The organism is Ferruginibacter lapsinanis, from assembly GCF_020783315.1.
GTDB classification, from domain to species: domain Bacteria; phylum Bacteroidota; class Bacteroidia; order Chitinophagales; family Chitinophagaceae; genus Ferruginibacter; species Ferruginibacter lapsinanis.
Genome location: NZ_CP086063.1, coordinates 1,326,442 through 1,441,784, shown reverse-complemented (window position 1 = coordinate 1,441,784; position 115,343 = coordinate 1,326,442). Strand labels below are relative to the sequence as shown.

Annotated in this window: 96 protein-coding genes, 1 tRNA gene and 1 riboswitch (2 of these 98 only partly in view); of the genes, 37 read left to right on the top strand and 60 right to left on the bottom strand. The window is 37.1% G+C overall.

Features of this window, described 5'->3' with window-relative positions:
* Positions 1–581, bottom strand: the 5' portion of a protein-coding gene (locus LK994_RS06310; RefSeq protein ID WP_229762050.1) for a hypothetical protein. Its footprint begins 61 nt before the window's first position; the window shows 581 of its 642 coding nt (coding positions 1–581); the start codon lies at positions 579–581; the stop codon falls past the left edge of the window.
* A gap of 112 nt (positions 582–693) precedes the next feature.
* Here LK994_RS06310 and LK994_RS06305 point away from each other — a divergent pair, with 112 nt between their 5' ends.
* Both LK994_RS06305 and LK994_RS06300 read left to right on the top strand, forming a co-directional pair.
* A complete protein-coding gene (locus LK994_RS06305) occupies positions 694–2,199 on the top strand; it encodes a lipopolysaccharide biosynthesis protein (RefSeq protein WP_229762049.1) in 1,506 nt (501 codons plus the stop codon).
* 150 nt (positions 2,200–2,349) lie between these two features.
* The gene (locus LK994_RS06300; RefSeq protein ID WP_229762048.1) at positions 2,350–2,994 is read left to right on the top strand and encodes a hypothetical protein; all 645 of its coding nucleotides are present in this window, start codon (positions 2,350–2,352) and stop codon (positions 2,992–2,994) included.
* On the opposite strand, the gene rsmA is transcribed toward LK994_RS06300, so the two are convergent.
* Positions 2,991–3,743, bottom strand: a complete 753-nt coding sequence (gene rsmA / locus LK994_RS06295; RefSeq protein ID WP_229762047.1) for a 16S rRNA (adenine(1518)-N(6)/adenine(1519)-N(6))-dimethyltransferase RsmA — start codon at positions 3,741–3,743, stop codon at positions 2,991–2,993. The two genes, LK994_RS06300 and rsmA, sit on opposite strands and share 4 nt — an antisense overlap.
* A gap of 89 nt (positions 3,744–3,832) precedes the next feature.
* Between rsmA and pdxA the strand changes: the two genes are divergently transcribed.
* The gene (pdxA, locus tag LK994_RS06290; protein ID WP_229762046.1) at positions 3,833–4,927 is read left to right on the top strand and encodes a 4-hydroxythreonine-4-phosphate dehydrogenase PdxA; all 1,095 of its coding nucleotides are present in this window, start codon (positions 3,833–3,835) and stop codon (positions 4,925–4,927) included.
* A 121-nt stretch (positions 4,928–5,048) separates the two neighbouring features.
* On the opposite strand, the gene LK994_RS06285 is transcribed toward pdxA, so the two are convergent.
* The 5 genes from LK994_RS06285 to LK994_RS06265 form a co-directional block, all read right to left on the bottom strand.
* The gene (locus LK994_RS06285; RefSeq protein WP_229762045.1) at positions 5,049–8,165 is read right to left on the bottom strand and encodes a purple acid phosphatase family protein; all 3,117 of its coding nucleotides are present in this window, start codon (positions 8,163–8,165) and stop codon (positions 5,049–5,051) included.
* A 58-nt stretch (positions 8,166–8,223) separates the two neighbouring features.
* The gene (locus LK994_RS06280; RefSeq protein WP_229762044.1) at positions 8,224–8,928 is read right to left on the bottom strand and encodes a LolA family protein; all 705 of its coding nucleotides are present in this window, start codon (positions 8,926–8,928) and stop codon (positions 8,224–8,226) included.
* A 9-nt stretch (positions 8,929–8,937) separates the two neighbouring features.
* On the bottom strand, positions 8,938–9,831 hold the full coding sequence (locus tag LK994_RS06275; protein ID WP_229762043.1) for an ABC transporter permease: 894 nt from the start codon (positions 9,829–9,831) through the stop codon (positions 8,938–8,940).
* Entirely contained in the window at positions 9,809–10,738 is a 930-nt protein-coding gene (locus LK994_RS06270; RefSeq protein WP_229762042.1) for an ABC transporter ATP-binding protein, read from the bottom strand. The genes LK994_RS06275 and LK994_RS06270 overlap by 23 nt, the downstream gene beginning before the upstream one ends.
* An 81-nt stretch (positions 10,739–10,819) precedes the next feature.
* A complete protein-coding gene (locus LK994_RS06265; protein ID WP_229762041.1) occupies positions 10,820–11,125 on the bottom strand; it encodes a winged helix-turn-helix domain-containing protein in 306 nt (101 codons plus the stop codon).
* A 467-nt stretch (positions 11,126–11,592) separates the two neighbouring features.
* On the opposite strand from LK994_RS06265, the gene radA reads away from it, so the two are divergent.
* From radA to LK994_RS06205, 12 genes are all read left to right on the top strand, one after another.
* A complete protein-coding gene (gene radA, locus LK994_RS06260; RefSeq protein ID WP_229762040.1) occupies positions 11,593–12,966 on the top strand; it encodes a DNA repair protein RadA in 1,374 nt (457 codons plus the stop codon).
* Between the two features lie 62 nt (positions 12,967–13,028).
* On the top strand, positions 13,029–13,724 hold the full coding sequence (locus tag LK994_RS06255) for a ComF family protein (protein WP_229762039.1): 696 nt from the start codon (positions 13,029–13,031) through the stop codon (positions 13,722–13,724).
* 35 nt (positions 13,725–13,759) lie between these two features.
* Complete coding sequence (locus LK994_RS06250) at positions 13,760–15,154, top strand: hypothetical protein (RefSeq protein WP_229762038.1); 1,395 nt, start codon at positions 13,760–13,762, stop codon at positions 15,152–15,154.
* 41 nt (positions 15,155–15,195) lie between these two features.
* Positions 15,196–15,765 carry a glutathione peroxidase gene (locus LK994_RS06245; protein WP_229762037.1) on the top strand — a complete coding sequence of 190 codons (570 nt, stop codon included), beginning with the start codon at positions 15,196–15,198 and terminating at the stop codon, positions 15,763–15,765.
* A gap of 72 nt (positions 15,766–15,837) precedes the next feature.
* Complete coding sequence (locus LK994_RS06240) at positions 15,838–17,034, top strand: DNA polymerase III subunit (RefSeq protein WP_229762036.1); 1,197 nt, start codon at positions 15,838–15,840, stop codon at positions 17,032–17,034.
* Positions 17,035–17,286: 252 nt separating this feature from the next.
* Positions 17,287–18,765, top strand: a complete 1,479-nt coding sequence (gene ricT / locus LK994_RS06235) for a PSP1 domain-containing protein (protein WP_229762035.1) — start codon at positions 17,287–17,289, stop codon at positions 18,763–18,765.
* A gap of 63 nt (positions 18,766–18,828) precedes the next feature.
* Positions 18,829–19,734 carry a gliding motility-associated ABC transporter ATP-binding subunit GldA gene (gene gldA, locus LK994_RS06230; RefSeq protein WP_229762034.1) on the top strand — a complete coding sequence of 302 codons (906 nt, stop codon included), beginning with the start codon at positions 18,829–18,831 and terminating at the stop codon, positions 19,732–19,734.
* A gap of 33 nt (positions 19,735–19,767) precedes the next feature.
* Complete coding sequence (eno, locus tag LK994_RS06225) at positions 19,768–21,057, top strand: phosphopyruvate hydratase (protein WP_229762033.1); 1,290 nt, start codon at positions 19,768–19,770, stop codon at positions 21,055–21,057.
* 47 nt (positions 21,058–21,104) lie between these two features.
* The gene (locus LK994_RS06220) at positions 21,105–21,416 is read left to right on the top strand and encodes an FtsB family cell division protein (RefSeq protein WP_229762032.1); all 312 of its coding nucleotides are present in this window, start codon (positions 21,105–21,107) and stop codon (positions 21,414–21,416) included.
* Positions 21,417–21,491: 75 nt separating this feature from the next.
* A complete protein-coding gene (locus tag LK994_RS06215; protein ID WP_229762031.1) occupies positions 21,492–21,731 on the top strand; it encodes a hypothetical protein in 240 nt (79 codons plus the stop codon).
* Between the two features lie 58 nt (positions 21,732–21,789).
* The gene (gene nth / locus LK994_RS06210; protein ID WP_229762030.1) at positions 21,790–22,434 is read left to right on the top strand and encodes an endonuclease III; all 645 of its coding nucleotides are present in this window, start codon (positions 21,790–21,792) and stop codon (positions 22,432–22,434) included.
* Positions 22,435–22,538: 104 nt separating this feature from the next.
* Positions 22,539–23,486 (top strand): DUF6089 family protein, encoded by a 948-nt coding sequence (locus LK994_RS06205; RefSeq protein ID WP_229762029.1) that lies wholly within the window; start codon positions 22,539–22,541, stop codon positions 23,484–23,486.
* A 156-nt stretch (positions 23,487–23,642) separates the two neighbouring features.
* Here the strand turns inward: LK994_RS06205 and LK994_RS06200 are convergent, their stop codons facing one another.
* The 11 genes from LK994_RS06200 to LK994_RS06150 all read right to left on the bottom strand — a co-directional run bounded on the left by LK994_RS06200 (position 23,643) and on the right by LK994_RS06150 (position 37,043).
* On the bottom strand, positions 23,643–25,490 hold the full coding sequence (locus tag LK994_RS06200) for a 2-oxoacid:acceptor oxidoreductase subunit alpha (protein WP_229762028.1): 1,848 nt from the start codon (positions 25,488–25,490) through the stop codon (positions 23,643–23,645).
* A 201-nt stretch (positions 25,491–25,691) separates the two neighbouring features.
* Entirely contained in the window at positions 25,692–26,090 is a 399-nt protein-coding gene (locus LK994_RS06195) for an arsenate reductase ArsC (RefSeq protein ID WP_229762027.1), read from the bottom strand.
* A gap of 16 nt (positions 26,091–26,106) precedes the next feature.
* The gene (gene arsB, locus LK994_RS06190) at positions 26,107–27,177 is read right to left on the bottom strand and encodes an ACR3 family arsenite efflux transporter (protein ID WP_229762026.1); all 1,071 of its coding nucleotides are present in this window, start codon (positions 27,175–27,177) and stop codon (positions 26,107–26,109) included.
* 21 nt (positions 27,178–27,198) lie between these two features.
* The gene (locus LK994_RS06185; RefSeq protein WP_229762025.1) at positions 27,199–28,056 is read right to left on the bottom strand and encodes an arsenite methyltransferase; all 858 of its coding nucleotides are present in this window, start codon (positions 28,054–28,056) and stop codon (positions 27,199–27,201) included.
* 130 nt (positions 28,057–28,186) lie between these two features.
* Entirely contained in the window at positions 28,187–28,522 is a 336-nt protein-coding gene (locus LK994_RS06180) for an ArsR/SmtB family transcription factor (RefSeq protein ID WP_229762024.1), read from the bottom strand.
* 1 nt (position 28,523) lies between these two features.
* A complete protein-coding gene (locus tag LK994_RS06175) occupies positions 28,524–29,141 on the bottom strand; it encodes a class I SAM-dependent methyltransferase (protein WP_229762023.1) in 618 nt (205 codons plus the stop codon).
* 111 nt (positions 29,142–29,252) lie between these two features.
* Positions 29,253–30,047, bottom strand: a complete 795-nt coding sequence (locus tag LK994_RS06170; RefSeq protein WP_229762022.1) for a TIGR00266 family protein — start codon at positions 30,045–30,047, stop codon at positions 29,253–29,255.
* 109 nt (positions 30,048–30,156) lie between these two features.
* A complete protein-coding gene (locus LK994_RS06165; RefSeq protein ID WP_229762021.1) occupies positions 30,157–33,708 on the bottom strand; it encodes an efflux RND transporter permease subunit in 3,552 nt (1,183 codons plus the stop codon).
* A 55-nt stretch (positions 33,709–33,763) separates the two neighbouring features.
* Positions 33,764–34,972, bottom strand: a complete 1,209-nt coding sequence (locus tag LK994_RS06160; RefSeq protein WP_229762020.1) for an efflux RND transporter periplasmic adaptor subunit — start codon at positions 34,970–34,972, stop codon at positions 33,764–33,766.
* Positions 34,973–35,017: 45 nt separating this feature from the next.
* Positions 35,018–36,388, bottom strand: coding sequence for a TolC family protein (locus LK994_RS06155; protein WP_229762019.1), 1,371 nt, complete (start codon positions 36,386–36,388; stop codon positions 35,018–35,020).
* Positions 36,389–36,407: 19 nt separating this feature from the next.
* Positions 36,408–37,043, bottom strand: a complete 636-nt coding sequence (locus LK994_RS06150) for a TetR/AcrR family transcriptional regulator (protein WP_229762018.1) — start codon at positions 37,041–37,043, stop codon at positions 36,408–36,410.
* Positions 37,044–37,185: 142 nt separating this feature from the next.
* Between LK994_RS06150 and LK994_RS06145 the strand changes: the two genes are divergently transcribed.
* Complete coding sequence (locus tag LK994_RS06145) at positions 37,186–37,809, top strand: DUF502 domain-containing protein (protein ID WP_229762017.1); 624 nt, start codon at positions 37,186–37,188, stop codon at positions 37,807–37,809.
* Between the two features lie 200 nt (positions 37,810–38,009).
* Complete coding sequence (locus LK994_RS06140; RefSeq protein ID WP_229762016.1) at positions 38,010–38,864, top strand: zinc dependent phospholipase C family protein; 855 nt, start codon at positions 38,010–38,012, stop codon at positions 38,862–38,864.
* A gap of 3 nt (positions 38,865–38,867) precedes the next feature.
* On the opposite strand, the gene LK994_RS06135 is transcribed toward LK994_RS06140, so the two are convergent.
* On the bottom strand, positions 38,868–41,315 hold the full coding sequence (locus tag LK994_RS06135; protein ID WP_229762015.1) for an outer membrane beta-barrel family protein: 2,448 nt from the start codon (positions 41,313–41,315) through the stop codon (positions 38,868–38,870).
* Between the two features lie 183 nt (positions 41,316–41,498).
* On the opposite strand from LK994_RS06135, the gene serC reads away from it, so the two are divergent.
* From serC to LK994_RS06110, 5 genes are all read left to right on the top strand, one after another.
* Positions 41,499–42,566 (top strand): 3-phosphoserine/phosphohydroxythreonine transaminase, encoded by a 1,068-nt coding sequence (serC, locus tag LK994_RS06130; RefSeq protein ID WP_229762014.1) that lies wholly within the window; start codon positions 41,499–41,501, stop codon positions 42,564–42,566.
* A gap of 44 nt (positions 42,567–42,610) precedes the next feature.
* A complete protein-coding gene (locus LK994_RS06125; protein ID WP_229762013.1) occupies positions 42,611–43,843 on the top strand; it encodes a DUF1015 domain-containing protein in 1,233 nt (410 codons plus the stop codon).
* Between the two features lie 73 nt (positions 43,844–43,916).
* Positions 43,917–44,924, top strand: coding sequence for a tetratricopeptide repeat protein (locus LK994_RS06120; protein ID WP_229762012.1), 1,008 nt, complete (start codon positions 43,917–43,919; stop codon positions 44,922–44,924).
* Between the two features lie 109 nt (positions 44,925–45,033).
* On the top strand, positions 45,034–45,702 hold the full coding sequence (locus LK994_RS06115; RefSeq protein WP_229762011.1) for a YceI family protein: 669 nt from the start codon (positions 45,034–45,036) through the stop codon (positions 45,700–45,702).
* 105 nt (positions 45,703–45,807) lie between these two features.
* Positions 45,808–47,580, top strand: coding sequence for an AMP-dependent synthetase/ligase (locus LK994_RS06110; RefSeq protein WP_229762010.1), 1,773 nt, complete (start codon positions 45,808–45,810; stop codon positions 47,578–47,580).
* Positions 47,581–47,587: 7 nt separating this feature from the next.
* Here the strand turns inward: LK994_RS06110 and LK994_RS06105 are convergent, their stop codons facing one another.
* The 4 genes from LK994_RS06105 to LK994_RS06090 form a co-directional block, all read right to left on the bottom strand.
* Positions 47,588–47,947, bottom strand: a complete 360-nt coding sequence (locus LK994_RS06105) for a hypothetical protein (RefSeq protein WP_229762009.1) — start codon at positions 47,945–47,947, stop codon at positions 47,588–47,590.
* Between the two features lie 4 nt (positions 47,948–47,951).
* A complete protein-coding gene (locus tag LK994_RS06100) occupies positions 47,952–48,293 on the bottom strand; it encodes a phage holin family protein (protein ID WP_229762008.1) in 342 nt (113 codons plus the stop codon).
* Between the two features lie 34 nt (positions 48,294–48,327).
* The gene (locus tag LK994_RS06095; RefSeq protein WP_229762007.1) at positions 48,328–48,606 is read right to left on the bottom strand and encodes a YtxH domain-containing protein; all 279 of its coding nucleotides are present in this window, start codon (positions 48,604–48,606) and stop codon (positions 48,328–48,330) included.
* A 207-nt stretch (positions 48,607–48,813) separates the two neighbouring features.
* A complete protein-coding gene (locus LK994_RS06090; RefSeq protein ID WP_229762006.1) occupies positions 48,814–49,287 on the bottom strand; it encodes a Dps family protein in 474 nt (157 codons plus the stop codon).
* Positions 49,288–49,455: 168 nt separating this feature from the next.
* On the opposite strand from LK994_RS06090, the gene LK994_RS06085 reads away from it, so the two are divergent.
* A complete protein-coding gene (locus LK994_RS06085; protein WP_229762005.1) occupies positions 49,456–50,877 on the top strand; it encodes a CHASE3 domain-containing protein in 1,422 nt (473 codons plus the stop codon).
* 21 nt (positions 50,878–50,898) lie between these two features.
* Here the strand turns inward: LK994_RS06085 and LK994_RS06080 are convergent, their stop codons facing one another.
* The 13 genes from LK994_RS06080 to LK994_RS06020 all read right to left on the bottom strand — a co-directional run bounded on the left by LK994_RS06080 (position 50,899) and on the right by LK994_RS06020 (position 78,633).
* Entirely contained in the window at positions 50,899–52,005 is a 1,107-nt protein-coding gene (locus LK994_RS06080; RefSeq protein ID WP_229762004.1) for an AI-2E family transporter, read from the bottom strand.
* A 66-nt stretch (positions 52,006–52,071) separates the two neighbouring features.
* Complete coding sequence (locus tag LK994_RS06075) at positions 52,072–52,218, bottom strand: lmo0937 family membrane protein (protein WP_229762003.1); 147 nt, start codon at positions 52,216–52,218, stop codon at positions 52,072–52,074.
* A 163-nt stretch (positions 52,219–52,381) separates the two neighbouring features.
* Positions 52,382–52,741: a response regulator gene (locus LK994_RS06070; protein ID WP_229762002.1), complete on the bottom strand. Its 360-nt coding sequence runs from the start codon at positions 52,739–52,741 to the stop codon at positions 52,382–52,384.
* A 104-nt stretch (positions 52,742–52,845) separates the two neighbouring features.
* Positions 52,846–54,297 carry a sigma-54-dependent transcriptional regulator gene (locus LK994_RS06065; protein WP_229762001.1) on the bottom strand — a complete coding sequence of 484 codons (1,452 nt, stop codon included), beginning with the start codon at positions 54,295–54,297 and terminating at the stop codon, positions 52,846–52,848.
* A gap of 167 nt (positions 54,298–54,464) precedes the next feature.
* Positions 54,465–55,106 carry a porin family protein gene (locus tag LK994_RS06060; RefSeq protein WP_229762000.1) on the bottom strand — a complete coding sequence of 214 codons (642 nt, stop codon included), beginning with the start codon at positions 55,104–55,106 and terminating at the stop codon, positions 54,465–54,467.
* Positions 55,107–55,422: 316 nt separating this feature from the next.
* Positions 55,423–70,440 carry a sugar-binding protein gene (locus LK994_RS06055; protein ID WP_229761999.1) on the bottom strand — a complete coding sequence of 5,006 codons (15,018 nt, stop codon included), beginning with the start codon at positions 70,438–70,440 and terminating at the stop codon, positions 55,423–55,425.
* A 399-nt stretch (positions 70,441–70,839) separates the two neighbouring features.
* Positions 70,840–70,911: transfer RNA gene (locus LK994_RS06050), tRNA-Arg, on the bottom strand.
* A 67-nt stretch (positions 70,912–70,978) separates the two neighbouring features.
* Positions 70,979–71,569: a MarC family protein gene (locus LK994_RS06045; RefSeq protein WP_229761998.1), complete on the bottom strand. Its 591-nt coding sequence runs from the start codon at positions 71,567–71,569 to the stop codon at positions 70,979–70,981.
* A 76-nt stretch (positions 71,570–71,645) separates the two neighbouring features.
* Positions 71,646–71,876 carry a cysteine-rich CWC family protein gene (locus LK994_RS06040; protein WP_229761997.1) on the bottom strand — a complete coding sequence of 77 codons (231 nt, stop codon included), beginning with the start codon at positions 71,874–71,876 and terminating at the stop codon, positions 71,646–71,648.
* 71 nt (positions 71,877–71,947) lie between these two features.
* Positions 71,948–73,816, bottom strand: coding sequence for a TonB-dependent receptor plug domain-containing protein (locus tag LK994_RS06035; protein ID WP_229761996.1), 1,869 nt, complete (start codon positions 73,814–73,816; stop codon positions 71,948–71,950).
* Positions 73,817–73,923: 107 nt separating this feature from the next.
* A riboswitch (cobalamin riboswitch) is annotated at positions 73,924–74,120 on the bottom strand.
* 50 nt (positions 74,121–74,170) lie between these two features.
* Complete coding sequence (locus LK994_RS06030; RefSeq protein WP_229761995.1) at positions 74,171–75,763, bottom strand: PepSY domain-containing protein; 1,593 nt, start codon at positions 75,761–75,763, stop codon at positions 74,171–74,173.
* A 71-nt stretch (positions 75,764–75,834) separates the two neighbouring features.
* Positions 75,835–78,168: a TonB-dependent receptor gene (locus LK994_RS06025; RefSeq protein WP_229761994.1), complete on the bottom strand. Its 2,334-nt coding sequence runs from the start codon at positions 78,166–78,168 to the stop codon at positions 75,835–75,837.
* A gap of 204 nt (positions 78,169–78,372) precedes the next feature.
* Positions 78,373–78,633, bottom strand: a complete 261-nt coding sequence (locus LK994_RS06020; protein WP_229761993.1) for a hypothetical protein — start codon at positions 78,631–78,633, stop codon at positions 78,373–78,375.
* 383 nt (positions 78,634–79,016) lie between these two features.
* Between LK994_RS06020 and LK994_RS06015 the strand changes: the two genes are divergently transcribed.
* From LK994_RS06015 to LK994_RS06005, 3 genes are all read left to right on the top strand, one after another.
* Complete coding sequence (locus LK994_RS06015; protein WP_229761992.1) at positions 79,017–80,375, top strand: tail fiber domain-containing protein; 1,359 nt, start codon at positions 79,017–79,019, stop codon at positions 80,373–80,375.
* A gap of 92 nt (positions 80,376–80,467) precedes the next feature.
* Positions 80,468–81,454, top strand: coding sequence for an NAD-dependent epimerase/dehydratase family protein (locus tag LK994_RS06010; RefSeq protein WP_229761991.1), 987 nt, complete (start codon positions 80,468–80,470; stop codon positions 81,452–81,454).
* Between the two features lie 75 nt (positions 81,455–81,529).
* A complete protein-coding gene (locus LK994_RS06005; protein WP_229761990.1) occupies positions 81,530–82,624 on the top strand; it encodes a carboxypeptidase-like regulatory domain-containing protein in 1,095 nt (364 codons plus the stop codon).
* A gap of 65 nt (positions 82,625–82,689) precedes the next feature.
* Here the strand turns inward: LK994_RS06005 and LK994_RS06000 are convergent, their stop codons facing one another.
* Positions 82,690–83,634, bottom strand: coding sequence for a UDP-3-O-(3-hydroxymyristoyl)glucosamine N-acyltransferase (locus tag LK994_RS06000; protein ID WP_229761989.1), 945 nt, complete (start codon positions 83,632–83,634; stop codon positions 82,690–82,692).
* Positions 83,635–84,179: 545 nt separating this feature from the next.
* On the opposite strand from LK994_RS06000, the gene LK994_RS05995 reads away from it, so the two are divergent.
* From LK994_RS05995 to LK994_RS05975, 5 genes are read left to right on the top strand one after another with little or no spacing between them, the layout of a single operon-like run.
* On the top strand, positions 84,180–84,776 hold the full coding sequence (locus tag LK994_RS05995) for a pseudouridine synthase (protein ID WP_229761988.1): 597 nt from the start codon (positions 84,180–84,182) through the stop codon (positions 84,774–84,776).
* A gap of 51 nt (positions 84,777–84,827) precedes the next feature.
* On the top strand, positions 84,828–85,703 hold the full coding sequence (locus LK994_RS05990) for a YicC/YloC family endoribonuclease (RefSeq protein ID WP_229761987.1): 876 nt from the start codon (positions 84,828–84,830) through the stop codon (positions 85,701–85,703).
* A 31-nt stretch (positions 85,704–85,734) separates the two neighbouring features.
* The gene (locus LK994_RS05985; protein WP_229761986.1) at positions 85,735–86,214 is read left to right on the top strand and encodes a gliding motility lipoprotein GldH; all 480 of its coding nucleotides are present in this window, start codon (positions 85,735–85,737) and stop codon (positions 86,212–86,214) included.
* Positions 86,215–86,246: 32 nt separating this feature from the next.
* Entirely contained in the window at positions 86,247–87,233 is a 987-nt protein-coding gene (locus tag LK994_RS05980) for a sensor histidine kinase (protein WP_229761985.1), read from the top strand.
* Positions 87,233–87,940 carry a response regulator transcription factor gene (locus tag LK994_RS05975; protein ID WP_229761984.1) on the top strand — a complete coding sequence of 236 codons (708 nt, stop codon included), beginning with the start codon at positions 87,233–87,235 and terminating at the stop codon, positions 87,938–87,940. Before LK994_RS05980 ends, LK994_RS05975 begins: the two co-directional genes overlap by 1 nt.
* 9 nt (positions 87,941–87,949) lie before the next feature.
* Here LK994_RS05975 and LK994_RS05970 read toward each other — a convergent pair whose 3' ends face one another.
* Positions 87,950–88,651, bottom strand: coding sequence for an SDR family oxidoreductase (locus LK994_RS05970; protein ID WP_229761983.1), 702 nt, complete (start codon positions 88,649–88,651; stop codon positions 87,950–87,952).
* Positions 88,652–88,743: 92 nt separating this feature from the next.
* Here LK994_RS05970 and LK994_RS05965 point away from each other — a divergent pair, with 92 nt between their 5' ends.
* Complete coding sequence (locus LK994_RS05965) at positions 88,744–89,442, top strand: YjjG family noncanonical pyrimidine nucleotidase (protein WP_229761982.1); 699 nt, start codon at positions 88,744–88,746, stop codon at positions 89,440–89,442.
* Between the two features lie 50 nt (positions 89,443–89,492).
* Here LK994_RS05965 and LK994_RS05960 read toward each other — a convergent pair whose 3' ends face one another.
* The 4 genes from LK994_RS05960 to LK994_RS05945 all read right to left on the bottom strand — a co-directional run bounded on the left by LK994_RS05960 (position 89,493) and on the right by LK994_RS05945 (position 92,158).
* On the bottom strand, positions 89,493–89,648 hold the full coding sequence (locus LK994_RS05960; protein ID WP_229761981.1) for a hypothetical protein: 156 nt from the start codon (positions 89,646–89,648) through the stop codon (positions 89,493–89,495).
* 80 nt (positions 89,649–89,728) lie between these two features.
* On the bottom strand, positions 89,729–90,385 hold the full coding sequence (locus LK994_RS05955) for a phosphatidylserine decarboxylase family protein (protein ID WP_229761980.1): 657 nt from the start codon (positions 90,383–90,385) through the stop codon (positions 89,729–89,731).
* Positions 90,386–90,468: 83 nt separating this feature from the next.
* A complete protein-coding gene (locus LK994_RS05950) occupies positions 90,469–91,167 on the bottom strand; it encodes a phosphatidate cytidylyltransferase (protein ID WP_229761979.1) in 699 nt (232 codons plus the stop codon).
* Between the two features lie 13 nt (positions 91,168–91,180).
* On the bottom strand, positions 91,181–92,158 hold the full coding sequence (locus LK994_RS05945) for a CPBP family intramembrane glutamic endopeptidase (protein ID WP_229761978.1): 978 nt from the start codon (positions 92,156–92,158) through the stop codon (positions 91,181–91,183).
* 53 nt (positions 92,159–92,211) lie between these two features.
* Here LK994_RS05945 and dusB point away from each other — a divergent pair, with 53 nt between their 5' ends.
* Positions 92,212–93,252, top strand: coding sequence for a tRNA dihydrouridine synthase DusB (gene dusB, locus LK994_RS05940; RefSeq protein WP_229761977.1), 1,041 nt, complete (start codon positions 92,212–92,214; stop codon positions 93,250–93,252).
* Positions 93,253–93,264: 12 nt separating this feature from the next.
* Here the strand turns inward: dusB and LK994_RS05935 are convergent, their stop codons facing one another.
* The 5 genes from LK994_RS05935 to LK994_RS05915 form a co-directional block, all read right to left on the bottom strand.
* Positions 93,265–95,247, bottom strand: coding sequence for a KUP/HAK/KT family potassium transporter (locus tag LK994_RS05935; protein ID WP_229761976.1), 1,983 nt, complete (start codon positions 95,245–95,247; stop codon positions 93,265–93,267).
* Positions 95,248–95,273: 26 nt separating this feature from the next.
* A complete protein-coding gene (locus tag LK994_RS05930; protein WP_229761975.1) occupies positions 95,274–95,960 on the bottom strand; it encodes a response regulator in 687 nt (228 codons plus the stop codon).
* Positions 95,953–97,038 carry a sensor histidine kinase gene (locus LK994_RS05925; protein ID WP_229761974.1) on the bottom strand — a complete coding sequence of 362 codons (1,086 nt, stop codon included), beginning with the start codon at positions 97,036–97,038 and terminating at the stop codon, positions 95,953–95,955. Before LK994_RS05925 ends, LK994_RS05930 begins: the two co-directional genes overlap by 8 nt.
* Before the next feature lie 117 nt (positions 97,039–97,155).
* Complete coding sequence (locus tag LK994_RS05920; protein WP_229761973.1) at positions 97,156–97,668, bottom strand: hypothetical protein; 513 nt, start codon at positions 97,666–97,668, stop codon at positions 97,156–97,158.
* 30 nt (positions 97,669–97,698) lie between these two features.
* A complete protein-coding gene (locus LK994_RS05915; RefSeq protein WP_229761972.1) occupies positions 97,699–98,289 on the bottom strand; it encodes a glutathione peroxidase in 591 nt (196 codons plus the stop codon).
* A 48-nt stretch (positions 98,290–98,337) separates the two neighbouring features.
* Between LK994_RS05915 and LK994_RS05910 the strand changes: the two genes are divergently transcribed.
* Both LK994_RS05910 and LK994_RS05905 read left to right on the top strand, forming a co-directional pair.
* Positions 98,338–98,775 (top strand): nucleoside deaminase, encoded by a 438-nt coding sequence (locus tag LK994_RS05910; protein ID WP_229761971.1) that lies wholly within the window; start codon positions 98,338–98,340, stop codon positions 98,773–98,775.
* A gap of 97 nt (positions 98,776–98,872) precedes the next feature.
* Positions 98,873–99,478: a superoxide dismutase gene (locus LK994_RS05905; protein ID WP_229761970.1), complete on the top strand. Its 606-nt coding sequence runs from the start codon at positions 98,873–98,875 to the stop codon at positions 99,476–99,478.
* 17 nt (positions 99,479–99,495) lie between these two features.
* On the opposite strand, the gene LK994_RS05900 is transcribed toward LK994_RS05905, so the two are convergent.
* The 10 genes from LK994_RS05900 to LK994_RS05855 all read right to left on the bottom strand — a co-directional run bounded on the left by LK994_RS05900 (position 99,496) and on the right by LK994_RS05855 (position 109,178).
* Positions 99,496–100,377, bottom strand: a complete 882-nt coding sequence (locus LK994_RS05900) for an SH3 domain-containing protein (protein ID WP_229761969.1) — start codon at positions 100,375–100,377, stop codon at positions 99,496–99,498.
* Between the two features lie 37 nt (positions 100,378–100,414).
* Complete coding sequence (gene yidD, locus LK994_RS05895; protein ID WP_229761968.1) at positions 100,415–100,645, bottom strand: membrane protein insertion efficiency factor YidD; 231 nt, start codon at positions 100,643–100,645, stop codon at positions 100,415–100,417.
* Positions 100,620–101,072 carry a ribonuclease P protein component gene (rnpA, locus tag LK994_RS05890; RefSeq protein WP_229761967.1) on the bottom strand — a complete coding sequence of 151 codons (453 nt, stop codon included), beginning with the start codon at positions 101,070–101,072 and terminating at the stop codon, positions 100,620–100,622. The genes yidD and rnpA overlap by 26 nt, the downstream gene beginning before the upstream one ends.
* Before the next feature lie 77 nt (positions 101,073–101,149).
* A complete protein-coding gene (gene rpmH, locus LK994_RS05885; protein ID WP_229761966.1) occupies positions 101,150–101,317 on the bottom strand; it encodes a 50S ribosomal protein L34 in 168 nt (55 codons plus the stop codon).
* A 137-nt stretch (positions 101,318–101,454) separates the two neighbouring features.
* Entirely contained in the window at positions 101,455–102,279 is an 825-nt protein-coding gene (murI, locus tag LK994_RS05880) for a glutamate racemase (protein WP_229761965.1), read from the bottom strand.
* 74 nt (positions 102,280–102,353) lie between these two features.
* Positions 102,354–102,902: an OmpH family outer membrane protein gene (locus LK994_RS05875; RefSeq protein ID WP_229761964.1), complete on the bottom strand. Its 549-nt coding sequence runs from the start codon at positions 102,900–102,902 to the stop codon at positions 102,354–102,356.
* Between the two features lie 77 nt (positions 102,903–102,979).
* Positions 102,980–103,492 carry an OmpH family outer membrane protein gene (locus LK994_RS05870; protein WP_229761963.1) on the bottom strand — a complete coding sequence of 171 codons (513 nt, stop codon included), beginning with the start codon at positions 103,490–103,492 and terminating at the stop codon, positions 102,980–102,982.
* An 18-nt stretch (positions 103,493–103,510) separates the two neighbouring features.
* The gene (locus tag LK994_RS05865; RefSeq protein ID WP_229761962.1) at positions 103,511–106,249 is read right to left on the bottom strand and encodes a BamA/OMP85 family outer membrane protein; all 2,739 of its coding nucleotides are present in this window, start codon (positions 106,247–106,249) and stop codon (positions 103,511–103,513) included.
* Positions 106,250–106,348: 99 nt separating this feature from the next.
* The gene (locus LK994_RS05860; protein ID WP_229761961.1) at positions 106,349–107,113 is read right to left on the bottom strand and encodes an isoprenyl transferase; all 765 of its coding nucleotides are present in this window, start codon (positions 107,111–107,113) and stop codon (positions 106,349–106,351) included.
* 157 nt (positions 107,114–107,270) lie between these two features.
* Positions 107,271–109,178: an SPFH domain-containing protein gene (locus LK994_RS05855; RefSeq protein WP_229761960.1), complete on the bottom strand. Its 1,908-nt coding sequence runs from the start codon at positions 109,176–109,178 to the stop codon at positions 107,271–107,273.
* A 359-nt stretch (positions 109,179–109,537) separates the two neighbouring features.
* On the opposite strand from LK994_RS05855, the gene LK994_RS05850 reads away from it, so the two are divergent.
* The gene (locus tag LK994_RS05850; RefSeq protein WP_229761959.1) at positions 109,538–110,917 is read left to right on the top strand and encodes a LutB/LldF family L-lactate oxidation iron-sulfur protein; all 1,380 of its coding nucleotides are present in this window, start codon (positions 109,538–109,540) and stop codon (positions 110,915–110,917) included.
* Entirely contained in the window at positions 110,917–112,212 is a 1,296-nt protein-coding gene (locus LK994_RS05845) for a polysaccharide deacetylase family protein (RefSeq protein WP_229761958.1), read from the top strand. Before LK994_RS05850 ends, LK994_RS05845 begins: the two co-directional genes overlap by 1 nt.
* Before the next feature lie 3 nt (positions 112,213–112,215).
* Here LK994_RS05845 and LK994_RS05840 read toward each other — a convergent pair whose 3' ends face one another.
* The 3 genes in view from LK994_RS05840 to LK994_RS05830 are tightly spaced (at most 47 nt apart) and all read right to left on the bottom strand, a layout consistent with a single transcriptional unit that may run on beyond the window.
* Complete coding sequence (locus LK994_RS05840) at positions 112,216–113,130, bottom strand: DMT family transporter (protein WP_229762295.1); 915 nt, start codon at positions 113,128–113,130, stop codon at positions 112,216–112,218.
* Positions 113,131–113,177: 47 nt separating this feature from the next.
* Positions 113,178–114,683, bottom strand: coding sequence for a bifunctional phosphoribosylaminoimidazolecarboxamide formyltransferase/IMP cyclohydrolase (purH, locus tag LK994_RS05835; RefSeq protein ID WP_229761957.1), 1,506 nt, complete (start codon positions 114,681–114,683; stop codon positions 113,178–113,180).
* Between the two features lie 14 nt (positions 114,684–114,697).
* Positions 114,698–115,343, bottom strand: partial view of a ComEC/Rec2 family competence protein gene (locus LK994_RS05830; RefSeq protein WP_229761956.1) — the 3' portion only. It continues 1,454 nt past the right edge of the window; the window shows 646 of its 2,100 coding nt (coding positions 1,455–2,100); the start codon falls outside the window, past its right edge; its stop codon occupies positions 114,698–114,700.

The following is a 115,343-nucleotide window of genomic DNA, read 5'->3' as shown; positions in this document are numbered from 1 at the left end:
TTTTTATTTGCCTGGTCTTTTTGGTTATCGATGATATCCTGTTCCAGTTGACGTTTTTTCTTTTCTAAATTATTTCCGTCATCAACGGCATTATTATATTTTTTTTCTGCTTTTTTTACTGCGTTTTCCTGTTCTTCAATTTGCTTTTCAAGATCTGTAGCAACTATATTAACAACCAGGTTATTTACAAATGTTTTGGCATTGGCAAATAAAGTAGCGTCGGTAGCTTCGCTTGCAAAATTATCGTACCCTTTGGTGATGAGTAAATACACAACAGAGCGATCTCTTTCTTTTTTACTTTTTCTATCTACTTTAACATACAGGTCATAGGTATCGGGACCCAACTCAGCCAGCTTAACACCTTTGTATACATCAAAGCCCTTGCTGCTTTTAGAACTGTAGCCCAAAGATTTAAACTTTGCCTTTATTGCTTCTGCTGTAGTGTTTTCTTCAAAAGCAAATTCGCCGATCACGGCAGATTGATTTACTTTATCAAAAGCAACAGACCCAACAGTTGATTGCGCTTTTGTAAAAACATTGATAAATAGCAGGGAAAGTGAAACGAGAATAAATTTTTTCATGATTATTTTTTTATTAAGACAATTAAATATAACAAATGGTTGCAGTCCTCAGATAAATTATCGGCATAAATTAAAATATGCCGTTAAATTTGAGGTCAAAATTAGTTAATAATTGAGTAGCATTAAAAAATTAGCCGGACAAACAATGTGGTATGGAGCCAGTTCTATTGCTGCCCGGTTCATCAATTACCTGCTTACCCCTTACCTTACCTATACTTTAGCAAATACAAGTGATTATGGTAAAATGGGATTGATCTATTCGCTTATCCCAATACTTAATATCATTTTTACTTACGGTTTTGAAACGGCTTATTTCCGTTTTGCCTCTAAAGATGAGAACAAGCAAACCATTTATAATACCACTGCGTTATCGTTGTTATTTTCAACCATCGTTTTCACCGCCATTCTATGGCTGAATCAATCGGTGGTGGGTAAAATAACAGGGCTATCTGAGTTTCCGCAGATCATTCAACTGAGTATTGCCATCATTGCCTTAGATGCGTTAAGCACTATCCCTTTTGCGAAACTACGGGCCGATGGCAGACCGAAGAAATTTGCATTCATCAAGATCTCCGGCATCTTGCTTAATATATTCTTTACCTGGTTCTTTATCAGCTATTGCCCAAATCAACTGGCAAAAGATCCTGCAAGCTGGGTCACAAAAATTTATAGTCCTGCTACTAACCCCATCGTGTATGTAGTATTGGCCAATGTGATACAATCGGCTTTTACATTGCTGTTACTTTTCAGCGAAATAAAACAGATCCGTTTTACATTCAATACAAAGTTGTGGGCTCAGATGATGCTATACTCTCTTCCATTGATCGTAGCGGGAATGGGTGGTATGATCAATGAAACCTTTGACCGCCTGATGTTGCGCTGGTGGTTGCCCGGAGAAGCAATTTTCAGAGAAGAACAAGTTGGTATCTATAATGCCTGTTACAAATTATCTATTTTAATTACGCTTTTTATACAGGCGTTCCGAATGGGTGCCGAACCTTTTTTCTTTAAACAGGCCGAAGGACAAAACCCTCAGCGTGTATACGCAAGAGTAATGAAATTTTTTGTGATCATTATTGCAGTGATGTTTTTAGTGGTGAGTTTGTTCATGCCCATTTGGAAACATTTTATCGGACCTAAATACTGGGAAGGATTGGCGGTGGTGCCCATCTTACTATTGGCCAATATGTTCCTGGGCATCTATTATAATTTATCGATCTGGTATAAATTGTCGCACAAAACAATGGCCGGCGCATGGATCACCTTGATCGGCGCTGCAATCACCATTACGATCAATTACATATTCATTTCAGGATATAGCTATATGGCTTGTGCCTGGGCTACATTCTTCTGTTATGGCAGCATGATGGTGATCTCATTTATCTGGGGGCAAAAACATTACAGAATACCTTATGCCTGGAAAAAACTAACTGCTTATATCGTAATAGTAGTGCTGTTATTTTTTCTACACAACGGATTAACTCATTTCTGGAGCAGCACTATTTTCAGTCTTATATCTGCTGTGTTCTTATTATCACTTTTCATCTGGTTTGTAAGCACCATCGAAAGAAAAGAATTTGCACAATTACCAGTTGTTGGAAGATTCTTCAACAAATAATGTAAGCACCATCAACCGCATAGCTATATAAAAACATAGGCAAGGTTTCTATGTGGTAAGATCACTGTTAATCATTTCACAATTCACTTTTTTGTACAAAAAAATTTGCGGCAAAATTTACAGCTTGTGTGAAGTTTCAAACCTCCTTTTATGAAATACACCCTTCTTGCAACGCTGCTTCTATCCGGCGTTATTACAATAGCACAAACAAGCACAAAAACCGTTACGCTTCTTTCTCCGCTGGCTATTTATTCATCAGAATGGAACAAGCCCGTTTATGCCAAATGCAATACCGCTGCCAAAGCCATTTACATGACAAAAACAGAAAGAGAGGTCATTTATATTCTCAATCTTGTCAGAAATTATCCGGTACAATTTGCCAATACTGTATTAAAAACATATCCCGACAAAACGAACAGGGGTTGGATCAGCAATACCAGTTATTACGAGTCTTTGATGGACACTTTACTAAAGATGGAACCCGTAAATTTATTGATGCCGGATAAAAAATGTTATACCAGTGCAGAATGCCACGCCACTACATCGGGCAAATTGGGGTATGTGGGTCATGAGCGTCAAAGTAGTTATTGCACACAAAAGCAAGACTATAATGCAGAGTGCTGCGATTACGGAAATGACAACGCACTCGACATTGTATTATCATTATTGATTGATGAAGATGTGCCTTCTTTAGGGCATCGATGGGCTTGTATCGGTCCCTACATAAAAATAGGTGTTTCGATAAAACCACATATAGGATACAGATACAATTCGGTGCTGGACTTTTCTTTTTAACTCATCTTAAAAGTAAGTGCAGCAAAATCTTCCACACTCAATGCCTCTGCCCGTTTATTAAAAATATCATCCTGCAATGCTTCTGCAGTAAACAAACTTTTTACAGCGTTTCGTAATGTTTTGCGCCGTTGGTTAAATGCTGTTTTTACCAATACTGTAAAAGCCCTGTCAGATTTTACGGGCAAGGTGGTAGTCTTTCTTTTTAAACGGATCACACCACTCTGCACTTTTGGTGGCGGATTAAAACAACTATTGCTGACATCAAACAAATATTCCACTTCGTAAAATGCCTGTATCAATACACTGAGCACACCATACACTTTCGATCCTTCTTTGGATGCCGCTCTTTCCGCCACTTCTTTTTGAAACATCCCTATCACCATAGGCACTTTATCTTTCCAGTCCAATACTTTAAATAATATCTGGGTAGAAATATTATAGGGGAAATTACCAATTACGGTAAATGGTTCGGTGAATGGTTCATCAATATCCAAAAAACTTTGTGCAATGATCTTATCCTGTAAAGCAGGAAATGCCTTTTTAAGATATTCAACTTTTTCGTCATCTAATTCCACTGCCTTAAAATCAATATCGGGAATTTTAATAAGATGCCTGGTCAGTGCTCCGCCACCAGGACCAACCTCCAATAAATTATTGAAAGGATCTTCCTTTAAAACATCAACTATCCGGCTAATGATACCCTCATCTTTTAAAAAATGCTGTCCGAGTGATTTTTTTAATCTGTACATAATAGGGTGTGAAATTACTGAATACCCCATAAATGCAGCAAACAATGTATTGCACAATGTTGTATTTTTACACACTATATTTTTTTACTATGCAAAATGATAACAAACCGGTAATTGGTATTACCTGCGGAGATGTAAACGGAATTGGCCTGGAGCTTATCATTAAAACCGTTGCAGATACACGTTTGCTTGATATATGTACGCCAGTGATATTCGCCAATAATAAAGTGCTTAATTTTTATCGTAAGAGTATCCCGGATGTGAATTTTAATTTCACCAGCACAAAAGATGCCGGCAGAATCAATCACAAACAGATCAATTTATTTAACTGCTGGGAAGAAGAAGTGGCCATTACACCGGGACAATTGAATGATATTGGTGGTAAATATGCTGTGATCAGTTTGGTTACTGCCGCACAGGCATTAAAAGAAGGGAAAATTGACGGCCTGGTTACTGCACCTATTCATAAAAAGAACACACAATCTGCCGAATTTAATTTTACAGGACACACTCCTTATTTTAAAAAACTATTTGGAGCTAATGATGTGATCATGTTTATGGTAGCAGAAAACATGAGGGTAGCCTTACTTACAGAACATGTGCCTGTAAAAGATGCCGCATCACTTATCACTAAAGAAAGTATCTTAAGCAAGCTGACGTTGTTGAATAATTCTCTGAAAAAAGATTTTAATATAGATAAACCTAAAATTGCTGTACTGGGTTTAAATCCTCATGCAGGCGATGAAAGTTTAATTGGTAAAGAAGAAGCGGAGATCATTAAACCAGCTATTAAAGAGGCAAAGCAAAAAGATATTTTTTGTTTTGGCCCTTACAGTTCTGATGCATTCTTTGCAAGAGGTTATCACGAAAGATTTGATGCGGTATTGGCAATGTATCATGACCAGGGTTTGATCCCATTCAAATCATTGGCCATTGGCGAAGGAGTGAACTTTACAGCAGGTATCAGCGGCGTACGCACCTCACCTGATCACGGAGTAGCATTTGATATTGCCGGAAAAAATAAGGCTGATGAGGCTTCTTTCCGCCAGGCGATTTATACTTGTGTAGATATTATCAATGCAAGAAAAGAATTTGCAGAACAACGTGCCAATCCTTTACGTAAAATAAGTAAGCGGATGATCGCTAACGCCGTTGATGAAGCGATCATTGAAGATCCGGAATAAGCATATTTAAATAAAAATAAAGCGCAAATAGTAAATACTATTTGCGCTTTATTTTTTACTCTACCCTAAAGTTGAGTCTCTTTACGCTGAACATTGTGATAGTGTCTTGATGATCGTATTGTTATTTAGTGATCAGCTGGAAATTTTCTGCTACGGTGAATGTTGCTCCTGAATTTACATGTATACTTCGGATGGCTGTATTTGAACTGAGTACAGGTGTGCCTGAATTGATGATCACATCGGTATTTTCATCGGGCAATACACCACAACTCCAGTTGGGAGGTGTTTCCCAGGCAGAGCTTACCGTGCCTAACCAGATATTTACAAATCTTAATTCAAACACCAATCCATTTTGCCCATCTACCACACAACGGTATAAATTACCGGTATAAGCAGACGGCACATTGGTCAATCGGAGTAAATTAGTACCTGCCCCTGTATAATTGGCATTGTCCGAAATATTCACATAACCACTACCGTTATTTACCTGCCATTGATAAGTACTTCCTGATAAATTTGATAACAAGATACCATTTGATGAAGGCAAACAAAATTTCACATCAGGACTTACTACCGTTACATAAAAAGAATCTTTGATACAGTTGTATTTGTCTCTTACCGAATAATTAAAATTGCCTGCAACAGCCGTAGATGGAGAAACAGATTGCGTAACTACATTACCATTACCAGGCCAAACATAAGCCCCTCTCCAGGAAGCAGATAATACTAATGGAGAATCCTTTAGCACTACTATTTCCTTCACCTTATTTACATCTTTAAAAATTGTGAAAGAATCTCTCACAACCGGAGTAAGCGGACCAGTAGAATAAGAAACAAATTTTGCATCTAACCTGTTACTATCTACTTCAAAATAAAAACAGCCTCCATTATCTACATTTGAATAAGCCATACAATCCTGCGGATATCCTGCAGCTTTTACACCATCTAATTTTCCGGCCGAACCGGAAACTACATAAATAGAACCATGAGCATATTTACCGGAGTTATAGGCATAAGCGCAAGAATCGAGGGTGCCGTTATAATTACCATTTTGTGTATTTCCCGTGGCAGTATGCAGTGCCGCATTAAAGTCGGCATCTTTTAATTGATTGGCAAAATTCCTGTAGAACCCTTTAAGCAAATAACTTCTTTCATAGGCATGTGCATGACCGCATAGCACCAGATCTACTCCATATCTTTCCAATATCTGAATAAACTTTTCACGTATTGCGGCAAGATCCTGTTCATCATCTGAATTATGACTTGTTTTGGTATACGGAGGATGATGAAAATAAACAACTGTCCATCGTTTTGTATTAGCCGCCAGATCTTTTTTCAGCCAGGTAGCCTGTGCTCCCGATGTATCATACATATTGGTGGTATTGATATCATCTTTTCCATAAGAGTCCAGCGAAACAAAATGCACATCACCAATATTATATGAGTAATAATTTGTAACTCCTGATGGCACTCCGCCAGCTTCCCCATTTTTGGGCACAGTAAATATAGTATGATACGGCATATCTCTACGACCCGTATTGGCAGTAGTATTACCATAATCATGATTACCGGGAGTAGGATATAATTTATAATATTTCAAAAGGTCATCTTTATACACGTCAAAAAAACCTGTTTGAAATTCTGCATCTGTTCCGCTTGAATAGGCATTATCACCCAGCAATAACATTGCATCCACAGTATTATTACCTATATAATTTATAAATGAATTTTTCACATTGATCTGATTGGCCGAGTTTGTACCGCAATCTCCTAATGCTAAAAACCTGAGTTTACGTTTTGTATCACCCGGAGGGAGGGTAGTAAAAGTGTTGTCGGTAGCTGATTGCAGTACATAGTTCGTACCACCGATAGTATAATAGTATTTGGTATCCGGTTGCAGTTTACCAATTCGTATAATATGCTCTGTTACTACTGCCAGGTCAACAACAGAATCTGTGTAGTTACCATAAGCCACCCCCCATTTCACTTTTGAATTGGAGGCTACGTCTGTACGCCACCGTAAGGTTAATGAATCCGTTGTGCCGTTTTGCAGATAAGGACCACGTGTAAGAGAAACATCAGAAAGTCCTGTTAACTCCATATCAAAATACAGATCGCTGCTGGTTAGCAAATTCTGATGCACTTCTACTGCAACGATATTATTACCTGCAACAAACATCGACGGAGAGATGGTTGCGGTATAAATATCTGCTCCGTTATTAGCAATGGCTACGGTAGCCAGTGTTGCATAGCCCGGATTGGCAGCAATATTATTTCTGAAAGCTTCTGCTCCATTTACCCAAACCACAATACCATCATCAAATTTTGTTTGTAGTTGATAAGTAAGAAATTTATCCGGCTCCGCAATGTTGATTATTTTTCTAAAATACATGGTGGGGTACCTGGTGCCGGAAACACCGCCACCACCGGCAGTCGCATCTTCAGGAATATTGGTATTTCTGGCAGGCGGATTGGTTCCAAAACCTAACGCAGATTTTCCCGTTAGCCAATCTGAAGCAGGATAAGAAAGGTCTTTCCAATTAACACCATCATAATTAGACCCACCGCCTTTATACTTCCAATCCGGTGCGGTAGCACTGTTTGTACCAAAGCTCAGGAAGGTCTGACTGGTAATTCCTGTCAATTCCATATCAAAAAACAAGTCGCTGCTAGTAACTGAATTCTGATGCACTTCAACGGCTATGATGTTATTGCCCGATAAAAATAAAGAAGAAGAAATAGTTGCCGTATATATATCAGCACCATTATTGGCAATGGCTGCTGTGGCAAATGTAGCATAGCCCGGATTTGCAGAAATATTATTCCTGAATGCTTCTACTCCGTTGATCCAGATCACTATACCATCGTCGAACTTCGTCCTTATTTGGAAATTCGCATACGCAGAAGGAGTAGCGATATTTATAATTTTTCTGAAATACAATGTTGGATACCTTGCGCCGGATATTCCGCCACCACCGGCTGATGCATCTTCAAGTATGTTGGTATTTCTTACAGGGGGATTGGTTCCAAAACCAAGGGCAGACTTCCCAGTCAGCCAATCAGATGCCGGGTAAGAAAGATCTTTCCAGCCAACTGCATCATAATTTGAGCCTCCGCCTTTATATTTCCATTCAGGAGCGTTGGCACTTGTTTCTCCAAAAGAGATCAATATATCATTGGCAAATAAAAAATGTGTAAACAAAAGGCTTACTACTACAACAATAAATTTTTTCATCATATTTATAACAACAACTTGTATATATAAATATAATAAATATTAGATATAAAAAGGCGCTTTAATTGAAAACTGAATTATCTATCCCCTTATTGATAATATAATTACTGAAAGTGATCTCTGCCTTACCTTTTTTATTTTTTGCCTGATCCTGAGTTTTTTTGGGAGCAGCACCATCATCAAAATCAAACGTAACACCTTTGGGTAGTTTATAATCTTTTGTATTGAAAGAAAAAATCACTTTATCAGGCAAGCCGTATTCGGTATATTTTCCATAGGTCATTTCTAATTCATAGCTACCATTTTCCCTGGTAGTTGTTTTAGCTTTTCTTATTACCAAATTAGCCTCGTCAATATATAATGTAGAAAGTACCACATCAGCATTATCATCATCGGGTAATAAACGAACAACCCTAACAGAAACTCCACCTATTTTATCAAGTCCGGCATCCAAAACAGTATATTTTCCTCCACTTAAAATACTGTTTAAGTTAATACTCACAGCTCCTTTAGGCACAAAAGAAATCCCTTTCTCATTTTTTATTTTAAGCTTATTCGGTTTCTTGAAAAATATTTTTACAGATGCTACCGGCACTTTTAAAAAAGCCACATTTGTTTTCATTCTTCCGTTGGCCAGGTAATCATTTACCTTTTCAATTTTAGCTTTTACTTTTTGCACCAAAGCATTTACATCCTGCCCAAAACCTACAACTGATACCAGCATCAGGCACTGTGACAATAATAAAACTCTAAGTATCTTTTTCATGGGTACTATTTATGATAGAATATCTTTTTTTCTAAATACAATAACGGATAACGACACCAGTGCAATAATATGCCCAATGAGTATCAGTAAACTATTTCTTATGGCCGGCCAGTTTTCAATACTTCCTTTTATCGGTTCTCCGTCATCTGTTGTACCAATATAAAAGAAACCTTTCCAACCCACCAGGTAAGAAGTGAATAAATAAGGCTTAACATTTCTGTCGATGATCGGCACATTGATATTTGAAATAATAGTGCAAACAATTACAATACATACTGTAGCAATAATTGGCCCGATAGAATTCTCTGCAAAAATGGACAAGAATAAAGACAACGCTGCAATGACTGTTAGAGCAACAGTTGCATAAGCGAAGGCGGCAAAGTAACGCCACATAATATCATCCTTAAGTATTTGTAAAATTTGAGACTCATCCCCTTTTACACGAAAAATGAGCATATCATCTGCTCCAAAAATCAGCAGGCTAAAAAACAATGCTGTAATGGCCATCCATAATAGTAATAAAACGGTGAAGATGGTAGCTGCAGCAAATTTCACCAGTATTAATTGTGTACGACTGATAGGTTTGCTGATCAACAAACGCAATGTACCCATATTGGCCTCACCACTGATTGAATCTGCAGCTATTAATGCCACTAAGATCGGAACCTGTATCAACAACGTGTTTAAAATAATGTAACACATGAAGTAGCCGTTGATAGCTTTTACCTTATCCATTTCAAAACTATCTTTTACACTCTGCAGCATTAGATCCATATACGTCTGCCCGTCTGCCTTAAATGCAAATTGAAATATGAATACAATAGCTGCAATAGCAATAAAGGCAATATAAGTACGAGGACGTTTGGTTATTTTATACAACTCAATTTGCAAAAGCTTCCACATAAGTAGGTTGGGTTGTAAGTGATAAAAAATAATTTTCTAAAGAATGGCTTGAGTTGACGGATAAGATTTTTACACCATCGTTTACCATGGCGGCAATTAAGTCAGGCACCTGGTCTTTATGCATTTTCAATTGCAACTGATGATTATTTTGTATAAAAGAAGCCCATCGTGTCTGCAGCAATTTTTCTCTGGTAAGTTGGTTATTTGTTGTTTCTATTTCTATCAATGATTGTGATGGATCTAATAACTCTGCAACATTACCTTCCACCACTTTTTTGCCTTTATGTATAATGATCATTCTGTTGGCAATTAATTCTATTTCGCTTAACAAGTGAGAGGAAACCAATACTGTTTTGCCCATTTTTCTGCTCAGTTGCAAAATAAGGTTTCGTATATCTGCGATCCCCTGCGGATCTAATCCATTTGTAGGTTCATCCAATATGATCAGTTTAGGGTCATGTACCAATGCAACGGCAATACCCAAACGTTGTTTCATTCCCTGGCTAAATGTTTTTACTTTACTATTGGCTCTTTCCGCTAAACCCACCATTTGCAATTGCGTCATCAGCAACTCTTTGGTTACTTTAACTCCACTTAATTTGGCAAAAATTTTCAGATTGTCGTAAGCAGATAAGTATTTATACAGATCCGGTTTTTCAATCACAGCTCCTACCTGCCGTAAAATTTCTGAACGATGATGGGTAAGCTCTTTACCGAAGAGCTTTATTTCCCCGGTATCCGGCTTTATTAAAGTAAGTAACATCCGTATGCTGGTACTCTTACCGGCACCATTTTGTCCTAAGAAACCATATACATCACCTTCGTTAACCGAAAATGACAGATCATCAACAGCCAGGGTGTCTTTAAATTGTTTGGAAAGATGGTTAACCTCTATGATTCTCTGCATGGAAAGGAATGTATAGCAAAGTTAAACCCGTAAAGGCAAGTAATTGTTCAAAAAATTTAAATTTTAGTGAATATTAGCCACTTACGCTTTATGTGAGGTAAGATACGCCTGCATCGCCTTTCCGTACTCTGTAAATGCCTCAACGCCTTTTGGGGTAATTGTACAGATAGTTTGGGGGTAATTATCTTTAAATTGCTTGGATACCTGTATATACCCCTCTTTTTTAAGTTTCCCTATTTGAATACTCAGGTTCCCAACTGTAGAATTAGTCCTTTCTTTCAAAAAAACGAAATCAGCTTCCTTCTTTCCATGCAGGATATTCATGATGGCTAGCCGCAAAGGGGAATGTATTACTGAGTTGAGTTTGGGGAAAATTATGGTATGCATTTGGAATAAATTAACTTATTTGTAAATATAATTAGTTTACATCATAAACTACATTATTTAATTATTATCATGTATGTATGAGTGTTAGTTTAGCAGGCCAATTTTATGTTTTAAAACATTGTTAATCAAGTATTTAAATAGCAATAAACTAGTAGCATTTTTGAATAAACCGATATAAAAACTTATTAACAATGGGAAAAATATATTTTTTTATGTGGGGTAAATTTGTACTTTAGCAATAGAATTTAATGGGTTAGTAAGTATAAAGAGCTGTCAGAAATGACGGCTCTTTTACTTTGTAGTAAGTAATGATTTTTATTTTTCTATTCTTATTTTCTTTCTACACTTCAATAAAAATTTACTAGCAATACAAAAGTTGCAGTGAATGGCACAACGATGTTGAATTAAATTTCTACAGCCTGTAACAAAAAAATTTTCTTACTGCTTTTCCTTTTTACATTTACACCATGAGTAAAACTAAGTCGGCATTTTTTTGCCAGAATTGCGGATATGAAAGTGCTAAGTGGACAGGTAAATGTCCGGGTTGTAATGAGTGGAATACGTTTGTTGAAGAACTGGTGATCAAAGGAAGTGATAAAAAAGAAAAAGATGACTGGAAGGAATATAATGGCACCGGAAAATTAAAAACCATTTCTATTAATGATGTAAGCAGTGCAGAAGAAAAAAGAATTGTAACTAATAATGCAGAGTTAAACAGAGTATTGGGTGGTGGAATTGTATTAGGAAGCATCGTGTTGGTTGCCGGGGAACCGGGCATAGGAAAATCAACGTTGTTTTTACAGATAGGTTTACAACTGCAGGATGTTGTTACATTATACATCAGTGGAGAGGAAAGTGAACAGCAAATTAAAATGAGAGCAGATAGAGTGGGTGTTAAGAGTGATAATTTTTACTTACTCACAGAAACGAATACACAAACTATTTTTCAGGAGATAAAAAAACTCAAACCACAGCTCGTTATAGTAGATAGTATTCAAACTTTACAATCGCCTTTTGTTGAAAGTGGCGCCGGCAGCGTAAGCCAGATAAGAGAGTGTGCTGCTGAGTTACAGCGTTTTGCCAAAGAAACAAACACACCAGTATTTTTGATCGGTCACATCACTAAAGATGGAAATATTGCAGGGCCAAAAATTTTAGAACATATGGTTGATACTGTTCTTCAATTTGAAGGGGATCGTCATTATGCTTATCGCATTTTACGAACACTCAAAAATCGTTTTGGCAGTACAGCCGAGTTAGGTATTTATGAAATGACCGGCGAAGGAATGAGAGCGGTGAACAATCCCAGCGAAATTTTAATTACTCAAAAAGAAGAACAATTAAGTGGTATTGCCATCGCTGCAACAATTGAAGGCATCAGACCATTATTGATTGAAGGACAAGCTTTAGTAACACAAAGCGTTTATGGTACACCGCAACGTACAGTAACCGGATTTGATCTGAGAAGATTACAACTATTATTAGCTGTTTTAGAAAAGCGTGGCGGTTTTCATTTTGGCGTAAAAGATGTTTTTGTAAATATTGCCGGCGGAATAAAAGTTGAAGATCCATCTATCGATCTTGCTATTGTATCTGCATTGTTAAGCAGCTATGAAGATGTTCCTATCAATCAACATTATTGCTTTGCAGGTGAGGTTGGTTTAAGTGGAGAGATAAGAGCAGTGAATAGAATTGAACAACGAATTGCTGAAGCAGAAAAACTAGGATTTGAAAAAATTATTGTGAGTAAATACAACGCAAAATCTTTAGGCAAATTAAAGTTCAATATCGAAGTTGTTCCTTTAGCTAAAGTGGAAGAATTGTATCAATATTTGTTCTAAAAAAATTGTCTTTTAGAGAATATTTGGAGACAAAATATTTGCATTAATTTTAATATATGCAAATGTTACATCATATACTCGATAATACTGTACACCTTTTCTACCCACATATATGTATGGGATGCGGTAGCGATCTGTTAAAAAAGGACAGTTTGCTCTGTTTAAGGTGCATCGACGATCTACCTGAGACCAATTTTGCCCAACATGCCAATAACCCCATAGAAAAGATATTCTGGGGGCGAATTCCTCTAGTAGCAGCCCATAGTCAGTACTATTTTGCCAAAGATGCACTTATTCAACGCCTGATCCATCAGTTAAAATATGACGGAAATAAAGAAATAGGTGTGTATTTAGGTGAAATGACAGGCAGATCGCTTCAAAACAGCAACCGATTCAAAAATATGGATGCCCTCATACCCTTGCCCTTATTTCCCGAGAAAGAACGTAAACGTGGGTACAACCAGGCAACGGTTATTTGTGAAGGCATATCTAATATTTTACAAATACCGGTATTGGATAATGTTGTTGCCCGGCAAAAATTTACAGAAACACAAACAAAAAAGCACCGTACAGAACGATGGGAAAATGTGGCAGAAAGTTTTGTAGTAAAAGATGCCGATGCCATAAAAGGAAAGAATTTATTGTTAGTTGACGACGTTGTAACCACCGGAGCTACTTTTGAAGCTTGCGGAAATACTCTCCTGCAAATTGCCGATGTACAATTAAGTATCGTGGCTTTGGCCAATGCTGCTAAATAATTTGCCGTTTGTATTTACTAGTTTAAATTTGACAGATGAAGTATATATGTTTATTGTTTTTCAGTTTTTGTTTGATCATCCTTGCTTCGTCATGCAAAAAAGATTCTTTTATCACCAGTACAAATGCAAGGTTATCTACCAGCGTTGATAGTTTAACATATGATACTGTTTTTACTACCGTAGGATCCGTTACGCAATCATTTAAAATAAACAACCTAAACGATCAAAAACTTCGTTTGACCAATGTAAGATTAGTAGGTGGCGCAACATCTGCATTTACCATCAATATCAATGGCATACCACAACCTGAAGTATCAAATATCGAGATCAATGCCAATGACAGCATCTATGTTTTTGTAACTGTTAAAATAGATCAGAGTATTTCCAATTTACCTTTCATAGTTAGAGATACCATCGAGATAAATTACAACGGCAATAAAAGAATTGTACCATTGGAAGCTTACGGGCAAAATGCACATTTCAAAAAAGGCGAAATACTGACTGCAACCAATACCATTTGGGCAAACGATAAACCATACGTAATATTAGATAGCCTGAAAATAGCTGCAGGTGCAAGACTCACTATTCAAAAAGGTTGTAGAATTTATTTCCATGCCAATGCCCCAATGATCGTTGATGGTACATTAACGGTAACAGGAACGAAAGCAGAAAGCGTAGTATTTGCCGGAGATAGATTAGATCCTATATATAAAGACCTGCCTGCAAGTTGGCCCGGTATTTATTTCAGAGAAACAAGCAAAAGCAGCGTATTGACATTTGCCTTGATAAAAAATGCATATCAAGCCGTAGTATCTATTTTTCCTGCAAGCAATACCAGTCCAAAAGTTACTTTACACCGATGCATTATTGATAATGCATATGATGCTGGGATACTTTGTTTAGCTAGTAGCATGGAAGCAGATAACAGTTTGATCTCTAATTGCGGCAACAATATCAGTATGATCTATGGGGGAGAATATGATTTTACCAATTGTACAGTGGTAACTTATGGCAACAGTTTTATTGAACATAAAAAGCCTGTGTTGACATTAACAGATCACAATGATGCAAATGATGTAAATAACCTCAATGCCAGATTTACCAATTGTATTTTTTGGGGAGAGAACGGAAGCATTAAAGATGAAATACAGACAAGTAAAAAAGGAACAGTATTTAATGTATACCTGAACAATTGTTTATACAAAGCGGAAACAGATCCGGCAAATACCTCCATCACAAGTTCACTAAAAAACCTAAGTCCTCTATTTGATAGCGTAGATGTAAACAGGCGCTATTTTGATTTTCATACTACGGTAAACCCCTCTCCGGTTATTAATAATGGAGACTCTTCTCCTAGCTTTCCAAGAGATCTGGATGATAATACGAGAGAAGTTGGCGTAATAGATATCGGCTGTTACGAAAAACAATAAAACAAAACAGTCTTACAACTGTTATAAAAGAAAAATATGTTATGCTTAAAACATTAATAATAGCAGCTACATTTATTTCATGTGCTGCTAAAACAAATACTACTGAAATGAATACCCCAATCAGTGTTGCGCCAATAACTACTCAATCTATTTACGATTTTAAAGTAGAAAGTCTGGATGGCGGCACCATCAATTTTGCTGATTTCAAAGGCAAAAAAATATTAATTGTAAATACTGCGTCTGAATGTGGTTTTACACCTCAGTACGAAGGCTTAGAAGCTTTATATCAAAAATATAAAGATCGTTTAGTGATCGTAGGATTCCCTGCCAATAACTTTGGCGGACAGGAACCCGGTACCAATGCAGATATAAAAGAGTTTTGTAAAAAAAATTACGGTGTAACATTTCCAATGGCAGCAAAAATTTCTGTTAAGGGAGACGATACCGCACCAATCTACAAATGGCTATGCAATAAATCTGAAAATGGTGTGCTGGATGCAGAAGTAGGCTGGAACTTTGGAAAATTCCTATTGGATGAAAAAGGCACTTTATTGAATTATTTCCCCAGTAAGGTGGCGCCAATGGATGAAGAGATCGTTAGTAAATTGTAATACTTAAAATCATTTTTAAGCGTCTGAACTTTAAAAAAAGATTCAGACGCTTTTTTTATTTTACTTTGCAACGTGCAATTTCAAAACATCATAGGACAAAAAAACACCAAAGAGCATTTGGTAGAAATGGTACAGCATAACCGGCTTAGCCATGCATTATTGTTTTTGGGTAAAGAAGGCTGTGGTGCTTTATCGCTGGCAATGGCTTTTGCACAATATATTGTTTGCGAAAAAGTAAATGGTAAACAAGAAACCGCAGGCCCCTCATTATTCGGAGAGCCGGAACCATCCATAGACCATGGACCATGGACCGACAGTTGCGGTGTATGCTCTGCTTGCACCAAAGCACAACAGCTCGTTCATCCTGATATACACTTTTCCTATCCGGTCATCACCAGAAAAACAGGTGAAAAGCCTATCAGTACTGAATTCATCAAAGAGTGGAGAGAATTCATTTCGATTCAGCCTTACGGTAATGTATTCGACTGGCTGCAATTTATCGGCGCCGAAAATAAACAAGGAAATATCACAGCTGAAGAGTGTAATGATATCAACCGAAAAATAAGTTTAAAAAGTTTTGAAAGCGAATACAAGATCCTCATTATCTGGATGCCCGAGTATCTTACCAAAAATGGTAACAAACTTTTAAAATTAATTGAAGAACCGCCACCTAATACACTATTCATTTTAGTGGCAGAAAATGAGGAGCAAATATTACCCACCATTATTTCCCGTACACAGCTGGTAAAAATCCCTTCGCTTACCAATATGGAAGTAGAAGCCGCTTTGGAATTAAGAGCATCGGCCAAGGTAGAAATAGCCCAGCAAATAGCTGCGCTGGCCGAAGGCAATTACAGGGAAGCACTTCAATTATTACAACATGCCGAAAACGATTGGCAGGTTACGGTAAGAGAATGGCTCAATCTCGTTTTTAAAAGAAACATGGATGGTCAGGTAAAATGGATCGAAGCTATCAGCAAAGAAGGCAGGGAAAAACAAAAACAATTTATTCAGTACTTTATCCATTTAATAGAAGATTCTATACGCCTCAGAATAATTGATAAACCCGGAGTCCCTTCTCCTTACAACGATTTTTGTGGCCGTTTTAACAAAATGTGCAGCATAGCCCAACAAGAGGCCATTGCAGATGAGCTAAACAAAGCCGCCTATTACATTGAGCGTAATGCCAACCCAAAAATGCTGTTTCATGCACTATCTATCAAGTTGTACCACATTATTAACAACAATTCGCTAATTTTGGTCAATTGAGGAATTGAAGTTTGTTGATTGCTGCTTCTGCCGAATATTTTTTGTTACCGGCATTACAGCTTTTTTCAACATCGTTGTGTCACTCACTTGTACCGCATACCAATGTGCATCGCCTTAAAATCGTACGCACATTTTAAATAATAGTATTATCAAATGCCATAAAACAGGCACGTAAAACTATACCGTACAAGCTTGCATACCAACACTTTCAATTCTTAATTTTTAATTATTAATTCTTAATTACTCATTAATATGGGATGTGGAAGTTGCGGAACAAGTAAAAGCGGAGCACCAGGTGGTTGCCAGAGTCATGGCAGTTGTTCCAGCGGTGGCTGTAATCGCATGAACGTGCATGATTGGCTAGCCAACCTGCCATTTGCCGATCCGGAGAGCAGTTGCAAAATTGTAGAGGTAAGTTTCAATAACGGCAGCCGTAAAGATTACTTTAAAAATACCTCCACCAATTTCTACGAAAAAGGCGATATGATCGCTGTTGAAGGCGTAAGCGGTTTTGATGTAGGAAGCGTAAATCTTACCGGCGAATTAGTGCGCTTACAACTCAAGAAAAACAATATCAAAGAAGACAACCCTGATATTAAAAAAATACTTCGTCGTGCCAGCGAAACCGATCTGAGCAAATTAAAAGAAACAAAGGCCAGAGAAAGAGATGTGATGATACGCAGTCGTGCCATTGCCAAACAACTCAACCTGGATATGAAGGTAGCAGAAGTAGAGATACAGGCTGACGGAAGAAAAGCTACCTTTTTTTACATCGCCGACGATAGAGTTGATTTTAGAGAATTGATTAAAGTATATGCCGGCGAGTTTAAAGTAAAGGTAGAAATGAAGCAGATCGGTGCCAGGCAAGAAGCCGGAAAAGTAGGCGGAATAGGTAGTTGCGGTAGAGAACTTTGTTGCAGCACCTGGTTAACCGATTTCAAAAGTGTAAATACAAATGCCGCCCGTTATCAGAATTTAAGTATCAACCAAACCAAATTAAGCGGACAATGCGGCCGTTTGAAATGTTGTTTGAATTATGAGTTGGATACTTACCTGGATGCCTTGCAAAACTTCCCGGATGATTGTGATATGATTGAATTGGCAAGAAGCCGTGCATTCTTAGTTAAAAAAGATATTTTCAGAAACCTGATGTGGTACACTATGCCGGATAGCACTAAACAATATCCGCTTACCATTGAAAGAGTATTAAAAATAAAGGCTTTAAACAGACAAGGAGTAAGACCTGAAGAGTTGGAAGCTGTTGAAGTTGTCAGCAAAAAACCTGTTGAAGTAGAACCAACATATGTAGACGTTGTAGGGCAGATAAGCTTACGCAGTTTAGAAAAAACCAGCCGCAAAAGAAGGGATATGGAAAGAGGCGGCGGACAGCAAGGCAACAGACAAAGAGGCAATGAACAAAGACCTCCACAGAATCGTGGTGGACAACAACAACAGCAACAAAGACCACAACAAGGAGGACGACCAGGCCAGGGCAATGAACAAAGACCTCAGCAAAACAGAGGTCCTCAAGGCCAGCAAGGTAATCGTCCAAGAGGTAATGAGCAAAGACCACAGCAGAATCGTGGCCCACAGCAACAAAGACCTCCACAGCAAGGAAACAGACAAGGAGGTAATGAGCCAAGGCCACAGCAAAACAGAGGTAATCAGGGAGGACAGAAACGTCCTAATCCTAATCAGGGGCCTGATACAAACGCAGAAAAAAAAGATTAATTATATAAAACAACGTCGGGTTTTTACACCTGACGTTTTTATTTTTGCAACATAATTTTTTGAATGTCCATCACAGTAAACAATCTTACAAAAATATACGGCTCACAAAAAGCTGTAAATAATATTTCTTTTACCATCAATAAGGGAGAAATTGTCGGTTTTCTCGGGCCGAACGGAGCAGGTAAAAGCACAACAATGAAGATCATTACAGGTTACCTGGAAGCGGATGGCGGTAATGCTACCGTTTGCGGTGAAGTGGTAAATACACAAACACTTTCCACTAAAAAAAAGATAGGCTATCTGCCGGAGGCAAATCCTTTATATTTTGATATGTATGTAAGGGAGTACCTGGAGTTTGTAGCAGGTGTACACGAAATTGACAATAAAACATTAGCCATCGACAATGCGATAGAACTTACAGGTCTTACACTGGAAGCCAATAAAAAGATCGGACAATTGAGTAAGGGTTACAAACAACGTGTTGGCCTGGCTGCCGCTCTGATACACAATCCTGAGGTATTGATACTGGATGAACCTACAAGTGGATTAGACCCGAATCAGATCATAGAGATCCGTGACGTAATAAAAAATTTAGGCAAGGATAAAACAGTTCTTTTCTCCTCACATATATTACAGGAAGTAGAGGCCATTTGCGACAGAGTGATCATCATCAACAGAGGAAATATTGTTGCGGATGACCAACTAAGCAATTTACAAAAAGGAAAAACAGATAAACATGTTGTGGTAGTTCAGTTCAAAGAAAATGTGGATACAGAGACTATCAAAACCATAAAAGAAGTAACAAAAATAGAGCAACCACAAATTTCAAACTTCAAACTTCAAACTTCAAACCCTGAGAGTGTGCGAAAACAATTATTGGAATTGAGTTTGAAAAATAACCTTAACATCGTTTCTTTGCAGAGCGAAAGCAATAGTCTGGAAGATGTTTTCAAAAACCTCACTAATTAAAAAGATTAACATTACAATTTAAATACAAGAACAATGAGTTACATCGCAAGCATCCATGCCCGTCAAATATTAGATAGCCGTGGAAATCCTACAGTAGAAGTAGACGTATTAACAGAAAACGAACATCTCGGCAGAGCCGCAGTACCAAGTGGAGCCAGTACAGGTATTCACGAAGCAGTTGAGCTTAGAGATAATAATAAAAAATATTATGGTGGTAAAAGTGTATTGAAAGCTGTAGGTAACGTAAACGGAATTATTGCAGAAAATTTATTGGGTTGGGATATTGCAGACCAAACTGGTATTGATGCTGCTTTGATCGCTTTAGACAAAACTGCTAACAAAAGTAAATTAGGTGCAAATGCAATGTTGGCCGTTAGTATGGCTGTTGCCAAAGCCGCTGCATTAGAAGCTAATCTTCCTTTATACAGATACATCGGTGGTACCAACGCAAAAATTTTGCCTATCCCAATGATGAACATCTTAAATGGTGGAGCACATGCTGATAATAAGATCGATTTTCAGGAATTCATGGTAATGCCTGTAGGAGCAAAAACTTTCAGCGAAGGTTTGGCGTGGGGCGTTGATATTTTTCATGCGTTGAAAACTGTATTGAAGAAAAAAGGCTTCAGCACTAACGTAGGTGATGAAGGTGGTTTTGCACCAAATATTCAAAGCAACGAAGAAGCAATTGAAACTGTATTAACTGCGATACAAGCTGCAGGTTACAAAACAGGCAGTCAGATCATGATCGCTATGGATGCTGCCAACAGTGAGTTGTGGAATGCAAAAGAGAAAAAATATATTTTCCATAAAAGTGATGGTAAAAAAATGACCAGCGACCAATTAGTAAAATTCTGGGAAAGCTGGGCTAAACAATATCCAATCTGCAGTATCGAAGATGGTATGGCTGAAGATGATTGGAATGGTTGGAAAAACTTAACTGATACCATTGGTAAAAAAGTACAGTTAGTAGGCGATGATCTTTTTGTAACAAACGTTACTCGTTTGGAAAGAGGTATCAAAGAAAATATTGCCAATGGTTTATTGGTTAAAGTAAATCAGATCGGTACTATCACAGAAACAATCAATGCTGTAAGTATGGCACAACAAGCCGGTTACAATACGATCATGAGTCACAGAAGTGGTGAAACAGAAGACACCACCATTGCTGACTTAGCTGTTGCATTGAATTGCGGACAAATCAAAACAGGCTCTGCATCACGTACAGACCGTATGGCTAAATACAACCAATTAATTCGTATTGAAGAAATGTTGGGGGATTCAGCTATTTATCCAAAAGGAAAAATTAAATTTGGAAAATAAATTATAGACCATGGTCCATGGATAATGGACCATGGTCTCATAATAAAATGAAAGTAGCAAAACAAATATTATCTTTTCTAAAAAACAAGTACCTGATAGCAGTTACGTTTTTTTTAGTATGGATGTTTTGGTTCGATCCAAAAGATATCCGCTCCGACTTGGCCCGTAGAGATAAATACAAAGAACTTCAGCAAAGTGAAAAACATCTGGATACATTGATCGCTGAAACAGAACAGGAGTTACATCAGCTAAAGACCAATGCACAAACCATTGAGAAATATGCCAGGGAAAAATATCTGATGAAAAAAGATAACGAAGATCTGTTTGTTCTCTCTTCCCAAAGTTCTCCTAAAAAATAATAAAAGGGCAATAATTAACTCCTTTACTCGTTTTATAAGCAGATTAAGCTATTTTTCAACCCCTTAAACATTTCTATGCACACATTTAACAACGAGGACCTTGTACAATATATGTACAAAGAATCCTCTGCCGAAAAAACCGCTGCTATTGCAGCTGCATTAGAAACTGATTGGAGTTTACGTGAAAAATATGAGTTATTGCTGGATGGACAAAAAAATCTGGAAGCACTCAATTTTTCTCCTCGAAAAAAGACAGTAAAGGCTATTCTTAGCCAAGCTAACATTTCGGTGGGTGAACTTACAAATGAAGTCTAACCGTTTTGAACGTATTTAACGTAATTTCGTCCCGATACTAATCGGGACGATTTTATTTATGACCAAGAAGGAACGCTATCAGTTTTTTATCAATTATTTTCTGGAACATGCTCCCAATGCGGAAACAGAGCTGATATATGATTCTCCTTTTCAATTACTGGTCGCTGTTATACTTTCTGCTCAATGCACCGACAAACGGGTAAATTTAACAACTCCTTCACTTTTTGAAAAATATCCCGATGCCGAGGCCATGAGTAAGGCCAAATTCGACGAACTTTTTCCATTGATAAAAAGCATCTCTTATCCAAATAATAAAGCCAGGCATCTTATCGGTATGGCAGAAATTTTATTAAAAAATTTCGCCGGAGTGGTTCCCATGACGGTAAATGAGTTAATTTTGTTACCAGGCGTAGGAAGGAAAACAGCCAATGTGATTACTTCTGTGATTGACAATCAGCCAAATATGGCTGTAGACACTCATGTCTTTAGAGTGAGTGCCCGTATCGGTTTAACAACCAATGCAAAAACACCATTAGCTGCTGAGAAGCAGTTGATCAAACATATTAACAAAGAGTATATACATAAGGCACACCATTGGTTGATATTACATGGAAGGTACATTTGCACTGCAAGAAGCCCGAAATGCAACGAATGTGGGTTAAAAACAATCTGTAAATACTACAATTTTAATGTTAAGAGTTAAAGTAAACGTAATAATATTAACAAATTATCGTTTATTTTGTTCTTTTTACAAGCATCCATAAAAAAACTGATGTTAACTTTTTATTACTAAAGTGGAGATTTTCTATGAAAAAAACTTTTTTGTTTTTAAGCTTTTCGGTTTTACTAATGGGTGTTTCCATTAAATCGAATGCTCAGTATTATTTTTATGATAATGATTATTATGATACCGAGTGGATTTATGAGATAGGGGCCAGTGTTGGTATTATGAACTGTCTTACAGACCTTGGGGGCAAAAAAGGTATCGGAAAACCTTTTTTAAAAGATTATAATATTGGTAATAACCAGTTGGGCGGCAGCGTGTTCTTAAGTGGTCTTTATAAGAACAAGATCGCCGTAAGATTAGAAGGTACATTCGGACAAGTAAAAGCCTACGATAGCATCTTAAGCCCTATCAGAGATAACTCCGGCGCAAGATATTGGCGTGGATTACATTTCAGAAGTAAAATATCCGAAATTAGTTTAGTGGCAGAATTTCACCCTATTTATATATTTATTGACTGGCCATCTAAAGACAGGGAACCACCAAGACTTTCTCCATATTTATTAGCTGGCATCGGATACTTTCACTTTAATCCTCAAGCAAAAAATGCTGCCGGAAAATGGATTGATCTACAACCATTACATACAGAAGGACAAGGATTTGCTGAATACCCAAGCAGAAAAAATTACAAACTAAGCCAAATAAATTTCCCGATTGGGTTGGGTATAAAATATGAATTATCAAGAACCTTTAATGTTCGTGCAGAAGTGATGCCACGCATTCTCCGCACTGATTACCTGGATGATGTTAGCACAAGATATATTGACCCTTCTTTATTTGCCAACTATTTAAGTGGAGAAAGATTAGCAAATGCTATTGAATTGAATGACAGAAGACTTGAGAATCCTTTGTTCCCATACACAGTTAACCCTAAAGGAGGACAGATACGGGGAGATCCTAAAGATAAAGACGCCTTCTTTACTTTATCAATAAAACTAGGTTTAACCTTCGGTAGAGAAAAAAGCAATTAAGTTTAATATATTTTATAATTAAAAGGTTTCGGATTTTCCGAAACCTTTTTTTATTGTATGATTGACAGATGCCATTGTAATAATCAAAATGATCGGCAATAAAAAAGTCCTCTATTTATAAGTAGAGGACTTTTTTATTATTTCGAGTTATTTTAATTATAACATCTTCTTTACTGCATCGATGATCTCTCCTTTAGTAATAGGAACTCCCATGATCTTGTTGTAAGGTTTTGCATCAACAAAATATACATCACGGATAATTTTTACTAATTGGCCGTTGTTGATCTCAGGAATTAACACATGATCAAAATTATTCAATATCTCTCCTAAATTTTTAGGGAAAGGACGTATATAACGTAGGTGAGCGTGTGATACTTCAAGCCCTTCATTTTGAAGGTCTTTTACCGCACTTTTAATAGCACCGTATGTACTGCCCCATCCTAATACCAATACTTTTCCTTTTTCCGCACCGCTATCCAATTTTTGTAAAGGAATATAATCCGCAATTTTATCAACTTTAGCTTGTCTGGTTAAAACCATGTGTTGGTGGTTATCACTATCATAACTGATGTTACCGGTGATATCTTGCTTTTCTAATCCACCTAAACGGTGTTCTAAGCCCGGCGTACCAGGAATAGCCCATGGTCTAACTAATTTTTCATCTCTTTTGTATGGTTGTAATTTTTCTTCTCCTACATCCAATCCTTCTTTAAACTTAACAGTTATTTCAGGTAAGTCAGCAGATACCGGGAATTTCCAAGGCTCTGCTCCATTTGCTATGTATCCATCACTTAATAAAATAACCGGTGTCATATGCTGAACACTGATCCTTACTGCTTCGTAAGCGGCATCAAAACAATCACTAGGAGTAGATGCAGAGATAACAGGCATAGGGCACTCTCCATTTCTACCATAATAAGCCTGCATCAGATCACTTTGTTCTGTTTTGGTTGGCAAACCTGTACTTGGACCACCACGTTGGATATTTACAATCACAAGCGGAATTTCCAACATTACAGCCAGCCCCATTGCTTCTGCTTTTAACGCCATACCCGGACCACTGGTAGTGGTAAGCCCTAAAGCACCACCATAACTAGCTCCGATAGCAGATGTGATTGCAGCGATCTCATCTTCTGCCTGGTATGTTTTTATTCCGAAAGATTTGTATTTACTTAATTCATGTAAGATGTCAGATGCAGGTGTGATAGGATAACTTCCTAAGAACATTTGCAATCCGCTTTTCTGAGAAGCTGCGATCAAACCATAAGACAGAGCCTGATTACCCATGATAGAACGGTAAGTACCTTTATCCATCTTGGCTTTTTCTACTTTAAAACGAGTAGTAAAAGTTTCGGTGGTATCTCCGAAGAAATAGCCTGCCTGTAATGCTTTGATATTACTTTCTAAGATCTCAGGTTTTTTACCAAATTTATCTTTGAAGAATTGGATAGTTGTATCCATATCTCTGTTATACATCCAATACAAAAAGCCCAGTACAAACATATTTTTTGCTCTGTCCTTTTCTTTGGTACCCATGGTAATGTCTTTCAATGCTTCACGAGTCATTTTAGTTACATCCATTTTGTATACAGTGTAGGCTGCAAGTGTGTCATCTTCTAAAGGATTTGCACCTTCCGGATAGTTAGCCAGGCGAAGGTTTTTTGTATCAAACCCATCGGTGTTAACAATCACGATCCCACCCTTCTTGATCACTTTAAGATTTGTCTTTAATGCAGCGGCATTCATTGCTACCAATACGTCGCAATTATCTCCAGGAGTAAATATCCTGTCGCTACTGAAACGAAGCTGGTATCCGCTCACACCCGGAATAGTACCTAATGGGGCACGTATTTCTGCAGGAAAATCAGGGAAAGTTGCTAAATCGATGCCTAACAAAGCTGTGTTGTTAGTAAACTGGCTGCCGGTTAACTGCATACCATCGCCGCTATCGCCTGCGAATTTGATCACTACATCTTGTAAAACCTGTTGGGTTGCTGTACTCATAATTCAATCGTTAAAATTGGCTGCAAAGTTACGCTGAAATTTGCTTTTTATGCCCCCGATTCCATAATTTTTAATGGGAACGTTGCCAAGAGTCTGGCTGGAGGTTTTGGGAAGTCCTTCTAAAATATTGTAGCTCCTCTGTCGCACTGTTCTTTTTGGGTTAACCAAAGATTTTCCGTCTTGAAATGCTTCAAAATATCTCTATTTCAGTTCTTTTATCAATTCACTCACTTTATTACTGATAAAATCTCTCACTTCATTAAACTCTTTGGGTTCCATGTGTTTAGGATCGGGTATCTGCCAATCAATAAATTGTTTTGCCGGCATCCAGGGACAGGCATCACCACAACCCATTGTTACTACCGCATCAAATGGAGCAAATGCTTTTACTTCGTCTAGGCTTTTACTATCATGTGTGCTCAGATCATAACCTAATTCTTTCATTGCTGCAATCGCCTTGGGATTAACAATACCACTTGGTTTACTTCCTGCACTGTATGCCTCTACATTTTCACCGCCATGTATTTTGGCAAATGCCTGACTCATTTGTGAGCGGTTAGAATTTTCAATACAAACAAAAAGTAATTTGATCTTTTTCATTCAGTTGTTTTTTAATTTATTGATGTTTGGTGTAATATTTTTTACGTAACCAAAAAGCCACATTCACTAAACCGATCAATGCCGGCACTTCTACTAATGGCCCAATCACGCCTGCAAAAGCCTGTCCGCTATTGATACCGAAAACACCAATGGCCACTGCGATTGCTAATTCAAAATTATTTCCGGTAGCGGTAAATGCAATAGAAGTGGTTTTTGAATAATCGGCACCGAAATATTTACCGATAAAAAAGCTTAGCAGGAACATGACCACAAAATAAATAACCAGCGGAACGGCAATTCGTATAACATCCATTGGTATTTGTATGATCAGATTTCCTTTTAGGCTAAACATGACCACAATAGTAAAAAGCAATGCAATCAATGTTATTGGAGAGATGAACGGAACAAATTTATTTTGAAACCACTCTTGTCCCTTTAAATGAATTAAGGTGTATCGACTGATGATACCGGCAAGAAATGGAATACCCAAATAGATCCCCACGCTTTTTGCTATCTCAGCGATCGTAATATTTACTTCCAATCCATGCAGGCCAAAATAAGGAGGCAGCACTGTTATGAAGAAATAAGCATATACGCTATATAACAAAACCTGAAAAATACTATTCAATGCGATTAATCCTGCAGCATATTCTCTATTGCCCTCCGCCAGTTCGTTCCAAACTACTACCATGGCAATACAGCGGGCAAGTCCGATCAAGATCAAACCAATCATATACTCAGGATGATCTCTTAAAAAAGTAATAGCCAATACAAACATTACTATTGGGCCAATGATCCAATTCAAAATCAAAGAAGCACTTAATACTTTTTTATCTGTAAACACTTCCCCCATTTTTTCATACTTCACTTTTGCCAATGGAGGATACATCATTAATATCAACCCAATTGCCAATGGAATATTGGTTGTACCACTCGAAAAAGAATTGATCAATATGGAAGATGATGGGATAAAATATCCGATCGCCACACCTATAGCCATTGCCAAAAATATCCACAGGGTAAGGTAACGATCAAGAAAACTTAGTTGCTTTCTCTCCTTTTCAGGAAAACAATTATCAGCACTCATAAAAAATATAAAATTTAAGGATTAGCAGCAACCACTTCCAGGTTCGCAACATTTTCTTTCATCTTTGGCAGGCTTCTCTGCATACACTGTAATACTGGTGATCTTTGTATTTCCGGTTTTATACAATGCAATCTCTTCAGCGCTTAAATAATTGGCCAATATCTCATCGGGAATTATAATGGGTTTATTTTTTTGTAAAGTAATATTTGCAAATCCTGCTTCTTCTATAATTTCTAAATAATCATTTTTTTGAATAGCCCCTGAAATGCATCCTGCATATAACTCTGCCACTTCTTTCCATTTACTCGGCAACTCTCCTTCCAACACAATATCGCTGATAGAGAAATGTCCGCCGGGTTTTAATACCCTGAAAATTTCGCTGAATACTTTATGCTTGTTAGGCACCAAATTCAAAACGCAATTACTTACGATCACATCTGCTTTATTGCTGGTCACCGGCATTTCTTCAATATCACCGTGCCTGAATTCAACATTATTAAAACCAACTTTTTCTGCATTTTCTCTTGCTTTAATGATCATTGCAGAAGTAAAATCTATGCCGATCACTTTTCCGCTTTCCCCTACAAATTTTCTTGCAACAAATGCATCATTACCTGCACCGCTGCCCAAATCAATGACAGTATCCCCTTCTTTGATCTTGGCAAACTCTGTAGGAAGGCCGCAGCCTAAGCCTAAGTCTGCATCTGCGTTATAGCCTTCTAGCGTAGTGTAATCATCCGCCATGATATTGTACACTTCATCCCCACAGCAGGCAGATGTAGCACCACAACATGATGTCGCATTTGCCTCTTTGCTTTGTTCTGCTATAGCAGTATACTTTTCTTTTACTAATTCTTTAATTTGATTATCGTTATTCATAACATTGTTTTTGCTCCCACCCACTCAGTCTGCGATGAGAATGTTTAAAATATTTTTTTGAGACCGGCTTCATAACTTTCTTCTCCTTCACAGGCGTCGCACTCTTGTACATCAGTAATTCTATTTATCATTAACAGCAGGCTTTTTCATTTTTAATTTTCAGCCCATTAAACAATAGCCCGAATTCGCTATTGAATTTTTCAAATGCTTTCCAGTTGATACAGTAACAGCTACGTGGGCCATCCACACTGCCATTGATCAATCCTGCATTTTTCAATTCTTTTAAATGTTGCGACACAGTGGATTGCGCCAACGGCAACACTTCCACTATCTCTCCGCAAATACATTCATTATGTTGTGCCAGTACTTTTAATATCGCTATCCTGGCAGGATGTGCCAACGCTTTGGCAAACTCTGCCAGATCCTGCTCTTTCTGTGTAAACGCTTCTTTTTTATGACTCGCCATATTAATTATTTTCTTTTTTAAAACTACAGAATAAGAAATTTTGGGTTGTACCAAACGGAGTCTCATGGTCGGATGTCATACAATGAATCTTTTTAAATTTTTTTTGAAACAGATTCACAAGTGTTTCCTCATTGTATTGTTGTACCTGAAGTCCACTGCATTTTTGAGGTCCTTCAGTAGAAAAAGTGCCAACGACCATTTTACCTCCCGGATTAAGGTGTTGATCTACTACTGAAATATATTTTTCAACCTCATTTTGCAAAGTAAAAAAATGAAATGATGCCCTGTCATGCCAAAAATCAAAATATAAACCATTCTTAAAGTCCAGCACATCAGAAACAACCCAATTCACCTTTGTTGCTTTACTGCCCAATCGCTGTTTTGCTTTATTGATAGCGGTTTCGGAAATATCCAGTACTGTGATATTAGCATACCCCTCATCCAGCAAATGATCAACAAAAAAACTATCGCCGGCCCCAATATCAACAATTGAAGCATTTACTGGAATGTTCAGCTCTTTAAGAAGAGCCAGAGATTCTTTTGGCGTTTGTTGGTACCAGCTTACCTCAGTTGCCTGCTTAGTTGTAAACACCGTTTCCCAATGTAATTTCCTGTCCATTTTTAATCTTATATCGCAAATATACGATTAAAGAAATCACAAATCCAAATTTTATTACAAAAAAAATCCCCAACCAATTGGCAGGGGATTTTTTTGTACAATATTATTCAGTTATTCTCTTCCATCTAATAAATTGCCTAAGCCACCTAAAATACTGCCTTCTTCTTTTCGTCCGCCCACACTACCGTATTGCATGATACGTCCGGCCAAACGGCTGATCGGCAAGGATTGTAACCAGACTTTTCCCGGGCCTTGTAATTTGGCAAAGAATAATCCTTCTCCTCCAAACATCCAGTTTTTTACGCCTCTTATAAATTCAATATCAAAATCAACCCCTGCAGTATATGCCACTACACAACCTGTATCTACTTTTAAAATTTCTCCGGGTTGTAATTCCCTTTCAATTACATATCCTCCAGCATGAGCAAAAGCCAATCCATCTCCTTCCAATTTTTCCATGATGAAACCTTCGCCCCCAAAAATACCCGTACCCAATCTTTTTTGAAACTCTATACCAATACTTACTCCTTTGGCAGCACATAAGAATGCATCTTTTTGTGCAATGATCTTTCCGCCTAATTGTTTCAGATCAAACACAATTATTTTTCCGGTATATGGAGCTGCAAAGCTCACCCTTTTCTTTCCCTGCCCAACATTTGTAAAAGCTGTCATGAACAAACTTTCGCCAACGATCAACCTCTTTCCTGCACTTAATAATTTGCCCAACAACCCGCCACCTTGCTGTTGGCTACCATCGCCAAAAATCGTTTGCATTTCTATCCCATTATCCATCATCATAAATGCGCCGCTTTCTGCAATGGCAGTTTCATTCGGATCTAACTCAATTTCTACAAATTGTAATTCTTCTCCGTAAATTTTGTAGTCTATTTCGTGATTACTTATCATATCAAATATTTTTCTCAAAAGTAATTGATAAAATTGTTTTGAATAAAAAAGCCCCGCAGAAATTGCGGGGCTAAGGTGTTAAATTATTTAAACGGTTATTTTTATACCGCTATTGTTTTTTATAGGTTCCATTCCATACTTTTTTACCTTGCAGTCTACGTCCTAAATACATTATTCCTACAAAAATGAAGAAGAACGGACCGGCAAATCCTAGTAACCCGATGAACTTAGTTCCGTAAAATTGTTCCATTGGTCTACGCAATCTTTCTGATATCAGGTACATACTTGGTACCATGATCAAGGTAAGGAAGAAAGCGAATATCAAACCAAAGATCATCGTCCAACTTAACGGCCCCCAGAACACCACACTATCTCCACCAAAGAAAATATGCGGATTGAATGTCTGGAAGAAGGAAACGAAATCAATATTAAAACCAACAGCCAACGGTAACAAGCCCAGGATCGTTGCAACAGCTGTAAGCATTACCGGAATAATACGGATTTTACCTGCCTCAATTGCTGCAGCCCTTGTACGACTACCTCTTCCTCTTAATTCATCTGTAAACTCAATCAACAATATACCATTCTTGATCACAATACCTGCCAGTGCTATGACACCAACACCCAACATGATCGTAGCGATCGTCATGCCTGTAAACGCATACCCCAGAAATACTCCGATAACACTAAAGAATATCTCAGTGATAACGATGAATGGCTTACTGATACTATTGAACTGCAATACCAATATCATAAATATGATGCCCAACGCCATTAGTAAAGCTGTACCCAAAAATGCCTGCGTTTCTTTTTCCTGTTCGCTTTGTCCGCTTAATCTTAAGGTAACATCAGACGGTATTTTTGTTTTTGTTTTAAAGTCATCAATCTTAGCTTGCAATTCAGTATTTATCTTACCAACCATTGTGGGGTCTAATACATTACTTTGTAATTGAATGGTACGTTTTACATTCTTACGTTTGATCGCACCAGCGCCAATGCCATAATCTACAGTAGCAACAGCACTGATCGGAACACTTTTCACCCTCATCGTATTCATATCCATAAAAGTAATACGCATATTCATGATATCGGTAATATTGTTCCTAACAAGGTCGCTTGTACGCAATTGTATCTTGTATTCATCTTCGCCGTCTTTCAGTTTACTTACCTCTTTCCCAAAAACTGCCGTACGAATTTCCATACCGATCTGTCCTGTGCTCAACCCTTCCATCATTGCTCTTTCTCTATCTACATTGATCGCAATTTCAGGACTATTCAGATCCACGTCCATCTGCAAATTTTCTATTCCATCAATTTGATTGGTATCTAAATAATGAGAAAGATCAGTTGCAACTTTTGCTATGTTTTCAAAATTATCACCTTGAACTTCAATGTTCACCGGAGGATCTGTTGGAGGACCCCCATCTTCCTGTGCTACCTCAATACTTGCACCGGGGATACCTGTCATCTGTCTTCTTATCTCATCCATAAAAGGACGGGTTTTCTTACCATGTCTTTTTTCGTATTCAACAAATGAAACCTGTATCCTTCCCAGGTTTGGTTGCACACTCCTATTATTATCTCTTGGATTATTAGCACTAACAGCAACATTGGTGATAATGCTTTCGACAATTCCTCCGGGTACAACAGGTAATTCATTTGCCAAAATTTTATGCACCCTACTTTCTAAAATATGTGTAACACTATCAGTATACTTTACATCTGTACCAACCGGCATTTTTAAATACACGTAAATAAAATTGGGATCGCCACTTGGAAAGAAAGTTGATTTATTCCCTCTTATCATCAACAAAACAATTGATAAAATAAATATCAGGAACAAAGAAACAAAAGCTTTTACCGGTCTCCATCCTACCAATATCCATTTCAATAACCTTTCATAACGACTCATCAACCAAGGCAATGCTTTTTGTTGGAAATTATGAATGGCATCATTTAATACATACGTATTTAACAACATCAAGCCGGCCATTATCAACATAAAATTCGCTGTACCATGGAAGCCTGGCAAGTGCAACAATATACCTGCAATTACAAAAACAAGGAACCATTTGCTTGTCCAGATATGCTTTTTAGGCTTCTCAAATTCTTTCCCTTCAGGTTTCATAAAACTTACCGCAAAAACCGGGTTGAAGATAAACGCCACAATCAATGATGCAGCCAATGTAAGGATCAATACTGCAGGCAAGTAGATCATGAACTTACCGATCAACCCTTTCCATAACAATAATGGAAAGAAAGGAGCCAATGTAGTTGCTGTACCTGCTAATACAGGAATGAATACTTCACCCGCTGCTTCCTTAGCACTTCTTATAATTGGCACTTTACCATTTGCATATATACGGTGCGTATTCTCTATTACCACAATAGCATCATCTACGATAATTCCGAGGCCAAGCAGTAATGCAAAGAGCACAATGAAATTCAATGTAACGGTACTTCCAATAATACCACTTGCAATAGGCAGGAACATAAATGCTACGAACACACTCAACGGCACACTCAATGCAACAAAGAACGCATTGGTTACCCCCATAAAGAACATCAAAATGATCAATACCAAAATAAACCCGATAACAATTGTATTTACCAGATCCTGAAAAGATGTTTTGGTTTGCTTACTCAAGTCTCCTGTAAAAACAACCTTAAGATCCTTAGGTAATTCTTCTTTTAATTGCATGTCTGCAACGATGCCCTTTACTTTATCTGCAGCATTGATCAGATTTTCTCCGGCACGCTTTACAATATTAAGCGTAACAACATTTTTACCATCCAACCTTGCATAGTTCTCTGTTTCTTTAATTGTATCTACCAACTGAGCTATATCTTTTAAATATACGGTAGCCCCTTGTGTACTACTACGTACAACTATATCATTCAAATTCAACGCACTGGCAAACTGCCCTTTTATTTTAAGTGTACGCTTCATATTACCTACGGAAACCATACCTCCCGTGATATCACGGTTTTCTCTGGCAATAGCATTCTCAATATCTGTAAAACTTACTCTTGCCAACGACATTTTATTTGGGTCAACATTTACCTGTATCTCTCTTTCCGGCGCTCCAACAATTTCTGCACGGGTAATTTCTGTTAACTCCTCTATTCTATCCTGCATTTTATCTGCATACTGTTTGAGTTTAATGCCATTATAATCACCACTCACATTCACAAACATTACCGGCATTTCACTAAATGCAAATTCTGCAACATTAGGCTCAGATGTCAGATCTGTTGGCAGATCTGTTTTTGCTTTATCAATTGCATCTTTAACTTTTAATTTAGCAATGTCTGTTTTTACATCCGTATCAAATTCAATAACGATCAAACTATAATCAGCCTGAGATGTACTCTGAATTTTATTGACCTTAGCCCCACTGATCCCCTTCAATTGTTTTTCAATAGGCCTTGTTACCAGGTTCTCGATGTCTTTTGGAGAATTACCTGCGTAGACAGTAGTTACAGAAATTGTTGGCACTACAATATCCGGAAACTGTTCCTTGGGCATGGTATTGAACTTGATCATACCAATCAAAGAGATGATCACTGCTATGATATATATCGCAGTGCGATTATCTATTGCCCAACTTGTTGGGGCAAACTCTTTGAATTTCGATTTTACTTTTTCTATTATATTCATAAAAATATCTTTGTTATCGTCAGTTAGTTATCTGTTCAACTTTATCCGCCTTGCATTATTTCACTTCAGTAGAGATCAACTGTCCTTCATACAGGCTTTGAAAACCATCAGTTACTAATTGCTCTCCGGCTTTCAATCCTCCTTTTATCTCTACATTTTCACCATATACTTCACCAATAGTTACTATTACTTTGTGAGCTGTAGTTTTACCATTGCTGCTTTTGGTAAGCACGTAAACGTATTTACCTATTTCGTCAGACTGTACAACATTTACAGGAATTACAACTGCATTTGGTGCACTATAATCCAAAATTTTCATCACCGCAATTTGATTTGGTTTTAAAACAGGATCATAAGGGATTTTTGCTTCGGCTATAAAACCTCTTTGCGATGGATCAATGGACTGGCTGATCAAAGAAAGTGATGAGTTAATCTTTTTATTTGCATCTGGAATAAATATTTCAACAGCAGAACCTTTTCTCATTCTTGTTAAATAATTTTCCGGCACACTGGTAACCACTTTTAAAGAGCTGGTATTCACAATTTTAATTTGGGGGCCGGTCAATGTCATTCCTTGAAAAATTTCTCCGACACGAACTGCTACTATATCTGCAATACCATTTACATCGCTATATACATTGGTGGTGCTTAATTGCTCTTTAGCTGTTTTCACATTCTCTTCTGCTGCATTCAAACCATTCTCTAATTGTTCAACATTAGATTTTGCCTGAAGCAACTGTACTTCAGTACCAATACCCTGATCCCATAAGTTTTTCTGACGTTGATAAATAGTTTTTGCAAAAGACAACTGTGTTTTAGTTACTTCCATTTGTTTTTGCGCTGCAACAATTTGCTGACGAATAATAGCGTCATCTAACTTCAGCAATAACTGTCCTTTTTTTACAGCCTGCCCCTCAGTTACATATACCGCTTTTACTTGCGCCGGTCCCATTCTTGGTGATATATAAGAAATATTATCAGCATCTACCTTGCCCTGTAAATCGATATAATGCTTAAAATTCTGGGTACTAACCGGTGTTGTACTCACTAATTTTACTTTTGAAGTACTGGCTGCATTAGTATCTAATTTCATTAATTCTTCCTGCAGTTTTTTTATTTGCTCGTCAGTCTTCTCCTTGTCATTTTTTAATTTTTCAAGCGTTGCTTTTTTGTCATTCAAATCTGCAGCACTGTCTTTTTTACTACTGCCACAAGATGACAAAAGCATTACCGATGCTGTAGTGATTATAAAAAGTGTTTTCATTGTTAAATTATTTATTTGTTTGTTTAGCATGTTCATTTTTTTGTATTATAGTTTCCCTACAGCTTTCAGCCAATCAATTTTTGCTGTAATGGCATCGTATAAAGAGCTGTAGTAATTGGTTTGTGCCACCTTCAATTCTGTTTGTGCATTATATATTTCCTGATTACTACCTAATCCCTGTTCATATTTTTTCTTGGTGCTGTTAAATACTTTTTCTGCCAGTTCTGTATTTTTCTTTTGATTATCCATGGTTATGATCGCACTTTTCATTTTGATCCTTGCTGTCGTAACATCATAATCAATAGACTCTTTTGTGGCTTCCATATTATTTTTTAGTTTTTGAACTGCCAGCTTAGCGTTCTCTATCCTGGCGCTACGAGCAAACCCATCAAAAATCGGCACCGCTATTTTAACTCCAACCAACGAAGTGGTGAACCAATCTCCTTTATTAAAGAAATCGAATTTCTGACGTTGTGCATTTTTGCCGTAAGAGCCAAAAGCAACTACAGAAGGTAAACGGCTTAGCTGATAGCGTTTTACATTGTATCCATTTAATTTGGTAGCTACATTCAGCAACTGGATTTCTTTCCTGTCTTCATATTTATATACTGTATCCAGCAAGTTTGCTTTTATCTCATCTTCACTCAAAGTATCTGTTAACACCAATATTTCTTTTTGAGGCATGTTTATTAAAAATTTTAAACCTGCATTCCCTGCTTCTAACTGATTTTGTATTCTTTCTTTTTCGGTTTGCAGATTGCTTAAGGTTACCTGCACTTTGTCTACGTCTAATTTTTCTGCAAAACCATTTTTATAAATTTCTTTGGTGTCATTCAGAAGCTTGGTAAATCGTTCGATATTTGCATCTATATTTGTCAGTTGTTTTTTACCAACTACTAACTGATAGTAGATCTTATAAATATTTGCTTTGATCTGCTCTTGTGTTACTTCTGCAGTTTTCTTAGCCAGATCCATTGCTGCTCCTCTGGCCTGCAACCCCACAAACACTTGCCCATCAAATATTATCTGGGATAGATCAACACTTGCTCCAGCCGTCCATGGAGAACCAAACTGAGCAGCAATTACGCCAAAATCCCCTCCATTGGGCATTGTAATGGTAGTACCACTTCCGTTCTTTACACCTTCGTCTACTAATACCTGATAGGTTGCCGGACTGATAAAGTTTGGCAGGGTTTGTACCGGTATATTAAAATAATGAGTAGCACTTACACCTGCGGTCAATTGTGGATAAGCATTTGCCGTGAACTCTCTGTTAGTTTGTTGCTGCGACTTAATATCTATCAATGCATTTTTTACCTGTACAGCATTTTTTAATCCATAATCTACGGTCTGCTTCACCGAAAATTCGTTTGTCTTTTGAGCTATTGCTGTTCCGCCTATCAGAACGGATATCATCAGCAATATTTTTTTTAATTTACTTCTTTGCATCATTATTGATTTTATTTCTCTCTTGTTGATATTTTTGAATTAATTTATAGCCTTTGGGAGATACTATTCCAAACAAAAAATGCTCTCCGATCATTTGCATCAAGTCTTTCAAATGATATTGTTTTGCCAGCGGAAAAAGTTCAATGTTAAAGATCAGCATCATTGATTCCAGCCTGAATTTTGCGATCACCTCTATGTTGATATCCTCTCTGTATAAACCTTCGGTAACTCCTCTGTGTAAATTCTGAGTGATCATCTTTAAAATGAACTCATCTTTATGCTTTTGAAATATTTTAAACGCCTTGGGATGAAATTTCTGCATTTCATATAACACCATCGGGTTCATATCACTCAGTTGATCCGCCACAGTATCAATCACATTGAGAACTTCATCAATTGCATTCAGCGCATTGCCGGTAGACAACATACAATCCTTCTCATCATGGGTTATATCATATTCCATAACCGCTTCTACCAATTCATCTTTATCTGTAAAATGCTGATAAAGAGTTTTTTTACTCATCCCCAATTTGGTGGCAATATTATCCATCGATACGGATCTAAATCCATAACGAATGAATAATTCATAAGCCCCTTCGATAATTCTGTCTTTTATTTCCATTTTTTAAAATTCCGACCACAAAACTATGGAAACTTTTTGTGTAACCAAAGTTTCCATCCTTTTTATTTACCATTCATAACATTTTCTTCATTTCTCATAAAGTTGTTCAATCTGTTATCTTTGGTATCTAAATAATTTTATTATGAAATTTCCGCTCAGCTATAAAAAGCTTTTCCAGTATTTTTTGCAGGGGTTGTTGATACTTGCACCTATTGTTATCACATTTTGGGCTATTGCTGCGGTTTTCAGCTTTATAGACGGCATTTTGCCTAATATTATACATAACATTTTTCCATCATTGATGGAAGATGCCCAAGGAAATGTAAGACGTGTTCCAGGGTTAGGGTTTGTGGTAGTTATTGCCATCGTTCTATTTGTAGGATATATTTCCTCATCTTTCATTTTCAGTAAATTGGTAGATGTTTTTGATAAATTGCTGGAAAAAACTCCCGGCATAAAATTCATCTATTCAACATTGAAAGATTTTTTCGAAGCTTTTGCCGGTGAAAAAAAGAAGTTTACCAATAATGTTTTGGCCAATGTTGATGACAACGATGTGTGGAGGGTTGGGTTTATTACACAGGAAGACATGGCAGAGTTCGGCTTTAAAGATTATATAGCGGTATATGTACCGATGGCTTATTCGGTGGCTGGTAATGTATATATCATATCTAAAGAAAGAGTAAAACCAATTACCAATATCAGTGCCGCACAAACCATGAAGTTTGCAGTAAGCGGAGGCGTAACAGATGTTGTTGAGGAATAGCCTACTATAGTTAATTAACAGAAAAACAGGCAGTAAATAAAAATGAGTATATTTAATCATTAAATTTTATTATGGGCAGATCGTTGAAAGCACTATTGCTTACCACATTATTACTTGTTTGTTATTTCCCGTCCTTTTGTTGGGGATTTTATGCCCACCAGAAAATTAATTACTACGCAGTTTTTTTACTGCCCCCAGAAATGATGGTTCTGTATAAACCCAATATTTCTTTCATTGCTGAACATGCTGTGGATCCTGATAAACGCAGGTATGCCGTTAAAGACGAAGGCCCCCGACATTACATTGACATAGATTTTTATGGCAAATACCCCTTCCCTAATTTACCTCGTAAATACAAAGATGCAGTAGCAAAATTTGGAGAAGATACCGTTCAATCTCAAGGAATTGTACCTTGGCATATACAAACAATGCTGGGTAGATTAACTGCAGCATTTAAAGAAAAGAATTTTAGTAAGATACTGAAAAACAGTACAGAACTAGGGCATTATATTGCCGACTCACATGTACCATTACACGCTAACAGCAACCACAACGGTCAATATACCAACCAAAAAGGGATACACGGTTTCTGGGAAAGCAGGGTGCCGGAATTGTTAGCCGAGAAAGAATTTGATTTTTTTATCGGAAAGGCACAATATATCGAAAACCCTGCAGAGTATATATGGGCAAGGGTTTTAGAGAGTTCTCTTGCATCCGATTCGGTTTTAAATATCGAAAGAGAATTGACCAAACAATTCCCCTCAGATCAAAAATATTCTTTTGAAACAAGAAACGGACAAGTCATCCGCCAATATTCATCTGATTTTACCAAAGCATTTAATAAAAAATTAGATGGCATGATAGAAAGAAGAATGCGTTTGTCTATCTATTCAATTGCAAGTTTTTGGTATACAGCCTGGGTAAATGCAGGACAACCCGATCTCCGCTCTTTAAGCAAACAAAAATTCAGTGAATCTGATGCTAAAGAATTTGAAGAATTAAATAATCAATGGAAGAACAGCTCAGGAAAAATGATAGGCAGACAGGAAGAATAAGTATTATCCGCCGCCATTTTGCGAACGTTTTATCTCTTCTTCAGAACCCGAAGTTCTGTTAGACTCTGCTTTCACCTGCTTATTACCAATCCTGTAACTGAAATTTATTTTAAACTGGCGGGATTCTCTTTTAAAAGAATAGTGACCACTTTGCCCGGCAAAGGCTGAATATCCTTTATCAATGTTGGTAAAGAATATATCTGTTACAGAGAATTTAAAATTCCCCTTTCCTTTTAGAATATTTTTTTGTGCTCCTATATCCATCCCCCACCTGAAGTACGACTTAATTGTTCCCACATAAGTAGGAGAAGTGAATGTTGCTGCCAACTCTGCTGTCCATTCACTTCCTAATCTAAAATTGTTTTGCATACCGGCAACATATGAAAGTATACTGGTGTTGATCACCCTGTTTCCTCCTCCAAAATCTGCATTGAATGAAGTATAAAAAATATTTGCATTAAAGAACCCACTATACCATTGATGCTGATAATGGTAACTCTCAAACAAACTAAGTAGTTTTTGTTGGGCTATATTTTTTACGGTCAAAAAGTTTTTACTTCTGTCAATCGTATCCACCAACTGTCCCAGCAGATCATTGATCAGGCTATAGCTTAATTTTGAAATTAATTTATTCTTATAGGTATTTGTAACACCAATATTGTAAGAATATTGAGGGACTAATTCTGTATTTCCTTTTCGAAAAGTATATTCATCCAGTTTAAACTCAAATGGGTTCAGATCCTGATAATTGGGCCTGTCCACTCTTCTTCCTGCCGAGATATTCCAGGTCATATCAGCATTTTTTACAAAACTAACAGAGACGGAAGGGAAAAAATTGGTATAGCTTCTGGTAAACCCCTGAACAATATCATAATTTATCATCCCATCCGATTTTATTGGATAAGACTTCCCTCTTGATTGCGTATTTTCTGCCCTTAATCCAACCTGCAACTGAATACTCTTCCAATTTTTGTTATAATTGATATAGCCTGCATTAATGTATTCCTTATAATTAAATTGGTTGCTTTTGGAAGTATCTAATTGCGATGACATACTTAATGAACTCTTTAGATTATATCGTTCAAAATTATTATCAGACTCTACATATGAGTTCTTAATACCAAATCCCAATACCCCTTTTTTGAATGGTAGTTCATAGTCCGTTTTTAAAGAATAGATATCTATTTTGGCTCCTGAGATCAAACTATAAATTGCACTACTCAACTCTGTTGTTTGGGTGTTATCATAATACACATTTGGTTGATACAGATCTCTGTTAATATGAAAAAAACCATAATCCAGATCAATGTTCAATTGATGTTGATCTTTACCCAAATACTTATAATTACCATTAAAATTAACATTATCAATATGGCCGGTTTGCATATTGTCTGATATCAATATTTTATTGACTGTGCCTCCGGGTATGTAAGTAATAGGAGTCGTACTATACGAGTTGGGCGTCGAATGAAATAAACTTCCATTTATAAGAAACCCTATAGTGTTTTTAGGATTGATAAAATAATCAACACCTGCTTTAAATCCGCTACTGGTGCTCAATACCCTTCTTTTAGTAACCAGATCGAACAATGTATCTAACTGAATTCTATCTACTCTAAAATCAGTTATGTTCAATGCATGATTGATATTGTAGCTCCCGAAAATGTTTACTTTTTTGTTTCTATGATTGATAGAAATACCTCCATTATATTTTCCATAAATGCCAATTCCATAGCCGGCATTGATTGAACTGTTTGTTCCAATCGTTTTATTCTTGATCATCCGAATATTTATAACGCCTGCATTTCCTGCCGCCTCATATTTTGCCGAAGGATTGGTGATCAACTCCAGCGATTCTATTTGTGTAGATTGAATTGATTTTAAATAGTCGCTAAGATCTTCCTTATTTACAGGGCTTGGTTTACCATCAATAAATATTTGCACTCCGGATTTACCTCCCATAGAAATATTATCATCTTTATCTATAGTTACACCCGGCGATTTTCTAATTAACTCTAAAGCATCTGAACCAACGGCATTAATTGTGTTCTCTACATTCACTACCATTTTATCTCCACTGATCTCAAGAATTGGCTTATCTGATTTAACAAAGACCTCCTTAAGGCTGATCGATTTTTTGGGAAGAAAAATAACAGGCACCAATATATCATAGTTCCCATTTACAACTATTGGTGATGAAATAAATGATTTATATCCAACGGCAGAGATATTCAGTACATATTTACCCGATTCAATTCCCTCAAAAGCATACTTCCCTTCTGCATTGGTAATTCCCAATTTACAGATTTTTGAACCTGGGGTGTGAAGCAAAGAGACAGAAGCATTTACCAGCACAACCGAATCATTATTTTTAACAATACCCGAAATCTTTTGGGCATTGGTATACGGAAGACATCCTATGCATAATAAACATAAGTAAACCTGCTTCATCAATTGGTCTGGTTATTTATTTACTGTAAAAATACATGTATAAAACACAGTATATAATACAATATTAATATTTTAATTAAACATAGTATTAATTTATATTTTATACTTCTTAATATTTGATAGGGCTATTATTTACTAATAGATTATTTTTGCACTCTCATATTCAATTAATAAATAACTACAGTGATTCACAATTTCAACGCAGGACCGTCTATTTTACCGAAGGAAGTTTTTCAACAGGCATCAGAAGCGGTGCTTAATTATAACAATACCGGTTTGTCAATTTTAGAGATCGGGCATCGTACATCGACTTTTCAGGCGGTAATGGATGAGGCTGTTGCATTGGTCAAAGAATTGATGCAATTAGATGCTGATCACGAAGTGTTATTTTTACACGGTGGAGCATCAACGCAGTTTATGCAGGTGCCAATGAATTTATTGGATGATAAAGAAGTGGCGGCATATTCAGATACAGGTGTGTGGGGTGGCAAAGCTATTAAAGAGGCAAAGTTATTTGGTAAGGTAGAAATAGTTTGCACCGGGAAAGAAAGTAATTATACAGTTATTCCAAAAGATTTTGCGGTACCAAATGATGCAAAATATTTTCACATTACTACTAATGAAACAATTTATGGATGCCAATGGCAAAAAATACCGAAAACAAGCACGCCGCTTGTTGGTGACATGAGTAGTGATATTTTAAGTCGTGTTATTGATTACAATGCATTTGATCTAATCTATGCCGGAGCCCAAAAAAATATGGGAGCGGCAGGTGTAAATTTGGTAGTGGTAAATAAAAATATTTTAGGCAAAGTAAAACGTGCTATCCCTACTATCATGGATTACCGGAATCACATTAAAGAAGGTAGTATGCTGAATACTCCACCTGTATTTGCTGTGTATGTGTGCATGCTTACATTACGTTGGTTAAAATCTATTGGTGGTGTCGCCGCCGTAGAAAAACTGAATATCGCTAAAGCAGATCTGCTATATAATGAGATAGATGCCAACCCTTTATTCAAAGGCACTGTAAGCAAGGAAGACAGGAGCAAGATGAATATTTGTTTTGTAATGAACAAACCTGAATTAGAAGAAGCTTTCTTAGCTTTTGCAAAAGAAAAAAATATTGTGGGAATAAAAGGACACAGGCTGGTAGGCGGATTCAGGGCTTCTCTGTATAATGCTTTACCAATAAGTAGTGTAGAAGTTTTGGTAAATGCAATGAAAGAATTCGCAGAAAAAAATTCATAAAAAACAATTGCCCTACATTTGCGGCAAAATTATATACATAACACATGGTTACTATTCACCCTTTTAAAGCCTTACGACCGGAAGCACAACATGCAAAGCAAGTAGCATCTCGTCCGTATGATGTACTGAACAGCAAAGAAGCAAAAGTAGAAGCTCAAGGCAACCCTAATTCATTTTTACATATTACTAAAAGCGAAATTGATCTTCCTGAAGATATCGATATTCATTCTCAGCAGGTATATGAGAAAGCAAAAGAAAATCTGGATGCTTTCATCAGCAGAAATATTTTATTTAAAGAAAACAAAGCCTGCTACTATATTTATCAGTTGATCATGAATGGTAAAAGCCAGACAGGTTTGGTTTGTGGCAGCAGTGTAGATGATTATGAAAAAGATAAAATAAAAAAACACGAATTTACCCGTCCGGAAAAAGAACAAGACAGGATCAATCATATAAAAATTTCCGGCGCACAAACCGGCAATGTTTTTTTAGCGTATAAAAATGTGGATGAGATAGACGCTATTATCGATAGCTGGAAAGCCACACATAGTCCTGTATACGATTTTATTGCGGAAGACAAAATACAACACAGCATCTGGATCGTTAATGACGATACAACCATAAAAAAGATATCTTCTTCTTTTAAAACACTGGTTCCTGCAACTTATATTGCTGACGGACATCACCGTGCCGCTTCTGCAGCTAAAGTGCGTAAAGCTTTAGGTGAAAATGCCCCTCAGGGTGCTAATATTTTTCTTACCACCTTATTTCCGTCCAATCAATTATATATCATGGATTATAACCGTGTAGTAAAAGATCTGAACGGGCTAAGTAAAGAAGCCTTACTAAGCAGCATAGAAGAGAAATTTCTTGTAGAAAATGCAGACAAAGCTGTTTCTCCGGCACAGTTACATGAATTTGGAATGTATCTGGACAAACAATGGTATAAATTAGTATCAAAAGAAAATACCTATACAACAGACCCTATCGGTATTTTGGATATCAGTATTTTATCAAATAATATATTAGACCCGATCTTAGGGATCAAAGACCAACGTACCGACAAACGCATTGATTTTGTAGGCGGCATTCGTGGTTTAGGAGAGTTGGAAAAACGAGTAGATAGTGGAGAAATGGCTATTGCTTTCAGCCTGCATCCGGTTACTATTCAGCAATTATTTGATATTGCAGACAGCGGAAATGTAATGCCTCCAAAAAGCACCTGGTTTGAACCTAAATTGAGAGATGGCCTGTTGACACATCTCATCTATTCTTAAAAATTTAGTTAATAAACTACTTTAATATGTAAAGAGGCGCTTAATTAGTGCCTCTTTTTTTATCTTTACTGTAATGAAAAAACTTACCCGGTTCATTTGTGTAATTATATTGCCTCTTTTTACGCAAGTTTCTATGGCACAGGATGCCAAAGATCTGCAGACAAATGCAAAAAACTTCATGCTGCAAGGCGACAATGCTAATGCCATTTTAATCCTTAATCGTGCTGCTCAGCTTGAACCAAACAATGTTGAGATCATGAAAGACTTGGCACTGAATTACTATATACAGAATGACTACAACAAAGCCTTAGAAAAAATCAAACCTGCACTTGATATGGATGCAGTTGATGACCAATGTTTTCAGATAGCAGGCACTATCTACCGGGCGCTTGATCAAACTAAAGAATGTGAAAAAATATACCGCAAAGGAATTAATAAATTTCCTGAAAGCGGAGCTTTACACAATGAATTAGGCGAACTTTTATGGGATAAATATGATGAAGACGCTATAAAAGAATGGGAAAAAGGAATTGAAGTTGATCCGGATTTTTCAAAAAATTATTTTAACGCTTGCAAATATTATTCTGTCACCAATAACAAAGTATGGTGTGCCCTGTATGGTGAAATTTTCCTGAACATAGAACCATTGAGTAATAAAAGCCCTGAAATAAAAACGATCTTACTGGATATATATAAAAAAATGTTTGCGGATGTAGATCTGAACAAAGGCAACAAAGAGAAAAATAAATTTGCCATCTCTTTCATTGAATCCATGAACAATCAGACAAATGTGGCCGCATTAGGTATTAATCCCGAATCGCTTACAATGATAAGAACCCGTTTTATTTTAGATTGGTATCAGAATAAAGCAGAGAAATATCCATTCAAATTATTTGACCTTCAGCAGCAATTGATCAAGGAAGGCATGTTTGATGCTTACAATCAATGGATATTTGGCCCGGCCCAAAACCTGGCTGCTTATCAATCATGGACCAATAACCACAATACAGAATATAACGAATTCACTCGTTTTCAAAAAGGACGAATTTTCAAGATCCCTTCAGGACAATATTACCGGTAAGATGACCTACTCATGATTTATCACGGGTAAAAATAATTTGTTAAAATATTCAATGTTTAAACATTGATATTAAAAAACCCCTTACCTTTGTGTTCTAAATTTAAACTAAATGAAAAAAATTATTTTATCAGTAGCCACATTAGCTTTCCTGGCTGCATGTAACAACACACCAAACGCAGACAAAGCTGAAGCAGGAGACAAACAAGCTGCAGCAAATGCAGAAGGTACAGCATTTACTATTGACAGCAATACAACTGTATCATGGACAGGAACGAAAGCAGTAGGTGCTCACAAAGGTACATTCACCCTGAAAGAAGGTTCATTATCAGTTAAAGATGATGTAATTGTTGCCGGTAGCTTTTTGATCGATATCACTTCTCTTGTTGACAAAGACTTTGGAACAGATACTGTCAGTAAAGCAAAATTAGAAGGCCACTTAAAAAGCCCTGATTTTTTCGATATCGCAAAATACCCTACCGCCAAGTTTGAAATTACAGGTGTTGAACCTTTTAAAGTTGACAGTGCATCATCAAAAAATGTAGTATTGAAAGATGCCAACTATACCATTAAAGGAAACTTTACTTTAAAAGACAGTACAAAAAATATTTCTTTCCCGGCTAAAATAACTATTGTTGATAATAAACTAAACGCAGTAGCAGATTTTAATATCGACAGAACACAGTGGGGATTAAATTACAAAGGGCCAAACAATCCGCAAGACTGGTTCATCCGCAAAGAGGTAAATCTTAAATTGAATATTACAGCTACTAAAAAATAGTTTTCATTTAGTAGTTTTATTAGCCATTCCGTTAACCGGGATGGCTTTTTTTATTTATCTTAGTTAAGGCTTTTACAAATTCTTTTACTAAAGTAACGATTGTATATGAACGAAAACTTCAGAATATTTGATTTCATGCAATACCAGGCAGATAATTTCCCAAAGGAAGATATGCTTGCAGCTAAAGAGAATGGAGAGTGGCGTACTTATAGTACCAGCGTGGTTAAGCAAATCGTTGATCAGTTGAGTGCAGGTCTCTTAAAATTAGGTATTAGTGGAAATGATATGACAGTTGATACACAGGATAAGATTGCCATCATAAGCAAGAATAGACCAGAATGGATATTTTTAGATCTGGCTTGTCAGCAAATAGGAGCCTGTCTTTGTCCTATTTATCCAACTACCAATGTAAAAGAATTAGAATTTATTTTTAATGATGCTTCTGTCAGACTTGTATTTCTTAGTGGAGATGACATTTTATCTAAAGTGACAGATGTAAGGGTAAATACACCCAGTGTAGAAAATATTTTCAGTTTTGATGAAATGCATGGAGCCGAGTATTGGAAAAATTTATTAGTAATGGATACCGTGGCCGTTCAGGAAATAAAATCTACCATCAAGCCTGAGCATTGTGCTACGATCATCTATACATCAGGCACAACAGGTACGCCTAAAGGCGTAATGCTTAGTCATAGAAATATTGTAACCAATGTGATCAATTCCAGAAAAACCTTTCCTTTTGAAAATAATCCCAATGGAAAAGCATTAAGCTTTTTACCGCTCAATCATATTTTTGAAAGAATGGTATCATACATATACATTACCAGCGGTATTTCTATTTATTATGCCGAAAGTTTAGATACGATCGCCGAAAACCTGAAAGAAGTAAAACCAACCTTATTTACAACCGTACCCAGATTATTAGAAAAAGTGTACGAAAAAATAATGGCGAAAGGAGCCGAATTAACAGGTATTAAAAGAACATTGTTTGATTGGTCTGTCAATTTAGGAAACGAATATGAATTAACCGGAAAAAGCATTTGGTACAAATTGAAATTAGCCATCGCCAATAAAATAATTTTCAGCAAATGGAGAGAAGGCCTTGGAAATAATGTTGAATTCATTGTTACGGGTGGAGCAGCCTGCCAGGTACGATTGATAAGGATTTTTACTGCTGCTAAAATTCCCATATTTGAAGGTTATGGCCCCACAGAGAACAGTCCGGTGATAAGTGTTAACTGCCGCAAACCAAACGGCACAAAATTCGGTACAGTTGGTTTGGTAATTGAAGGACAAGAAGTAAAGCTAATGGATGATGGAGAAATTTGTGTTAAAGGTCCCAGCGTAATGATGGGATATTATAAACGTCCTGATCTGACAGCAGAAACTTTAATTGACGGATGGCTCCATACAGGAGACATTGGTGTTTTTGAAGATGGCAAATATTTAAAAATAACGGATCGTAAAAAAGAACTGTTCAAAACAACGGGTGGTAAGTATGTGGCGCCTCAACCGATAGAAAATAAAATGAAAGAATCGCCTTTTATAGAACAAATAATGATCGTTGGTGCAGATCAGAAATTTGTAGGAGCATTGATCATTCCATCCTATCCTACTTTAAAAGAATGGTTACGACACAAAGGAATAAATTTTACTACTAATGAAGATATAATACAACACCCTAAGGTATTGGAACTATACAGAGACTTGGTAGACAGTTTCAATAAATTTTTTAATCATGTAGAGCAGGTCAAAAAATTTGAGCTATTGGCCAACGAATGGACAATTGACAGCGGTGAACTTACCCCAACGCTTAAGCTTAAACGAAAAGTGATCATGGAGAAATATAAAGATGCAGTGAATAGAATATACAACTAGCAACCCGCTATTTTTTTAATAACCGCAGTGCTACATTTGCAATCACTTCGGCATTTTTACGAAAACCACCTATCACGGCAAATTCAACGGCTGTCCCTAAAAGACTTTTGAAGATATTTTTTGATGTCCCTACGATAATTTTTTTAGATAACATACCCGCTCCTACAGCTAGTGTAGTACCAATTGCAGAAGAGGCGACATCCGGATCTCCTGCAATATTATTGGCAGCAGACTTTAATAAATTAGATGGAGTAAGACTAAGAAGCAACTGATTAAAATCATTGCGAATCTCGTTTTTTTGCTCTTCACTACGTATTGTCAATAATGCGATAGCTTCTTTAAGTTCGGTGGTAGTAGCAACTTGCATAAAATTAATTAAGTAATTTTTTAACGACCAGATTTCCTACAGGTGATTTCAGTAAATTTTTTCTGCCTATATACAGTACTAATGAAGCTATAAGATAAAGCCCGGCTATTATAAAAAAGCCCAGGTATTCTTCTCCCAACATTCTGCCCACCCAGATAGCCATTCCTATACTTAACATTATTACTGCAAGACAGCAAACAACACCAATGACCAATCCGGAAACAAGCGATGATGCCATATCAGCAGTTTTATCTACTACTTTCAATTGAAGCAACTCTCCCTTTGTTTCCAAATAGTCAGTGGTTTTGCTAAACAAATCCTCAAACGCATTTGTTTGATTGGTCATAATTCTTTTTTTAACAATTGTTGCTGAAATAAATTTACGAAAGAGATTCTCTTGCATCTGCTTTTAGTGAAGTCACTTTTTGCTTCCCTGCATCAACCAGATCTCCTGCTTTATCTTTTACATTTTCATACTCATCGGCAACTTCATCAACCAAAGCACTAAATTTTGATTTAATACTATCTTTCAGATCTGTTCCCTTTTGAGCAATTTTTTTTCTTGTTTCACAACCTTTGTCTGGCGCAAATAAGATCCCTAAAATAGCTCCTGCTGCTAATCCTGCAGCAATACCTGTAATAAGCTTTCCTGTACTCATAAAATAAAATTTAAATAATTGAATAATAGATTTCTAAAATTATAATGCAAACATTAATCCAATAAAAAAAAACAACCAGCCTGCCACAGAATACAACACTAGCGCAATAGTTACAATCAGAGATTAATATTCAATTCAAAAAATATTAATTTTTTGTGTAATTATCTCTACATCTTTACTTGTATAACTATATCCGGTTTAAAAAACTTAATTAAAATATCTGCGTAAAGTCCAGGCTATGGTCTCATGCTTTTCCATTAACCCTGTTAAAAAATCTGCCGTACCGGCATCTTTGTACTTTTCGCTACAATCATCAATATTTTTTCTCAATGTTTTGATCACTGTTTCATGATCGTTAAGTAATTCTTTTAACATTTCATTCTTGCTGGGGTATTTACCTGGTGCCTCTTTTAATGAAGCATATTCCAAAAATTCTATTAATGTGCCGATCACAGCAGCGCCCAATTTGTTAGCTCTTTCTGCTATTTCATCTATACCTTCTTCCAATTGTTTGTATTGGTCCTCAAAGAGCTTATGCAATTCCATAAAACTTTCTCCTTTCACATTCCAATGAAATTTTCTTGTTTTACTGTATAACACCATTGCATCTGCCAGCACATTACTAAGGATAGCAGTTATTGCATCCAGGTTCTTTTCTTTAATACCTATATCGGGTTTCATTTGAGATTGTTTTATAAATTATTAAATGCTTTGTTATCTTTAAGTAACAAACAAGTATTATACCAGCTGATTTTATACGTATCAAAGATCAATACGCCGAAATTACCCGTATCATTGAGGAACTATTTCTACGGTTTACACAAAACTGCAGTAGGAAAAAGAAATTTTATGAAAAATATTTTCGTACGGTTTAAAACCGACTACAGACTTATTACAGGATATATCATTGCATTTATCCTGTTGTTGATAAGTTATTTGGTAACCTTATATTCAAACAAAGAATTAATTAAACAAACAGAACTTGTAAGCCATACACATAAAGTGATCAGTGATCTGGAAAATTTATTGTCAGCTGTAAAAGATGGAGAAACAGGACTAAGAGGTTTCCTGAATTCTAAAGACAGTGTTTTTTTAGACCCTTTTTACAGAAGCCTTCTGGTGACAAACTCTATGTTTACAACCGTTAAGGATGAAACCAGTGATGATGAAATTCAGCAACAGCAATTAATAAAACTAAAAATGTTGATTGAAAAAAAATACGATAATATCAAATCAACGATCAGCCGCTTCCTCTCTCACAACTATACTATTGATGAAGTATTGGTAGAAAATACCTACACCGGAAAAGCATCGATGGACAGTATCAGAAAGTTGGTGAGTGATATGCAGGAACACGAAAACAAATTACTTGAAGTAAGGTCTAATAAAGTTGACAGCAGGTATACCGCACTCAATACCATTGTAATAACCTCTCTTGTCCTTGCTTTTATTTTTGCAGGATTTGGTGCGATTACATTTGTAAAGGAAAATGAAGCCAGGCAACAGGCAGACAAAAAAGTAACTGCTTATCAGCAAGAACTTAAGCGAAGAATAGAAGAGTTAGACAAAGCCAACAAAGAGTTAATTGAAATGCGTAGAGAAGAAAAATTTGCATCTACAGGCAGGATTGCACGAAATATTGCTCATGAAGTACGCAACCCTCTTACTAACATTGACCTGGCAGTATCGCAGATAAAAGAAGAGATGAATAAGGATAATGAAGATGCTGATTTTTTATTTGACATGGTTACAAGAAACAGCAGTCGTATCAACCAGCTCATCACTGAATTATTGAATGCAACTCGTTTTACTGATCTTAATTTCAATAATGCTTCCATTAATCAATTGCTCGACGAAGCTCTTGAACTTGCAAAAGATAGAATAGAATTGAATAACATTAAAGTGGAAAAGAATTACAGCCCGGATATATGCGATGTATCTGTTGATCCTGAAAAAATTAAAACTGCTTTTTTGAACATTATCATTAATGCGATTGAAGCAATGAAAGAGAACGGAGAAAAAATACTGACTTTACATACAAAGGGAGAGAACAATGAATGCATTGTAGAGATTGCAGACAATGGCATTGGTATGGATGATGCAGCGTTAAGTAAATTATTTGAAGCGTATTATACTACAAAGCCTAAAGGAAACGGATTGGGATTGACCAATACCCACAATATCATCCTTAACCACAAGGGTAATATAGATGTAGAAAGCTCTCCGGGAAATGGAACTAAATTTATCTTGTCATTTAATTTTGCAACATAAATAGCATAGTAGTTATTATAGTTATACCACTTTCATTTCCGGTTTCTTTTTTCTAAAGATGCGGCTCTGTTTTGTACCGGTAATTTCGTCGCCGAGTAAATAACCCCAAGGCTCTAATCCTTGCACTCTATCAAATATCACTTTCAGAATTGCTATGGAAGGAATAGACAGGAACATGCCGGAAATACCGGCCAGTGCACCTCCTGCAATTACACCAAGTATAGTGATCAATGCATTTATTTTTACTTTAGAACTTACTACTTTGGGCATGATAATATTATTGTCAATAAATTGAACCACTGTTAAAATTACCATTACGCCAATCACATCTGTTATCTGATTGGAAGTAGCTAAAGTTATTACCGCACATAATACAGCGGCGATCAGCATTCCGATGTACGGTATGATATTCAGCAATGCTGCAAGAAACCCCAGAAAAAATGCATACTTGATTCCCAAAATAAGAAAGCCGGCTGAATTGATAGCAGAGACAATAGCCATTTCCAATATTAGCCCCAGCATATATCCTTGTACTATGTACCTGGATTCTTTCAATACTTCTTTTACTTTATCGGTATGATCATTACTGAATATCTTAATAAAAAAAGAATAGATCATATCCCTATAGTATAGCAATAAAAAAGTGTAAACAGGCAACAAAACGATTATAGGTAATATCTGAGTTGCCGATAATACTGTTTCCCCGATAAATCCGGAATTTTTAATATTGTCTGCCGCATTATTCACCAGAAACACCTGCTCTACCTTAGTCACTTTAAAATGAATCGTCAGCCATTTTTGCACAGAAGCTACATGATGCTGCAACTGAATCTTTATGCCGGGAATATCTTTGGTAAAATCCAATATCTGACTTGCCAAAAAATAAACGATAGCTGTTAATAAAAAAACACTTAACAATAAGGAAATAAGAATTGCAATTACTCTATTCACTTTTCTTTTCTCCAGAAAATCATTAATTGGCAGTAGCAACACAGCTATCAATAAGGAGAAAGAAAAGGGTATAATTATGCCGGCTCCAATAAATATTATCCATCCAACTAATGCAATCAATAGCAAGGTAAAACAAGCTTTTGCATACAAAGGAAAACCAGATATTTGTTTTAACATAAATAAACTTTCATTAAAAAAGACAATACGAGAGTCGTCCACCAATTGATGTACTAAGCCGATTGACTAGGCCCTTCTGATTATTTTTAACAGAATTGAAATAACAGCAATAACCAAAAGAATGTGAATAAGGCCTCCGGCATGATAACCTAAAAAACCAATGGCCCAGGCAATTACCAATATTACAGCAACGAGATACAATAAATTTCCCATGATAGTTTAATTTAACGGTGATTAAAAGATTTGTAAACTGTAATGAAAAAATGCTGCCAGATTTTAACGCTGCTGTTTTCCGTTGTTATTTTATATTTAATAACAATAAGCTGTTAGAAAACAGATTAACTGTAGAAGTTTTTACACATCCCGGATGAGATAATTATGCTTTTGTAAGATTATCTACCGTTTGGTAAATAAGGTTTTTTGTAAAAGGCTTGGAGATAAAAGTATCTACCCCATTGTTGAACGCTTTGGTCCTGTCTGAATAATTATCAAAAGCTGTTATCATTACAACTTTTGTACTTGGATAACTCAGTTTCAATTGTTTAATAAAATCTATCCCTAAACCATCAGGCAGATGATTATCCAAAAAAATTATCTCAGGCTGTTGCTTTTCCAGTGATATGGTGGCTTCAGATATAGAATTGACATAGCTTACCTGAAGGTTCTTTGTCCTTAAAATACTGCTAAGCAAATAGCAAATATCAATTTCATCGTCAATTATTAAAGCCTTCACCATTTTAATTTTATAATCCAACAATAACTGTTGCAATTTTATTGCCAACTTAACAAAAATCGTCAAATTAAAGATACTGTTAATTTGAAAATACCCGATCAAATCAATTACTCTTCATTGAATTCTTTATACTGTCTCATTTTATTGTACAATGTTTTACGATCTATATTCAAAATTTTAGCCGCCTTACTCTTATTATAATTCGCCTGCTTTAATGCCATCAATATAGTCTCGTATTCAGCATCAATACTTACCGATTTTAACGATTGCCCATTTACCTCCTGCGATCTTTTCTGATCGTTTGTTCGGTTAGTGTTGCTTTCTCCTCCATTGTGATTATTTAAAGGGCCTCCCTCATCAAATAATAATTTACTGTGATTCACCAATTCGAACGGAAGCGATGGCAGTGCAATTATATCTGTTTCAGTAAGTAATGCTGCTCTTTTTATTACATTTTTCATTTCCCTTAAATTGCCAGGCCAATGGTATGTTTTAAATAACTCTTCTACTGCTTCCGCAAAACCTGTTATATTTTTCCCCAACTCAGCATTTGCATTTTGTAAGAAAAAATCAGCAAACACCATGATATCTTTTTCCCTTTTACGAAGAGGCGGCACCATGATACTAAATTCGTTGAAACGATGATACAGATCCTCTCTGAACTTCCCCTTTTGAGTAGCATCGTACAACATTTCATTGCTGGCCACTATTATTCGTATATCAAGTTCTATTTCATTATTTCCTCCTATCCTTCTCATTTTTCGTTCTTGTACTACTCTCAGCAGCGACACTTGCACGTCATAAGAAAGATTTGATACTTCATCTAAAAAAACTGTACCACCATTGGCTAATTCCAAACTACCGATCTTCTGATTTAGTGCCCCGGTGAAAGCACCTTTTTCATGCCCGAATAGTTCACTGGCGGCTAACTCTTTTGATATAGCGCCACAATCAATTGCTATAAATGGCCTGTTGCTTCGCTTGCTCTGTTCATGTATATGTTGAGCTACAGATTCTTTACCACTACCGCTTTCGCCATAAATGATCACACTGTAATTTGTAGGAGCCACAAGCTTAATCTGTTTCAATATATCACCAAAAACACCGGAGGTACTGAAGATATATTTTCCATTCTTGTTTTTTTGTTTACCCACATGCTCATCGTTCTTAAGCCCAATAGCAGTTGAAGCATTTTCCGTATTTGAACTAAGTGCTTTTTTGATCGTTAATAAAATCTCCTCCGGAAAAAGTGGTTTGGTAACATAGTCATACGCTCCATGTTTCATTACATCTACAGCCATCTTTACATCGCTATATCCTGTGATTATTATCACAGGTATAGAAGACTTCTTTTCCTTTATTTTCAGCAACAAAGTTTTTCCGTCGGTGTCCTGTAATCTGAAGTCAGAGAGAACAATATCAGGCATTTTAATTTCCAATGCCTCCAACCCTTTTTTACCACTATTGGCACACTCCACCTCATAACCATGTTTAGTAAGAAAGCGCTGCAACAATTTGCACATATCAACATCATCATCAATAATTAAAATATGCTCCATAGTCAATTCTTTAATCAAAGGTATCAATCATTAATGACTGATTGTTGATTTTAATTAGCTCCAATAATGAGGCATTGCTGTTATTGGACATATTACTGATATTTTTTGACCTCCCAAATTTGAAAAAGCATCCCCTTTTATGGGGATGCTTTCATTTAACCTCAAATCTAAAATCCAAAACCCAAGTAAAAAGATATTGCACTGTTCTTAGAATTTTCTGTAAGATTGCCCGACAGGCCTGCCTTGCCTATTTCCTTCAAGCCATAAGTATACCTGCCACCGATTGTCACATTTCCTACATCGAAAGCAACACCACCGAAAACACCATAATCTAAAGATTCGAAATTATCTTTATTCAGTTCGGTAGCGCCATTGATATTGCCATTCTTATCTACGTCCTGCACTTTTGCGGATAACAAAAATGCCGCATACGGACCAGCATGAATATTGAAGTTTTTAGCCACGTTAATTACAGCAGCTACCGGCACTTCAAGGTAATCCAGGTTGAACCTGTACTTACCGCTTCCCAAAAGATTATTATAATTCATTTGAGCACCCTTCATACTGTATAGTATTTCAGGTTGTACAGAAAAGTTCTTTGTTACGGGAATTTTTGCATAGAACCCTGCATTAACTCCAGGCTTAATGTTTTCATCTTTTACATTATCTACATACAAATTGGTTAAATTAAGCCCTCCTTTTATGCCGAATTTTGCTGTAGGTTTAGCCTCTGCTGCAGTTTGTGTTTCCTGAGCATGTACATACATCGAACAGACGATAGTACAAATAACAAAAATTGTTTTTTTCATGTTTACAGATTTTAAGTTACGGAAGTGATTTCCTCCTTAACAGTAATGAATGCTCTTAAAAAACTATACCAAAAAAAAGAGCTACAAAATATTATAATAATAATTAAAACAAGAAAGGCTAAAAACCAATAGGATACTGAGTAAATTAACAACTACGCATTAAGTAGATAAACTACATCCAAACGTTTTCAAAAAATAAATTGTAGAGCATTTTCCACACAACAAATTGAGATAGTCTTATATGTTAGTAAGACTATTATAACAGTTGCAACAAAGGGCTGGAAGTTGTTTTTATAATAAGATTTTTTGAGATAGCCTACTTTATCACTACGAGATTGCCTTTTTGCACTCTATGTCTTTCGCCTTTTAGTGTATATTTTGAATACCACACAAAGTTGAAGTTTCCAAAAAGAGCCCCTTTAAAAACTGCATTCCAACGTTCATAAGGGTTATGTGTGCTAAACACCAATTCTCCATATCTATTATAAATAAATAATGAATATTCGGTCACACTCGGTAGATCTCCTAATGCACCAAAAGCATCATTGAGATTATCACCATTAGGAGTGATGGCAGTTGGGAAATATATATCTCCACAAGCCTCCAAATAATTAATCGAAACTTGTGCATTACTGCTACAGCCTGTATTGTCGCTTACAATTACTGAATATATTCCAGGCGCAGTTACTTTGTATGTCGATGAAGTCGAATTATCCTGCCATAGATAATGATCGTATTTTCCGGGGTTAAGAATAACAGTTTCATCCGGACACAGATCTCTTGTACTACCTAAATTAGGCGGTGCTATTGATCTTGTTGTAAGTATTAATTTAGCAATTGAATCACAACCTGCAACATTAGTTAATTGAACAGTATAAGTACCAGCAGCGGTATAGGTATTCCCATTCCAACTGTAAGGTAATTGCGATTGACAAATACTCACCGTGTTTGTAGTAGTCAAAATCGATTGAACATTCAATACTAATGTGGCTGCAGAATCACAACCTGCTGCATTGATCAAATGCGCTGTTTGCTTACCAGCTGCAGTAAACACCAGGCCATTCCAACTATAAGGTAACTGTGATGGACAAATGCTGATATTACTTGTTGATATTGTTGGTTGGGTGATCGTTAGATTTAATGTAACAACACTATCACAGCCAACGCTGTTCAATGTTCTATAGGTATACATACCAGAGACAGTATAGGTGATTCCATGCCAGCTGTATGATGAGCAGGATGTTACATTAAGTGTTTTTGTAGTCGGCTGAGTGATCGTCAGATTTAAAGTCGTTAGACTATCGCAACCAACACTGTTCAGTGTATCAAAAGTATGAACACCCGATGCGGTGTACGTTGTTCCATGCCAGCTGTATGATGAGCAGGATGTTACATTAAGTGTTTTTGTAGTCGGTTGGGTGATCGTCAGATTTAAAGTCGTTAAACTATCACAACCAACACTGTTCAGTGTATCAAAAGTATGAACACCCGAAGCGGTGTACGTTGTTCCATGCCAGCTGTATGATGAGCAGGATGTTACATTAAGTGTTTTTGTAGTCGGTTGGGTGATAGTAAGATTTAAAGTTGTTAAGCTATCACAACCTACACTGTTCAGTGTATCAAAAGTATGAACACCTGAAGCGGTGTACGTTGTTCCATGCCAGCTGTATGATGAGCAGGATGTTACATTAAGTGTTTTTGTGGTTGGCTGAGTGATAGTAAGATTCAAGGTCGTTAAGCTATCACAACCTACACTGTTCAGTGTATCAAACGTATGTACACCCGATGCGGTGTACGTCACACCATGCCAGCTGTAGGATGAGCAGGATGTTACATTAAGTGTTTTTGTAGTTGGCTGAGTGATCGTCAGATTTAAGGTCGTTAAACTATCACAACCAACACTGTTTAATGTATCAAAAGTATGAACACCCGAAGCGGTGTAAGTAACACCATGCCACGTGAAAGAACTGCAGGACGTTTGGTTGATCGTTTTTGTAGTTGGTTGAGTGATAGTAAGATTCAAGGTCGTTAAGCTATCGCAACCTACACTGTTCAGTGTATCAAAAGTATGAACACCCGAAGCGGTGTACGTTGTTCCATGCCAGCTGTATGATGAGCAGGATGTTACATTAAGTGTTTTTGTAGTCGGTTGGGTGATAGTAAGATTTAAGGTCGTTAAACTATCGCAACCTACACTGTTCAGTGTATCAAAAGTATGAACACCCGAAGCGGTGTACGTTGTTCCATGCCAGCTGTATGATGAGCAGGATGTTACATTAAGTGTTTTTGTAGTCGGTTGGGTGATAGTAAGATTTAAGGTCGTTAAACTATCACAACCAACACTGTTCAGTGTATCAAAAGTATGAACACCCGAAGCGGTGTACGTTGTTCCATGCCACGTGAAAGAACTGCAGGATGTTTGGTTGATCGTTTTTGTAGTCGGTTGGGTGATAGTAAGATTCAAAGTTGTTAAGCTATCACAACCAACACTGTTCAGTGTATCAAAAGTATGAACACCTGATGCAGTGTAAGTAACACCATGCCACGTGAAAGAACTGCAGGACGTTTGGTTGATCGTTTTTGTAGTTGGTTGAGTGATCGTCAGATTCAAGGTCGTTAAGCTATCGCAACCTACACTGTTCAGTGTATCAAAAGTATGAACACCCGAAGCGGTGTACGTTGTTCCATGCCAGCTGTATGATGAGCAGGATGTTACATTAAGTGTTTTTGTAGTCGGTTGGGTGATAGTAAGATTTAAGGTCGTTAAACTATCACAACCAACACTGTTCAGTGTATCAAAAGTATGAACACCTGAAGCGGTGTACGTTGTTCCATGCCAGCTGTATGATGAGCAGGATGTTACATTAAGTGTTTTTGTAGTCGGTTGGGTGATAGTAAGATTTAAAGTTGTTAAGCTATCACAACCAACACTGTTCAGTGTATCAAAAGTATGAACACCCGAAGCGGTGTACGTTGTCCCATGCCACGTGAAAGAACTGCAAGACGTTTGGTTGATCGTTTTTGTCGTCGGTTGGGTGATCGTCAGATTCAAGGTCGTTAAGCTATCACAACCAACACTGTTTAATGTATCAAATGTATGAACACCCGAAGCGGTGTACGTTGTCCCATGCCACGTGAAAGAACTGCAGGATGTTTGGTTGATCGTTTTTGTAGTCGGCTGAGTGATCGTAAGATTCAAAGTTGTTAAGCTATCACAACCAACACTGTTCAGTGTATCAAAAGTATGAACACCTGAAGCGGTGTACGTTGTTCCATGCCAGCTGTATGATGAGCAGGATGTTACATTAAGTGTTTTTGTAGTCGGTTGGGTGATAGTAAGATTCAAGGTCGTTAAACTATCGCAACCAACACTGTTTAATGTATCAAAAGTATGAACACCCGAAGCGGTGTACGTTGTCCCATGCCAGCTGTATGATGAGCAGGATGTTACATTAAGTGTTTTTGTAGTCGGTTGGGTGATAGTAAGATTCAAGGTCGTTAAACTATCGCAACCAACACTGTTTAATGTATCAAAAGTATGAACACCCGAAGCGGTGTACGTTGTCCCATGCCACGTGAAAGAACTGCAAGACGTTTGGTTGATCGTTTTTGTAGTCGGCTGAGTGATCGTAAGATTTAAGGTCGTTAAGCTATCGCAACCTACACTGTTCAGTGTATCAAAAGTATGAACACCCGAAGCGGTGTACGTTGTTCCATGCCAGCTGTATGATGAGCAGGATGTTACATTAAGTGTTTTTGTAGTCGGTTGGGTGATAGTAAGATTTAAGGTCGTTAAACTATCACAACCAACACTGTTCAGTGTATCAAATGTATGAACACCGGAAGCGGTGTACGTTGTCCCATGCCACGTGAAAGAACTGCAAGACGTTTGGTTGATCGTTTTTGTAGTCGGTTGGGTGATCGTCAGATTCAAGGTCGTTAAGCTATCACAACCAACACTGTTTAATGTATCAAAAGTATGAACACCCGATGCAGTATAAGTAACACCATGCCACGTGAAAGAACTGCAGGATGTTTGGTTGATCGTTTTTGTAGTCGGCTGAGTGATCGTCAGATTTAAAGTCGTTAGACTATCGCAACCAACACTGTTCAGTGTATCAAATGTATGAACACCCGATGCGGTGTACGTTGTTCCATGCCAGCTGTATGATGAGCAGGATGTTACATTAAGTGTTTTTGTAGTCGGTTGGGTGATCGTCAGATTTAAAGTCGTTAAACTATCACAACCAACACTGTTCAGTGTATCAAAAGTATGAACACCCGAAGCGGTGTACGTTGTTCCATGCCAGCTGTATGATGAGCAGGATGTTACATTAAGTGTTTTTGTGGTTGGCTGAGTGATAGTAAGATTCAAGGTCGTTAAGCTATCACAACCAACACTGTTCAGTGTATCAAACGTATGTACACCCGATGCGGTGTACGTCACACCATGCCAGCTGTAGGATGAGCAGGATGTTACATTAAGTGTTTTTGTAGTTGGCTGAGTGATCGTCAGATTTAAGGTCGTTAAACTATCACAACCAACACTGTTTAATGTATCAAAAGTATGAACACCCGAAGCGGTGTAAGTAACACCATGCCACGTGAAAGAACTGCAGGACGTTTGGTTGATCGTTTTTGTAGTTGGTTGAGTGATCGTCAGATTCAAGGTCGTTAAGCTATCGCAACCTACACTGTTCAGTGTATCAAAAGTATGAACACCGGAAGCGGTGTACGTTGTTCCATGCCAGCTGTAGGATGAGCAGGATGTTACATTAAGTGTTTTTGTAGTCGGTTGGGTGATAGTAAGATTTAAGGTCGTTAAACTATCGCAACCTACACTGTTCAGTGTATCAAAAGTATGAACACCCGAAGCGGTGTACGTTGTTCCATGCCACGTGAAAGAACTGCAGGATGTTTGGTTGATCGTTTTTGTAGTCGGTTGGGTGATAGTAAGATTCAAAGTTGTTAAGCTATCGCAACCAACACTGTTTAATGTATCAAAAGTATGAACACCCGAAGCGGTGTACGTTGTCCCATGCCACGTGAAAGAACTGCAAGACGTTTGGTTGATCGTTTTTGTAGTCGGCTGAGTGATCGTAAGATTTAAGGTCGTTAAGCTATCGCAACCTACACTGTTCAGTGTATCAAAAGTATGAACACCCGAAGCGGTGTACGTTGTTCCATGCCAGCTGTATGATGAGCAGGATGTTACATTAAGTGTTTTTGTAGTCGGTTGGGTGATAGTAAGATTTAAGGTCGTTAAACTATCACAACCTACACTGTTTAATGTATCAAATGTATGAACACCGGAAGCGGTGTACGTTGTCCCATGCCACGTGAAAGAACTGCAAGACGTTTGGTTGATCGTTTTTGTAGTCGGTTGGGTGATCGTCAGATTCAAGGTCGTTAAGCTATCACAACCAACACTGTTTAATGTATCAAAAGTATGAACACCCGATGCAGTATAAGTAACACCATGCCACGTGAAAGAACTGCAGGATGTTTGGTTGATCGTTTTTGTAGTCGGCTGAGTGATCGTCAGATTTAAAGTCGTTAGACTATCGCAACCAACACTGTTCAGTGTATCAAATGTATGAACACCCGATGCGGTGTACGTTGTTCCATGCCAGCTGTATGATGAGCAGGATGTTACATTAAGTGTTTTTGTAGTCGGTTGGGTGATCGTCAGATTTAAAGTCGTTAAACTATCACAACCAACACTGTTCAGTGTATCAAAAGTATGAACACCCGAAGCGGTGTACGTTGTTCCATGCCAGCTGTATGATGAGCAGGATGTTACATTAAGTGTTTTTGTGGTTGGCTGAGTGATAGTAAGATTCAAGGTCGTTAAGCTATCACAACCTACACTGTTCAGTGTATCAAACGTATGTACACCCGATGCGGTGTACGTCACACCATGCCAGCTGTAGGATGAGCAGGATGTTACATTAAGTGTTTTTGTAGTTGGCTGAGTGATCGTCAGATTTAAGGTCGTTAAACTATCACAACCAACACTGTTTAATGTATCAAAAGTATGAACACCCGAAGCGGTGTAAGTAACACCATGCCACGTGAAAGAACTGCAGGACGTTTGGTTGATCGTTTTTGTAGTTGGTTGAGTGATCGTCAGATTCAAGGTCGTTAAGCTATCGCAACCTACACTGTTCAGTGTATCAAAAGTATGAACACCGGAAGCGGTGTACGTTGTTCCATGCCAGCTGTAGGATGAGCAGGATGTTACATTAAGTGTTTTTGTAGTCGGTTGGGTGATAGTAAGATTTAAGGTCGTTAAACTATCGCAACCTACACTGTTCAGTGTATCAAAAGTATGAACACCCGAAGCGGTGTACGTTGTTCCATGCCACGTGAAAGAACTGCAGGATGTTTGGTTGATCGTTTTTGTAGTCGGTTGGGTGATAGTAAGATTCAAAGTTGTTAAGCTATCGCAACCAACACTGTTTAATGTATCAAAAGTATGAACACCCGAAGCGGTGTACGTTGTCCCATGCCACGTGAAAGAACTGCAAGACGTTTGGTTGATCGTTTTTGTAGTCGGCTGAGTGATCGTAAGATTTAAGGTCGTTAAGCTATCGCAACCTACACTGTTCAGTGTATCAAAAGTATGAACACCCGAAGCGGTGTACGTTGTTCCATGCCAGCTGTATGATGAGCAGGATGTTACATTAAGTGTTTTTGTAGTCGGTTGGGTGATAGTAAGATTTAAGGTCGTTAAACTATCACAACCTACACTGTTTAATGTATCAAATGTATGAACACCGGAAGCGGTGTACGTTGTCCCATGCCACGTGAAAGAACTGCAAGACGTTTGGTTGATCGTTTTTGTAGTCGGTTGGGTGATCGTCAGATTCAAGGTCGTTAAGCTATCACAACCAACACTGTTTAATGTATCAAAAGTATGAACACCCGATGCAGTATAAGTAACACCATGCCACGTGAAAGAACTGCAGGATGTTTGGTTGATCGTTTTTGTAGTCGGCTGAGTGATCGTCAGATTTAAAGTCGTTAGACTATCGCAACCAACACTGTTCAGTGTATCAAATGTATGAACACCCGATGCGGTGTACGTTGTTCCATGCCAGCTGTATGATGAGCAGGATGTTACATTAAGTGTTTTTGTAGTCGGTTGGGTGATCGTCAGATTTAAAGTCGTTAAACTATCACAACCAACACTGTTCAGTGTATCAAAAGTATGAACACCCGAAGCGGTGTACGTTGTTCCATGCCAGCTGTATGATGAGCAGGATGTTACATTAAGTGTTTTTGTGGTTGGCTGAGTGATAGTAAGATTCAAGGTCGTTAAGCTATCACAACCTACACTGTTCAGTGTATCAAACGTATGTACACCCGATGCGGTGTACGTTGTTCCATGCCACGTGAAAGAACTGCAGGATGTTTGGTTGATCGTTTTTGTAGTCGGTTGGGTGATAGTAAGATTCAAAGTTGTTAAGCTATCACAACCAACACTGTTCAGTGTATCAAAAGTATGAACACCCGAAGCGGTGTACGTTGTCCCATGCCACGTGAAAGAACTGCAAGACGTTTGGTTGATCGTTTTTGTAGTCGGCTGAGTGATCGTAAGATTTAAGGTCGTTAAGCTATCGCAACCTACACTGTTCAGTGTATCAAAAGTATGAACACCCGAAGCGGTGTACGTTGTTCCATGCCAGCTGTATGATGAGCAGGATGTTACATTAAGTGTTTTTGTAGTCGGTTGGGTGATAGTAAGATTTAAGGTCGTTAAACTATCGCAACCTACACTGTTCAGTGTATCAAATGTATGAACACCGGAAGCGGTGTACGTTGTCCCATGCCACGTGAAAGAACTGCAAGACGTTTGGTTGATCGTTTTTGTAGTCGGTTGGGTGATCGTCAGATTCAAGGTCGTTAAGCTATCACAACCAACACTGTTTAATGTATCAAAAGTATGAACACCCGATGCAGTATAAGTAACACCATGCCACGTGAAAGAACTGCAGGATGTTTGGTTGATCGTTTTTGTAGTCGGCTGAGTGATCGTCAGATTTAAAGTCGTTAGACTATCGCAACCAACACTGTTCAGTGTATCAAATGTATGAACACCCGATGCGGTGTACGTTGTTCCATGCCAGCTGTATGATGAGCAGGATGTTACATTAAGTGTTTTTGTAGTCGGTTGGGTGATCGTCAGATTTAAAGTCGTTAAACTATCACAACCTACACTGTTTAATGTATCAAATGTATGAACACCGGAAGCGGTGTACGTTGTCCCATGCCACGTGAAAGAACTGCAAGACGTTTGGTTGATCGTTTTTGTAGTCGGTTGGGTGATCGTCAGATTCAAGGTCGTTAAGCTATCACAACCAACACTGTTTAATGTATCAAACGTATGTACACCCGATGCAGTATAAGTAACACCATGCCACGTGAAAGAACTGCAGGATGTTTGGTTGATCGTTTTTGTAGTCGGCTGAGTGATCGTCAGATTTAAAGTCGTTAGACTATCGCAACCAACACTGTTCAGTGTATCAAATGTATGAACACCCGATGCGGTGTACGTTGTTCCATGCCAGCTGTATGATGAGCAGGATGTTACATTAAGTGTTTTTGTAGTCGGTTGGGTGATAGTAAGATTTAAAGTTGTTAAGCTATCACAACCAACACTGTTCAGTGTATCAAAAGTATGAACACCCGAAGCGGTGTACGTTGTTCCATGCCAGCTGTATGATGAGCAGGATGTTACATTAAGTGTTTTTGTAGTCGGTTGGGTGATAGTAAGATTTAAGGTCGTTAAACTATCACAACCAACACTGTTCAGTGTATCAAAAGTATGAACACCTGAAGCGGTGTACGTTGTTCCATGCCAGCTGTATGATGAGCAGGATGTTACATTAAGTGTTTTTGTAGTCGGTTGGGTGATAGTAAGATTTAAAGTTGTTAAGCTATCACAACCAACACTGTTCAGTGTATCAAAAGTATGAACACCCGAAGCGGTGTACGTTGTTCCATGCCAGCTGTATGATGAGCAGGATGTTACATTAAGTGTTTTTGTAGTCGGTTGGGTGATAGTAAGATTTAAAGTTGTTAAGCTATCACAACCAACACTGTTCAGTGTATCAAAAGTATGAACACCTGAAGCGGTGTACGTTGTTCCATGCCAGCTGTAGGATGAGCAGGATGTTACATTAAGTGTTTTTGTCGTCGGCTGAGTGATAGTAAGATTCAAAGTCGTTAAACTATCACAACCAACACTGTTCAGTGTATCAAAAGTATGAACACCTGAAGCGGTGTACGTTGTTCCATGCCACGTGAAAGAACTGCAGGATGTTTGGTTGATCGTTTTTGTAGTCGGTTGGGTGATAGTAAGATTCAAAGTTGTTAAGCTATCACAACCAACACTGTTCAGTGTATCAAAAGTATGAACACCTGATGCAGTGTAAGTAACACCATGCCACGTGAAAGAACTGCAGGATGTCTGGTCGATCGTTTTTGTAGTTGGTTGAGTGATCGTAAGATTCAAGGTCGTTAAACTATCACAACCAACACTGTTTAATGTATCAAAAGTATGAACACCCGAAGCGGTGTACGTTGTTCCATGCCAGCTGTATGATGAGCAGGATGTTACATTTGTAGTGCTTGAAGATGTTGGTTTAACCATAACGTCAAGTGTTGCCGAGATTGCACATTGCCCTGCAGTTGGGGTAAAGGTATAAGTGGTAGTTCCTGGTGTAGATGTACTTACAGCTGCATTCCAGGTACCGGTTATTGCCGGCGAGTTGGTAGAACTTGTTGGCAATGTTGGAGCAGTTGTATTCTGGCAAACAGGGGCAACTGTATTAAATGTAGGGGTTACGGGAAGAGGAGCTACTAATTTTATTGAATCAGTTTGAATAGTGTAAGGAATTACACAACCATAATTAAAATAAGACGCTTTACCATTGGTGGTAAAATTCACATAAGCCCCATCATTAATAGTTGATGCGCCTCCATGCGCTCCATTTGTATTTATCAGAGAGTCAGTACGATATATAGCCGTGTCGGTACATCCTCCTCCAAAATTCATCACCAACTGCCTCGGGCCTGCCGATCCGGTATTATTTGCAAAATGCCCTGATGCATTACCCGAGCACTGAAACAATACATACAGCGTATCCTTCAAATTAGCAAAACTGTTAAAAGAAGTAGTCGTCACATTACTCGTGATCAATACAACATCAGCTCCTGCAGGTAGTGTTGCCGGTGCCGCAATTATTTTCCCCCCTCCTGTAATCGTTGCATTTACATTAGTAATAAAAGTGGGGTCAGTACAGAATCCTCTCCATGTATCGGTCGGTGTAGGCCATTCTGCAGTTAATGTTGAATAGGCCAATGGTGCTTGTCCAACCTGAAAGAAAACCATTTCCTGTTCATATTCTACAGGCGAACAGGCATCTACGAGAATGCTCTTTATCTGAAAACAACCAGTAGGAATGACTGGCGCAGATGAAGAAGAACAACCATTAGAATCAGTTACTACTACCCTATAGGTGTTTTCACATAAACCGGTTATTACCCGGGTGGTAGCACCATTACTCCAGGAATATGTATAAGGAGCAGTACCATCTAAAACATCTGCATATGCTGTACCATCACACACCCCTTGACATGAAGGAGCTGTTCCGTGCACAGAAACTACCGGAGTTGGATTGACTGTTAAATTTAGTGTAGCTGCTGAATCGCAACCTGCACTGTTTGTCAAATGAAATGTTTGTGACCCTGCCGCAGTAAATGTCAGTCCATGCCAAGTATAAGGTAACGCAGAAGGACATACGCTGATATTTGTGATGCTTGAAGTTGCCGCTTTAACAGTAAACAACATGGTCACAATAGAATCACAACCAGTTTTAAAACTTGTAAGGGTATCGTAATACGTTCCATTTGTAGTGATCGAATAATTGCCCCATGCATAAGGTAAATCAACAGGACAAACAGCAATACTTGTAGTAGTACGAGCAATCGTATCGACAGCAACCCTTACAGTATCAGTAATGATACAAGGAGTTGAAATGGAGATATCATCAATCGCAAAGTCATTTCCTATTCCATTAGTATTATTATCATAAAAAGCAATATTCGCTGAAGTTCCGGTTGCAACCCATGTATACGTTACATTTTGCCATCCGCCACAAGCTGTAGAAGCCGGAGCCGTATAAACACCCAGACTTGTATTGTTTATTTTAGTCAGCACCTGGGCTGGATTTGACGATGCAACAGTTTGTATCCAATAACTAAATGTATATGTGGATCCTGTATTTACAGGAACAGTTTGTTCCCAGAATTTATATGTAGCGCCATTCCCGGCATCCGATCCATCCACTACCATCATATTACCCGTACCGGTAGTATGATCTCCGCAAGTTGTAAAAAACTGATCATGCCCATTCGGATTTGTTCTGACAGAATAAGTTTGTCTTGCCGTAGTTTGCGAAGTATAATACCCATATTCAGAAGTAAATCCAACATTTCCTGCTTCAAAATCAGGGTTAACGATCAGATTTGTTATGTTTTGTGAGGTAACTGTATACGTGGTAGTTGATGCCGGTGATGCTTTAGGATTTGCAATGCTAGCATTACTAAGCCCTGTAGATGGCGTCCATACATAACCGTTAGCTCCTCCGCTTGCAGTAAGTTGAACAGAATCTCCTTTACAAATATGTGCATCATCAGATACAACAAGAGGGCTAACAAAAGTTTGCAGCGTAATTGTCTGGCTTGGCACTGAACTTAAAACAGCATCGGTAACCGTAATAACATAATCCCCTTGTGCAAGCCCGGTAAAATAGCCTGTTGTATTGGATGTATAAGGCCCTCCGGGGCCGGCTAGCGAATAAGTATATGGAGAGGTTCCTCCAGTACCTGTAGCTCTTATCGATCCATTAGAAAAACCAGAACAGGATGGATTGGTATTATCATAAATGATAGAAAGAGGAGCCGGTGTACATATCGTTAAAGGCAATTGTCCAAACAAACTTGGATTATTGAAAGCCTGTGTGTTATTCGTACTCCACGACACCTGTGTTTCTCTTGCGCCACCATTGTCATCATCATCCACCTGCACATCAATCCCGATTGTTCTGCCATTTGTAGCAGAACCACCAATAGCTGTCCATGGAATAGCTATTTCTACTATATAACCCACACCTGCCGTTGCCACTACCCCTGCACTTATCGCCCCTATTTTAGCAGCGCCATTTGTTCCTGCATTTTTAACCCCATTCGCCCCCACTCCTATCTGAAAATCATTGGCATCGTATGATGTGCCTTTTTCATTTAATCCATCAATAAATATTTCTACACCATCGTCATCCCACCAGTTTCCTCCATCATTGTAGATATTAGGATCTTTCACATTAACCAGGATATACAAATTCGTTGCATCGTATAAAGTTTTCCATGATGTACCAACAAAATCTGCAGAAATAGTTCCTATTGTTGTTTTTTGAATAGGCAGATAAGTAGCTTTTGTCCAGGCTGCATCAATACTGCCATTGATAACAATTGGAGTAGTTGTATTCGGTATCACTGAACCATCGCACAGTACTCCGCAATTATTTACTGTTAATACCAATGCAACTGTAGAATCGCATCCAAGAGAACTGGTAATTGTTGTACTATACGATCCTGCACTATTATATGAATGTCCATTCCAGATATAAGGCAAAGCAGTGTTACAAACAGTTGTATAAGTTGTATCAATAACAGGGGCAACAAAAATTGTATGATTGAGTGTACTGTCAGAAACATACGCCCAGTTATCAATCAAACGTTGATTCCCCCATGAACCGGCATCCTGGGAAGGGTTGGTTCTATTTGTGTTACTACATGTAGCACTTGGCGGAGAGCAGGAGCCACATTGAGTCCAGCCATGCACATATACTCCGGCAGTATTCACACCACTTGTACCGTCAACAACCGGTGTAGCAGAACAATTATTTGCGGTAGGTAAATTTGTGTCATTCCAATACAAAGTATTACTTGGCGCCCCCGGCCCATTTAATCGGGTCACACTCAGTCCACCAAAAATTTCAATATCACCCATTACAAAATGCGTTTCTCCAATATTTGCAATCTTCACTTTAACATTCATTGCCTGGGATACCGGAATGGTATTACCGAGCCCGTCTAAACCATTAAATGGAACAGTATTTACTCCATTGATAAAAGCTACGGTATCAACGACATCTATAGCATCAGTATAAATGCCATTATTATTTACATCAATGTATATATACCCATTTTGTGAAAAATTGGTAACATTAAAGACTATATTGCCAGCGGAAGAGCAGGTACTGGTTCTTGTAAAGGTAGGCGTAGAAAGGGTTGGCACCGGTGGTGGAGATATCAGCGATTCTGTTACCTGTCCACTCCCTGCAGCTATATTAAAACGAACAGATGATGCAGGCAGATCTGCAGCAAACGCAGAAAAAAATATTTTATCTTTCCCGGGACAATTTGCAAATTCCGGACTGAGTGGTGAAATGGGGCCGCTGTAAGAAATACTTTGATACGCAGAAGTGCATGAACCTGCTGATGTTCGAACCCCCAATGAATCCGATACAATTACATAGTTTAAGCCATTCATTCCGGAATAAGTGGCAGCATATTGATATCCACTTGGCGTTAGAAAATATAAAGTAAAATCAGGTTCAACACCGGTGCTTGTATCATGCCCATGAACACTCTCAGTCCAAACTCTGCCCGGCAAAGCGGTTCCTCCTGCATTATATACATTCAAACTCGGACAAACAACATCATTACCATTAGTACCTGCAGGTATTGCCTGCACTGTCCATATACCTTCGGTTGCTGCTGTTACTGTAATCTGTGCCGTCGAACATGCGTTACCGATAGTTGTACCAACTGTACAGGTGCTGTATAAACCTGTTGGCGTATACACATTTATTGTCCAGATGCCTGCAGAATTATCTTCAGTTCTTATAATATTCCAATCTATTTTTTCTCCTGCTTTTGCATATGCATATAAATAGAAAGTCCCTTCCCTTGCTCCGGATCCGTTTAGCGGACCACTACCTCCACAATTTCTTACAGCAGCGGCCGGGGTAGTGAAAGTTAAATCTGTTCCATAACTTACTCCTATTGCATTTACCGCAAATGATCTTATATGATAAGTTGTGTTGGGTAATAAGCCTGACAGTGAAGTAGTATATGACCCTGTGCCAGCAACACCATTAATTATCTTCCCTCCACCGGTAGTGCTATTTGTATCGGTAATTGCATTTATACTATAAATAAGCCCTTTTTCAATAACAGCAGATCCTCCATCACTTGTAACATTTCCACCGGTGCTTGCTGTAGAACTCGTAATACTGGTTGCTGCTGTAGTTGTTACGGTTGGCGGGTTTAGTATAGCAATTGTTTTTGTGCCTTGTGCAGCTACTGAACCGCAAGTAGTAGGGGTACCCGAAAAAGTCAGATTGGCTGGCGTTAACGCAGCTGCTGTAATTGAATGCCCTGCGGTTGCTCCAGCTGCGATATTTGCGATTACCCAAAAATAACCGGAACTTCCTGAAGTAATTGCCTGACTGAATGAACCGAAATTTATGGGACTTGTTGCAAGACCCGTGGTAACAGTGCTTAAAAGATTGGTAGTGCTGAAAGTATTGGTAGTTGTGTAATAAAGTTTATAGTTCGTTATATCGGCTGCTACCAAACCACTGTTAGTGAAAGGGAAAGTGAAGCCTGTTACTGTAAGATTAGCAGAAGCAAGTATCGAAAAATTTGTCAGGATATTATTGCTTGTTCCATTACCTATATTGCCTGCTGCGACAGTTGTATTAGCTATCATTGTTGCATTTGCACAAGATGCGATGGATGAAGTTCCGCAGATAACAACATTCTTGATATGTAGCGTTCTACCATTGCCACCGGTTATGTATAACCTGATTGGTTCGGTAACACCATTAGCAACATTTATTGACAGCGGTATATTTACATTTGTAGCAGAGCCATTGGTTGTTCCGGAGATAGTACCTGATGCACCTATTGAAGTTGTCCCATCATATACATTTGCAACTAAATTGCCACTGCTATTATTTACATAAGCCGTAAATGCTATACTGGTAATAGTGAGATTATTTCCTGCACTAGGTGTCACGGGAAATTCTAAATAAATGCCATTTGCGGTATTTACTGTTGCTGGCCAGGTACCACTTGGCGGTGTAAAAACCTGGTAATTAGTAGCATAAGTAGGGGCATTCATTCCAGAGCCAATCAATTCTGTATTCCCTGTTGTAGAAACCCCACTATTAGCAGTTTGAGCAGTTGATGACGCCAAAGACCATGTCTCACAAAATTGTGCAAAGAGATTAGTTGAGAGAAAAATTGAGCAAAAAACTATAACGCATTTCTTCCTTACATAGCAAAACTTATGTAAAGGGGATAACAATCTCCATACTAATTTGGTTAGAAGTAAAGTCATTGAAAATAGTCGAGTATTGAATGCGGTCTTGCTGCAGTTTTGGTTTTACATAAATGAATCGTTCAAGGGGTATAGATAAGGGCAAACAGTAACTAAAGATAAGGAAAATAAGATATAGTTTAAAATAATAGTTTATAGGGAAAAATACTATCCCCCGGGGAGGGTAAAAGTGGCAACCAGAAAGAAACGCAGTTGTTTTAAAAGCCTACAAAACAACTGTATATTACAAGAAACAACAATTTATTTTAATGAAAGTGGCCTCGCCTAGAATCGAACTAGGATCTGGAGCTTCGGAAACTCTTATACTATCCATTGTACTACGAGGCCATGTATATTTACGAATCTTGATCTACGAATTAAGGATATAGAAGCCCCATTAAGTCATAAATATCAATTACTTCCCAAACTTCACAATATTACTACCAAAAATTTTCACAGCGATGGCTAATAGTATCACACCAAAAAATTTTCTTATTACAGACATACCATTCGGTCCCAGAAACTTTTCAATCCACCTTAAAGATTTCAACACCAAATAGATAACTATACAATTAATTAAGATGCCAATCAATATGTTTACATCTTCGTAGTTAGCTTTTAAACTCATTACTGTGGTCAATGTTCCGCTTCCCGCAATTAAAGGAAATGCAATGGGTACCACACTGCCGGTTTTAGCATTGCTATCAGGTTTAAAGAACTCGATACCCAATACCATCTCCAACCCCAAAATAAAGATCACAATACTACCGGCCACAGCAAACGATTTCACATCTACTCCCAATATTTTTAAAAACTCCTGCCCTACAAATAAGAACAAGATCATTAAACTACCGGAAACAACCGTAGCCTGTGCAGATTTGATAACACCTCCCATCTTTTCACGTAAAGAAACAAGTATAGGCACAGAACCAACCACATCAATTACAGCAAAAAGTGTAAATGACACAGTAAGAATCTCTTTTAAAGCTATCTCCTTTAAACTCACAATGAAAAAATTTTATGCAAAGATATATATTTGTTTCAACGAGTACTGCAAAGGGCTACAGCAGATAGGACAAATCTCAGCGATGCAATCTTACCTGAGCAATTTGTAATTTTTTAGACTGGTGGTAACTGTCTTTAAGTTTATTTAAACAGTTGGCGCAGAGACAATCCGTATATAAAGATTCAATATAACCTCTCTCCGCTTCGGATAAAGAAATAGTGGAGCACTGGCATAAGTTGATCGTACCAACTTTACATTCAAAGCCGGCACTACACTTAGGACAAACTTTATTTTCGTGTACACACATAAGTAATAATTAAACCAAAGACAGACCGAAGTATTACTCCAGTCTGTCATAATGATCAAATATAAACTTTATTAAAATCTGAAGCTGATACCTCCGGTTATATTAAACCCTTGAGAAGCATAGCCATATACTTCGTAGTAATCTTTATTCAACAAATTCTTTGCATCAACAAATAGTTTCAATTTTTTGGGTAAGATATCAAATGAAGCATATGCATTCCATAAAAAATAACTTTTAAGTTCTACTACAGAACTGGTGTAAGTCATCATATCAAAATAGTTATCAGTTCTTTTACCATAATTATACATATTAGTGCTTACAAATAATCTTGGTGTAATTTGATAGGTGATCGTTGCGCCAATTGAATGCTTTGGTCTTTTAACAAGATTGAAATAAGTAGTGTCCTTGCCGCCTTTTGTAGTTGTTACCTCACCGTCAACAAAAGCATAGAATAGTTTTGCCTGTATTTTTTTGTCCACTTTAATGGTGGCTTCTATTTCAACGCCGTGATCATCTTGCTTGTTAAGATTTACATAATTGTAAAATGCATCCGTAGTAATTACATTTTTTATTTTTCTTGAGAAATAAGTTCCTCTTACATCAAAATCTTTAAACGATGCCTGAACACCTCCCTCGTAGGTTTGTGATGTCTCTGGTTTCAGATCAGGATTACTACCGTACTGTCCATATAATTCTCCTAAAGATGGAGCCCTGAATGCAGATGCCACATTTGCAAATATTTTAATATTGTCATTGATCAGATAAGATGGATTAATGCTATAAGAAAAATTATCTCCATATTTTGAATGTTTATTATAACGTCCGCCAAGTTCTACATTAAATCCACTAATATTTTTTATATACAAAGAAACATAAGGGCTTGCGATATTTATTTTTGGTCGTTTCGGCGTAGCCTTATCATCTAATGATTGCAATATTCTGTAATCGAATCCGGCAAGGGCTCCCAAATGATCTGACAATTCATATGTTGCATACACTTCTGCAGTATGAGTTCTTCCATCATAAGGACTATTGCCATTCGTGCTTTGGTATAATCTGGATGTTTCATCATGTGCATACTGTGCTGTTATTGTTCCTTTTTTGAAATTTCCCTGAAAAATACTACCAACAGAAAGTACCGAAGATATGTAGGTATTTGCTCCATCTGTAAACGCATCCTCATCATAACCGCCATTAAAATACTGATAACGGAAGTAAGGTTTGAAATGAAAATTCTTAGTTATACCTGCGTCAAAATTCAAGTATACGCCATTTTGATTGAAGCCATCTTTATCAAAATTTTTATCGCCTGCTGTATCTTTTGCTTCTGAGATACCCTCCGTTTGTCTGTGTATAAAACCAATATCATAAGATGAATTTTCTATCGTTCCGCTTACACCAACATTTGTACTAAAAGTATTGAAACTTCCTGCTGCAACAGTTCCATACACTCTAGCTACTTTATCAGCTCCTTTTTTAGTAATGATATTGATCACACCGGCAACAGCATTACTACCATATAAAGTAGATTGTGCTCCTTTTACAATTTCTATTCTTTCAATTTGTTCAATCGGAATAAGCCTTGGGTCAAATGCACCCGTCACACCCGATGCATCTGCTAAAGGAATTCCATTGATCAAAATAACGGTGTTGTTATTTTGTGCTCCTCTTAAATACAACGACTTGTCCTTTCCAGAATTACTGGTGGCTCCATTTACTACAATACCTGCCTGCTCAGTAAGTAATTGAGCAAGGTCTTTTCCCATACTTCTATCTAATACATTCCTGCCAATGACAGTAATGACCTTACCGGTTTGAGATTGTTTGATGGTTGATTTTGTAGCGGTGATCACTACTTCATTTAAACTTCTAGTACTGTCTTGTGCGTACAACTGACTACTGATCAATACAGCAGCCACAATAAAAAAATTCTTTTTCATTTTTGAAAAATGTTTTTTGGTGACTGCTTCCGAGAAATAAAAAAAGAAAGAAATATAAATGCTTTGCAGCTTTTACACTCCATGCCTTTCACCCGAAAGCTTTGAATGATTGTTACGTGACAGTGGCAGGTCTTCTGGCTCACAACACATTTTCAACACCTTCCCGTTATTACAACAGTGGTTATGAAGATTGAAATGTTACCCTATTCGGGTTGTTGTTTACAGCTACGGGGATAGCGTCGGATTTGCACCGACTTCCCTTTTAACCCCGATGATATCGGGGACCAAAATCATTGCAAATGTAATGTGATTGAAATTGATTTTTTTAAATAATTATTAAGATTACATCAACATTTATTGTTGTTGCCTGGTTTTTCGGGCCCTCATTTTAAAGTATAGTGTTAACCCTATCACTACTACAGCAATTTGCGCCAAAGCCCAAAACATAGTACTGATATCTCTACCGCTTTTCCCCGCCCAATCCATAAAATGATGTTTGTGGAGCATAGCAAAACTGTATCCTTCAATCAAATCTTTGTCATTTACATGCGCTGCTAGTTTACCTGTACTTGTTTCCACATAAAAACGCTCTTTACTGTTGCTGTTATAATGCACCCTCCATACAGGCAACCGTTTATTAACGAAACCGTATTCATCCTCAAACTTTGTGATAACAGTTGTTTTCACAATTTCATCCGGCCGATGTTTACTGAATAATGTTGCTAAATAATTAGCATATTTCATTTCTCCATCTTTCAATACAGTATGATCATCTGTACTTATATAGATGGCAGATGGTGCAGGAGCGACTTTACGTTTCATCATGTCCATAGCCCCGGGTATATTATTTTTTTTATTCGTCTCTTCTGATTGACTAAATACTTGCCAATAATTTTTGCCATTAATTTTTACAATAGAAATAGTAGTAATCTTTTTTTGAGCCCCTGCCGCAGCAAATATTTTTTTAATATCCAACAAAGCGTCAACAGGCGTAAATACATTTTGAGTAAAGAATTGAGCTCTTGTATCCGGTGAAAACTTCGTGAACAAATGAAATGCGCCGCTACCTGTAAACATCAATGTAAACAAAGAAATGACAATTGAAGTCCAACGGTGATTTCTCCTGGCAGCTACAACAGTATTGCCATTCGGCGTTTTTGTTTTGGTAATGCAAAAAATATAAATGCCCATTAATGTAGCAAGAAAAGCCATCGACATCAATACAATTTCAATCATTAATTTTCCTTTGCCTAAAAAATCTAACCATCCTAATGTATGGAACCAGGAAAAGAAAGTATCAAAAACTGCCCGTCTGTTATCCATCGCAAAAGCAAAACGATCCTGTTGTGTCTCTACATATATCCTGATCCCATCTTTTCTCTCAAAACTCACTTTATATGCAGGCAAAAAACGATTGATGTATTTGTACTCTTCATTAAATTTTTCAACCAATTCTACCTCGGTGATCTTTGCTCCACTTGTATCATTCAACACTGCCGTTGCAGCATTTACACAACAATCATGCAGGCCCGATATTACAGGTACTGAAATATTTCTGTTAGTTTTTTTTACTCCTTCCAAAAATTGTTTTGCCAAAAAACGAGCATACAACTCATCGCCGTTTTTCAACAACTTCCCATTTTGTGTACTGATATATTGCAACACATTTTGCCCGGGTAACTGTATTTGATAAAACCAATTATCAGCCAGTTGAACAATTCGAAAATTACTAAACTTGTCGATATTGTTTTTTAACAACGCATCCTGAAGCAATACAATTATCTTGGTAGTGTCGATTGTTTGAGGTGATAACTCCTGAGTTCCAACCTTAGGCCTGATAGTGGTCATTACAGGATGCATAAAACCACTTGCCGCCCAAAGTATAACCGGTATGGCAATGATCAGGCTAATTGTTCTATGCCATTTGTAAATATTTTTTCGAATCATTTTTATGTTATATGCCGATGAATAAATGATAAGAGCGGGTAACATAGTTGTCTACACTCATCTTGTCAGTTTTATTTCTTTGCAACAAAATTGTATTGAATACCCATTACAAAAGTTCTTGGAGCCGCAGGCGTAAAAGAAGTTCTGTCGGTTGCATTATTACCTCTCGTTGCACTGGTAGCATACAATGCATCGGCAATATTCAGGACGTTTGTATACAATTCAATTCCTTTCCACTTATACCCTATCCTGAAATTAAAAACATCATATCCTTTGTGCCAAATTGTATTGATCTGATTTTCATACCACCCATCCAGGTGTTGCCACTCAATCGCACTGCGAAAGTTTGGCAACCATGCAGGATAGTAGGACAGTTCTGTATTGAAAGTAGTTTTAGGAGAAGTGGGCATTATATAGCCATCTAATTTTTTTACAGGATCGGATACTTTAGTGCTTACCAAAAAGTTTTCGAATCGATGCAAAGCAGTAGTACCGCTAAAACGAAAACAATATTCTTTTGCAGGTTTTATAGTGATCCCATACTCAACTCCACGATGTAAGGTTTTGCCTGCACTTTGGTAGTCAAATGAATTATCTGGCTGACGAATATTTAACAATTCATTTTTGCCATCCATTTGATAAAATGCAATGTCTGCGTATATCTTATTTTTCCATAAAGATGCCCATCCGCCTATTTCGTAATTATTAAATTGCCCCGATGTTAAATTGTAATAAAACTCGGCTGGGGTTGAATTCGGTTTTTTACGAAACACTGATGTCAGCGCTGGTGGGGCAAAGCCCTGAGAGAAATTAGCATACACCCCTTTTCCATTTCCCAGGTCATAGGTAAGTCCTGCTTTTGGAGTAAGCTGTTCATATTTTTTATTTCCTGAAGTTTTATCCAGGTAATTATCATATGAAAAAGACATCACATCATAGCGCAACCCAAATGATAAACGCAAATATTTTAATGCCGTAGCATCATATTGGACATATGCGGCACCGTTACGGATATTTGCATCATAATCTGCCAATTGAATGTCTGGCCTTTCCTGTTTGATCGTATATTTATCTACTGACTTTCCATCAGGCCTTATCATTGCATTCAGATCAACCTGGTAACTCCAATATTGATTGGGAGAAAAATCAAACATCCCGCCAACCAACAAATTTGATTTAAGAAAACTAAAATGTTGTGAGTGTTGTGCTATCACTCCATAACTTTTAAAATCATTTGAATTGATCTCTCCTTTTGCTGTAGTTTGTCCCGACGTCCATTTAATTCCATAAGCCGGATTTTGCCCGTGTTTATTTATCCTGTTAAAAACAGTTATAAAACTTTTTGAATGATCATTCCATTCATGCTCTAAAGTGATCCTGCTTCTGCTCGCCATAGATTTTCTGTAGGTAAAATCTGTAGTACTAACATACAATCTATTGTAAAAAGCAATACTATCAACAGTTCCAGATGTATTAGAAAAATAATTGGCATACATAAATGTACCAATCAATCTTGTTTTCGGAGAAAAGTGATACTCCATTCTTGTATTCCAACTGCTTTTATTATAATCAGAACTTGCCATCCAGCTATTGGTTTGATCACTAATTAAACCGCCTGCATATATTCCGAATTTCCCAAATTTTTTTCCGGCTGATAATTGCAATCGTCTGTACCCAAACTGATCAAACTGAACACCAATTTTTGCTGTGGCTACAGAGGTAGGTCTTTGGGAAATAAAATTAATTGCTCCACCTACTGCCTCCGGACCATATATACTCGACACCGGCCCTTTCACTACTTCAATAGAACTTATCGTGAATTGATTTATTTCTAATAATGCATTGTGATTGAAAACACCCATCGGTCTTACAGGAATCCCGTCTTCCATATATAAATAATAATTAGAGGTTCCCATCGGCTGGCGTATGGCCATGGCATGTTGCTCATTGTTATAATTAACCATCAACACACCCGGCACTTTATTCACTACTTCATACACAGCAGTAGCCTTTGCTTCATCTAACACAGCAGGTGTGATCTTACTAATTGCCATTGGCGCCTGTGACCGCAGAGACGCCTCCCTATTGGCTGTTACTACTACTTCCTGCATACTATTATTAACAGGGAGCAATGCAATTAAATTATGCTGATCTGGTCGTACCAGTATTTCTTTAGATTGGTATCCTAATGCTGAAATACTGATCACCAGTTCTTTAATTGTTTCATTTATTTTAAATGTTCCGTCATTTGATGAAACGATCTGTTTGGATATTACGCTACCTTTTATTGAAGCGCCTGCAATCGGTTCTTTTGTAATACCATCAAACACTTTACCCGTAAAGGTTTGCGCTGATGTTATCAGCATTATGTGCATGAATATTATTATTGCTATTGAGTTTTTCATTTTATCTTTTTTCTTACACCATCATCATTTATAATCTAAGAATGATAACAGCAATGGTAATGGCAAGAAAATACACACCGTCATATTAGCTATAAAAAGATAGCATAATTGACACGGCCATATATTGCCACATGATTCACCTGAGTGAATCGCAAGGCATCTTGCCTGATAATTAAATCAAATTGATATACTAAAGAAGAAAGCCTACACCTGAGGCGGATGGAAAATTGACCCAACGATATTTTGAGGAATATCCGAATTTTGATGAACAGAATACTTTTGCTTACTTATCGTAGTTGTTCTAGTGTAATTGTGGATGTTTTTTATTTCTGCAAAAAACAACACTTCATTTCTGTCCTTATTATTTGAATTATTAGCAGGGGTATCTTCTTTGTCAGATTTATCTAATTTCTTCTTTAAATAACATCTCCCTTTACAACAGGATTTGGGTTTAGCCTTATTCACACAAAGATTTTTTGCGATATAATCTCTGTTTATTTCAAAATCGAGCACTATAAAAAACCTGCTACAATTTTGCGCAAGTAATGCAAAAACCAATATATATGCCCCAAAAACTCTCATTAATGTTGCAAAAGTAATATCAAAACGATTAGTTACCAACTGATAGTAATCAGTTATTGGTATTCCTTACTTTACATTATTTGTGGAAGCCATCCTTAAAAATTAGTTTTTTTATAAAAAAAGTGTGCTTTTTTGACATTTTTTTTTACCTTAGACGATAAGTCGTTAAAACACACCTTGGGGTTTATGATAATTACATATCCGCAAATGTTGATTTTTACCTTATCCAACCCTGTTTTCTAAAATTTATTATTAAAATTAAACAAATGAAAAAAGTACTTTACACATCTTTCACTGCAGTTGGTTTGCTGCTTTCTTCAATTACTGTAATGGCACAAAATGTTGGTATTGGAACAATAACTCCCAACACCAGTGCAGGACTTGATATCACTGCAACCAATAAAGGGCTGCTTATCCCAAGAGTTAATCTTACTACTTCTACGGATGCTGTTACTATTGCTTCTCCAGCTACCAGTTTGTTGGTATATAATACTAACTCAACTTTGGGTGCTGGTTACTATTTTAACAGCGGTACTCCCGCTTCTCCGGTTTGGTCAAGATTATTGACTGCTGCTGCTTCTTCAGGTTGGGGGCTTACTGGTAACGCCGGCACTAATCCTTCTACAAATTTTATAGGCACCACAACCAATGTGCCTTTACGTATCAGGACAAATAATGTTGTTGTAGGACAAATAAGTCGTGAAAATCTTTTCATCGGTGATAGTTCTGGTATCTCTACTAATGAAGCTGTTGGGACTGACAATATTGGTATTGGTATAAATGCAATATATTATGGGGATACAGGCTTTGCTAATATAGGTATTGGATCTTATGCATTAGCGCTAGCTTCTGGCGATATCGGAAGTGTAGGTATCGGTTATCAGGCATTGGTAAATAATGATGATCCTACCGGTCAAGGTAATTTTAATACTGCTGTTGGTGCCCTTGCGGGTTCCTCTATTGGTTATCTCGGGGAAGGTTATTACAACACAGCATTGGGTTCTTTTGCTGATTGTTATGATGCAACGAACAGTTTGGATGTAGTAAACTCTACTGCTATAGGTTCTGGAGCATTGGCTGATGTTAGCAATATGGTTAGAATTGGTGATGATTTTGTAGAACAAATTGGCGGTGCGGTAGATTGGAGCGTATTAAGTGATGGTAGATTTAAAAAAGATATCAAAAATGAAAATGGTGGTTTGAATTTCATCATGCAATTACGTCCGGTAAATTACCATTACAATTTCACTAAATTAAATGACAGCAGAATTCGTTCTATTAAAGGAGCAAACAAAATGGCAAGAAATGGCAAAGACATTGCTAATAATGATATGTTGTTGAAAAAATTCACTTCTAACGGATACAAACAAAAGATCTCTCAAAATGAAACTAAAACTTACAATGGCTTGATCGCTCAGGAAGTAGAAGCTGCCGCTAAAAAAATCGGATATAATTTTAGTGGTGTAGTTACGCCAACCAAACCTGATGGTAAATACGCTTTGAGATATGCAACATTTGTAGTTCCGTTAATTGAAGCAGTACAGGAGCAACAAAAAACTATTGAAGCGCAGGATAAAAAAATTGAAGCACTTGAAAAAAGATTGCTGAAGTTAGAACTAAGATAATTATCAATAAAAAAGCCTTCCATTTGGAAGGCTTTTTTATTGATAGCACTTTTGTACTTTTGATCATTATTCATTTTTAATCAAACAGGTAAATGGTTTTTGTAACCGGAGGATCGGGATTAGTAGGCAGGGAACTGATTGCACAATTATTAGAGCAAGGCAAAAAAGTATTTGCCATATACAATAAGACACCATTACCTGATTTTCAGTCCGCCAATCTTCACCAGATCAAATGCAGCATTTTGGATATTGCAGAACTGGAAAATATTTTGCAAACCAATAAAGATATTGAACAGATATATCATTGTGCTGCCATTGTAACATTTAACCCCAGGTTAAAAAGAGAGCTGTTTAAAGTTAATATAGAAGGCACTGCCAACATTGTAAACGCAGCTATTAATTCAGGTATAAAAAAGATTGTCCATGTCAGCAGTGTAGCTTCATTGGGAAGAATGAGAGAAGATGTAGCGATTGATGAAACAATGAATTGGACAGAAGAGACCAACAATAGTCATTACGGACAAAGTAAATACCTCGGCGAAATGGAAGTCTGGCGGGGCATAGGAGAAGGTCTCGATGCAGTTATAGTAAACCCCACCATCATCTTAGGTGCAGGAGATTGGAATGCAGGAAGCCCTCATCTGTTCAAAAGTATTTACAACGAATTTCCATGGTACAGCGATGGTACAACAGGATTCGTAGATGTAAGAGATGTGGCAGCAGCCATGATACAATTAATGGACAGCGATATTAGCGGACAAAGATTTATTATTAATGCCGAAAATAAAAGCTTCAAAGAATTGTTCGATCTTATTGCAAAAACATTTGGAAAAAAAACACCTTATAAAAAAGTAACCCCCTTTTTAGCAAAAGTTGTTTGGCGTTTGGAAGCCATCAAAAGTATATTTACAGGCAAAACTCCATTAATAACTAAAGAAACCTCAGTTGCCGCAATGGCAAAGGTGAATTTTGATAATAGTAAATTAAAAAAACAATTACCTGGTTTTACTTACAGGAAAATTGAAGACACTATCGCACATACCTGTGCCGCTTTTATCAACGGACTTTCAAAAAAATAGCAAGGCTATTCTCTTCCAAATATTAACGATTTCTTTTAGAAAAAAATACGATCTTGACGCTATAATTTCCGATACATGAAAAAAATAGTTTCTCTTTTCTCCCTTTTATTAATTCTTGCTGAAGGATTCTCTCAATCAACATATTTTACTATCAGTGGCAAAATTACTGATGCAGTAACTAAGGCCCCATTGCAGGCGGCATCTGTATTTGCACAAAACACCACATTTGGCACTGCTACAGATGCAGAAGGAAATTTCACCTTATACTTACCTAATGGCGGATACGACCTTGTTGTTACTTATACCGGTTATGAAACAGAAACAAAAAGGATATCTACAACAGATGCGGATAATAAAAATATTTTTCTTGAACTGAAACAAAAAGAAAAATCGATGGAAGTGGTAGCCATTGTTTCGAGCAACGAGGTTAAAGATGGATGGGAAAAGTATGGTTACTTTTTTAAAGACAATTTTATCGGCAGCACTCCATTTAGTCAAAACTGTGTTTTGCTGAATCAGGACAGCTTGAAATTTTATTTCAGTAAAAGAAAGAACAGGTTAAAAGTATTAGCTAATACCCCTTTAGAAATTCAAAACAATGCATTAGGCTACAAAATAAAATACACCCTCGATTCTTTTACATATGAGTACGCCACTCAAACGGCTACTTACTCCGGATACCCTTTGTTTGAAGAAATGCAACCTACGGATATTGCTCAGCAGGAATTATGGAAACAAAACCGACTGAATGCATACAATGGCTCTATTCTTCATTTTATGAGAAGTGTTTATAGTAAGAATTTAAAAAAGGAAGGATTTGAGATACAGTTTGTAACCAAAAATAATGACATCGAAAATGCGATAACGCTTAAGGATTTTTATGGTGCTATTAATTACAGCAAAGATGACAGCACTCAAACTGTAGATTTCTCACCAAACCAACCTGATATGGCGGTGTTGTATAAAAAGGAGGAGCCGGCTGCTGAGTATATTGCTCAAAATGACGATTCCCCGAAGAAATTTCAATTGTCTATCTTATCAATCAATCCGTCTCATTCAATTGTAATAGAACAAAACGGATATTATTATGACCAGGATAACATTACTATCAATGGCTACTGGACCTGGGAGAAGGTGGCGGACATGTTACCGTACGATTATAAACCCTGATTGAACGCTGATTATACTTTATAAAATCAGTGTTATTCAGTTTTATCTATGTTATCTGTGTTCTATCATTTCCCCATTACTTTTTCCCAAAGCTGAGGGATACGTTTTATCCAAACCAATTCTTTCATTTTATCTTTTGCATTTTCAACAGGGCTACCAAAATAAACAGCATTACCTTCTATTGAGGCCGGAACCCCACTTTGGGCATACACAACGGCATTATCCCCAATAGTAAGTGTTTTACTCACCCCAACCTGCCCCCATAAAGTAACCCCATTGCCTACTGTGGTAGCACCTGCAATACCCACCTGAGCCGCAAACAGGCAATTCTTACCAACTACGGTATCATGCCCTATATGAATAAGGTTATCGATCTTTGTTCCGGCTCCTATTACCGTATCATGACTAACCCCTCTGTCGATTGTACATCCGGCTCCGATCTCTACAAAATCACCCAAAATTACCCGACCACAATCGGGCATTTTTTTGTACCAGATATCTCTGTCTTTTTTAGTATTGTAATAGAAAGAATTGCTGCCGATAACACTACCTGATTGTATCACTACATTATCACCGATAATACAAAAATCCATGATGGTTACATTAGGATAAATGATACAATTTTTTCCGATCGTTACATGATGGCCAATAAAAGTATTTGGATATACAAAAGTCCCCTCACCAATTTTTGATGTATCACTTATCATTTTTTTCGCAGGCAAAAACGGACGAAAATGAGTTACGATTTTACAATAAGCGTCAAATGGATTTTCTACTACTAACAAAACTTTATTATCAGGACAATCCACTTTTTTATTGATAATGATAAATGTTGCGTCGCTGTTAATACACTTGTTATAATATTTCGGATGATCGACAAAAACTAAATCACCAGGTTCCACTTTATGTATTTCATTGATTCCGGTAGCTGATAAATTTTCATTGCCAACAGTTGTTGCACCGATAAATTCAGCTATCCATTTTACAGAAACAGGAGAGGGAAATTGCATAAGTCAAAATTTCATCAAAGGTAATGTGCTTTCTCTTTATTGTGAATACAAAGAATTTTAGCCTGTTTTTGCTCAAATAACCCTCTTTATGTCAAAAAAAATACAACTTTTTTTAGGATGTGAAATTGATAAAAAAGCATCGATAGGAATAACAAAATATCAATAATATTTTTTTCGGCAGGCATCATCACAAAAAAATGACCCTCGTTGAAAGGCAGTATTATCAATACTTTCAGAGGACAACAAAAAATTTACTTCGCCATTTCATTTTTAAAGTGAGTAATAAAATATTGCGATGACATAAAAAAAACTGTAGCCTTATCCACAGCCAAAATTAAAATGTTAATAAAATTTGTTTAAATATTTTTTTGATTAGAAAAAATTATTTTTAATATTGTGTAAGGAAATTTATTTCCTGGTACTTACTAACCCATCCATATAACAAAGCCTGGCTATCAAATGTCGGGCTTTCTTATTTTTATACAGTTTGATTTCAACTAGAAAACTTTCTTTTTTAAATAATTTTATCGTTTTATATTTTCAACATGCAGCATAGATATTTTATCGTTTATAAACCTTTCAATGTATTATGCCAGTTCAGTGCTCAGGAAGGAAAGCAAACTTTAAAGGATCATTTTAAAGTACCGAAAGATGTTTATCCTGTTGGAAGATTAGATTATGATAGCGAAGGATTATTGATTTTTACCAACGATAAAGAATTAAACAATCGATTATTAAACCCTGCGTATAAGCATAAACGGGAGTATTGGGTACAGGTAGATGGCGCTATTACAAATGAAGCGATCGCTAACTTACAAAACGGTGTCGTTATTACCATCGATGGCAAATGGTATTCAACAAAAAAATGCACCGCTGCGATATGTGCAAATGAACCGGCTGTACCAGAAAGAACCCCTCCCATCAGATTCAGAAAAAACATACCTACCAGCTGGATAAAAATAAACCTAACAGAAGGCAAAAACAGGCAGGTGCGTAAAATGACAGCGGCAGTTGGATTTCCTACCTTAAGGCTGATCCGGCACAGTATAGAAAAATGTACCGTTAAGGGCCTCATGCCCGGAGAAATGAAGGAAATCTCCAAAAACGAATTATTCAAAATGCTTTTTGACTTACCCGATTAGTGTTTATTTTACCATAACTTGCATTTTTAGTAAACCAACTGAATTATCTCAATGTTAAAATCAATGACGGGCTTTGGAAGAGCCGAGCAAACAGTAAATGATAAAACCTTTCTGGTAGAGGTAAAATCTCTGAACGGAAAACAATTTGAAATGCAGCTAAGGTTGCCGCCTCTACTTCGTCCCTATGAATTTGATATCAGAAATATTTTACAGGAACAGTTGGTTAGAGGAACAGTTGAATGTATCGTTACCATAAAACAAAACGGAACATCTAAACCCGTAAACATCAATACAGATCTTATCAAAGCATATTACCATCAGATTGAACAATTATCTGCTGAATTAAAGATCGATACCAATTCGGTATTAAGTGCTCTGCTCAGACTTCCTGAAGTAGTGACCCCCACCAATGACATTTTAAATGACAATGATTTTAAAGAATTTAAAAACGTATTGCTGGCTGCACTAACTGAACTGGATGAGCACAGGCTTGCGGAAGGAGCCAGTTTGGAGAAAGATCTGCTAAAACGCATCAATAATATCAATGAGCAGGAGGAGTCTATCATTAAGTTTGAACCCAATCGTATAAAAAGAATTCGTGAAGAAATTGCAACGCTTTTAGAAGCACATGTAGGCAAAGAAAATTATGATAACAATCGCCTGGAACAGGAACTGATCTACTATATCGAAAAAATTGATATACATGAAGAGCAGGTGCGTCTTAAACAACATTGCGACTATTTCAGGCAGTTGTTAAATAACAACGAAGTATCTAAAGGCAAAAAATTATCTTTTATCATTCAGGAAATGGGAAGAGAAATAAATACTACCGGCAGCAAAGCTTATGATGCAGATATACAAAAATGCGTTGTAACCATGAAAGATGAGTTGGAGAAAGCTAAAGAACAGATACTAAATGTTTTGTAATAAATAGATAAGCAATAATTATTTTTGCAAGATGATAGTAAAGTCCCGATCATTATTTTTTTCAGTAGTTTGTTTTTTATTGGCAACTCCATCCTGCACTAAACTGGATGTTTTTGAGAAAAATGTGGCTATTCCGAAAAATGAATGGAACTACAATTTCAAACCTTCATTTAATTTCAATATTACCGACACTGGCTCTGAATATAATTTATATGTCGTAATTCGCCATAGGGACGCTTACAGGTACAATAATATCTGGTTGAACATAGGCACACAGTCATCTAAAGATACCATGAGGTTTCAACGCTTTGATCTCTTGCTTGGCACAGATGCAAAAGGTTGGGATGGCACAGGCATGGATGATATCTGGGAATTAAGAAAATCCATCACCAACGGACCTTTTAAATTTAATAAACCCGGAAATTATATATTTTCTATACAACAGATCATGAGAGAAAACCCGCTGCTCAATATTTTAAGCATTGGTATCAGGGTAGAAAAAGTAAAATAGCCGGGTATTTAATAACATTCACACTGTAATGAATGCCATTTTCTTTTTATAAATCTAAACGTCTTCGTTTTATCTTCATTGTATACTGGTTCTTATTGGTATACATCATTGCCGCATTGGTATGGTGGTTTATTGCCTTAAACAATCAAAACCATCAAATGGCAGCATATAAGATATCTGAGATCAATAAAGATGATCCTCGATATACTGACCTGACAGATACTATAAAAGATATAGAAAAAAGAAAGACTGCTCAATATATCGGCGAAGGCAGTATTTTTCTCTTACTTATTTTAGGCGGTGCTTTTTATATTTTCAGATCAGTACGCAAACAATTTAAATCTGCCGTACAACAGCAAAATTTCATGATGGCCATAACACATGAATTAAAAACCCCTATAGCTGTTACTAAATTAAACTTAGAAACACTTCAAAAAAGAAAGCTGGGAGATGCCCAACAACAACGATTGATACAAAACACCATCCAGGAAGCTAACCGACTGAATGCGCTATGTAACAATATGCTGCTGGCCTCTCAGATCGAAGCAGGCGGTTACAGCATTACCAAGGAAGAAATAAATTTCAGCGAACTGGTAGTTGATTGCATAACCGACTTTTCTATCCGCTTTCCTCAAAGAAGTTTGCAACAGGCTGTTGATGCCGATCTGTTTGTAGAAGGCGATAGATTGCTTTTACAAATGGCTATCAACAACCTGATAGATAATGCACTTAAATATTCCTCAAAGGAATCTACCGTAACAGTTGCATTAACATCAACCCCAACAACTATCTCATTATCGGTAAAAGATGAAGGAAGAGGGATTGCCGGCAATGAAAAGAAGAAAATATTTGACAAGTATTACCGAATAGGTAATACAGCCACCAAAGGAGCGAAAGGAACCGGATTAGGGCTGTTTCTCACAAAAAAAATAGCACAGCAGCATAATGCTACTATTTCTGTTGCAGACAATAACCCGGCAGGTAGTATTTTTGTAATCAATTTCACTAACGCATCATAATGTCTCAAGATAAAATTTCCATATTACTCGTAGAAGATGAAGAAAACCTGCAAGAGGCGCTGAAGCTAAATCTTGAGTTAGAGAACTATGAAGTAACAGGCGTATATGATGGCGTAGAAGCACTTAAAGCAATACAACAAGAGCATTTTGACCTGATGATACTAGATGTGATGCTGCCAGAATTAGACGGTATTTCGGTTTGTGAAAGCGTACGTTTACAAAACAATGACATTCCTATCCTGATACTTAGTGCAAAAAACAGTAGTGCTGACAGAGTGCTTGGTTTAAAAAAAGGTGCGGACGATTACCTTACCAAGCCGTTTAACCTGGAAGAATTGTTATTGAGGGTAAACAAACTGGTACAAAAAAGTCAGCGGATAGCTACCAGGCAGCCATTAGATCTGCAATATCAATTCGGTAAAAACCTCATAGATTTTAAAGCACAGGAATGTGTTACTAAAGATGGCGAAAGAATTTCTCTTACAAAAAAAGAGATGATGCTACTGAAATTGTTGATCGAAAATAAAAATGAAGTGGTGACGAGAGAGAAGATATTGCAATCCGTTTGGGGATATAATGTATACCCAACTACCAGAACAATTGATAACTTTATATTGAACTTCAGAAAATATTTTGAAGAAGATAGCCGCAATCCTACATTCTTTCATTCTGTAAGAGGAACCGGCTACAAGTACACCGAAGTGTGATCACAATTATTACAGGTCACCTAACTGTGGCCTCAACACAATATCTTCTACAACAGCCTGCGGAGAAAGTTTTGACGCCGCTACGATCATTGTTGCTATATCCTCTGCTTCCATGATTCGATTAGAAGAATTATCAAAATCTCCCCACGAATCTGTCAATACAGCTCCCGGATAAACAGCAGTCACTTTAATATTATACGGTTTCAACTCTTCCCGCAAATTTTTACTAAAGCCCATCATTGCAAATTTGCTGACACCATAACCTCCGCCATTAGGATAAGCATTTAAAGAAGCGATAGAGCAAATATTGAAAATATGGCCACTGTTATTTTTGATCATCTGTGGCACAATTTTCCTCGTAAGATGATAGGCACTATACAAATTTGTTTCAATCATTTTTTCCAATAACCCTTCAGGCTCATTATAAATACTTCCGGGTAAAAACTGTCCTGCATTATTCACTAAGATATCGATAGGCACCCTGAATCCATTCACCCATTCTCCTAATGCCTGGGCTCCCTCTTTTTTTGACAGATCGATCGATTTTATTTTAACCAAAATTGACGGATACAGAGTCGAGATCTCCGCGGCTGTTTGTTGTAAGATTGTCTCATTTCTGGCACATAAAAAAAGATTAGCTCCTTCTTTAGCAAATGCAATAGCAATAGCCTTTCCCATACCTTTCGATGCTCCTGTTACAATTATATTCATCACATTGATTTTTTGGAAATTAGTATTAAAAGCCGAATATTAACAATTTCGCTTTTCTTTGCAAATCTACAATCTGTAATTTGCAATCAGTAATGAATAAATACAAACATCTTTTTTTTGATCTCGATCATACCTTATGGGATTTTAATACTAATGCGAAGGAATCCCTGATCGAAGTATATACTTTTTTTGAGTTGGATAAAAAGGGGATCACCGAATTTGACAGCTTTCATCAGCATTACCTGTATCACAATGAGATCTTATGGAGCCGTTATCACAATGGACTCATTACAGCAGAAGAACTTAAATGGAAACGTATGTGGCGTACTTTACTGGAATTTAAGATCGGAGACGAAACGTTGTCGAGAGACCTGTCTGAAAAATTTTTAGAATTATTGCCGGCTAAAAAAAATCTATTCCCACATACGAAGGAGGTGTTGGATTATTTATCTGCGAAAAAATACAACCTTCATTTAATTACCAATGGCTTTGAAAAAACACAGTGGAGTAAATTAAATAACAGTGGATTAGAAAATTATTTTACACATGTGATCACCTCTGAGGCTAGTAATAGCCTGAAGCCTAAGAAAGAAATATTTGAGTACGCAATGAACAAAGCCGGAGCTGCTCTACACGAAAGTATTATGCTGGGAGACAACCTGGAAGCAGATATCCAGGGAGGAATGAATGCCGGGATGGATACTGTTTTTGTTAATCATATCAACGCAGTAACAGACCTGCAGCCAACGTATACAATTACTAACTTAAAAGAACTGGAAAATATTTTTTAATAAAAAGCCTTCCTGAAATCAGGAAGACCAAATAAGTTTCTGCTGTAAAATTACATTGCTGCTGTAGCAGATTTTTTACAACATCTTTTTGAATGGCTTGCACATTTTTTTCCTTTACCACATTTTTTCTTTCTGCCCCCATCATTGGCAAATGTTACACCTGTAACCAATAAAGCAGCAGTGGCTAATAAAAACATTTTCTTCATATTGTATTTTTTAAGTGTATAAAAATAACAGCTAAACGAGTAGCAGCCAAGTTATGACTGTTAAAATTCTTCGGATAAGCCTATAAAGTAGCGATAATGGTCACCCCTCCTTGTACCACTTGATTCAGCTCTACATTCACTTTTGTCCCAACCGGTAATAGCATATCTACCCTGCTGCCAAATTTAATAAAGCCCATTTCTTCTGTTTGACTCACTTTTTGACCTACCTGCAAATAGTTTACAATTCTTTTCGCCAAAGCTCCTGCTATCTGTTTTACTAATACCTCTGTATTATCTTTTTTGATCACCACAGAGTGTCTTTCGTTTTCTGTAGATGATTTTGGATGCCATGCCACCAAATATTTTCCTTTATGATATTGATTATAGATCACATCTCCACTAATAGGGTTCCTGTTTACATGCACATTTGCAGGACTCATAAAAATAGATACCTGCAATCGTTTTGTCTTAAAATATTCCTCATCAAAAGCTTCCTCTATTACAACCACTTTGCCATCTGCAGGTGCTACCACAACACCATCTTTAATGGTCAATGCTCGATTCGGGATTCTAAAGAATGAAACAAGAAACAGCAGCAGGAAAAGTGTAGCGAAAAATATCACCCAACCTAACCATTGGCAGCTTGCACTAAAAAAATAAAAATAAATAAGATTGATAGCACCAAAAATCAACGTGCCGATGGCAATACTTTTATATCCTTCTCTGTGAATCGTCATATCAAAAAATTGAACAGCAAATATAAGCCACCAGAGGCATGTGGCAAGGGAGAATTGACGCTTTTATTACTTAGTGGTTGCAACTAAATGAATAATTGCACATATAGCCAAACAAATGGTGTAGCTACTAACATCGAATCGAATCTATCTAAAAAACCGCCGTGTCCCGGCATAATGCTGCCACTGTCTTTCACATTAGCCATGCGTTTTAATTTACTTTCAAGCAAATCGCCGGCAGTACCAAAAATAGCACAAATAGCTGCTATAGCGATCCAATGTTGCACAGAGATAATTTTAGCAACAGGAATATAAAAACCGAGTAAGGCTATCACTACAACACATAAGAGCACTCCACCAATTGTTCCTTCCCACGTTTTTTTAGGTGATATTTTTGAAAATGGTGTTTTCCCGATCAATGAACCTACAATATATGCCATGGTATCATTGATCCAGATAGAAAATATAATAGCACAAGGAAATAGATAAGTATAATTTGATTGCGAAGCTTCTGTGCTAACGGTTGATTTCCATTGCATTCCCAACAACATCATCAAAATGATAGGTAATGAAATATAAACTATGCCTAAATACAGATATATGCTATTTTTTTTATTTGTGATTAATTCGTGCAATTTTATAAATTCATACCAGCACCCGATATGAATGATGCTGAATAAAACTAAAAAACTCCAGAAATTCCATAGTAGGCCTGCCAGCATTACAGCTACAAATACTACTGCGGTCAGTGATCTTGTTTTTAGGGTGTCGATATTTAATGCCATAATAATTGTGTACTTACTCTATAACTGCGTTATCTGCGCTTGTTTCAGTTTCTGCTAATTCGATCTTTTCACGATTGTGTTTACTTATATTTTTAAAAAGAATAAATAAAGCCACTAATATCACTGAGGCGATCAACAAACTCCATAGCGGCATTGGTGTATCCATATTGTTTACGTCTACTTTACCTCCTTTTGTTCTATTCAGATAAAATAATTGCGACAGTGCCATCAGGTTGTTCATAAAATGAGCAAATGTATTCACCCATATATTTTTACTGTAATAGAAAAGCATTCCAAGTGCACAGCCCAATATAAAACGACTGATGAATAAATAATAGGAGGCGTGAATAAAACTAAATACAATAGAGGTCACTACAATCGCCAGCACTGGATTTTTCCACCAACGCATAAAAAAATTCTGCATGGTCCCTCTGAAAAATAATTCCTCGAACAAGGCTGGTAAAAATGCCACAATAAACATCCCTACAAAAAATTGCGGCCAGGTATTTAATCCGCTCATTGACGCAACGGCATCATTATACATTTTTTCTGCATTTTTAGCCAGCATATCCCAATGAGGAAAATGGGCAAACACAGCTTTGCTCATATCAGCAAACGGATTGGCAAACAAGGTGGTGCACAAAATGATTATGAAAGCCAGTACTATCTGAAATAAATTAAAATGCTTGGTAAAACCGGCCCAGGATATTTTTTTATGACATAATAAGATAAAGCCTGCTGACGGAACAAACATCAGAAAAAAAGTGCCAAATATTTGTGACAACTGCATATAAACTGCATTTTCAGGTTTCATGAGCGCCTTTAACATGGCATCCCCCAACTGCGAAAACGGCACTGAACTAGTGCCTATAGCTCTATACCCAAAATACGTTTGAACAGCCCCCGCCAACAGCAAACCAGCCCCCACAAAAGCCAATAAAATACCTAATTGAGCGGCTCCGGTATAACCTTTTATGCTCTTGTATTGCATGTATAAAATTATTTAGGCGTAAATTTACACTCATTTTAACTTACAAATTACAAATGCCAACAATAGGTAACATACAATTGTCTGATTTTCCTTTACTTCTTGCCCCAATGGAAGACGTGAGCGACCCTCCTTTCCGTGCCGTGTGCAAGGACAAGGGGGCCGATCTGATGTATACCGAATTCATCAGCAGCGAGGGATTGATAAGAGATGCTATTAAAAGCAGAAAAAAATTAGACATTTTCGATTACGAGAAACCGGTTGGTATCCAAATATTTGGTGGTGATGAAGAGAGTTTAGCACTTGCTGCAAAGATTGTTGATGTAACTAACCCAGATCTGTTAGATATAAACTTTGGCTGTCCTGTAAAAAAAGTGGCATTAAAAGGTGCCGGTGCCGGCGTATTAAAAGATGTTGATTTAATGGTACGTTTAACCGCTGCTGTTGTAAAATCAACTTCTTTACCTGTTACTGTTAAAACCCGTTTGGGTTGGGATGACAACAATTTAAATATTGAAGAAGTAGCTGAAAGATTACAGGATGTTGGCATTAAGGCATTAGCTATACATGGCCGTACTCGTGCTCAAATGTATAAGGGGGAAGCCGATTGGACATTGATAGGAAAAGTAAAAAACAATCCTCGTATCAAAATACCCATTTTTGGAAACGGAGACATTGATAGTCCTCAAAAAGCTGTCGAGTATAAAAATAAATATGGAGTGGATGGTGTTATGATCGGCAGAGCTGCCATTGGTTACCCATGGATATTTGATGAGATCAAACATTATATCAAAACCGGAGAAATATTGCCTTCTCCAAGTATTGAAGACAGAGTGGAAGTTTGTAAAAAACATCTGCACAAATCTTATGAATGGAAAGGACCTGTAGTTGGCATTTTTGAAATGCGTCGTCATTATACAAATTACTTAAAAGGATTACCAGGCATTAAAGATTACCGCATGCAATTAGTTACGTTAAAAACTGTTGAGGAAATTGATGCAGTGTTAGATGAAATCGTAACGAAATATGCCGGATATGAATTTGAAAAAACGCCGATTGAATTGATAAATTATCATGAAAAATGTCCGATTAATTAATCGGACATTTTTTTACATCACAGTTTCCGCTTTATTATTCCGAACTAATTCAATTGATTGTGCTGACTGGTACACCAATGGAATTTCTTCAATCACTACATCATTTTTATCAAGTCCAAATGCTTTTTCATCTCGTTGGCCCAAACTTTTAAGTTTAAAATAGGCCTGCAGCAAAAGCCCGTCTTTAAGTGCAAATTCGTTTTCTACAGAAATAAATTTTTCAATGACCACAAATTTAAAATCCGGTTCGCTGTTATATTTTGTCGACCCATCCGGCCGGATATGCAAATTCAATTCTTTATTAGCAACCAATTCCTGCACAATTTTTTTAAAGTACATTTCTGTTTTCGGCTGAATCCTGAAACCGATATTGATATTTACTTTTATCACTTTATCGTCTACCAATTCAGATACATCGTAACTCATCGTAAATGGCTCTTCTGTACGATTTATGTGAACGAACCAATATACATCCGCACGTTTTGGTTTTTTAGAAAAAATTGATTTCATTAATTTTTCTTCGATCTGAGTTCTGCTATTTGCTTTAGTGAGATAAATAAGATGTGTGGAAAATTTCGGAATTGAATCATCTGCACTTAATTCTATCAATTGGGGTGTATACTTCCCCAAGTCAACAAACTTTGTAAACCGATTATTGATTTTTCTTGCATAATACCAAACATACATCGTCATAAAAATAAATAATTCGAAAAACAAGAACATCCAACGTTCTTTTATCTTGGCAACATTGGCAATAAAAAAAGATGTTTCAATAATTGCAAACAAACCGATAACCAACGTAACATATACCTGATTCCATTTCAATCTGAATTTCAGATAAAAATTGAGCAACACTGTCGTCATCATCATTGCAATGGTTATTGAAAATCCATATGCAGCCTCCATTGATGAAGAAGTTTTAAAATATAAGATCATCAATACACAGCCAAACCAAAGAATTGTATTTACACTTGGGATATAAATTTGTCCTTTAATATCCGATGGCTGTCTTACGGTTACTCTGGGCCAAAAGTTTAAATTCATTGCTTCGCTTACTAAAGTAAACGAACCACTGATCAACGCCTGAGATGCAATGATAGTAGCGGATGTAGCTATAATAATGCTGGGTATTAAAAACCAATGCGGCATCATTTCAAAAAATGGATTTAACCCATTTAGTGTCGGCGATTTTAAATTCATGATCCATGCGGCCTGACCAATATAATTTATTACCAAGCTTGTTTTTACAAATATCCACGTAATGCGTATATTTTTTACACCACAATGCCCCAGGTCGCTGTACAAAGCTTCTGCACCTGTTGTAGCTAAGAACACTGCTCCCAACAACCAAAACCCTTTTGGATAATGCACCAATAACTTGTAACCGTAATATGGATTTAAAGATTTTAATACACTGGGATAATAGATCAGTTCTTTACATCCAACAACCAATAACATGGTAAACCAAATAGTCATTACCGGCCCAAATGCTTTGCCGATATTTTGTGTACCAAATCTTTGAAAAAAGAAAAGCGAAGAGATAATTGCGATCACAACACCTACAGTAATTGTATTGCCAGGAGCAAAAATATGCTCTAATCCATTAACAGTGCCTAGCCCTTCGATTGCCGATGCAACAGAGATCGGCGGCGTGATGATGCCATCTGCTAACAAAGTTGTAGCGCCTAATATTGTTATTATGGCCAAGCTTTTATTATATCTTTTTACCAAAGCAAATAAAGAAAAAACTCCTCCTTCCCCATGATTGTCGGCCCTCAACGTAAGCCATATATATTTTACAGTAGTTTGAAAAAACAATGTCCAAAATACTAATGAAACACCACCAAACACAAGCGTTTCATCAATTGGCCTGTCACCAACAATAGCTTTTAAAACATACAAGGGGCTTGTGCCAATATCTCCATAAATAATTCCCAAAGCCACTAACAATGAGGCAATAGTTACCCTGTTCAAACTTTTATGATTTGAATTCATCTTAAAAAATTAATATGTGATTGTGATTATTCTTTTACAACAAAGCGATAACCGATACCGGATTCTGTAACAATGATCTCCGGTCTGTTGGCATCTGCTTCAATTTTTTTTCTTAGTTGTGCAATAAATACTCTCAGATACTGCGACTGATTGATATAACCCGGCCCCCATACTTCTTTCAATAAATATTGATGAGTTAGAACCTTTCCTTCATTTTTCGCAAACAATGAAAGTAAATTGTATTCCGTAACCGTCAGTTTTACAATTTCATCATTTTTTTTGACAACCCTTGACAGCAGATCTATTTGAAGACTGCCGCATTTAATTAATGGCATATTATCCGCATTTATACTTCCCCGTAAGGCTGAGCGAATTCGTGCCAATAATTCTCCTGTTCGAAATGGTTTGATCAAATAATCATTTGCTCCATTGTCCAACGCTTTTACAATATCCTCTTCATCGCTAATTGCTGATAAAATAATAATAGGATTGGTAAACCATTCTCTCAATTGCACTAAAACTGAATGCCCACTCTCATCAGGTAACCCAAGGTCTAGGATGATGAGATCAGGAGGATGATTAGCTGCCACGACAATTCCCTCCTTTGCTGTAGAGGCATGTGTTACAGCAAAATCATTACTCTGCAAAGTAATTTCCAACAGTTTACGAATAGCTGCCTCGTCGTCAATTACTAATATCTCTGCCTTATTCATTTTTTAAATTTTTAAGGTAAGATGTTTCGGCCGCTATGCTGATAGTGAACCTTGCTCCACCCGTACTGACATTTTCTACATGCACCGATCCTCCCATAGCTTCTATAAATCCTTTTACAATAGATAAACCTAACCCGGTCCCCCCGGGTTTACTATTATTCAATCGATAAAATTTATCAAACACATTGTCAATTTCATTCTCCGGAAAACCTCCGCCATTATCTTCAATCATTATCTGTAAAAGATCTGTATTACAAAGAGCTACAATATCTATGCGGCAATTGGCTGTTGTATATAATACAGCATTATTTAAAATATTATATACAGCCTGTTCCAGAAGCCCTTTATCTATTTTAAAAAGCGGAATAGATGGATTAATATTGATTGCTATTTTTTGTGACGGATTATTGTTTACTTCCACCTTCTTCACAGTGCTGTAAATGAGTTCCTCTATATCGCACCAATCTTTTTTAGGTTGGATCACTCCCGAGTCTATTCTTGACATATTCAATAAATTATCCACCTGATTATTTAACCGGAATGACGCCTTGGAAATTTCATCTACCAACTCATAATTTTGCAATGGCGTTAGATTTTTACTATTCATTTGCAAATTATCTGTAGCTGCAATGATAGTAGCAATCGGTGTCCGTAATTCATGCGAAAGAGAATTCAATAATGTATTGTATAACTTTATAGTATTTGCCTTTTCTTCTTTTTGTGCAGCAATTTTTTCCACCTGCCTTATTTTATAAGTAAGCACAGCATTTATTAAGGCTATTAAAAAATACATCAAAAACAATATCCTATCTTCTGTAGAGGTGATCCTGAAAGTGAAAAGAGGTTGAATGAAAAAAAAGTTCCAAATCAATGCAGTGAGAGCAGCCGACAACAGAACAGGCAAAATATCAAACACCATGGCAAGCAGAGAAACAGTTACCAATAAAATAAATGCCACCACTCTATAACCAATATAGGCAGAAAGGAAATGACAAAATACAGCCACTGCTAAAATTAACAGTACGCTTATAATATACTGATTGAGTTTACTTACTTTATGCAAAAGATATTTTGTCATCTACTTTGCTTTGATATAACAAAAGTAAACTATAAGATATATGCAGATTATAAAACTATTATAATTAAGTATAAAGATTTTATAAAGAATAAGGTCGGGGCGCTATAAACGGTGAAACTACTTCTCTACAAACTCTATCAAACCTTTAGTATACACTTTTGCTCTCTTCTCCGCAAAATAATCAGCACTGAGACTTACAGCAGCCTCTATTGCCAATGCAATACCCAGCCCAACCCAAAATGTTTTATCCAAATTATTTTTAAAATAAAAAAACAGTAATAGACCAATCAATAACAGGCCTATTTCTATATACCGATAAACAACAAAATTTTTATATATTGTTCCCATTCTTGGCAATTCTTTTGTTTTCAATTCTCCGGGATTTAGATCATATGCATACACATTCCGTTGACGATCGCCATCACTCCTTTTGTAAACAGTATACCCTACCACCAAATGCATAATACCTACAATCAAAAAAGGGATAGCAGCTCCTTTATACCAATTCGTTTTCAAATAAAAGAAAAAGATACAGGCAGCAACAATGGCCACAATGCCGATAATGATAAAAAGTAAACTTTCATTTTTCTCTGCAAGAAAATATTTTTCAATATCAGCTTTCGAAAACATATTGCAATCATTTTATGTAAGATAGGTAAATTATGCTTTGATAGCACGCTCTACTTCTTCGCTCAAAGGAGAAACGGATGGCTCAAAATAATGTGTCAGCACACCATTTTCATTGATGAGATATTTAGAAAAATTCCATGTTGGCCACTGATTGTTCCAGCCATTTTTTGTTGCATCCGTTAGCCATTGATATACCTCATGCTGATCAGATCTTTTGGTTACAGTTGTTTTCTGCATGATGGGAAAAGTAATTCCAAAATTGGTTTTGCAAAAAACAAGGATCTCTTCATCTGTTCCTTTTTCCTGACCTTTGAAATTATTGGACGGGAAGGCAAGTATCACCAACTCATCTTTATGCAACTGATATAATTTTTCCAGATCGCTGTATTGGTTGGTATAGCCACAATCAGAGGCCGTATTTACAATCAATACCTTTTTATTCTTCAATAACGAAAAACTAAAAAGCACTCTGTCATTTTGGACGGCTTTTAAATTATAGAATGACTCAATTGGTTGAATCGACCTTGTATTTGCCTGAACCGGTTGCACCCTTGGTTTAAGCCTGGCAATGAACATCCATATCGGGTAAACGAGTTGTAAAAACTTTTGTCGTATAGTCACGTAATCTCTTTATTTTTATTCTTTGGCAAGATACCATAAAACAATTTCATGACGGACGAACAATATATGCAAGTGGCACTAAAAGAAGCCAAACGGGCTTTTGATGAAGGGGAAGTTCCAGTTGGAGCAATTGTTGTGATGAACGACAGGATAATTGCCAGGGGATACAATCAGGTTGAAAAACTAACGGACAGTACTGCACATGCCGAAATAATTGCGCTAACAGCCGCTTTTAATTTTTTAGGTAGTAAGTATTTACCTGAAGCTACATTATATGTAACTGTTGAGCCTTGCCTCATGTGTTGCGGTGCTTTATATTGGAGCAAGATCGGCAAAATAGTTTGGGGAGCTGATGATGAAAAAAACGGACACAGAAAAAACACATCGCCTAATAATCCCTTCCATCCTAAAACAGAACTGGTGAGTGGCGTACTAAAAGATGAATGTGCTCAACTAATGAAAGACTTTTTTAAAGCAAGGAGATGATTTTCGAATTCCGAAAAACAAAAACTTAGTGTCTGGTTTTCAATCAATAGATAGTAAATTTGTTCTCCATTCAAAACAATATTAAAAAATAACAATTATGGCATTTACACTCCCGGCTTTACCATATGCACATGATGCATTGGAGCCACATATCGACACTACAACCATGCAAATACACCATGGCAAGCACCATCAGGCCTATGTAGACAATTTAAATAAAGCTATTGCAGGCACAGAACACGAAAGCAAAACAATCGAACAACTGGTAGCTGCTGCAGGCTCTATCAGCCCGGCTGTACGTAATAACGGTGGAGGTCATTGGAACCACACTTTTTTCTGGGAAAGTCTTGCGCCTAATGCAGGTGGTGTACCTTCTGGTGATCTGGCTGCGGCTATCGACGCTGCGTTTGGTTCATTCGACGCTTTCAAAGAAAAATTTGCTACAGCTGGTATGACCCGTTTTGGTAGTGGCTGGGCCTGGTTGATCGTAAAAGATGGCAAATTAGAAGTATCTTCTACCCCTAACCAGGATAACCCATTGATGGATGTTGCTGAAGTAAAAGGCTCCCCTATTTTAGGTGCTGATGTTTGGGAACATGCTTACTACTTGAAATATCAAAATCGTCGTGCAGATTATTTAGCTGCATTCTGGAATGTAGTAAACTGGAGCAAAGTTGCTGAAAGATTTACGGCCGCTAAATAAATAATAATCAAAATATTTTACCTGCCGGGAAGAAATTTTCTTTCCGGCATTTTTATGCTATTTCTTTTTTGCATAACCGCTTTTTGGCCATTCCAGATATACACCTCTCTTGAATTTGTTGTTTTGCTTTTTTCCTTTTTCGTTTCAGTCGCTTCTTCCAGCAATTCGTATTCTTCTATCAACTTGATTATCTTATTGGGTTGACCACCGATTTCATTCGGAAAAAGCAAGGTTTCTGAATGATAAAAAACATCGGCATCACCTACACTATATTTAGTGGGAAGGGGCAAAAGTTTCTTTCCCGTCCAACCATAGTAATAGTAGTTTGTCGGTACTCCACAAGCTTCTCCTCCTAAAGACACCCTCACTACATTTGTAAGATTTTTCAATCTTACATCTCCCAATAACTTCATTTCAGCGTAGCTAGATGTTACATTGGGTTCTGTCTTCCATTCAGCGATACACACTAACGTATCTTTTCGTATGGCCTTTACTTGAAGCACATACCTTACATCGTCTGCATTATTTATTGTCTTGTCTATCCCACAAATAAAACTGGTTTTATCAAAATCAGTTTTGCCAAACGCAAGTAACCCTAACCAAACATACCCTTCTTTATTACCACATTTGATTTTCACCCACGGAGCATACACCCCTTTAATTGTTTCGAATTTTGTTGTGCGTTCTTTAAAAACAACTTCTCTTCCTACGGAAAAAGAATCCAGTATTTTACTTTGAATACCCGGTGATGAACGCAGGAAAGCTTTATTCGAAAATACATAAAGAGGGCTATCCTCCTGTGTAACCCAAATATCGTAATCCAGATTATAGACTGTTTGTGAAAAGACATTTTTGCCAGACAGCAAACAAACCAACAATAACAAAATTATTCTATTCATTTTTATGGATTTATTCTTCTGATCCAACCTTCTATACTTAAGGGACGGGGTCATGCCCATGCCCACCCCAAGGATTACAACGTGCTATTCTTTTTGCCGTAAGCCATAATCCTTTTACAGGGCCATATTTTTTTAAAGCGTCTATACCATATTGTGAGCAAGTGGGAGTATACCTGCATTTGCTACCCAGCCAGGGAGATATTATCAACTGATATAATTTTATCAGCAGGATAAAGGGATAACTACTTATCTGGAGCAATGTTTTCATTCGCAATTTTTTGCAATTGTTTTAATGCCTTTGCTTTCTTAGTAAAAATCAGATCATAATCGGGCACTTCATTTCCCGTGAACAAAAAAAATACAGCCAGATTTTTGCCGGCAATTTGTAATTGTTGCAACAAGTCGTTTTTTTGTAGCCGATAGGCTTCTCTCATTAATCTTTTGATCCGGTTTCTATCCACCGCCTTTTTGAAATTTCTACTGCTCACACTAAACCCGGCCTGGAGTATTTCTTTGCCTTTCCCCTGCCGGCTATCGTCTGTAATCTGTGGTCCGTGGTCCGACGTCGAAAGTATATAGATAACCCTAAATGGAAATGCTGAAAACGATTTGCCTGTTTTGAACAACTGCTCAATCATTTTACGACTTTTAAGCCGTTCGTTTTTACCAAGTGTATATCGTATTTTTTTATCCAATGATACAAAATTAAAAAAGCCCTCCTAAAGGAGAGCTGAATATTTTTACGTGATCCTCTGAAAGGAATCTGAAGATTCTATTTCTTACCGAAGCGTTCGTCAGAAACGGTTAATTTAACACGTCCTTTTTTACGGCGACTAGCTAACACCTTACGGCCATTAGCAGTTTGCATGCGTTGACGAAATCCATGTACTGATTTTCTACGACGTACATGCGGCTGGAAGGTTCTTTTTTTACCCGGCATTTTATTAGTTTTTTCCTTTTACAAAATTATTTTTCTAAAACATTCATCAGGGCACCATCCCTATGAATTGTGAAAGGACGGCAAAAGTAGTAAAAAATTATGAATTATGGGTGATGAATGTTGAATTTATTTAGCCATTATAGCGCCAAATGCGTTGATTTTACCGATTTTCCGTAGAAAGCGGAGGCATGGCTATCAAAATCTTCGGCAGAATCAGTGGTAAAAAAGCTGATTTGGGCATTTTTGCTCAACTTTTGATCGATCTCAGGGTGTCTTTGCAGGTACTCTACCAAACTTTTGGCCACTATTTCTCCCTGAGAAACAACATTAATGCCGGGCGGGACATGCTCTTTTATCTTATCCATTAATAAAGGATAATGGGTACAGGCCAATAAAATGGTATCGATCTCATTTGATTGAGCTAATAAATGATCAATATGCTTTTTTACAAAATAGTCTGCGCCCGGTAAATTGTATTCATTGTTTTCAATTAAAGGCACCCACATAGGACAAGCCTCCTGGTAAACTTTTGCTGATGGATAAAATTTACTGATCTCCATCGGATAACTGTTTGATTGCACTGTACCATTGGTACCCAATATTCCTATATGATTTGTTTTACTGATACTTCCGGCTATTTCTGTAGTAGGCCTTATTACTCCCAACACTCTTTTGGAACTGTCTATCTTAACCAGATCATTTTGTTGGATAGTTCTTAATGCTTTGGCAGATGCTGTATTACAAGCCAATATTACCAATGGACAACCTTGTTGAAAAAACCATTTCACACACTGTAACGTATACTCGTATACGGTAGTAAAGCTTCTGGTTCCATAAGGAGCACGGGCATTATCTCCCAGATAGAGATAATCATATTGTGGCAGCGATTCAACTATCTCTTTCAAAACAGTCAATCCTCCATATCCACTGTCAAAAACACCAATAGCACCCTGTTTACTCATACATCAAAAATAAAGCTAAATAAATAAAAAGCCATCTCTTGAAGGAGATGGCTGTAATATAGTTAACCAAAATATTATTGGCCTGTACGCACTGCCGGCTTGGTAGTAGGCGGTGTATCCTTAATATTCAATTTCTTTTTTACCAAAGGCAACAAATTATCTCCTGTTGGTGACACGATCAAAGTGTTAGCATCTAATACATACGTATATCCATTTTCTTTTGCTACCGTTCTAATTGCCTCTATTGCTTTAGCCTGAATGGGAGCAATTAAAGTTTGTTGCTTTTCTCCGATCATTTGCTGCATTGTTTTGTCCCAACCTGAAACTTTTTGATACAAAGCCAATAGGTCGTTTCTTTTCAATTCTTTAGTAGCTGTAGAAAGTTTTGCTGAATCTTTTACAAAAGCACTGTCTTTTTCATTCAACTCCTGTATATAATCGTTTCCTTGCAATTGTAGAGAGTACTGATAATCTTGTATAGCTGAATCCGCTGATTTAGCTTCAGGCATTACACTGATCAATTCTTCGATACTTATATAACCGATCTTGGTTTGTGCCGTACTTGTATTTGTAAATCCAAAAATCGAAAGTCCCACTGCTACTACTGTAAATAATTTTTTCATTGTTCTTTTTTAAATGTTTATGCTTGTATAGTTTGTTTTTTCAGATTGATCGCTGCATAGCAATCTTACTTTATAATTTATTTAACACCCAAAAATCTCAATACATCATCACTGCGATCAAGTTTGGGATCGGCAAAAATAACGGTAATTCCTTCACTTTTATCCAGAATAAAGTCAAAAGATTTATCAACCGCCAGTTTTTGAATCGCTGCATATACTCTGTCTTGTATAGGCTTGATAAGTTCTTGTCTTTTTTTGAATAAGTCGCCTTCAAATCCAAAACGCTTTTTTTGGAGGTCTCTTAATTCTTTTTCTTTATTGAACAATTCGTCTTCCCTCTTTTTTTTCAGATCATCCGGCAACATGATCTGCTCAGCATCATAGCTTTTGTACATCTTATCGAGTTCAGCTTGTTTGTTATCGATCTCTTGTTGCCATTGCTGACTAAATCCATCGAGTTTTGTCTGAGACTCTTTATACTCAGGCAATTTCTCTAAAATATATTTTGAGTCAATGACTGCATAACGCTGAGCATTGGTGATAACTCCTGCTATTAATAAGCAAAAAGCGATAAATAATGTCTTTTTCATTGTACTGTTTTTTAAATATTACTCAGGTTCCTGACCTAACATAAATGTAAATTTAAACGCACTTTTGATCGGCTCACCGGCTTTTATTCTATCAAGCCCTATACCATAGTCAAATCCCAACAGTCCAAACATTGGCAAGAAGAAACGCATCCCCACACCAGCTGAACGTCTTAACTTAAACGGGTTATATTCTTTAAACTTATACCATCCGTTAGCCGCTTCAAAGAAGGCCAGCCCGTAAATTGTGCTGCTTGGGTTGGTGCTGAACGGATACCTTAGTTCCAACGTATATTTATTGAAAATAGTAAAAAATTCTGACGGAGTTACATTATCAGGATTTACTTTGGTATTAGAATTAGAATAAACCGGATACCCTCTGTGTGCTATGATATCATATCCAAGTAAAGCAAAATTATTACTCAACCCGGCATCTCCCAATTGAAAACGCTCAAAAGGAGAGATTTCTTTATCCTTATTATACTTACCAATGAACCCGAATTTAGCCGAGGCCTTTAAGATGAATTGCTTACTCTTATCTTCCCCATGCCCCATTCCAATTGGCACATAATATTCTCCGTTAAATCTCCATTTATGAAATTCAGGAAATTTGTATTGATTGTCGCTCGGATTGGTAATCCCCATCAAAGAATACGGTAAGGTAAACTGACCACTTACTACAAAATTAGAACCGCCGGTTGGGAAGATTGGATTTCCCTGAGTAGCACTTCGTGCTAAGGCTATCTTCAAACTAACATTAGTAGATGTTCCATTACTGATACCATTGAAAATATTCGAATAATTCTTGAGTTTGTATTGTTGCAGGTTAAATGAATAGATCAAAGAAAAATAATCATCAGGCCATTTCAATTGTTTACCCAACGACACCCCTACTCCGATCGTTTTTATATAAGAGGTATCTCCACATGATCTGCAATAAGACCCTGTATATGAATCATACGCATTTGCATATTTGGTATTGAAAAAGCTAACCGTAAATGCATTCCGTTTTTTTCCGCCTAACCAAGGTTCAGTAAATGAAAAATTATATGACCTGTACGCTTTACCGTTAGATTGAATTCTGGCACTTAGTTTTTGTCCATCTCCTGAAGGTAATGGATCCCAGGTAGATTTTTTAAGTATATTATTAATAGAGAAATTGTTAAACGTGATCCCCAATGTTCCGGTTAAACCAATACCACCACCAAAACCTGCAGAAAGCTCTAACTGGTCATTCGATTTCTCTTCTACATTCCAACCAATATCAACAGTTCCGTTATCAGCATTTGGCACTACATTAGGAGTAGTTTTTTCCGGATTAAAAAATCCTAATTGCCCTAACTCTCTTTGCGTTCTGATAATATCTGCCCGGCTGAATTTTTCTCCCGGTATTGTCCTTAATTCACGACGGATAACATAGTCTTTTGTTTTGTCATTTCCTGCTATGCTGATATTTCCGATAGTGGCTTGAGGTCCCTCCATCATTCTTATTTCAAAATCGATGGTATCATTATATACAGATGTTTCGACAGGATCTATTCTGAAAAACAAATACCCATCATCCATGTATAAACTACTGATATCTCCACCTTCCGCAGATAATTGTTTACCCAATCTTTTGTTTAATAATTCAAGATTATAAACATCTCCTTTCTTTATTCCCAATAAAACATTTAAGATAGAATCAGAATATTTGGTGTTGCCTCTCCATTCGATATTACCGAAATAATATTGATGGCCTTCGCTTACTTTAATGTCAACATCCAAATTCCCTTTGTTGTTGTACACCTGAGTATCAGCAACGATCATCGCATCTCTATACCCTTGAGCATTATAGTAATCTAATAAGTGTTCTTTGTCTTCCTGGTATTTTTCAGTATTAAATTTTGCTCCGCTGAATAATTTGAATCTGAAGTAGGGATCAATAAATTCTTTTGTTTTTGAGATTGACAAAAATCCCATCTCACTCAAATATTGTTTAGCAGTTAATTTAGAATTTTTAGCTCCGTATGGGCTAACATATTTTGGAGGGTAAAGTGTGATCCTTGTCATTTCCTTTGTCCCTTTCATTTGCTTTTTAAGCTTTGCGTCAGACACCATTTCATTACCGGAAAAGTTAAGTGAGTTTACTTTTACTTTCTTTCCTTTATTAATATAAAATGTAAGAGACACCGCATTTGCTACTGCAGGTACAGTTTCTTCTTTTATCTCAACGGTAACATTTCTGTAGCCCTTATCAGCATAAAATTTATTAATGATCTCTACTGCACTCAACTTCATGTTCTCTGTGACTACTCTGTCTCTTGAAAGACCTACTTTCCCTTCCAGATCATCTTGCTCTCCTTTTTTAACCCCTATAAATTTGAATTCAGCCAATCGAGGTCTTTCTCTAACAGCAATTTCAATATCGATATCTTTTCCAGATAGTTTAGTAATAAAGATCTGAACATCAGCAATAAGATTTTGACGCCAAAGTTTACCAATCGCTTTGCTGAAAGCATCTGTTCCGGGAATTTGAACTTTGTCACCAATAGCTAACCCCGAAATGGAAATGATCAAATTTGGATCAAAGGCTTCTGTGCCTGTGACTGTGATGTTTGCAATTGTATATTCTACGGGAAGTTTTGCATTGAATATTTCTAACAACTTAGGGTCAGCGGATACCGGTTGGGTGGTATCTGAAACATTTCCAGCTTTAACTGATATGCCAATAAAAATTAATATTACAATAAGAAAAGTGTTCCGGTAAATACGCTGCATCAATTGGTTTTTTACGGTCGGCAAATTAAGCCCAATAATTAAAACTATTTGTTAAACATCTAATTACACAATAATATTACAAAAAAACGTACTGTAATATTAACTGTGTGCTATTTCATCCTGTTGTTGAATCTGGTCTCCGGTTTTGCCAAAACGCCTTTCCCTTCCCTGAAAATCAATAATTGCCTCATACAGGTTTTCTTTTCTGAAATCTGGCCATCTGGTATTGGTAAAATACAGTTCGGCATAAGCTAATTGGTACAGCAGGAAATTACTGATGCGGTACTCTCCGCTGGTTCTGATCATTAATTCCGGATCCGGAAAATCACTGGTAGAAAGGTATTGTTGTAAGGTTTCCTGCGAAATATCAGTTGATGCTAATTTACCGGCCTCAACATCTTTCGCAATATTTTTTACCGCATTTACCAATTCCCAACGGCTGCTATAACTCAATGCCATCACAAGGTTAAGCCCTGTATTTGCCGATGTTTCTGCTAATGCTTCATTCAATTCCCTTTTAGCAGAGTCGGGCAACATACCCATATCCCCGATTACATGTAACCTGATATTATTTTTATTTAAGGTTGGTACTTCTTTACGAATCGTATCAACCAACAATTCCATCAATCCTGACACTTCGTATTCAGGCCTGTCCCAGTTTTCTGTACTGAATGCATACAGGGTAAGATACTCGATGCCTAATTCGGCTGATCCTTCCACAATGTTTCGTACACTTTCCACCCCGTGGAAATGGCCGAAAAGCCTGTCCTGTCCTTGTTCTTTTGCCCATCTGCCATTCCCATCCATGATGATGGCAATATGCTTAGGAAGTCGCTTTATATCTATGGTATCTTTTAAACTCATACAAACAATTGGCTAAATGCCAAACTAGGGTTGCAAAAGTAATAAAATTTAGTTGGAATAAGGCTTTGAGGAAAAATGAGCTGTTAAATAATACAAAAAAGACCGCCTGAGCCCAGGCGGTCTTTGAATGATATACTTCTGCTGAGGAGACCTGGACCTACTCCTGCTCCTTCTTCTTGGCGATCTCTTCCAAAAGTTTTAGCCCCAACAAACCACTGATAGGCCCGTTGGCACCATCTCCACTTCCGCCACCAATCAACACATCTGGCATGATCTTGATATTTTGGGCCCCAATGGCTTCCATCACTTTTAATTGTGTAAAATTGTTGCCCCCCATGGCTTCGACCGATAATTTATAAGATTCTGCGTTTGATTTACCAATGGCAAGGATCTTTTCCGCTTCGGCATTACCAGTTAATGATATCTGCTCGGCATTGGCTTTGGCTAATAATTCAATTTGTTCGGCATTGGCTTTTGCCAATACCCTGATCCTTTCTGCATCCCCATTCGCCAGCAATTTCAGCCTGTCTGCTTCTGCTGTACTTTGTAAACGAACACTATTTGCCTCACCGGTTGCCTTTTTAACCGACGCATCTGCCACTCTTTCTGCAATCAATACGCCCTGGTCAGCTTTTACAATCTCCTTCTGAATATCTGCAATGGCCGTTTCCTTTTCCAGGCTTTGCCTGGTTGATTGCGCCTTCATCTCTGTTTCATATGTTACTTTTTGTTCTTCGGCAATCTTACGATCGGTCAATGTTTTCATCAAACTTTCCGGCGGCACGATATCTCCAATCAATGTATCTACCCCAAATACATTATACTGATCCAGCACCTCTCCAATATGCATTTTAGCAGAGCTTTGTCTTTCTTTACGTGTACCTAAGAACGCAATCACATCACTGTCCTGCGCTGAGTTTCTGAAATAGTTACCAATGGTAGGTTCGAGCACCTGACTTACCAGGTTATTCATATTACCAAAACGTGCAATTACTTTAGGTGCCTCAGTTGTAGGGATATGGATGATCTGGGATACATCCAGGTTAAAAGGGAACCCATCTCTACTACGTACAGTAATAGTTGACAGATGTTTATCCAACTGATGACTTTCGCTACGTGCATTCGCCCAGTTCAACACCAGGTTGGTGGTAGGCACCAATTCAACCTTCATAATAAAAGGATTGATCGGATACTTACCAGGACCTAACGGTTCTGCCCAAACGCCTTTCTGCCCTTTAGATACAATATTACCATGTTTGAATTCAGATCCGCTCAAGTCAATGCCCTCAGCTCCTACATAGCTGATCACTACACCAACATGGCCAATCGGTATTTCCATCATGTTTACCATATCTACTTTGGCAAACCACGGATTAAGGAAATAGGTTCCCGCCAAAACTACCTGCTCCTGCAACCCTTTATAACCACCATTTTTCATGAAAGCATCCACATCCTGAAACTTGTTATGGCCTTCCACGATCTTACCAGCAATCTGTCCTTCTTCCAATGGCATACCTTCCTGGGTAGTTACCACACCTACCGCATTATCAGGAATTGAGGTCATATCTGTCATGATCACTTCAAACAAAAAAGTATTGATACGATAAGAACCCGGTGTAATAATAGCCGTTTGACGACCTTTTCGTCCTCCGTTTTTTAAAAAATCAACAGCATTCTGAAAACTATCACATTCTACTTTTCTACCTAAGATAGAACCCGTCTCCAATTCGGCTCCATCTTTTGCCAACACTAATCCCAGCTGCCCTGTTGGTATGATAGTGAAAGATTGAAAAGTGATCTCATATTGCCATATCCATTTCCCAAAATAAATACCCGGAGGTAATGTCTGCGCCTGAAAGCCGGCTTCGCCTTCTGTAGCAACGATACGTCCTTCGGGTAATTGCTGCTTTCCGAAGAGAACGAATTTTTTTGTTACTAGTCCAATCTTATCTTCAGGCACTATTACTACGCCAAAGAAAACCCTTAAAATAAATTTGTAAAATAAGAGTACAAATAAGGGGATGCCGATTATCAATCCCCATTTGATAAGTTCATGTGATTCCATGTTTAGTTGGTTTTATAAATGAAAATAAAGAATAGTAGCCTATCCGCCGTAAATAAATTATCACTAGTAATGAACATTTAATACAGCAGATAAAATACAGAGATGTTGTGGTAATGATCTATGCTTTTGGAGGAGAAGTATTGAAGTGGGTGAGAATATAATCTCCTAAGAAAAAAACGACCTTTTTAGTTTTGCGTTTCATGTTTTGGTTGCTTAATTGCAGATATAAAGATCATACTAAAAAAATAATTTTAAAAGATAATCCGGGATGAACGGCAAAAATGATTCAATATCTGCAATAGTAATTTGATAAACTGTTTTTGGTAACTTTACCGCAGCAAAAATTATAAACTTTATACATGACCGATACTTCCCAAACTTTTATAGCCAAAAGCATTATTAAAGCAGCTGATCTGGATCATCGCAGAAAGATCAACTTTAATATTGGCAAGTACAATGAGAAAGTACCGGAAGGCAAAGAACAGTTTGCGGATGTTCATTTGGTTCGTGAAAGAGCTAAGAATATTAAATGGCGGGCAATTGAAACATTGGATCAGCAACTGGAAGAATTTGAACTTAATTTTTCTAAACGTGGTGGTAAAGTAATCTGGGCCGAAACTGCACAGCAGGCGATTGACGAAATACTGGCGATCTGCAAAGAAAAGAATTGCAGAACGTTGGTAAAGAGTAAAAGCATGGTTACTGAAGAAATTCACCTGAATGATGCTTTAGAGAAAAATGGCATTGAAAGTATTGAAACGGATCTGGGGGAATATATTCAGCAATTAGATGGCGAAGCCCCTTACCATATTGTAACTCCAGCCATGCATAAAAGCAAAGAAGATGTTGCCAGGCTATTCAGTCAAAAATTAGGTACACCGGCAAACCTTAGTCCGCAGGAGTTGACCCTGGTAGCCAGAGATATTCTTAGAAAAAAATATACCCGGGCAGAAGTTGGGGTAACCGGCGCAAATTTTATCATCAGTGATATTGGCGCCATTGCAGTTACTGAAAACGAAGGAAATGCAAGATTGAGCTGTTCATTTCCGAAAACACATATTGTGATAGTTGGTATTGAAAAAATGATTCCGTCTTTAACAGACCTTGGATTATTCTGGCCCTTGTTATCTACTTTTGGTACAGGACAAAAGGTGACCGTATACAATACTATCGTTACAGGGCCAAGTCAAGCAAATGAATCAGACGGCCCCGAAGAAATGTATGTGATATTGCTCGATAACGGCAGAACAAATATTTTACAAAACCCCAAACAAAGAGAAAGCCTGTACTGCATTCGCTGCGGCGCTTGCCTGAATGCCTGCCCCGTTTATAAAAACATTGGTGGACACAGTTATGGCGCCACCTACAGCGGCCCTATCGGCAGTGTAATCACCCCACACCTAAGCGGAATGGACGAATATAAGCATCTAAGTTACGCCTCGTCGTTATGCGGAAATTGCACCGAGGTTTGTGCGGTAAAAATTAATTTACATGAACTACTGTTGGAAAATAGAAAAGAAAGCGTAGAAGAAGGGCTGACTACTTTCAGTGAAAAGATGGCCTGGAAAGTTTGGAAGATAGCTTCGCTAAAAAGAGGACTAATGAACATGGGAAATGGCAATCTAAAAAACAAAGTAGTGAATGGCTTGTTTAAAGGCTGGAAAGAAAGCAGAAGTGATCTTCATTTCAGTCCAAAAACATTTAATGAAATGTGGAAGGATATGCACAAAACAAAATAATGGTTTTAGTTTACGCTCATAACACATCAGCCCGGCTATCTTATATCTGCTCTTTCATTTTTAAAGAATTAATGGGAGTAGATATTGCTATTACAACACATATTACTTCCTTTAAAAACCATACTGGTATAAAAATAAATTACTCATCAAGACGTATTGTTGATGATGAAATATTTATCAGAAGCACTAATTTATTGTTTGAAAAAGATATCAGAGAGCAACAAATAGAGTGTTTTGAAATCAAGAGCTATAAAGCTTTTTTTCAAATATCTGAGAGCGACTGGTCTTTCGATATTTTTGCAGCAGCATTTTATTTACTCAGCCGGTATGAAGAATATCTGCCACACTCAAAAGATGAATATGGCAGATACGGCCACAAAAATTCAATCGCATTTAAAGAAGATTTTTTACATCTTCCTTTGATCAATATCTGGGTAAAGGATTTTGCAGATGCGATACAAAAAAAATATCCAATATTCAATATCCAATATTCAACATTCAAATTTGTGCCAACCTACGATATTGATATTGCTTACTCTTACAAGCATAAAGGATTTTCACGAAATATCGGAGGATTTTTAAGATCGCCTTCCTTTACAAGACTTCTTGTTTTACTTCGTTTAAGAAAAGACCCTTTTGATACATTTGATAAATTGGATGCGTTACATCAACAATATAATTTACAACCAATTTATTTTTTCTTGTTGGCACAAAAGAATGGCGTGTACGATAAAAACATTTTACCACATACAAAAGCAATGCAGAAACTTGTAAAAAACATTGCTTCGAAATACATAGCCGGTATTCACCCCAGTTGGCAAAGCGGTGATGATATTTCTTTACTAAAAGAAGAGGTTGGTAAATTTAATGCGTTGATCCAGACTACTGATAATGTTTCGACCCGAAGCCGGCAGCATTATATACGTTTCAATTTGCCGGAGGGTTACACTCGATTAATTGATGTTGGTATAACTGATGACCATAGTATGGGATATGGATCTATCAATGGTTTCAGAGCATCTACAGCAACTCCTTTTTACTGGTTTGATCTTTCAACAAACAAACGAACAGACCTCCGCATTCATCCTTTCTGCTATATGGAAGCAAATAGTTTTTACGAACAAAAACTAACCCCTGTACAGGCACTTGAAGAATTAAAACACTATTATTCAATTTGTAAAAATGTAAACGGAACATTCATTACCGTTTTCCACAATCACATGATAGGGCGTGATAAGTTATTTACGGGCTGGGGCGAAATGTACGAGCAGTTTTTACAACAAATGAAAGAATGATTGTCATGATGCTGAGACGCTTTTTCTAAAGCTGCTATTTACTAGATACACGCCGAGCAATGCCAGCAGTCCGCCTGCAATTATAAAAATGGTTATTTTTTCATCCAACACAAAAGCACCTAATAATACAGCTACGATCGGATTGATGTATGCATATACAGATGTCAGCGATATCGGCAAATGTTTTAAAGCATAGATATACGCAACGAAAGTGGCCGTTGATCCAATAGTGATCAGATATAAAATTGACCACCATACTTTAGAAGGAATCGCAGACAATTCAATCGCATTTCCGCTTGCATATGCATAACTTAAAAACACCAGACTAGAAATGGTCATTTGTATCCCTATTCCAAAATACGGATTGAAGTCTTTAGCATTTTTTTGTGTAAACAACGTGCCGAAAGCCCAGGCAACAGATGCGATCAACGACAACATAATTCCAAAACGAAAATCAACATTAAAAAAATCCTGAATGTGCTCATAAAAAATAACACATACACCACCAAAGCCAAGCAGTATACCAATTAAAGCCATCAAAGGAATTCTTTTTCCCTGAAACATAGTGATGATTACCAGCCATAGCGGAAATATTGCACCAATAATAGCACCCAATCCACTAGGGATATATCTTACAGCCCAAATAACAAAACCGTTGCTGATCATAAAATTCAGGCAACTCATTATTAGAATAATAAACCATTGCTTTCCTTTTGGCAGGGATTCTTTTTTAAAAAGAAAAAATGAAACAAACATCAATCCGCCTAATAATTGCCGAAAGCCAATCATTTGTAGAGCAGGCATATTGGATACGGCAACCTTTGACGCCAGCCATGTTGTACCCCAAAAAATGCTTACCCAGGCAAGTGCAAAGTAGGCTTTACCTCTGGGCCCCTTAAAAGGGGAATTGGACAACATTTGATCGGGGAAATTTTTCATTAACAATTCACTTATAAAAAGCGAAGTTAATGTTTAAAATGCCTGAGGCCTGTAATGACCATCGCTAAATTATTTTGTTTACAATATTCGATGCTGTCATTATCTCTAATAGAACCGCCAGGTTGTATAAACGCAGTAATGCCGGCGGCATGTGAAATTTTTACACAATCGTCAAAAGGGAAAAAAGCATCACTTGCCAATACAGCATCTTTCAAATCAAAATTAAATTGCTTTGCTTTTTCTATAGATTGACGAAGAGAATCGATACGTGAAGTTTGTCCGCAACCTTTACCGATGAGCTGCTTGTTTTTTACTAAAGCAATAGAATTGCTTTTTAAATGTTTGGCAATAATATTTGCAAAAGCCAAATCTTCTTTTTCAGACGCAGTAGTTTCTCTGCCACCTACTTCTTTCCATTCTGTAAAATTACCCACATCATTTTGTTGAGTCAATATTCCATTTAATACAGACTTATATTGATGCGTTGTTGACAATCCTGATTTTTGTTTCAATAGAATTCTGTTCTTCTTTGTTTGAAGAATAGTCAAAGCATCTGCATCAAATGAAGGAGCGATCAACACTTCAAAAAATATTTCATTGATAGCTTCTGCCGTTGCTTTATCAACTGTTGCATTACAAACCAATACACCGCCGAAGGCGCTTTCAGGATCACCTGCTAGTGCTGCATCCCAGCTTTCTTTCAACGTTCCTCTTTGTGCAACGCCGCAAACATTGGTATGTTTAATGATTGCAAATGTTGTAGATGTTACTTCAGCAATTAATTGTACTGCAGCATCAACATCTACCAAATTATTATAAGATAACTCTTTGCCATGTAGCTTATCAAATATTTCATTTTGATTGCCGTAAAAAACCCCTTGTTGATGAGGATTTTCTCCGTAACGTAATATTGTTTTTTCTTTATTGAAAGGATTATCAAAATTAGTTTGGTTGAAATAATTAGAAATAGCCAGATCATATCCTGTACAAACATCAAATGCTTTAATGGCAAATGCTCTACGTTGATCTAATGTCGTTTCACCGTTTTGAGATTTTAAAATTTCTTCTAATAATGAGTAATCTTTTTTTGCAGCAACCACTACCACATCTTTGTGATTTTTTGCAGCAGCACGTATCATGCTCGGACCACCAATATCTATTTTCTCAATAATTAATTTTTCATCGTTTGTAGATGCAACAGTTTCTTCAAACGGATACAGATCTACAATTACCAGATCAATTTCCGGAATGTTGAATTGCTTCATTTCATCAACATGTTGAGCATCATCTCTTTTACCTAAGATGCCACCGAATACAGCAGGATGTAAAGTTTTTACTCTTCCGCCTAAGATAGATGGATAAGTAGTTAATGACTCAACTGGAACACAAGAGACATTTAGGTCTTCAATAAATTTTTGTGTGCCGCCGGTTGAATAAATTTTAACACCAAGTCTATTTAACTCTCGTACAATATTCTCCAACCCATCTTTGTAAAAAACTGAAATTAACGCTGATTGTATCTTTTTTTGCATGTTGTGTGAGGTAATTATAGCTCCAAAATGAACGCTCCTTGTTGAGGAACTGAATAATTTTGCAAATGTAATCTTTCACAATCTTTTTTCCATTTTTCAATTTTCCACAAACTGTTCGACGCATCAAAAATAATTTGCTTACAATTGAAAACATTGGTCAGTTGTGGAATGTAGAGCTTTGGACTTTTTGAAATAATTATTATATCAACATTAATTTTTTCTTGTGGCACTTCAAAAGAAATCGATTTATCGATCAATAAAATCTTTTTATTACCAAATTGATAGAACAAATCCTGAGCAGTGAAAATATTTTTTACAGAATCAACTTGCTTATTCAACTGCATTTGTATTCTGCCGGGTTTTAAATGAAAATTTTGCAGCATTCCGTCAGCTAACAAAGCAGAATCTCCTACAAATTGATAATTATTACCTTCAACAAAATCTATTGCCTGATGTTGTGGTACATTATATACAATTAATTTGTGTTGGTTAGCAATTTGCCATTTCCCATACACCTGTGCAATTGTAAAAGTCAGCAAACAAAACAAGGAGATTTCTAATAATTGTTTATTCTTATTTAGTAACCATACAGCTAAACAAATAACCACTATATATAACGACCACGTAGTGAATACAGTTGCAGGGATTCTATCCCATACG

Excerpts from the sequence above, each read along its gene's own strand:
- LK994_RS06300 (WP_229762048.1), top strand. The coding sequence starts at position 2,350 with ATGAAATACACCCTTCTTGCAACGCTGCTTCTATCCGGCGTTATTACA.
- rsmA (WP_229762047.1), bottom strand. The coding sequence starts at position 3,743 with ATGTACAGATTAAAAAAATCACTCGGACAGCATTTTTTAAAAGATGAG.
- pdxA (WP_229762046.1), top strand. The coding sequence starts at position 3,833 with ATGCAAAATGATAACAAACCGGTAATTGGTATTACCTGCGGAGATGTA.
- LK994_RS06285 (WP_229762045.1), bottom strand. The coding sequence starts at position 8,165 with ATGATGAAAAAATTTATTGTTGTAGTAGTAAGCCTTTTGTTTACACAT.
- LK994_RS06280 (WP_229762044.1), bottom strand. The coding sequence starts at position 8,928 with ATGAAAAAGATACTTAGAGTTTTATTATTGTCACAGTGCCTGATGCTG.
- LK994_RS06275 (WP_229762043.1), bottom strand. The coding sequence starts at position 9,831 with ATGTGGAAGCTTTTGCAAATTGAGTTGTATAAAATAACCAAACGTCCT.
- LK994_RS06270 (WP_229762042.1), bottom strand. The coding sequence starts at position 10,738 with ATGCAGAGAATCATAGAGGTTAACCATCTTTCCAAACAATTTAAAGAC.
- LK994_RS06265 (WP_229762041.1), bottom strand. The coding sequence starts at position 11,125 with ATGCATACCATAATTTTCCCCAAACTCAACTCAGTAATACATTCCCCT.
- radA (WP_229762040.1), top strand. The coding sequence starts at position 11,593 with ATGAGTAAAACTAAGTCGGCATTTTTTTGCCAGAATTGCGGATATGAA.
- LK994_RS06255 (WP_229762039.1), top strand. The coding sequence starts at position 13,029 with ATGTTACATCATATACTCGATAATACTGTACACCTTTTCTACCCACAT.
- LK994_RS06250 (WP_229762038.1), top strand. The coding sequence starts at position 13,760 with ATGAAGTATATATGTTTATTGTTTTTCAGTTTTTGTTTGATCATCCTT.
- LK994_RS06245 (WP_229762037.1), top strand. The coding sequence starts at position 15,196 with ATGCTTAAAACATTAATAATAGCAGCTACATTTATTTCATGTGCTGCT.
- ricT (WP_229762035.1), top strand. The coding sequence starts at position 17,287 with ATGGGATGTGGAAGTTGCGGAACAAGTAAAAGCGGAGCACCAGGTGGT.
- gldA (WP_229762034.1), top strand. The coding sequence starts at position 18,829 with ATGTCCATCACAGTAAACAATCTTACAAAAATATACGGCTCACAAAAA.
- eno (WP_229762033.1), top strand. The coding sequence starts at position 19,768 with ATGAGTTACATCGCAAGCATCCATGCCCGTCAAATATTAGATAGCCGT.
- LK994_RS06220 (WP_229762032.1), top strand. The coding sequence starts at position 21,105 with ATGAAAGTAGCAAAACAAATATTATCTTTTCTAAAAAACAAGTACCTG.
- LK994_RS06215 (WP_229762031.1), top strand. The coding sequence starts at position 21,492 with ATGCACACATTTAACAACGAGGACCTTGTACAATATATGTACAAAGAA.
- nth (WP_229762030.1), top strand. The coding sequence starts at position 21,790 with ATGACCAAGAAGGAACGCTATCAGTTTTTTATCAATTATTTTCTGGAA.
- LK994_RS06205 (WP_229762029.1), top strand. The coding sequence starts at position 22,539 with ATGAAAAAAACTTTTTTGTTTTTAAGCTTTTCGGTTTTACTAATGGGT.
- LK994_RS06200 (WP_229762028.1), bottom strand. The coding sequence starts at position 25,490 with ATGAGTACAGCAACCCAACAGGTTTTACAAGATGTAGTGATCAAATTC.
- LK994_RS06195 (WP_229762027.1), bottom strand. The coding sequence starts at position 26,090 with ATGAAAAAGATCAAATTACTTTTTGTTTGTATTGAAAATTCTAACCGC.
- arsB (WP_229762026.1), bottom strand. The coding sequence starts at position 27,177 with ATGAGTGCTGATAATTGTTTTCCTGAAAAGGAGAGAAAGCAACTAAGT.
- LK994_RS06185 (WP_229762025.1), bottom strand. The coding sequence starts at position 28,056 with ATGAATAACGATAATCAAATTAAAGAATTAGTAAAAGAAAAGTATACT.
- LK994_RS06180 (WP_229762024.1), bottom strand. The coding sequence starts at position 28,522 with ATGGCGAGTCATAAAAAAGAAGCGTTTACACAGAAAGAGCAGGATCTG.
- LK994_RS06175 (WP_229762023.1), bottom strand. The coding sequence starts at position 29,141 with ATGGACAGGAAATTACATTGGGAAACGGTGTTTACAACTAAGCAGGCA.
- LK994_RS06170 (WP_229762022.1), bottom strand. The coding sequence starts at position 30,047 with ATGATAAGTAATCACGAAATAGACTACAAAATTTACGGAGAAGAATTA.
- LK994_RS06165 (WP_229762021.1), bottom strand. The coding sequence starts at position 33,708 with ATGAATATAATAGAAAAAGTAAAATCGAAATTCAAAGAGTTTGCCCCA.
- LK994_RS06160 (WP_229762020.1), bottom strand. The coding sequence starts at position 34,972 with ATGAAAACACTTTTTATAATCACTACAGCATCGGTAATGCTTTTGTCA.
- LK994_RS06155 (WP_229762019.1), bottom strand. The coding sequence starts at position 36,388 with ATGATATCCGTTCTGATAGGCGGAACAGCAATAGCTCAAAAGACAAAC.
- LK994_RS06150 (WP_229762018.1), bottom strand. The coding sequence starts at position 37,043 with ATGGAAATAAAAGACAGAATTATCGAAGGGGCTTATGAATTATTCATT.
- LK994_RS06145 (WP_229762017.1), top strand. The coding sequence starts at position 37,186 with ATGAAATTTCCGCTCAGCTATAAAAAGCTTTTCCAGTATTTTTTGCAG.
- LK994_RS06140 (WP_229762016.1), top strand. The coding sequence starts at position 38,010 with ATGATGGTTCTGTATAAACCCAATATTTCTTTCATTGCTGAACATGCT.
- LK994_RS06135 (WP_229762015.1), bottom strand. The coding sequence starts at position 41,315 with ATGAAGCAGGTTTACTTATGTTTATTATGCATAGGATGTCTTCCGTAT.
- LK994_RS06125 (WP_229762013.1), top strand. The coding sequence starts at position 42,611 with ATGGTTACTATTCACCCTTTTAAAGCCTTACGACCGGAAGCACAACAT.
- LK994_RS06120 (WP_229762012.1), top strand. The coding sequence starts at position 43,917 with ATGAAAAAACTTACCCGGTTCATTTGTGTAATTATATTGCCTCTTTTT.
- LK994_RS06115 (WP_229762011.1), top strand. The coding sequence starts at position 45,034 with ATGAAAAAAATTATTTTATCAGTAGCCACATTAGCTTTCCTGGCTGCA.
- LK994_RS06110 (WP_229762010.1), top strand. The coding sequence starts at position 45,808 with ATGAACGAAAACTTCAGAATATTTGATTTCATGCAATACCAGGCAGAT.
- LK994_RS06105 (WP_229762009.1), bottom strand. The coding sequence starts at position 47,947 with ATGCAAGTTGCTACTACCACCGAACTTAAAGAAGCTATCGCATTATTG.
- LK994_RS06100 (WP_229762008.1), bottom strand. The coding sequence starts at position 48,293 with ATGACCAATCAAACAAATGCGTTTGAGGATTTGTTTAGCAAAACCACT.
- LK994_RS06095 (WP_229762007.1), bottom strand. The coding sequence starts at position 48,606 with ATGAGTACAGGAAAGCTTATTACAGGTATTGCTGCAGGATTAGCAGCA.
- LK994_RS06090 (WP_229762006.1), bottom strand. The coding sequence starts at position 49,287 with ATGAAACCCGATATAGGTATTAAAGAAAAGAACCTGGATGCAATAACT.
- LK994_RS06085 (WP_229762005.1), top strand. The coding sequence starts at position 49,456 with ATGAAAAATATTTTCGTACGGTTTAAAACCGACTACAGACTTATTACA.
- LK994_RS06080 (WP_229762004.1), bottom strand. The coding sequence starts at position 52,005 with ATGTTAAAACAAATATCTGGTTTTCCTTTGTATGCAAAAGCTTGTTTT.
- LK994_RS06075 (WP_229762003.1), bottom strand. The coding sequence starts at position 52,218 with ATGGGAAATTTATTGTATCTCGTTGCTGTAATATTGGTAATTGCCTGG.
- LK994_RS06070 (WP_229762002.1), bottom strand. The coding sequence starts at position 52,741 with ATGGTGAAGGCTTTAATAATTGACGATGAAATTGATATTTGCTATTTG.
- LK994_RS06065 (WP_229762001.1), bottom strand. The coding sequence starts at position 54,297 with ATGGAGCATATTTTAATTATTGATGATGATGTTGATATGTGCAAATTG.
- LK994_RS06060 (WP_229762000.1), bottom strand. The coding sequence starts at position 55,106 with ATGAAAAAAACAATTTTTGTTATTTGTACTATCGTCTGTTCGATGTAT.
- LK994_RS06040 (WP_229761997.1), bottom strand. The coding sequence starts at position 71,876 with ATGTGTGTACACGAAAATAAAGTTTGTCCTAAGTGTAGTGCCGGCTTT.
- LK994_RS06035 (WP_229761996.1), bottom strand. The coding sequence starts at position 73,816 with ATGAAAAAGAATTTTTTTATTGTGGCTGCTGTATTGATCAGTAGTCAG.
- LK994_RS06030 (WP_229761995.1), bottom strand. The coding sequence starts at position 75,763 with ATGATTCGAAAAAATATTTACAAATGGCATAGAACAATTAGCCTGATC.
- LK994_RS06025 (WP_229761994.1), bottom strand. The coding sequence starts at position 78,168 with ATGAAAAACTCAATAGCAATAATAATATTCATGCACATAATGCTGATA.
- LK994_RS06015 (WP_229761992.1), top strand. The coding sequence starts at position 79,017 with ATGAAAAAAGTACTTTACACATCTTTCACTGCAGTTGGTTTGCTGCTT.
- LK994_RS06010 (WP_229761991.1), top strand. The coding sequence starts at position 80,468 with ATGGTTTTTGTAACCGGAGGATCGGGATTAGTAGGCAGGGAACTGATT.
- LK994_RS06005 (WP_229761990.1), top strand. The coding sequence starts at position 81,530 with ATGAAAAAAATAGTTTCTCTTTTCTCCCTTTTATTAATTCTTGCTGAA.
- LK994_RS06000 (WP_229761989.1), bottom strand. The coding sequence starts at position 83,634 with ATGCAATTTCCCTCTCCTGTTTCTGTAAAATGGATAGCTGAATTTATC.
- LK994_RS05995 (WP_229761988.1), top strand. The coding sequence starts at position 84,180 with ATGCAGCATAGATATTTTATCGTTTATAAACCTTTCAATGTATTATGC.
- LK994_RS05990 (WP_229761987.1), top strand. The coding sequence starts at position 84,828 with ATGTTAAAATCAATGACGGGCTTTGGAAGAGCCGAGCAAACAGTAAAT.
- LK994_RS05985 (WP_229761986.1), top strand. The coding sequence starts at position 85,735 with ATGATAGTAAAGTCCCGATCATTATTTTTTTCAGTAGTTTGTTTTTTA.
- LK994_RS05980 (WP_229761985.1), top strand. The coding sequence starts at position 86,247 with ATGCCATTTTCTTTTTATAAATCTAAACGTCTTCGTTTTATCTTCATT.
- LK994_RS05975 (WP_229761984.1), top strand. The coding sequence starts at position 87,233 with ATGTCTCAAGATAAAATTTCCATATTACTCGTAGAAGATGAAGAAAAC.
- LK994_RS05970 (WP_229761983.1), bottom strand. The coding sequence starts at position 88,651 with ATGAATATAATTGTAACAGGAGCATCGAAAGGTATGGGAAAGGCTATT.
- LK994_RS05965 (WP_229761982.1), top strand. The coding sequence starts at position 88,744 with ATGAATAAATACAAACATCTTTTTTTTGATCTCGATCATACCTTATGG.
- LK994_RS05960 (WP_229761981.1), bottom strand. The coding sequence starts at position 89,648 with ATGAAGAAAATGTTTTTATTAGCCACTGCTGCTTTATTGGTTACAGGT.
- LK994_RS05955 (WP_229761980.1), bottom strand. The coding sequence starts at position 90,385 with ATGACGATTCACAGAGAAGGATATAAAAGTATTGCCATCGGCACGTTG.
- LK994_RS05950 (WP_229761979.1), bottom strand. The coding sequence starts at position 91,167 with ATGGCATTAAATATCGACACCCTAAAAACAAGATCACTGACCGCAGTA.
- LK994_RS05945 (WP_229761978.1), bottom strand. The coding sequence starts at position 92,158 with ATGCAATACAAGAGCATAAAAGGTTATACCGGAGCCGCTCAATTAGGT.
- dusB (WP_229761977.1), top strand. The coding sequence starts at position 92,212 with ATGCCAACAATAGGTAACATACAATTGTCTGATTTTCCTTTACTTCTT.
- LK994_RS05935 (WP_229761976.1), bottom strand. The coding sequence starts at position 95,247 with ATGAATTCAAATCATAAAAGTTTGAACAGGGTAACTATTGCCTCATTG.
- LK994_RS05930 (WP_229761975.1), bottom strand. The coding sequence starts at position 95,960 with ATGAATAAGGCAGAGATATTAGTAATTGACGACGAGGCAGCTATTCGT.
- LK994_RS05925 (WP_229761974.1), bottom strand. The coding sequence starts at position 97,038 with ATGACAAAATATCTTTTGCATAAAGTAAGTAAACTCAATCAGTATATT.
- LK994_RS05920 (WP_229761973.1), bottom strand. The coding sequence starts at position 97,668 with ATGTTTTCGAAAGCTGATATTGAAAAATATTTTCTTGCAGAGAAAAAT.
- LK994_RS05910 (WP_229761971.1), top strand. The coding sequence starts at position 98,338 with ATGACGGACGAACAATATATGCAAGTGGCACTAAAAGAAGCCAAACGG.
- LK994_RS05905 (WP_229761970.1), top strand. The coding sequence starts at position 98,873 with ATGGCATTTACACTCCCGGCTTTACCATATGCACATGATGCATTGGAG.
- LK994_RS05900 (WP_229761969.1), bottom strand. The coding sequence starts at position 100,377 with ATGAATAGAATAATTTTGTTATTGTTGGTTTGTTTGCTGTCTGGCAAA.
- yidD (WP_229761968.1), bottom strand. The coding sequence starts at position 100,645 with ATGAAAACATTGCTCCAGATAAGTAGTTATCCCTTTATCCTGCTGATA.
- rpmH (WP_229761966.1), bottom strand. The coding sequence starts at position 101,317 with ATGCCGGGTAAAAAAAGAACCTTCCAGCCGCATGTACGTCGTAGAAAA.
- murI (WP_229761965.1), bottom strand. The coding sequence starts at position 102,279 with ATGAGTAAACAGGGTGCTATTGGTGTTTTTGACAGTGGATATGGAGGA.
- LK994_RS05875 (WP_229761964.1), bottom strand. The coding sequence starts at position 102,902 with ATGAAAAAATTATTTACAGTAGTAGCAGTGGGACTTTCGATTTTTGGA.
- LK994_RS05870 (WP_229761963.1), bottom strand. The coding sequence starts at position 103,492 with ATGAAAAAGACATTATTTATCGCTTTTTGCTTATTAATAGCAGGAGTT.
- LK994_RS05865 (WP_229761962.1), bottom strand. The coding sequence starts at position 106,249 with ATGCAGCGTATTTACCGGAACACTTTTCTTATTGTAATATTAATTTTT.
- LK994_RS05860 (WP_229761961.1), bottom strand. The coding sequence starts at position 107,113 with ATGAGTTTAAAAGATACCATAGATATAAAGCGACTTCCTAAGCATATT.
- LK994_RS05855 (WP_229761960.1), bottom strand. The coding sequence starts at position 109,178 with ATGGAATCACATGAACTTATCAAATGGGGATTGATAATCGGCATCCCC.
- LK994_RS05850 (WP_229761959.1), top strand. The coding sequence starts at position 109,538 with ATGACCGATACTTCCCAAACTTTTATAGCCAAAAGCATTATTAAAGCA.
- LK994_RS05845 (WP_229761958.1), top strand. The coding sequence starts at position 110,917 with ATGGTTTTAGTTTACGCTCATAACACATCAGCCCGGCTATCTTATATC.
- LK994_RS05840 (WP_229762295.1), bottom strand. The coding sequence starts at position 113,130 with ATGTTGTCCAATTCCCCTTTTAAGGGGCCCAGAGGTAAAGCCTACTTT.
- purH (WP_229761957.1), bottom strand. The coding sequence starts at position 114,683 with ATGCAAAAAAAGATACAATCAGCGTTAATTTCAGTTTTTTACAAAGAT.